Below are 115343 nucleotides of genomic sequence, written 5' to 3'. Positions count from 1 at the left end.
TTAAGGTCAAACGAGAGACAGCAGCCATCGCCGCTAACGCTTCACCGCGAAAACCCAACGTCGTAATACCATGCAGATTAGCAACGTCAGCAACCTTACTGGTCGCATGACGAGTGATGGCCATAACCATGTCATCAGGATGAATGCCGACCCCATTATCCACTACCTCAATCAGACCCATACCACCTTGAGTGATGCGCACCTCAATATTGGTCGCACCAGCATCGATGGCATTTTCCAGCAACTCCTTGACCACTGCTGCTGGACGGGTCACCACCTCACCTGCTGCTAATTGATTGATTAGCAACGGCGATAGTTTTTTAATACGGGTATTAGGATGATTATCTGGCATTTATAGATGTCATATTTTTGGAAAGTAGCGTTTGGTATAATTTAGATATTCATTTAGATGATAAGTTGTGATAAATCCAAACCCTGCGCTTGACCTGCCTTTGACACTCTCAACTGCACTTGGCGTGCTTCAGTGTCGTTATCACCGCTTACACTTTGGGTCATATCGATGAATAACGTAGGCGGTGGCAAATAGCTATCCGCGCGGCTAGCCCATTCGATGATGACTAGCGCTTCAGGCTCATCGAGATACTCATCAAACCCAATAAAAGACAGCTCTTCTGGATCTTGCAGACGATATAAGTCTGCATGATAAACTGGTTTGATGGAACCATCTTTTCGCTGAATACTGTAGGGCTCAACCAAGGTATAGGTTGGGCTTTTCACCGCACCTGTATGACCAAGCGCTTGTAACCAATAACGCGTTAGTGTCGTTTTACCAGCGCCCAAGTCACCTGCCAGCCACACGCTACCTGTCAGTGACAAGGTCGCTAATTGCTCAGCCAATGCTTGAGTATCTTGCTCAGAGTTTAATATCAGAGTCTTTAGGTATTTGCTATTTTCTATAGATTGACCATCACACATCAGACTGAACCTGCTTGTACTTGCTCTGTCTGAACCTGCATGGTCACGGTTGGATTGGTAAAGCTTTCACCGCGAATCAGCTTGGCATACAGCTCAGAGTCAGTCCACTCAGCACGAACCTGCTCACTGAATTCAAAATCTTCTAGAACTAGTTTACCCATTTGATCGTTTGCAACATCATCAGCAAAACACTGCGCATACCCTGTCGCCGTCTCATGGGCAATCACTGAGTACACGCTGACATCTGCTTCACCATTTTGCATTTGTGTCTGACGTAGTATTTCTTGTGCCCAAAAGAATATCACTCGTGAAAACTGCTCTGCCGATGGCGAAACTGGTAGGCTGATCCAACGTGCGCTAAATTTCTTACACGCTGCGACATACTCAGGATCATCTTTGTTCCAAAAGCAAATGGCATGATCAAAGCTATCGATAATGTCTTTGATAGAAGATTTTAGTAGGCCAAAGTCATAAACCATTTGCCCATGGTCTAAACGAGTGGCCTCAAGGATCAGCTCAATCTGATAGCTGTGACCATGAATCGAATGCTTACAACGCTCAGAACTACAATTACGAACGATGTGAGCATTTTCAAATTTAAATAGTTTACGAATACGCATAATAATTTGACCAAAACAGTAAGCACTATGGTGCTAAATGTTAATAAATAAGAGTTTGCCGCGTTTATGAATCGGTTTATGACGCATTATAGCAAATCGCCATGTATCCGTAAGTAAGCACTTATTAATACAATGATTGATTGAACGAATCAATTGATAAACTAGGACTAACCGTAAACATAAAGAATTTGAACGATAATTGAATCGTAGACGAATTGTGCGAGCGCTATCTATTACTAAAGCTTAAGCCTATACTCTATTCAGTAAACAGCTATGTTAGCTGTATTCACACTGTCTTGAATTCGCTTAACTTTGCGTAATGAGTAGTGTGCTGTAAAAAAGGAAACGATGATGAGCAAAGGTCAAGATAGTAAGAAGAACGTTAAGAAAAAGCCCCTTTTGACTGCTAAAGAGAAGAAAGCTGCCAAACAAGCCAAGAAAGACGACAATGGTAGTATTTTAGGCAAACATTAATAATCAATATATTAATATACCAATCCGACCTAGCCGTTTGATTGGTATTTTTTTGATTCGTCATTGGCCTTTAGCTAAGCACTGTCTTTAATTGAGCTTAGGTTTTGATTAAGCTCCGCGCGGCGCAAACATAATAATCGCCATTCCCAGCAACGCAACTACCGAACCCACTATATCCCACATGGTTGGTCGTATACCATTGACCGTCCACAACCATAAAATCGCCATGCATATATAAACACCACCATATGCAGCATAGACCCTGCCCGCAGCAGTTGGGTGTAATGACAGCAGCCAAACAAACGCGACTAAGCTCAGCGCACCAGGTATCAGCAGCCAGATTGACTTGCCTTCTCGCAGCCACAGATAAGGCAGATAACATCCTGCAATCTCAGCCAATGCAGTAAGCGCAAATAGCCCAACCGTCTTTAATTCTGTCAAAAATCACTACTCCTCATCTACTACTTTTCTAACCTGCTAAAACCAGTCAGGTATTGTACGGCATTCCCCAAAATAATCACCCTATCTCTGTCACCACTTATAAAAAGCTATTTTTTCTAACATTACAGTCAAAACCACAGTAAAATCTATCATAGCAAACAAACCTCTTAGATAACCGCCTATCTAGGCCATACCAACACTTTAAATAGGAAATTAGCGTCATGATGCGTATTGGATTATTTTTATTGACCAACTTAGCAGTGATCGTGGTCTTTAGCATTGTGTTTGGTATTTTATCGAGGTTTTTTGGAATCGGTGGTGTGCACAGCGCAGGTGGTCTTAACTACACTAGCCTTGCCGTTATGTGTGGTATCTACGGTATGGTCGGCTCGATGGTGTCGCTATTTATATCAAAGTGGATGGCTAAAAGATCCACTGGTACGGTAGTCATAGAATCGCCACGCACCGCTACTGAGCAATGGTTAGTTGATACAGTCGCCAAACAAGCGCGAGCCGTAAATATTGGTATGCCTGAGGTTGGTATCTTTGATAATTCGCAGCCAAATGCCTTTGCGACTGGTTGGAATAAAAATAAAGCCCTAGTAGCGGTTTCGTCTGGTCTACTACAAAATATGAACCAGGATGAGGTCGAAGCGGTACTGGCGCATGAGATTGGCCATGTGGCGAACGGTGACATGGTAACCCTTGCCCTTATTCAAGGCGTGGTCAATGCGTTTGTAATGTTCTTTGCACGCATTGTCGGTAGTTTCGTTGACCGTACTGTGTTTAAAAATACCAGTGACCGCCCAGGTATTGGTTACTTTATTACGAGTATCGTAATGGATATCTTACTTGGATTTTTGGCATCTGCCATCGTGATGTGGTTCTCACGCTTACGTGAATTCCGTGCGGATCAAATGGGCGCAAAATTGGCCAGCCGCGAAAAAATGATTAGGGCGCTTGATGCGCTTCGTCCTTCTGCACAGCGACCAGATCAAATGCCTGAGAGTATGAAAGCATTTGCGATCTCATCAGGACAAACGCAAGGCTTTAGTATTGCCAATCTATTCCGTTCACACCCAACGCTTGATGACCGTATTGCGGCGTTGAGAGAATATAATCCTAATTAATGACAATCGATTTAAAACCAACTTGCTACTTGTTAGCAGGTTGGTTTTAAAAAAATACTTTATATAGAAAATTAGAAGTTAGAGTATGAATACTCAGTCACTATCATTTTATTTAGTAGTAAAAGGCTAAACATTAGCGCTAGTTTAAATAAAAGAGATATTACTTCTTTTCCTTAGACGGAAAAAGCGATACCAAACCATCTCCTATGATTCCTCGCCAAGCAAAGTAATCATGTCCTGCAGCATACTCTTGATAATGTGTATCGTACCTTTTTGCCAATAAAACGTCTCGCAGATGACGATTGGTTCCCAATATACCGTTGCTACCACTTTTACCACGAGCCGTTTCAAACACGCCTGCGCTCAAAAAGAAACGAACGGGTGCCTTATCCATTTTTATTACCTCAGACGCTACGAAGTGTTTATCTTCTGCTGTCTGATCTTTTGGATGCCACCAGTAAGACCCAGACATAGAGATAACATTGCCAAATATGTCGGGGTGACGTAGTGCGATAGTCGTCGCTGCTAAACCGCCATAACTTGACCCTGCAATGACCGTTCTATCCGTTGGTATCGCTACTGGCAATCGTTTATTTATTTGTGGTACTAACTCATTGGCCAATACATCTGCAAACATTGGGTTGGCAGGTAATTCACGTGCACGGGCATCATTGTCAGGATTGCTAATAAACACCGCTGTCACTGGTGGAACCTTACCTTCTGCAATCAAATTATCTAAAATCGTGGGCAATCCAACCGTATCAATATAGGCTTCCGCATCAAAGATATATAACAGCACCGCATCATCTTTACTATTCTCCTTGTTGTTATTAACAGTTGGGGAGTAAATGGTGATATCGCGAGTATTGTCCAATGTACTATTGGTAAATTTAAAGGTAGACAACGCTCCTTTGGGAACCTCTGCCTGTCTTTTTATCCAACGCCTATTTGGTGCGTCTTTTAACGTAATAGTAGATTTGGTTGTGTACTTATCAGTGGCTGAACGTGGCCATGAATGGTGATTATAAGGATCGGCTTGAGCCACGGCTTTTATGGCGACTCTACGAGCAAACTCAGACAGAGGTGGCTCAGGGGTATTGGGAGCAATCTGATAGGATAAGTGCGTGTTGTTTGGCACAATAAAACTTTTGTACCATGTATCAGAGTCTACCAATCGTTGCAATGCATCATGATTGGTGGACGGGCCACCCATTAACTTGACATTGCGATAGTCTCCTAGCGCTAAAAACGTCATCACAGTGCCCAAAGCTGTGTCTTCAATCAGCGGTGTACCTAATACTTCCACTTCCGCCCAAAAGCGATCTGTACTCTGCCCTTTCTGCAATGACTCAAGTAATGCCGATACTCTGGGGCTGAGTAACGTGTCAGAACTGTCTAGAGAATTTCCTAAAGAACCTTTTAAATCTTGCTCTGCTAAACTAACACGTTGTTCGAGCACTATCTGATAAGCACCTGAGCCAGACAGTCGCCAGGTCTCTGCACAGTTTTCGGCTACTGAATAGAAGTGTTGTTTGCCACTTTTATTATCAATCAAACGGCGCGATACTTTTCCTGTGGCATCGATAACATCTAGCGTCATCATACTTCTATCACTCTCAACATATCCGGTTAGATAATCGCCTGTATCGCAAGGAACGCTAAAGTCTAATGACTTATGCTGTGGCTTGATATCAGCGTTTTCCCTGTTGGAATGATTTAAATCGCCTTTTAAGGGACTTTCAATCGTTAGCATCGTTGCCTCCGAACCAAATGCAGGAAATGACGCCGAATATAATAAAAAGGTAAAGCCTGCTATGGCCCATTTCTTCTTAGGAAGAAATCGTATGTATCTCATTCACTACTCCCTCATTTATTCACTGACAAACATCTAATTTCTACCTTTACAGAATGTCTAGCGAATGATACAAAAGTGAAATACTACCTTATTTTTAATATAGATGATATTGAAAATCATTATCGTTTGATAATTTATTCTGTATAATTAAATAGACAATGACAATTTATTTTTTCTTTATAAAATAAAAAACCCACCTGACTCAATTAAAGTCAGATGGGCTTTTAGAATAGATATAATGACTAACTAAATATCAAACTCAAGCGCTCTATCGCCTTCGCTATCTTTGATACGCGTTGGCAAACCAATCTTATTTAGCAGATTGATAAATGGCTTGGCATCTAACTCTTCGACGTTGACCATTTTGCCTGCATCCCATTCGCCAGTCGCGACTAATATCGCAGCAGCAACAGGTGGCACGCCTGCGGTATACGAGATACCTTGGCTACCAACTTCATTGTAAGCATCTTTATGATCTGAGACATTGTAGATAAACACTTCAGTCTCAACGCCATTGATTTTGCCTTTGACTTTGTCACCGATACAGGTCTTGCCTGTATAGTTCGGTGCAAGCGAGCTTGGATCTGGTAGTACTGCTTTAACAACTTTCAGTGGTACCACTTCTTGGCCTTCAGCAGTCATCACTGGCTGCTCAGATAGCAATCCTAAGCTCTGTAGGACAGTGAAGACATTGATGTAATGCTCACCAAAGCCCATCCAAAAGCGAATGTTTGGTACATCTAAGTTAGCTGACAATGAATGCACTTCATCATGACCGCTTAGATAGCTGTTTTGCACACCTACAACTGGCAAGTCGTCCGTACGTTTAACTTCAAACATTTTGTTAGACTGCCACTTGCTGTCTTGCCAAGAGTAAACCGTACCGGTGAACTCACGGAAGTTAATCTCTGGGTCAAAGTTGGTCGCAAAGTATTTGCCATGGCTGCCCGCATTGATATCAATGATATCGATATCCGTCACAGATCCTGCATCCATCATGTCATAGCCAAGACGCGCATAAGCGTTGACCATACCAGGATCAAACCCTGCACCTAAAATGGCCGTAACATTGTTGTCTGCACAGCGCTCTTTACGTTGCCACTCATAGTTGTTGTACCATGGCGGTGTCTCACAAATCTTACGTGGGTCTTCATGAATAGCCGTATCTATGTAGGCAGTACCTGTCTCAATGCAGGCTTCTAGTACGGTCATATTGATAAATGCCGAACCAACATTGATGACTATTTGTATTCCGGTGTCTTGTATCAGCTGCACGAGTGCTTGGCTGTCCATCGCATCGACTTGATGCGTATGCAAGACCGCAGCCTGCTTAAAGCTGTCTTTTTCTTTTACACTTTGGGCGATGGCATCGCATTTGTCTTTTGTACGTGAGGCGATATGAATCTCACCAAGTACATCATTGTGCATCGCACATTTATGCGCGACCACTTGAGCGACACCGCCTGCTCCGATGATCAGTACATCTTTTTTGTTGGGCTTAGCTTGTTGGTTTGTGTTCAATGAACAATCCTCCTTTGTGTCCCTGTCGATACCATTGATAGCGGCTATGCAAAACAGAAACGAGTGAATGATATGCGTGAATTAAAAAGGAAGACCGAGGAAAACCCACGCACCCGTCGGGCAAATAATACTCCATTATTTGCCCGACGCGATTATAACAATTTTTATTCCCTTATCGGTAAAAAATAATGTATCAATAGCAGATACCTTAAAATCACCCGTTATTAAGACTAAGCCTTTGTTTTCTAATGTAGAAAAGTCTTAGAAATATCGCGTTAAGACAAGCTGGCTTTATAATCTTGATAATCAAACTCGCGCTGGATATCGATACTGCCATCCAACCGGCGGATGACAATCGCTGGCATGTTGACCCCATTAAACCAATTCTTCTTCACCATCGTATAACCAGCAGCATTGCCAAAGGCAATCTGATCGCCTATCTGAAGATTACTCGGTAATGCATACTCGCCGAAGATATCACCTGCTAAGCAAGAACGACCATAAATAATGGTATGGTCTGCCGACTCAGCATTGGCTTCAGACGGCGCAGCTTCTGCTGGATTGCCAGTAGGTGCAATATTGCCAGCAGTATTATTGATCGCGGCAATCGGTGCGGACTCACGATAGATAAGCAAGTCGAGCATATGTGCTTCAATCGAAGCGTCGACGACGGCGAGATTTTTTTGATTGTGCATGGTGTCTAACACTGTCGTCACCAACGTGCCCGCACCGTGAATACTGGCTTCACCTGGCTCAAGATACACTTGCACGCCATAAGTGTCGCTAAACGCTTTCAAACGTGCAGCCAATTTTTCTAATGGATAATCAGGCGCAATAAAGTGGATACCACCGCCCAAGCTCACCCACTCAAGCTGCGCTAAGATATTACCAAATCTTTCTTCAATATCAGCCAAGCTTTCACTAAAGGCTTCAAAACTGTCATTTTCACAATTGTTATGAATCATGACGCCAGTGATATCGCCAAGTACCGCTGCGATTTTATCTTTATCATGCTCACCAAGACGGCTAAATGGGCGTGCAGGATCAGCAATCAAAAACGATGAGTTGCTGGTTTTTGGATTGAGTCGTAGACCTACAGGTATATTTTGCGCGGCGGCTTGCACTTTAAAAGCGTTGAGCTGTGAGATTGAGTTAAAAATGATTTTATCCGCATAGTTCAGCACTTCAGGGATTTCATCTGAACTATAGGCGACGCTATAAGCATGCGTTTCTTTTTTATCTTGGCTATTGGCATCATCGTTATTGCCAAAGGTCTCATAGCCCAATCTCACTTCATTAAGTGAAGACGAAGTCGTGCCATGCAGATAAGGCTGCATCACATCAAAAACGCCCCATGTGGCGAAGCATTTTAGTGCTAATAATGCCTTTGCACCAGACAGCTCACACAGCCTAGCGATGATTTTCATATTAGCGACGATGGCCGCTTCATCAAGCACGTAGTAAGGCGTTGGTGGCAATGTCGCGTTGATAGAATTCTCTAGATTTTTTGCATTCATAATAGATTACCTAATAGACACTCTGCTGTTGGTATCTTGACAGACAGATATAAATATTTGCGCTATAGTAGACTAAATTCATCATAATTAGAATATCTTATGGCACTCTCAACCGATTATTCCACTTCAGCCAGTCGATCCCATTCATCACAATTGGATCCAAAAAACATAGATTTGACTTATCTAGATCCTGATGCGCGTGCCGTGTTGGATTTTTGGTTTGATAAAAACAATGAAGCTTACTGGTTTGAACAAAACGATCGTTTTGATAAGCAGATACAGGATAAGTTTGGTGACCTTTGGCATGCAGCGAAACAAGGCGAATGTGTCACTTGGCGTATCGCAGAGTCTTCATTGGATGGTAATAGCTCGATAACGGCGTTGGCAGGACGCTTGGCAGAAATTATTGTGCTGGATCAGTTTTCACGCAATTTATGTCGCAAACAAGCCTGTGCTTTTGCCCAAGACGGCATGGCATTAGCACTCGCCCAAGAAGCTATTCAGCAGCCATACTTTGATACCTTACCGATGCAGTGGCGTCGATTTATGATCATACCGTTTATGCATTCTGAGTCAGCGCTGATTCACGACCGTTATCTACCATTATTTAAGCAATTAGACGATGCTACCACGCTAGATTTTGAATATCGTCATAAAGAGATCATTGATCAATTTGGGCGTTACCCACACCGCAACGAGGTACTAAATCGCGACTCAACTGAAGATGAAAAGAACTTTTTAAAACAGCCTAACTCATCGTTTTAGGCGAGACTCCTAGTGTTGTATGAAGATAATTAAAGTTATTACAAAAAAATCATCACATAAAAAGAAGGTCTAGACCATATCATTGGTTCAGACCTTTTTTTACGACAAATATTTAGAGAGTATTAAATACTTATTAGTAATTTACCTTACCAGTAGTAAACGTAAATGACTGCTGCTCTAATGTTTTATCGTCAACCAAAATATCAAAGCTGACCTTATATTCGCTATTACCATAAAGTCCACAATTACCACCTTTATTACTACCTGATTCACAGCTTTTGAGCGCATCAGTTAATGGCAAAATAAATGCTTCATTCGTTGGTAGCGCATAATTCGTACCTTTGTACGGATCATTGTCAGAATCAAGCAATTGAATCGGCACATCTATATTGCGCTGCACATCTCTGAATTTAACGTTACTCACTTTAACTTTATCAGCGGATGGCATGTTGATATAAACCGGCTGTCCGATAGGATCAGTACGTAAATTACGCCCAGAGCCTCTGACTGGATTTGGGGTTTCGTTATAAAGTGCAGTAACTGTCCCCGTCACATCTTGACATGGGTACGTAAAAACGCCTTCAAGCGTTTTATTTGTCGTGGTTTTTGTCCCTGCAGCATTGCTTACCAAAACATAGCCTTTATTGTTAGCAGCATTTTTACTACTAGGCGTATAGGTAACCACTCCTGTTCCTACTACGCCTGAGGTTGGCAACATTAAAGAGCGTAGATGATAAGGCGCCGACAACAACGATTTTGCCATAGAGCTTGCCACAGCTTCTGTGCTCAAAAAATTGCCTGCCGAACTATAATAGACAGACTGGGCAATGTTTTCAGTAACGCTATATTGCGAGTTGCCATAATCTGCATTGATCAATCGATCTGCCAGATCTAATCCACTGAAAAAAGGATTGTTAGAACCTGTCACACTAGCAATATCGCTGATTTCATTTTCGAAATGCGCGTTAAAGCTGGTTGGTGAGCTATTAGCAAATACATGTTTAATATAATTTGCGTGTTGAATAGCAATATCATCTAGTTCTGTATCAACGGATAGACCATTTAGACCACAGCTGGTTCTTGCTAGACTGAACTGATTATTTGCACTTAATGCTGCTTGTACATTGTTCTCAGCTGACCCATTGCCACCAGCGTTAGGAGCACCACCACTTTGTTCAGTTGGTGTCGCTATAATCGGAGCAGAAGTAATAGGTTCTGACGTGGTTGGCTCGGCAGTTTCATCACTTTGTGAGTTATCTGGTGTATTAGCAGATGTAGAACTACTATCGGAATCACCGCCTCCGCCGCACGCGCTGAGAAATATGGTTAAAAATAGCACTGCCGCAAGATTTTTCTGAGAAGTATAAGAAGTCATCGCTCATCCTATAAAATAATAGCCTGTTTGTGAAAAGCAATGAGAACCAAAATCAGTTACAGGTTAGTTAGTAATTGATTTAACAGTGTTTTATTTCAATATAATGTCTATTGTATTACAGATTATGAACTTTTGCTCATTATTTTATAAAAAACCTGCTACTCGCTGATTGCAGGTAACAGGTTTCTTTTTAGGTCTATAGATTAACACTATGCTTAGGCTATTTTTAAGGCAAAAATATTATCTATAAAGCACGATTCTTTTGTATTTGCTATACAGTCACTTTTTCATGATCACGTTTCTATAGTCGCTTTTTTATGGCTACTGTATTTCTAGCGCTTTTCTTACTGGTGCGAAACTACGTCTATGCGTTGGCAAGACACCATGTTTTTCGATTGCTTCCATGTGCGCACGCGTCGGATAGCCTTTGTGTTTGGCAATACCATATTCCGGATATTGAGCATCCAGTGTATACATCGATTCATCACGACTTACTTTTGCCAATATACTGGCCGCTGCAATACTAGTATGACGCGCATCGCCTTTTACCCATGCTTGACAGTCAATTGCAAATGGCGCTACCTCCAAATGTTTAAAGCTATCATAGTTCAAGTCAGGGCAACGATTTCCATCAAATAGCGCTTCGATCTTTAATTGATCGAGCGACGTGCTTTTATCATTTCTAGTGGTCGAGAATTTTTTAAAAATCACTTCTAGCAATGATTCAGTACATAAGCGCATGCCAAGCATCGTTGCTTGCAAGATATTCACCTGGTCGATCACTGCTGCTGGTATATCAGCGATGATATAACCGATAGCATGCTGCTGAACCAATGGATAAAGGATATCGCGCTTTTTTTCACTCAGTTGTTTGGAGTCTGTCAGTATCGACAACGGCGTGTCTTTAAGCGGTTGTTCCTCAATCAAACCTGACCAAGTCGCAGGTAATATTGCCGCCGCCACATTGACACTACCTAGTAATGGTCCGCGCCCTGCTTCATCAACGCCGATTTGTAGTATTGATTGCTCCGTCTCTTGGTTATCATTAGTCAGATATTGAGTAAGCAATTCAGCGGTATTCATTTGCCCATATAAACGTATGGGCGCTGCTAACTGAACATATTGTCCTTTAACATCAATATGCTCAATATTAATATCAATTACTTGAACTGGGCTTTCTGTACTGTGTTGAATATACATAATATTAGAAGGTCTTTCTTGTTTAATTAGGATTGACGGTATCGGTATTTTGGATAAACCACTGTTCAATCACGCTGTTTGCAGGCTCATGGTTGCTTTGCTGCTGTAGCGACTGCTTTGTCACTAGTAAGTCGTGTAATTGCTCGGCATAAGCGCGTGGTTGCAGCAATCGCATTACGGTGCGGCAGATATTGTCACCGCTCGCCTGCTCTTGAATCAGCTCAGGTACGATTGGCGCATTAGCCAATATATTAGGCAATGCCACATATGGTACTTTTACCAGACGCTTGGCTATTTGGTAAGTCAGCTGATTTAATTGATAGACCACTACCATCGGACGTTCAAGCAGCATTGCCTCCAGCGTTGCTGTCCCAGATGCCAGCATCACAATATCTGATGCCGCCATGGCATGTTGGCTAAATTCTGGCTGGGTATCATCGTAGACCACTACAATTGCTGCACGTAGCTGTTCTGAGCGTTGGTCGATCACTTCTTGCACAATATATTGATGGTTTTGATCGACCGTTGGAATAATAAAGCACAGCTTAGGATCTAACAGGATTAACTTTTGGATGCCATCAAGCATCAATGGCAAAATGGCTGTAATTTCACCGCGCCTAGAGCCTGGCATCACACAAATAAGCTGACTCACATCATCAAATCGTTCGATGAAGAACTGCTGCAACCCATCATTGTCCCAGACCAACTCACTGCGACGTTGATTGATTGGTGTATCTATCAACGTCTGATCAATGGTTCGTAGCAATGGATGACCCACACAGATCGCCGGATGGTTATGTCGCTCATAAACTGGCAACTCAAACGGGAATAAACATAGCACCAAATTGGTCGCTGCTTTAATATTATGGATACGCGACTCGCGCCACGCCCAAATAGAAGGACTGACGTACTGCACACAGAACACGCCTTGGGGCTTTAGTTTTTTGGATACTCGCAAATTAAAATCAGGCGCATCAATACCGACGAACCAATCAATATTGGCAGCCTTAAATGCGCTCAGTAGCTCGCGGCGCGCTTTAAGCAAATCTGGTAGCTGCGACATTACCTCAACCAGACCCATCACTGCCAAACGCTCTAATGGGAAAATACTCTGTAGCCCTTGCGCATGCATCTTCGTACCGCCTACGCCTACCCAGACAATATCATCACGTAGATTATTCATTTGCCGCATAAAATCTGCGCCTAAGCTGTCGCCAGATACCTCACCTGCGACGATGCCTATCACTAGCGGCGTAGCATTTATCTTTGCTACTTGAGAATCCGTCTCGGCTTGATGAATGAGGTCAGTATGGTGATGAGACGTAGCAGAATCTGTCATGACAAGCTCTCGATATTAGAAATACACAAAATAAAATAAACCGTTATTATAAAATATAACGTAATAAATCAGCGATACGAACTCACAGATAATGTGCGCACTCATCCGTACTGTTTTAATGCCACAGTTTGGGCCACCCATCGCTAATGTTGCTATCATACTTGACGATGATACAAATAGCGAAATTCACGCATAAAATCTGAGCGTTATGCATCAAAAACTCAACCAACTCTTATTAATAGATAGAAAAACCAAATGCTAAACGTGCATTTAGAACGTCAAATATCATGCTAAGTCTCTATAAGTATAACTAAGTTTTAGTTTCCTCATTCCAGTTATCAGTCAATTAACTGCTCGACTACCCTTGTCAACCAACACTTTTGTCCGCATAATGATTATTCCTATAAATCAGCTAGACGATATATAACCATGACAACATCAGTTACCCATAATGCAGATATTGACGACGTGAATATTGAAAAATTTATTCCTTTGATTACCCCCGCCGAGCTAAAAGCCGAGCTGCCTCTGTCAGACGACGCGTATAACACCGTACTAAAAGGTCGTAATACTATTCAAGATATCTTGGATGGTAAAGACAAGCGTTTGTTTGTGGTCATTGGCCCTTGCTCTATTCACGATATCAAAGCCGCTCACGAATATGCCGATCGTTTAGCCGTATTGGCAAAAGAAATCGAAGACAGTGTATTTGTGGTCATGCGTGTTTATTTTGAAAAACCTCGTACGACGGTTGGCTGGAAAGGCATGATCAACGACCCTGACATGAATGACAGCTTTGATATAGAAAAAGGCTTGCGCACGGCTCGTAAATTGCTACTTGATTTGAATGAAAAAGGTCTACCTTGCGCGACCGAAGCACTTGATCCAAATACGCCGCAGTACATCCAGGATCTAATCAGCTGGTCAGCCATTGGTGCACGTACCACTGAGAGCCAAACGCATCGCGAAATGAGCTCTGGTTTATCATGCCCAGTTGGCTTTAAGAACGGTACTGATGGTGGTATGACAGTTGCTGTAAATGCCATGCAAGCGGTTAAAGAAGGTCATAGCTTCTTAGGTCTATCATCAGATGGTAAAGTCTCTATCATCAAATCTAAAGGTAACCCTTACGCGCACGTGGTACTTCGCGGTGGTAATGGCAAGCCTAACTATGATGAAACTGCGGTAGCCCAAGTTGAAAACGAGCTGGCAAAAGGCAAGACCAATAGCAAGATTATGATTGACTCAAGCCATGCCAACTCCGGTAAAGACCCTTACCTACAACCGATGGTTATCAAAAACGTTGCCGAACAAATTCAAAACGGCAATAAATCAATTATCGGTATGATGATTGAGAGTCACTTAAAAGGCGGCAATCAAAAACTGACTGCTGATTTGAGCCAGCTTGAGTACGGCAAATCAATCACCGATGGCTGCCTAGATTGGGATAGCACCGTCACAGCATTACGTGACTTACGTGATATGGTAAAAGATGTACTACCAAATCGCTAATAGCTATCCGCGATAAATTATCGTCGAGCAAACGATAAAAAGCCCCTTTCGCATCAATGCGAAAGGGGCTTTTTATTTATGAACGTTGTATAAGAAATACTGTATTCTAAAACTTGGTTAGCAATGATCATCACGATACATGTTTCATTAACTGGTCAAAGCTAACCCTGTTCTCAATTAACTATTTGCAGCACCTAGTACACTCTCTAAGCTTTCGAGCACATGCTTAGATGAGACATTCTTTTGTAAATCTATCAGCTGCTCGTGCGCCATTTGACGACGCGGCTCAGCCAACGTATTCCAGCGGGCCAGTACTTGCAGTAAGCGTGACGCTAACACAGGGTTAGCATCATCTAATTTCTGAATCACGCCCGTATACATCTCTAAACCTTCTGCCGTCCAAAGTACCGTCGGTTGCGAGCTAAAGGCGCTGATGACCGAACGGACACGGTTAGGCGTATTCCAATCAAAGTCCGTGTGCGTCAGTAGCGACTTGACCGTGTCAGGCGTCACATCGTCGGCGGCAGCTTGGACACTGAACCACAAATCGATAACCAGATCGTTTGCTTGGAAACGATCATAGAAGTCCGCTAAGTACTTATCTGCACCTTCCAGCTGATGATTGACCATGGCCTTCAATGCACCAAAGCGCTCAGTCATACAGCTCGCATTATCATACTGCTGCTGTGCCCAGTCTGCTGCATCATCCACATTGACAGTCAACGCCATATCAAGTACGACATTACGCAGCGCACGAATACCTCGAGCTTCAGCGCTATCCTCATAAGACTGCATTGGCAGGTTATTATACAGCTCAGCCCATTGGCCTTTTAACTTATCAGCTACTTGCTTATACAGCCCATCGCGCTGCTCTTTAACCAACACTGGATCGTAGTCTTTAGAAATAGCAGAAGCCAACTCTTGCGCTGATGGAATATCAAGTAACCGTGCCGCTAGCATCGCATCGTCAGCCGCTAAGACAGGCAGCGTCTGCGCCAATGCTTCTAGGTATACATCAGGGCTGCTCTTCCCACCTTGTCCTTGCAGCAAAATACGATTTACCAGCATTTGAGTAACTTGCCAGCGGTTAAACCCATTGGTTTCATGCTTAAGCAAAAACGCTAAGTCTGCATCTTGGTAGTCATAGTTGAGCTGTACTGGCGCGCTAAAGTCACGTAGTAATGACACGACAGGCTCGCTTGCGACATTCTCAAAGACAAACGTTTGCGTCGCCTCGTCAAGCAATAACATACGCTCAGCAACGATAGCGCCTGAGTCTTTGTCAAATAAGGCGGTTGCTACAGGTATCGGCAATGGTTTTGGTGCATCAAAGCCTTTAACATGGCGTGTTTGCTGATTCAAAGTGATGGTCAGCGTCTGTGCGTTGCTATCATAGGTTTGAGAACCCGATACCACTGGCGTACCAGGTTGACGATACCAATCAATAAAATTCTCGATTTTGTCATCGGTGATACTCAGTGCTGATAAAAAGTCCTCAACCGTTACCGCTTGTCCATCATAGCGACGGAAATATTCATCTGTTCCTTTGCGGAAATCATCTGGCCCTAACGTATTGGCAATCATGCGTACAATTTCAGCGCCCTTCTCATAGACAGTCGTCGTATAAAAATTATTAATCTCAACAAAACTCTCTGGACGTACCGGATGTGCTAATGGACCTGCATCTTCGCTGAATTGATGGGCACGCAGGGTCGCCACATCATCGATACGCTGTACCGCACTTGACTGTTGATCTGCTGAAAATGACTGATCACGGTAAACGGTAAAACCTTCTTTCAAGCACAGCTGAAACCAATCACGGCAAGTGATACGGTTACCAGTCCAATTATGAAAATACTCATGAGCAATAATGGCTTTTACGCTAAAACTACGGGCATCGGTGGTCGTCTCAGGGCTAGATAACACGCAAGCGGTGTTAAAAATATTCAAGCCCTTATTTTCCATCGCACCCATATTAAACTGGCTGACCGCCACAATCATGTAGCGATCTAAATCATAGGCTCGACCATAATTGACCTCATCCCATTTCATGGCATCCTTTAAGGCTTGCATACCGACATCGCATTTATCAATATCAGCAGACTTGGCATACAACTCAAGCAATACTTCTCGACCTTCGCTGGTCGTATAAGAATCTGTCAATACATCTAAATCGGCAACTACACAGGCAAATAGATAGCTTGGCTTATTGGTTGGATCGTGCCAGATGGCGTAATGGCGGTCTGGCGCGTCGGCCACTTCACCTGCTTCGACTAAGTTACCATTGGCCAATAACGTCGGATAGCGCTTATCTGCTTCAAGTCGCGTGGTAAATATCGCTAGCACATCAGGGCGATCCGGATAAAAAGTAATCTTACGGAAACCCTCTGGCTCGCACTGAGTCACAAACATAGTATCGTCGCCACTGCCCGCCATATACAGACCTTCAAGCGCCGTATTAGTCTGTGGGTAGATACGCACTTGAATATCTAAAGTAGCTCGCTCAGGGGCATTATAAATCGTCAGCTTACCCGCTACCTGCTGATAATCCTCAGTGCTCAGTGCCTTACCATTCATCGTAATCGTTAGCAGCTCTAATGACTCACCAAATAAGACGATATCCCCTGCCGTTTGGCGTACCATTTCAAGCTTACTGTCTACCTGCGCGTAGTCTTCAAACAGCTTAATATCTAAATGTACTGTCTCGACATCAAAACTTGGTTTGGTATAGTCTTTTAGATTAATCTTGCTTGGCGCATGAGGCGGCACATCTGGCATTTCAGGATTGATGATTTGTGCATCAGTTTCAGCAGTAGACATATGGTGTCCTATTATTATCGTTGATTTGGTTATAAGTTATTTTTACTGGGAATGAGTAATATCATTTCGCTATTTACAGAAGACTCTAGTGCAAATAAAGACTTTGCCTTCAGGCTAACTACACCAGCTAAGCACTTAGTAAACTAAGCACATAGACAAAGCTTTGCAATGACTAAGCTAATTTTTATACTAAATTGGTTTTCTTGTTAAGCTTATAGCTAGATTGACCTAAATCGCCAAATTTCAAGTATGTAGAATAAGATATCGTCGGTTCAAGATGATTTAAATATGAAACATACGTTATCAATTGGATAATGTTGTTGAAAATGATTTAATAGTCGTACTGATGACCAATCATTTAACTAACGGCCTATTATATGACAAAAAATACGGTGAAACGCGCAGACATTACCCTACCTTTGCTTATGGAGTATGTTGAGGCACTACTACCCTCATTGACGACTCAGACAGAACAGTCACCTAAGCATAAAAAAGATAATAGTGAAGCATTATGGGTAACACATAACCATGCGGATTTATTAGCACTACAAGCACAACTTGACGATACTACATCTACTAATGAGAACACTGAATCAAGGCTGAACGCAGTACACTTATCAACGTTATCAGATCTTGCTAAACAGCATGTACCTGATCGTTATGAGCTTGCTTGCTTTTGGCTACCCACCTTGTCAGAAGAGCTGACTCAACACTATGTACCGCTACTCATGCGCTACCGTGACCTGTATGCCGCGCATTTACTTATCGCATTGGACAGCTCGATAGATTTGAAACCTTATGGCTTTACGCCATTTGATATATTGAATGAACCATCTCTAAATATTGATGACATTCAATCTATTACCTCGTCAACCGTTACTGCGACGCTTTGGCAATTTAATCTATATGACTACAAACAACTCCCAAATTGGCTCAATGCTGATTACTGGGCTAACCCTGAAAACTGGGGCAAGCACCGCTGGTAATACACTCAATTTTATCTATCATAATTTACAGTAAAAATACTTACATAAATTAACATTTAGTATATTATAGATAGAGATTGCCTAAGTTTTATCGGAAGCAGTTTAAAAAAACAAATTTAATTAAAATTTTAGGAGCTCGTCATGTCAATCAGTTTTTCTAAGATCGCTGTTCTTGCTTTATTATCAAGTGCCGTTGCATTAACCACTGGTTGTGCTACCAAGCGTTCTACCTCAGAAGTTGTCGTTGCCCCGCTAGGTATCCCAGGTGGACAAGTTGGCTACAACGGTGCTGTTATCGTTGATAACTCAAACGCTGTCATCACTGGCGCTGAGAATATACAAGCAGTGGTCTACTTTGCCTTTGATAGCAGTGAAATTACTGCTCAATCAGCGAGCGTCCTTAATCAACACGTAAGCCTGCTAAATTCAAACCCAGCAGCGACTGTCGTTATTGCAGGTCATACTGATGAGCGTGGTAGCCGCGAATATAACATGGCACTAGGTGAGCGACGCGCACAAGCTGCACGTAACTACCTAGCTGCTCAAGGTGTCACTGCAAACAACATCCGTGTGATTAGCTATGGTGAAGAGCGCCCTGCAGCAGCTGGTAACACTGAAGACGCGTATGCACAAAACCGTCGTGCTGAGCTGTCTTACTAAATTGTGATTTAGCGTTATTTATAGCGTTTGATAGTTTAATTAAAGCCCAGCAAGAGTATATTGCTGGGCTTTTTGGATTTTTAGTAGGTTAATTAGATATAAACTATTTAAATATAGCTTTTGTATGACTATCTATGTATCAAATACATAGCGTTCAGACTTACTCAATTCTATGATAATCGTTTTTGATGACTATTAATATATGCCGAATTCTAACCTTACCCAAATACAGTACACTCAACTCGACATCACGACATGGTGTGTGACTGCCCAAGTGAGCGAGTCAATCAGTCATTTAGTCACTGGAAGGTTGTGGAATAAGTCATTATGGTTGTCATCATGCAATACGTCATATAAAAACATAATCAAGTTCAGTAGCTTAAACTGGCAATATCAGGTGGCGACAGCAGCACCTAGACACTTAGTACCTGCTCTAGCACGTAAACAGCGTCAGCGTCAGCAGCAGCGGCAAGGCGTCAGGCAACTATTGCAAGAGCTGCTTAAGAAGTTAGAAATAGATGACACCTTGGATGAGTCAAGCTTTCCCTATCGGCTCGTTAATAGTCAGCATTATGTATGCTTTAGCCATACAGGAGCTGGTAGTTCAAAGCAAACCACAGAATCGAATCAGACAAATTTTACGCGTTTACACAGTAAAATAGCGGTTGTTATTAGTCGTCAGCGTCCTGCCGGTATCGATATAGAGACCAATAATATTGCGTGGCATGTAGTCAAGCGTTTCTATTCAGAAAGCGAGCTAGCCATTTTACAGGAGCTATCTACAGATCAGCGAGAACGCACTGCCAAACTGTTATGGCAAATAAAAGAAAGCTTTATCAAAGTCAACCAATATACATTAGCTCAAGGCTTAGGTATGGATTACTCTCACCTTATTCCTAGCTTGATTGAAAATAATAAAGAGGTTAACTCTGCATCTGTACTCAATGATAGTGAAGATACGGATTACCAATCTGCTTATCGCATTGCCACGTTACAATCGCAGCAGACTGTCATCGTTTTTTGAGCAAGTTTTCTGAGCAAAGTTCAAACCTGATTTTTAGCATATCTTTCAATACTTTATTTTAAGCATAAAAAAACGACCCTAAAAAGGATCGTTTTTTTATTTTCTACTAATGACAGTCTTTAAACTGTGATTAGATTAGAAACGGTAAGTTGCACCAACTTTAACAATTGGCAACCACTCTAACCAATCTTTATCTTCTAGCTCTTGCTCAGCAGCTTGTGCAGCAGCAGTTGCTTCAGGAGTATTACCTGTAGCAGTTACGTTAGCATCTGTTTTGCCCATATAAGCTGCACCAACTTCACCAAATACACCGAAGTTATTTGTGATGTTTGGACGGAAGCCGATAGTAGCATAAGGAGCTAGCTTGTTACGATGCTCAATAGTACCTTGTAGAGTACCTACATCGTCTGCACTATAATCAACGTCATTAATTCTGTAGTTACCATCTTCAGAGTTCGCACGTACATCGATATCGTTATCAGGAACGATGATACCAGCCCCCATTGTGAACCAGTTACCAGTAGGACGTAATTGTACGCCTAGGTATGGGTTGCTAAAGTCAGCATCTACATCATAGTTTACGTCGTCTGCATCGAAATCACCGCCGAAAAGGTCAGCTACATCGCCACCTGCCCAACCAGCTTGTAGTTCAGTTTTCTCATTCATTGACCAACCGATATTCGCACCATAACCTAGAGTACCAACTTCAGCGCTAACAGATGCTGGGTTCACTACTTTACTGAAGAAACCTTTAGTACCACCAACAACAGCGCCAGTAGTGTTGCTTACTACACCAGCGTTAGCATCGTATGCATAAGAAGCAGGTTCTGCTTGATAGGCAACTGCAACTGGCTCAGCTTCATATGCAACTGCAGCGTTGTCATCAACAACGATAACTGGCTCAGCAGCTAATGCAGCAGTTGATGCTAGAACAGCAGCAGAGATTGCCGTCAATTTAATAAATTTCATAATTATTCTCCTAAAGTGTGAAATAAACCCGCCCATAAAAAACGATGATTGTGCTTTTGTTAAACCATCATTTTGTTGAGGTGATTAAAACAATTCTGACTTGAAAAGTCACCCCTACTGATGCTGTTTTTATTTGCCATTATGTAAAGATTGCATAGGTACTGTAATAATTGCTACACCAATCTGTAAAAATTCGCTTTTATGTTACATAACGTCCTTAAAGTAACCAAACAGCGTAAACATGAGACTTTGCTTGCTTAATGTTTATGTAAGGGTATTGCAAAATATGTCTACATAATTTCCTATAACGCCTTTTGACTCAATGACAGTTATATAGCTTAACCTTACCGAATAGTGTGCCTTGTGAGTTAACGTATCTATTGTTACTTATATGAGAAAATCTACACCGATAAATAAAACGATATAAATGATCTCATATAACGCGACTAACGCTTGCCTCAAGCGGATATTATGCTAAATTAGTTGTTATAATAGATTTGTTATAGAACGTCAGTATTGTCACCATTTGTCTTATTTATGAAAATTTTGTGATGCTGTCTGCTCTATTTCTTTACTCCTACTGAGTCATATATATGCCTAAAGTATCGTCGATTACCCGTGTCCTAGAAATCATCGAAGCAGTGTCCTATGCTTCAAAACCGCTTTCTCCACTAGAGCTCTCACAAGAGCTAGATATCCCTAAACCGACCATTCATAGATTGATTCAAAACTTGGTTGATGATGGTTTTTTGACTGTTGATATTGGTGGCGGTGTTATCCCTGGTAAGCGCGTACGCAATTTGAGCGTTGAGCTCTGGCAGCAACGGTTATTTTTTAACGAACGGCAGATGATTTTGCAAAAGCTGGTTGACGAGCTAAAAGAAACTTGCGGCATTGGTATTCCTTATCATATGAATATGATCTATACCAATCGTGCTCAGACGACCTTGCCACTACAGATTTATCTTCCTGTCGGAGCAAAATCACCCATGTGGTGTACAGCGACTGGCAAGCTCTATCTAAGCCAACTATCTACAACTAGCCGTATGAAAATACTACAAGGGTTACCACTAGATAAGTTCACTAAGAATACCATTACTGATATCGATGCATTAAATGCCGAGCTTGATCGTATCGCTGATACTGGTATCGGCATCGATAACGAGGAGTTTATCTCTGAGATGGTCGCAGTGGCTGTACCTATACTGGACAAAAAGTCACGCTATCTGGCTTCTCTCTATCTGCATGCACCAACCATACGGGTATCACTTGACGATCTGCTGACTCATGTACCACGCCTACAAAAAGCCGCGCAAGACGTTCAGACGCTCGTCTACGATCTGCAAAGCTAATACTATCTATTAGCCATCAAAAAAGGTCTACGCTATGATTTTAGCGTAGACCTTTTTCTTTTTAGCAAATGCATTCTCTTAATTAATGCCACCTACTAATGATACGAAAAATTCTTAATACTGGTATGTTTAAGAATTGATATGTCTAAGAAGGTTACATTCAAAAGAGAAGCAGTCAAGAGAGTCATGTTTAAGACAATAATGAGACATCATGACGTCCGATAATACTAGAAAAATCTTTATCACCATTCTCTACAGTATGTGAGGCATACAACTCTGTTGCTTTAGCACCCATTGGCGTTTCTACTTCAGCGTCTTGAGCAGTTTGCATCGCAAGGTTTAGATCTTTTTGCATCAATTTGCTCATAAAGCCGCCTTGATAGCCATTGCTAGAGGGCACATTTTCCATGACTTTTGGATAAGGATTATAAACTTCTAGTGTCCAGTTACGCCCTGAGCTTTGTAGCATGATATCTGATAGCACTTTTGGGTCCAAACCGTTCTTGACGCCTAGATTAATCGCTTCTGCCGTGCCTGCCATCAGAATACCTAACAGCATATTGTTGCAGATTTTAGCCACTTGTCCTGCGCCGTGCTCGCCAGCATGAAAGATGTTTTTCCCCATCACGGCAAGTATTGGCTCAGCCTTAGCAAAAGCAGCATCATCGCCACCAACGATAAAGGTCAAACTACCAGCAACTGCCCCGCCTGTGCCACCAGAGACTGGCGCATCCAAAAAGTCGATGCCAAGCTTACTTGCCGCCTCTGCCACTTTCCTTGCATCAGCCGCCGCAATCGTACTACTGTCAATCACAAGCGTGCCTTTTGGCAACTCTGCAAGCAATCCATCAGAGCCACTATCGCCCAGATATACAGAATGTACATGCTGACCTGCAGGTAACATACTAATTACAACTTGAGCATTACTTGCGGCATCTTTAGGACTTTTTGCGACGCTAGCCCCTGCTTGTGCTAAGCGCTGGGTTGCAACCTCAGACAAATCAAAGACAGATAGCGTGTAACCTGCCTTTAATAAGTTCTCTGCCATTGGGGCACCCATATTACCAAGCCCGATAAAGGCAATATGTGGTTTAGAGTTATTATTATCCATCGTACTTGTATCCTTTGTACCCATCTCATCACTCCTTGATGATTTATGATGTAGCTATTGCTACATACTATTTAACAGTATTTATTAGTGAATCTTGCTTATGTCCTACTTTATAAATTGCTTTTAAGCAGTTAGCGGACATACTGACTACTCAAAGCATTATCACCCAGCCAATCGCTCAAAGGATGCTCACCTTTTGGATAAGGGTTGGCAAAGTGCTTATCGATATACGCCTGCCCTTCTACACTTAGACAGTCTGCCAATGAACGCGACCATTTGGGCTTTCTATCTTTATCAATTAATAATGCCCGCACGCCTTCTTTAAAATCAGGATTGGCCGCGCAATGTACTGCGACATTGGTCTCTAAATACAGTACTTGTTCGATCGATAGGTCAGCGACTTTGTGATACAACGCATAGGTTAATGCAGCCGTGACTGGGCAGCCATGCCGATAGGTTGCAACTGCTCGCTGAGTCCAACTGTCTTCTGCAAAGTCTTGGTTTAGCTGCATGAGTGCTTCATCGCTTTGTAGCAACGCATCAATATCAGCCAGACCACCACTATTCATTAGTTGCTGAATAGGTTGCCAATATATTGCAAGCTTACTATCAGGTAGTTCGGCTACTGGCAACTCAGCAAGCGCACAGCTGACAATACTATGCGCACTATTGTTATGGCACTTATCTGCACCGCTCGTGTTATCGACTGCCTGCCAGTCGCTCTGTCTGAGGCGCTGCATGACGGCATCATAGTCATGGCTGGCAACGGCATACTCTGCCAGATTGGCCAATAGCGCGTCACTGCCATTGCACATCGCGCCAGTTAGACCTAAAAACAAACCCGTCTTAGCAGGCATACGCTGCAAAAACCAACTGCCAGATGCATCAGGGAACAGTCCAATAGTGACCTCAGGCATGGCAAAACGTGTGCGCTCAGTGACCAGACGATGACTACATCCTGCCATCAGCCCCATACCGCCGCCCATGATGATGCCATCGCCCCAAAGTATTAGTGGCTTTGGATAAAAGTGCATTTGACGATAGAGACGATACTCATGACTGAAAAACTCAGTAGCATAAGGGTTTGGCATGGGTGCACTGGTAGACATACTGTCATAGAGCTTACGAATATCGCCGCCTGCACAGAACGCTTTGTCCCCTGCACCTTTTAATACAAGCGCCACCACTTGATTATCATCTTGCCACTGCTCTAGCTGCGCTGATAGCAATTGACACATATCAACGCTGAGTGCATTAAGTGATTTTGGGGTGTTAAGTGTCATGACTCCAATCAAGCGTCCACAATCTGTCGGTTCAGTATTGAACAATACAGAGGCCTCTTGCTCGGTATTGTTCGAAGAGTTTTGGGTATCGTCGGTAGCTGCTGTCATAAAAGTGACCTACAAAGTTAAAAAGTTAAATAATGTCATGAGTGTTATGACTCAAGCATTTTAAGCAATGCTTATTTGTTTTGCCAATTGGGTTTACGCTTTTCCAAAAAGGCTTGTACCCCTTCGCGCTGATCGTTGGTATCAAACAACTTCACGAAAGCTTCGCGCTCATGGATAAGATTTTGCGCAGGCGGGGTATCTCTAGCCGCCTGAATCAGTTGCTTGGAATAACTGACGGCGACGGGTGATTGCTTTGCTACTTTTTTTGCTAAGTCCTGAGCGATTTGCAGACCTTCACCTTTTGCCGCGACCTCTTCAACCAGACCGATACGCAATGCCGTATCCGCATCAACACGCTCACCGCACAGTATCATGCGTTTGGCCCAACCTTCCCCTACTAACATAGGTAGATTTTGCGTGCCACCAGCACATGGCAATAGTCCTACGCCTGTCTCTGGCAACGCCATCTGGGCGTGCACTTCTGCGATACGGATATCACATGCGAGCGCACACTCTAGTCCGCCGCCCATCGCATAGCCATTGATGACAGCGATACTGACGCCACGATAGGCAGATAGCGCTTCGAATGCTTCACCAAATGCAATCGCCATACTTATTGCGCGGCCTTTATCGCCGTCTGAGAAATTGTTTAAATCTGCACCTGCTGAGAAGAACTTTTCGCCATCACCATGCACGATTAATGCGTAGACATCGTCGTTGGCATTGAGGTCGGTGATGAGCTGCTTAAGCGCTTGCAGACTGTCCATTGTCCATGTATGTGCCGGTGGGTTATTCAACGTCAATGTTGCGGTATGGCCATCAATTGATAGCTGTAGATTTGTATAGTCTGTCATAAAACATCCTTGTTTCAGTAAAACGAGATAAATTAGCGTAGCTGGTTTAGCCCTTCATCTTGTAGAACTTGACGTGAAATAATCACACGCATGATCTCATTGGTACCTTCCAGAATTTGATGGACACGCAAGTCTCGCACATGGCGCTCAAGCGGATACTCGTTTAGATAACCATAGCCGCCGTGCAACTGTAGAGCTTCATTGGCAACATCGAAACAAAGATCCGTAGACAGACGTTTTGCCATTGCGCAGTAGGTAGACGCTTGTCCATCGTTGTTGTCGACTTTATCAGCTGCTAGATACAGCATTTGGCGCGCGGCAATGGTCTGAGTCAACATATCAGCAAGCTTAAACTGTACTGACTGTAAGCTGGCAATCGGACTACCAAATTGACTGCGCTCTCGCACATAACTGGTTGCGGTCTCTAACGCCGCTTGTGCCGTACCTACCGCACAAATACCGATATTAATACGACCACCATCCAATCCTTTCATCGCGATACGAAAGCCTTGGCCTTCCTCACCTATCAGGTTCTCTACTGGTACTTTTACGTCTCTAAAGCTAATCGTGCGCGTTGGCTGTGCTTTCCAGCCCATTTTATGCTCGTTTTTGCCATATTCGATACCAGAACTATTGGCGTCTACGACGAACGCTGACACGCCTTTTGGCCCAGCACCACCAGTACGTGCCATTACTACCAATACATCAGTTGAGCCTGCGCCAGAAATAAAGGTTTTTTCACCATTCAGTACATAATGCTCGCCTTGCTTCTCCGCTTTGGTACGTAATGAAGCTGCATCAGACCCTGCATTTGGTTCTGTTAGGCAATAGCTACCAAGCCACTCACCGCTGACCATGTTAGGTAGATATTTTTTGCATAGCGTATCGCTGCCATATTCACCAATCATCCATGCCGCCATGTTATGAATACTCATATACGCTGCTACAGCCGTGTCGCCCCATGCAAGCTCTTCGAATACCATCGCTGAATCGAGTCTTGGTAAGCCCAAGCCGTCATATTCTGGATTGGTGTACAGTCCCAAAAAGCCAAGCTCACCAGATTTTTTAATAACATCTATTGGGAAGTGCGAGTTGCGATCCCATTCGGCAGCGTTTGGCTTTAGCTCTTTTTGTGCAAACTGACGAGCCGTTTGGCGAAAGGCGACTTGGTCATCGGTCAATGAAAAATCCATAGGGTCATCCTTGTTCTTATAGATCAAATAGAGGGCTTAAATCTCAGATAAACGTTAATAAAAGCGCTAGTAAAAATGTTGGTCAGAGATTTTATAAGACATTAGTGCGACATGATAGCGGCATAACGATAATAAAACTGCGTTTAATAGTATCGCAAGTCGCATTATCGTCATACCGAAAACACAAAATGTCATACTGAAAAAACAGTGAGCTGACGATTAAATTGAAATGGTCGTATTCACACTACGGCTTGCTTCATCATCAAACCAACGCGCAGTCACGGTCTTCGTCTGAGTATAGAATTGGACGGCTTGCTTGCCATAAGGACCTAGGTCACCGAGCTTGCTGCCACGTGACCCTGAGAAGGAGAACATAGGTAGTGGCACAGGGATTGGCAAGTTAATACCGATTTGACCAACTTGAATGTCTTGCTGGAATTTATGTGCAGCCGCCCCTGACTGAGTAAATATCGCTGTGCCATTGCCATGTGGGTTGGCATTCAGTAGTTCAATCGCTTCATCTAAGCTATTAGCACGCATAATACACAGTACTGGGCCAAAGATTTCTTGTTGATAAATTTGCATATCGCTTGTGACATTATCAAAGATAGTTGGGCCTACAAAGTTACCTTTCTCGAACCCTTCAACGGTAATGCCACGACCATCTAAAATCAAGCTCGCGCCTTCTTCCACCCCAGTTCCAATCAAATGCTCGACACGGGCCTTTGCAGCAGGCGAAATCAGTGGTCCCAAATCCTTGTCATTTTTGCCAGCTGAGACGACTAAGCTTTCTGCTTTTGCTTTAATCTCATCAATCCACTCACCAGCTGCGCCTACTAGTACGACGACCGATAGCGCCATACAGCGTTGACCAGCTGCACCAAATGCTGCGCCTGCTAACTGATTGAGCGTTTGTTCTTTGTTAGCATCAGGCAGGATAACGCCATGGTTTTTTGCGCCCATCATGCACTGTGCACGTTTACCTGATTGGCTGGCACGCTCATAGACATGTTTGCCTACATGAGTAGAACCGACGAAAGAAACCGCTTTAATATCTGGATGGTCGCAGATAGCATCGACGGTTGCTTTGCCACCATGTACGACGTTAAGAACGCCTTCTGGTACGCCAGCTTCAATCGCTAGCTCTACCAAACGCATAGTCACCATTGGATCTTGTTCAGAAGGTTTTAGGATGAATGTGTTGCCTGTAGCAATCGCCATTGGGAACATCCATAGCGGAATCATCGCTGGAAAGTTAAATGGTGTGATACCAGCGCAAACACCGAGTGGCTGCCAAATACTATAAGTATCGACACCTGACGCTACGTTTTCTACAAAGTCGCCGATTTGCAGATTGGCAATACCAGCGGCATGCTCTACCACTTCTAAACCGCGGAACACATCACCGCGTGCATCAGCAATCGTCTTGCCTTGCTCTGCGGTCAAGATTTCTGCCAACTCATCCATGTGATCGCGAATAAGAGATTGATACTTTAAAAAGATACGCGCACGCGTGGTAATTGGCGTTTTGCGCCATGTCTCAAACGCAGTCTGTGCAGCGGTGACAGCTTGGTTAATCTCATCATTGGTGGTTTGCGGAACTTTTGCGATGACTTCTTGCGTCGCTGGATCAGTGATATCAATCCATTCGTCGGTGTTAGATTGTACGAACTGACCATTGATGAGCTGTTGAACGTGGTGCATAAGATATCCTTATCTTTTTTGCGAGACTACCGTGTGACGGCACCTAGATATTTATTAGAAAAATAAAAGCGATGGGTATTTATCTATAAAACATTATTAAAAACTGAATTTTAAAATGATTTATTTTGTATCGTTATTGACTATAACAATAAACCATTTTTACGGTCAAGCGCTTTATCGAAATTATATCTAAGTTTATTTTAATAGCACGTGTTCCTATAAAAATTGCTTAAATAAAAAAAACGAAAAAGCCCATGATGACTCATGAGCTTTTTAAAGTTAACCAGACTTTCATACGCGATGAACAACATCACTATTTTTGTATAAGGTTAATTTATACCAATCAATAATCTTTCATCGCCTGCTTGATCGCATCGATAGCAGTTGGGTTATCAAGCGTTGACATATCTCCTGTCGGTTGGTTTTCCGCCAGAGCACGAATTGAGCGACGTAAGATTTTTCCAGAGCGAGTTTTTGGCAGTGCCTGCGGAAAGTAGATAGCGGCTGGTCGCGCAATACCGCCCAAAGATTTGACGACAGCGCCTATCACTTGCTGCTCGATACGGAAACGGTTTTCGGTGGTTTCAATTTGCGTTTGATCTTTTAGGACGCAGAACGCAATAGGTAGCTCACCTTTTAGCTCGTCTTGAATACCCACTACGGCACACTCTGCCATCTCTGGATGCGTACTGATTGCCTCTTCAATCTCTTGTGTGCCTATACGATGTCCTGCGACGTTAATCACATCATCGGTACGCCCTAAGATGTAGAAATAACCCTCTTCATCTGTCACTGCATAGTCCGAGGTTGAGTACTGCTGACCATCAAACAGACCAAAGTAGCTGCTGATAAAGCGCTCGTCGTTACGCCATACCGTGGTAAGACAGCCAGGCGGTAATGGTGCTTTAATTGCAAGCAATCCTTTTTCACCAGCCTGACAAGGATCGCCCGTTTCCTCATTGATGACATGCGCTTCATAGCCATACATCGGGTAACCAGGTGACCCTTGCTTGTGCGGCTTATGATTGAACTTTGGCGTATGGCTCAAGATTGGCCAACCAGATTCTGTTTGCCAATAGTGATCTAAAATTGGTACGCCTAGATGCTGAGTCAACCAACTAGCCGTCGATTCATCAAGCGGCTCGCCTGCGAGAAAGAACGACTTCACACTAGACACATCATAACGCGTCATCCAGCTTTCGTCTTGTTTTTTGAGCATACGCACACCTGTGGGTGCGGTGAATAAAATATTAACTTTGTTAGCTTCAACGATACGCCACCAGATACCTGGGTTTGGCATATGCGGTAAACCCTCATACATAATACTGGTCATACCCGCCAGTAACGGCGCATAGATCGTATAAGAGTGCCCGACGGCCCAACCAATATCAGATATCGCCCAGAACGTCTCGCCAGCCTTGCCATCATAGACATAATGTATCGACGTCGTCAGCGCGACGGCATGACCACCTGTATCGCGCTGCACCCCTTTAGGTGTGCCAGTAGTACCAGAAGTATAAAGTAGATAGGACGGGGTATTGGACTCAAGCCAAACCGGCTCTACGACTGCATTGGCCTCGCAGCTATGACGACGCTCGGTCGCATAATCAACATCGATCGCTTTGGTTTCAAATGGCAATATACCGCGATTGACCACCAGCACATGCTCTGGTTTGACAGTCGCTTGTTCGACGCCTTGATTGACTAGGTTTTTATAATTGACGACCTTACCACCGCGTAGCCCTGCATCTACCGTAATGACCATTTTTGCCTCGGCATCGTCCATACGGATAGCCAAGTTATGGGCAGCAAACCCACCAAATACGACTGAATGGACGGCACCAATACGAGCACAAGCCAGCATAGCGTAAGCCGCTTCTAATATCATCGGCATATAGATAATGACACGGTCACCCTCGCCAATACCGTGACGCTGTAGCACATCGGCAAAATAATTAACTTCTTTATACAAGTCATTATAAGTCAGGCGGCGCTTGGTATAGTCTGTATAAAACTCAACGTTGTTACCCAAATCTTTAAACGAATCAACGACCGCTGGAAAGGTTTCTATCAACTCTTGATTAATCTCTGATGACACCCACACAAAAGCATCTTGCTCTGCCCGGTCTGCCAGATGACGATCGACGCAGTTATAACAAAGATTGGTCTCACCACCGACAAACCATTTGGCAAAAGGCAGATTGCTGTCATCTAGAATTTGCTCAGGCTCTTTATGCCAATAGATACGCTTCGCCTGCTCAGCCCAAAACTGCTCTCGATCCGTAATAGACTCATGATAAATATCAGCGAATTTTGGCGTGTCTGTCATTTGGGTAGAAACTGGGGATTGGGAATGGTCGCTCATAGTAGCTGTCCTTAGCATAAACGAGAAATGAGGCAATAGTATTTTATAGTTAAGGCACTTAATAAGTTATAACGGTATTCACCTCGTGTAACGCACTGTCTGCGTGCAACTGGCTGATACCAACTCTAAAATGCTTCAACTATAAAATACCATGTCTTAGTAAATACTGGTCATCCTTGCCAGAATTAAAAAACCGATACATATCGTATCGGTTTAAAATGTAGCAGAGCCTATGGGAAAGGTCAACTATTAAGCGTGTAATACGCGCTACATTTTGACGAATACAAATATTTGAACATTTAATCAATACTAATTAAATCTCAGTTTGATTGGCATACATCTCACGCATGACTTTTTTGTCATGTTTGCCAACGGAAGTTTTTGGTAGCTCATCAACGAATTTAAACTGGCTTGGTACGCCATATTTAGGAATGATACCGCGCTCTACCGCTTTTTCTGCAATCGCTTTGATATCATCAGCACTGGTATCCTTAGCATCAGGCTTTAATACCACCAAAGCCAATGGACGCTCACCCCATTGCTTATCACGCACTCCAATCACTGACACATCAGCCACTGATGGATGTAACGATAAAATGGTCTCAATCTCTAACGATGAAATCCACTCACCACCTGATTTGATTACATCCTTTAAGCGATCGGTGATTTTGATATAGCCATCAGGACGTATGTACGCAATATCTTGGGTATGCATATAACCATTTTCCCACAGCTCTTTGCCAGCGTCGTCATTTTTAAGATAGCTTTGGGTCAACCAAGGCGCACGCAATACAAGCTCGCCTGTATTGTCTGGTCCAGTCCCTACTGACTTGTTGCCTTCACCCCATACCTGAGCATCGACCATGAGTACGGGTTTACCTGTCATACAACGACGGGCAATATCTTCTTCTTCAGTCATTTCAGGCTCATCGAGACTAAAACCCGTTAAGCTAATAAGCGGCGCAGTCTCTGACATACCATAGCCTGTATAGACCTCAATGCCTTGTGCCATCGCCGTTTTGGCTAGACCTTCTGTCAGTCTTGAACCACCAATAATCATTTTTAGACCATTAAAGCTGGCGTCGCGATCTTGTGCTTCTTTGAGTACCATTTGCAAAATTGTTGGTACACAATGGGTGATACTGACCTTTTCATTGACAATTAAGTCCATCAACGTATCAGGCGCATAGCGACCTGGATAGACTTGCTTTAGACCCACCATGGTTGCTGTAAACGGAAAACCCCATGCATGCACATGGAACATTGGCGTCATCGGCATATAGACATCCCCATAGCTCACGCCTTGCTTATCAGGCAGCATCCCCAAGGTTGCCGCTTCTGCTAGTGTATGTAGCACTAGCTGACGATGGCTAAAGAAAACCCCTTTTGGATCACCTGTCGTGCCAGATGTATAAAAAGTCGTTGCGATGGTATTTTCATCAAAATCTGGGAAATCAAAATCGCTATTGGCAGCTTCTAATAGCGCTTCATATTCGCCTGTGACACGGCTTTGATTGCTACCAAAGATACCTTCAGCAGTGACACCATTGTCATCAAGCCAGATAATATGCTCAATGCTTGAGTTCTCAAACTGATAGTCTTTAACCAATGGCGCAAACTCAGAATTGAGCATGAGCACTTTAGGCTTGGCATGGTTGATGGTATAGAGGATTTTTTCAGGCGATAGACGGATATTGACGGTCTGTAAAACGTACTCTGACATTGGCACGGCAAAATAAGATTCAAGATAGCGATGACTGTCCCAATCCATCACGGCAACCACATCACCTGCATCAAGCTTTAGGTCTGCCAATACATTGGCCAGGCGATTGATACGCTCAAACAACTCTTTATAAGTCAGGCGCTTTTTGTCCGCATACACGATCTCTTGATCTTGGGATACCGTTTTTGCACGGCTTAATAACTGCTTGACCAGTAATGGATAATCGTAGGCAGATGGTGCACTGTGGTAAATGTTTGACATAGATTTGACTTCCTTGTTTGTTGTACTTATAAGGGATAAATAACAATCAAGTTAATAGCAGCATAAAATCTACTGCGCTAACCATTTTAATTTTTATAATAACATCGTTATTGATAGTAAGAAAAAAGCGGCGCCGTGTAAAGCGGTCTTACATTAAGTATCATAAGATGACTGACCGAGCCTACATTAAATCAGACAGCCAATCACTTTGCCCGTACTGTAGTTTTAATCATCCCAAAACTGGCTATTAATAACGCCAATACCTGCACAAACAGTAATAACCATACGGTAAGAGACCACTGCCCTCGCGCATAAGCTATGCCACCCAGCCATGCCCCTAGCGTACCGCCTGTATAGTAGCCCATATAATATAGACCCGAAGCTAATGAACGACCCTTTTTTACGTTGACCGCGATATAACTGATGGTTGCTGATTGGGTAACAAACACACCCGAGGACATAATTGCTAGTCCTATGATCACTCCCCACAAAGGCGTAACCAAGGTCAATAACAAACCCACCATCGATACAACAATAGCGACACGGACCGTACGCGCCGAGCCAAACCGACGTAGCAATTTACTAGACAATGGCGTGATAACAACGCCCAATAGATATACTGCAAAAATATTAGCAAGTGCCCCTGTCGTCAACTGATACGGTTCATCTGCCAGATGTAAATTAATAAAAGTGAAGCAGCCTACAAGGGAGAACAGCACGCAAGCGCCAAGCAGACATGCTGTTACCACATAGCGATTGGTGACGTGCTCACCCAGCGTCTGTATCGCTGAGCGAAAATTAGGGTTGGCCACAAAGTGACGAGACGATGGTAGCATCTTGCCGACCCATATCGCGCCTAGCAAGGTCATTGCGGTCATGACGTAGTAACCATGCCGCCAGCCAATCAACTCATGCAAATGCCCCAGCAAGAACCGACCCATAAAGCCGCCAAGCACGCATCCTGACACATAAAAGGACATCAACTCAGTCATTGCCCGGCCCTCAAACTCCTCACCGATATAGGCAATTGTCACCACCGTAATACCCGGTACGGACAATCCTTGCATGAAGCGCCAAATGCCGACCCATTCAATGCTCGAGCTCTGGGCAATAAGCGCTGTTGGTATCGCTAAAAACAATAAAGCGCCAACGATAAACGACTTGCGCCCGACTGCATCTGAGAGCATACCCAAAAATGGTGACATAATCGCAATAGCCAATACAGTGGCACCAACGATCATGCCAGCCTGTACTTCGGTCGCAGCAAAGTCCACCATCATGACTGGTAGCACCGCTTGGATAGAGTACACTTGCAAAAAAGCAAACATACCTATTAGACCAATTGTAAGCTTCAATATCCACAACGTTGAATGATTGGAGGGAGCTGGTGGCACAGCTGTTATATCTTGGATCTGATCTTTAGAATTATTCACAGGGGATCTGACTATATTGGTTATACCATGACTGCAAATAATAACCGTCACTGGCGTGGATGATAGAGAGGAATAACGGTGATTTTGCTTATGCTAAATGTATAAGCAAAATCACCGTTATTAAACGATAAATGCTCATCATAATGACAAGCCAATTATGGTAGCACATTCATCAATATACTCAGGTTTAAAAGTGTTATTGCCACTTGATAGATTCTTTATTCGGGTACGAGATTATCGTAGAAAAACTTGACTAGGAATCACATTTCGACTTGAGACGGTGAAGACAGCTTTCGACTCACAAGTTCATGATCAAAGTTACGTTTACTGCATATACAGGATAGTATGGTTAGATGCTCTTGACGCACTTGTTGAGTACTTAACTGCTTTAACGATTGATGACGTTGACAATTAACAATCACTACCTACGTCTATCTTTTCTAACCCATAGACATGCACGACCACACAACCTTTTAGAATACAATTTACTATGATGAAAAATATGATGCTTTCACAACTTATGATCGCGATGAGCACATTGGTTTTCTCTACAATGGCTATAGCAGAAGTAACTGTATCCGAGACTAGCGTTAAAAGCCTCAACCCAGTTAGATCAACACTCGACGCTACAAACTCACTAGCGGCAGTAGACTGTATAAAGGATGACGCTATCACTGCTACTGAGCTCACAAAAACACGTGATAACGGTCCGTTTTCTATAAAGTCCAAGCATGTGAGTCGCCAATCAGCCAATGGCTTTGGTGGCGGTACCATACATTATCCAACGGATGCTGCTAACTGTGGTCTGCTAGGTGGTATCGCGGTAGTGCCAGGTTATGTGTCTTATGAGTCTTCTATCAAATGGTGGGGACCGCGTCTAGCCTCTTGGGGATTTGTCGTTATTACTATTAATACTAGCTCCATTTATGATAATCCGGATAGCCGTGCTGAGCAATTGAGCGCGGCTCTCGATCATCTCATCGCTGATAAAACAGTGGGGCATATGATCGATCCAAATCGTTTGGGCGCGATTGGTTGGTCAATGGGCGGCGGCGGTGCGCTACGATTGGCAACTGAGCGCAGTACGGTGCAAGCCATCATTGCACAAACGCCCTATCATGATACGAGCTATGGTGCGATGGATACGCCTGCTCTATTCATCGCTTGTGAAAATGACCGTATCGCCCCGAATAAAAAATATACCAATACCTTTTATCAAAAAGCTGACGGTCCAAAAATGAAGGTCGAGATTAACAACGGCAGTCATTTCTGTGCCAGTCATCGTTTTAACGAGAAACTATTAAGTAAGCCTGCTATCGCATGGATGCAACGTTATATTAATGGTGATACCCGTTTCGATAAATTCTTATGTGGCAATGAAAGCTACAAAGATGATCCTCGTATCTCAGCCTATGATTACGAAGACTGTTTATAAGCTATTTTTTAATCTACTTATAAAAGGAAGGACAGACAGCTTTCACTGTTAATAATGACATTTGAATAACAACTCTTTTTTATTTTTACACATTTACATTGCTTCTATCTTTTTTCTTACAGACTTTACTGCCATAAAAATTAATAATCATATAGTCAATCTTCTATAAATTGGATACGGTATCAGGCTCGTTTAGTCTACAACTTGTAGTGCTTTCACTCGCCTTCCTTGTATCCAAATTATATTGAACCGACTATAGGGTGCTACAAAAAAGTAAAACGATTGAATAAATGAACTATCAAGGAGTAATGTCGATGACTGATGAAATGTATGATTTAGGTGCAGGGTTTTGGAGTATTCGAGGCTCATTTATAAAGAACGGCATACTTGATATCGGTGTTCAATGTGCCCTCATAAAACTACCATCAGGACGATTTATATTCTTAGATAGCTACACATTAAAAGATAATGTTCGTCAGCAAGTAATGGCACTAACCAATGATGGTCGAGATGTTGAAGCCGTTCTCAATGTTCATCCGTTCCATACGGTACACTGTGCTCAAATGGCCAAAGACTTTCCGCAAGCGACGTTTTATGGCAGTAGCCGACATCCAGAACAAGTGCCTGAAGTCAATTGGGCAGATGACTTAGTCGAAAGCGATTCCGTTGCTGCGCGCTACCCTGAACTTAAATTCTCTATTCCTCAAGGCATCCATTACATCTCACCGGATGAAGCGGTTCATGCCAGCTCGCTTTTGGCCTACCACCCTGCCAGCCAGAGCATTTATGTCGATGATACCTTTGAGATACCCCCTTCCAAGTTAATAAGTGCCGTGCAGCCTAACCTAGGCTTACACCCTACTACCAAAAAAGCGCTCAAAGATGAGCCAGATGCAGCTAAGCACTATTGTGATTGGGCCGTAGAGCTGGCAAGCGAGTGGCGTGATGGTCGAAATTTTTGCAGTGCGCATTCGGGATTGGTTATATTTGATAAAGGTCAATTTGAGACAGCACTTATTTCAGCGATTGATCTGGCTCGCCCTGAGCTTGAGAAGGCATAAAAACAAACATAAAGGCGTAAAGAGTTAGAACACATACCATTAAAACAGCTCGAAAAACAAAGTTTACAGTGAAAAAGTAGCTTTGTTTTATTTACATATTTTATTTAATTAACTAGACGAGGAAAATTATAAATGACTGATCACATTCATGATTTAGGCGCAGGATTTCGGAACATACGCGGAACATTCCGTCTCGGTGGCGTGCTAAATATCGGCACTCAATGCTCGCTAGTCAAGCTATCATCAGGAAAATTTATCTTTTTGGACAGTTACTCCCTCACGGGTGATGTTCGAGATGAGATTATGGCACTTACCAATAATGGTCAAGATGTCGAAGCCGTGCTGAACGTACATCCGTTTCATACAGTCAGCTGTGCTCAAATGGCCAAAGACTTCCCGCAAGCCACCTTTTATGGCAGTAGTCGTCACCATAAAAAAGTACCAGAAATCGATTGGGCAGATGACTTGGTAGAAAGTGACGCAGTCGCTGCACGCTATCCTGAGCTTAAGTTTTCAATGTCAGAGGGCATTTATTATATCTCGCCCAATGAGATGATCCATGCAGGTTCTTTATTGGCTTATCATCCTGCTAGTCAAAGCTTGCATGTAGATGATACTTTTATGAGTCCACCAATTAAGTTATTAGAAGCTGTATTGCCTGAGCTGATATTACACCCCACGACCAAAAAAGCACTGAAAAACGAACCAAACGCTGGCGCGCAATACTGCGACTGGGCGACCAATTTGGCTCATGAATGGCGTGACGTACGCAATTTCTGCGCTGCGCATTCTTATCTTGTTCAGTTCAAAAAAGGTGGGTTTGAGAAAGCTCTGGTGAAAGCCGTTGAGAAAGCACGTCCAAAACTAGAAAACGCCTAATTTCTCACACCTTAGACATATATTTTTTATAGATATAAAAATGGGTCGCTATTACTGTATTTACTAGTGTAGCGACCCATTTTTGTGAGCTGATCATAATCATATCAACACTATTATCGAAGCTGTTACCGAAACAGCAATGTCGCAAGCTCATCTTCGTTGTTCAGAATATCTGCTAATGTATAACGCTCAAGCACATTGATAAATGCGGTGAGTGCTTCAAAAAACACGCTTTTTAGCTGGCAGGCTGGACTAATCACACAGCCTAGTGATTTATTCTTTTCTTCCTCAATGAATGTCACTGGTAAATCCGTCTGATGATCGCCCTGCTCACTATCATTATGAGACACTGGTACGGCAAAGCACTCAACCAAATTAAAATCAGGCTCTATCTGTTTGATCAATACGCCCAAATTTATATCTCTAGATGCACGTGCCAATCGTATGCCACCGTTTTTGCCGCGCACACTTTCTATATAACCCAGCTGACCCAGCTGATGAATAATCTTGGTCAAATGACTTTTAGAAATGCCATAGCTGTCAGCAATATCGCTAATATTAGCCAATAGTGATGGATCTGGTCTCACAGCCAAATAAATCAATGAGCGTAGCGCGTAGTCACTATAATTGGTCAGTCGCATTCATTTGCGCTCCTATTTTTATAAATTTTATATATTAAGCTAGGGCGTGTCCTCATTTTAAAAATGGTGATAAAAATGAGATAAATTGCCGTCAAACGAGAAAAATAGTGCAGATAATATCAAGATATTGACCAACTATTTGACGATGTTTGGCAAAATTTAGCTATTTTTAGCCCATTTAAAGGACACTCGTTCGAATTGAGGACACGCCCTAGACAAAGTAAGTCGCATTTTTGGTAATAACGTTTAGACATAGCATTTGTAAACAGTATCGTTAGCCCGCTTCAACCAAATAAACCATCAGGCCGAGGACGTGCCAGCATGGGCAGATAACTGATGCAAAATAGCACAAAACAAGCAATCCAAGCACCCTGTGCAATCATAATCCAAACTAGGTAATGACTCATATCTACTAATGGTAGCAGTACGCGGCTAACAAATACCAATACCATCAAACCGTACATAAGATTTACCGTTTTGGGCGGTTGGTGAATGCTGCGACCCGTATGACCCAAAGATACTCGCGTCATCATTGCCACCGTCATCATACCGATACCTGCAATCGCCAATCCATGCATGGCGAGGCTGTGCGGATAACCCAACCAAGGCTGTAGTGCGTATAATAAGAAACTTAAACACATGCCCAAAAACGCAATATACAATGACCAAAGTAATGGTTTTTGCCAAATACCGTGATGATACCACCCTATCAGGCGAACGATATTAATGACTGCCACACCGAGCGCCGTAACCGTCAGCAAATACTGGTTTGGATAAAACACATCACTGATAAAAAAGGCGAAGAAAAACACTAAGCTTGCGATATCTTGTCCTTTACTATTACGTAGCTTAACGGGTTCTGACGTTTCCATATCTATACTGAGACCACGTTCGATAAAAAATGGCACTACGCGGCGGCCAATAGTCAGCACCAAACCGATGATCAAGTAGAACCCAAGATAAATACCTATCTTAGTTGTATTCATATCAGCATTAATAATGCCCCAATAGCAGAGTCCGTTGCCAAAGGTCAGCAGTGCCAGTTTTGCCAAGATACCCATTTGCTTGTACTGCTTAACTTGCCATACTGCTCGACATATCACATATGCCATCGAGGCGACAAATACTACATCAAAAATGGCTGCTATATATAGCCACGATATACTATCACCTATGAGCGTTATGCCAAGCCCAAAACCCAACCAGCTCAGACGAGCCAGCAACCAACAGACAAAGATACCTAGCAGTTTATAACCATGCGGCATCATCACCCCTGTCCATGTCTTGACCGCGGTTAGCAAAAACCCGGCTACCACTGCTAGGGCATAACCATACACCATTTCATGGCCGTGCCAGTATAACGGGTTCAAAACCTGTGCATCGATATCCGTGTGACCAGTGAACACAAACGCCCATAGCAGCATCGTTACTACGGCAAATAGCGCAGCAGCACTAAAAAATATGCGAAAGCTTAAATTAAGGATAGGATTCGGAGAGCTTGGTGGTTTGCTAGGTAACTTGATAGATTGCATAGCCATCTTCTTAAAGAATATAGATGGCTTTAATTATAACATTCATTTTAAATGAACTTTATAAATCTTTAGTCTGATTATTGAAATATTCTATCCATTAAAGTGCAGCGCCTACGGAAATCTCTAGAAGCAAAATCTCAAGTATAGTTGAATTCAAATAATTTCGATACAAGGAAACCGAGCGCAAGTTATACATTAGTATGCTTAGCGAGGATGACGATGTAGCGGATTTATATGGATTTGACTATATAAAAATAGAGAAATCAGGCTGGCTGTTCTTTAGCTATTATTTAGACATGACTTAGTCAACACCACTTACAACTGTAATGCCGCGATGACTAACGATACGACCACTATCGCCGTGACATACTGCCTAACTTTAAAATATATGTAACTGATAATCTGCGCTCGATGCAGACTATAATCGATAACCAACAGACTTATAAACCCAATCACTAATAGCCAAATAAAGCTACTGGCTGACAAGGTCAAAAAACCAAGCCAAAGGCCAAGCGCAATGACATTGCTATATATAGGCAGCTTAACCCTCCACTCATTGTCCTCTGTCAAGCTCAGATGATTGCCCCAATGTGCGCCTGCCATAAACGAGCCAATCATTAGGCCATAAGCACTTAATACATCGACTACCGAGCCAAGCATAGGCACGGTAACAACGTCTATCATCAGCAAAAATGCACAGGCGACAAACGGAATAGCACCTGCAAAAGTGAGATAAGGACTGGGCTTTTTCATTGTTTAAACCTATCTTATAATTAGTCTAATAATGGCTATCATCTGTTGAGTGGGAGTTTTCAACATACATTAATCGCTCTTTTGAGTGTTGCCTTGCCACTCACGGATAAACTCACCGTTTGGATCGTATTGCTGAGTTTGCTTGTCTAGATTAAACTGTCTACACCCTCTTGGATCAGCACCCACGCCTGCCAGATATTGCCAATTGCCCCAATTACTGCCGACATCATAATCAACAAGATGTTGCTCAAAGTAAGCTGCCCCATAACGCCAATCAAGGCCTAGCTCATGGATAAAGCAACTGGCAACCAATTGTCGTCCGCGATTCGACATATAACCTGTCGCGTTCAATTGGTTCATGCAAGCATTGACGATAGGATATTGTGTTGTACCATTCTTCCATTGCGCTAACAGACTCTCAATCAATTGAGTTGAAGGCGCGTGCTGAGCGATGCCTTTAAACCAAAACAACTTTTGCTGATGGGTGACAGCATACCAATAGAAATACTCACGCCACAGCAGCTCGAACCATATCCAATAGGTAGAGTCATTTCCGATAATATCGCGCTCATAACGGCGCAAACGATTTAATATTGTGTTTACAGATAGCGAACCGTTTGCAAGCCAAGCGGAGAACTTTGTGGAGTGCGCCCACTCATCAAGCGCGTTTCGTGTGGTTTTATAAGTGCTGGGCGCATCGGAACAGAAATAAGCATCTAAGTGCTTCAAACCGTTTGACTCACCACCTGTAAAGTTAGATGTTTGCTTTAATGTCTTATTGACCTCTGTCTCACTAGACAACTGCGATTCAAAAAAGTACTCGTCCCTACTCTGCATATTGTCAGGCAATGGAGCAAGCGTTTCTGGCGTTGGATAAATCGCTATATCTTTTTCTGCATGCAGCAAATCATAGTCACTTTCGATTTTTTTACGAAATTGCGTAAAACTTTTGGGTAAGCTCTCTAGCGGTAACTTATCAAACAAAGTCGCTGTTGTATGTATATGCCACTGTATCTCTGGATATTTCGCCTGCATAAGGTCATATACTTTGTTTTTATTATAATCTGCCGTTTGACTGATGCAGATATCTGTCACTCGTTGCTGCGCTATTAGATCACTCAACTGAGTAAAGACGTCCAATGCTTCATCGCCTTTCTGTAAATACAGCAACCTATTACCGCGCTGCATCAGTGAAGTATTTAAATCAGCCAAGCTCTCATGCAAAAACTGCTGACGAGCTTGCCCCATAGCCTCATAACGATAGGCATCGTAATAGTCTTTATCGTCTAATATGTCTGTCAACGATGACGCATAAACCAGTAGCAGTTTGCCATCAATGGAGATTTCAGATGCTTTTAGCAAAGTTGCGTTGTCCGCTACCCGCAAGTCATTGTGAAATAGCACCAATGTGACATTCTCGTTCGCTAAGTTGTTCGCTGCTTGATTTGACATACTCTATCCTTCTAGCTATTTAGCGCTAATTTATTATTTTTAATCTTGAAATATCATATACAGTGTAAAACATACTTAGCATTCAACTATGATGCGAGCCTAATACTTGTAAGGCAATGCGCTCAGCCCCAGAAACTACTTATAAGCACTGACTCTCATGTGTCTGACTGCTTAAATGGCTTACCTCTAGGAGAACACCATGACTCAAAATAATACTACGACTGAAGAAAATAAATCAGATGAAAAGCGTAAACTTATCAATCGATTTTTGATGAGATTGACAAAAGAACAGCCTCAAATGTATTACGCGACTACCTCTGAGATATCGCGGAGTATTCATACGATGATAAAAGAGCACACCAATCGCTTGTCGGTAGAAGAACAAGCACTGGTAAGACGGATGACGATGGAAGAGATTGAAGGGCTACTTGGCTTTCATGCCAGATAAGAAATTGACCAACTTCAAATACGTCATTCTCAGTAAGTTGCCAAATATCACACAAAAAAGACCGCTATCAAAGCGGTCTTTTTTATTAGCTATCAGCATTCTATTTTAGGACAATTAGAATGGATATTCACGTGGTTCATTTTGCATTGAGATCCAATGCGTTCTAGTGAACTCTTCTAGTACCCACTCACCGTTAAAACGACCGATGCCTGAGTTTTTCTCACCACCAAAAGCCACGTTACTTTCATCGTTTACTGGAATATCATTTATATGGGTCATACCTGCTCGGATACCACGAGCGAAACGTAAACCTTTTTGCATGTCTGCGGTAAACACCGCACTAGATAAGCCATACATAGAATCATTAGCTATCGACAAAGCATCCTCTTCATTTTTGGCTCGAATAATGCCTATCAATGGTCCAAATATTTCATTATAGGCAATATCCATCTCTCTAGTAACTTCGGTAAAGACATGGGGCGGGACTAATTGACCATTGATTTCACCGCTCAAGAGCATTTTTGCGCCCTCTTTCTGTGCCTCATCAATCTTATCTCTAAGTGACTGAACTTGTTTCTCATTGATGATTGGGCCAATAGCAGTACCTTGATCGTTAGGATCACCTACCTGTAACGTTTTAACATGAGACAAGAAACGCTCTACAAACTCATCGTACACTTCATTTTCAACAATAATTCGGTTAATAGCCATACAAATCTGGCCTTGATGCAAGAACTTACCGAACACGGCTGCTTTTACTGCCTGATCAATATCTGCATCCTTGAGTACAACAAATGGACTGTTTCCACCTAACTCAAGTGCCACTTGTTTGATATGCTCACCACCATTAGCTAGCTCACCGATGTGTTTACCCACTGAAGTTGATCCTGTGAATGACACAAAACTTGACGCTTTGTGTTCAACGATTGCATCGCCTATCTCGCTACCTGAACCCACAACCACGTTTAACAGACCTTTTGGTAGACCCGCTTCTTCAAATACTTTGGCCAATAGTAAACCACCAGTCACTGGCGTATCGCTAGCAGGCTTGAGTACCACGGCGTTACCAAGCGCTAGGGCTGGTGCGATAGAGCGCTGAGTCAAATGTAGCGGAAAGTTCCATGGGCTAATGACTGCTACCACACCGATAGGCTCACGGTAGATGAAGTTTTCTTTGCCAGGAGTATTTGATGGGCGAATCTCACCATGGACACGATTAGGGAATGTCGCTGCTTCAAGGGTAATCGCGCGCGTCGCACCGAACTCGACCATGGCTTTGATACGCGTACTGCCCGACTCTTTGATTAGCCAATCAACGATTTCTTCTTGGCGCTGATCCAGTATGTTGACCACTTTATATAATACTGCAGAACGCTCTGCTGGTGTCTGCTTAGCCCACGTTTCTTGAGCTTGGGTTGCAGCATCATAGGCTTCGTTCAACTGATCTTTGGTCGCTTGCTGGATCTCTACAAGCGTATCACCGTTATATGGGTTGGTATTATTGTTGGTGCTATCGTCTTTACCGGTTTGCCATTCACCAGCGATGAACTGCAAATGGAAGTCACTGTATGCACTCGTAGTATTGGTTGACATAATCATCCTTATTTTTAATTTATTATGTTAAGTATTGGTTTTCGATTATTAGAATAAAATTATTAAGTCGGCGATATCTTAATGAGAAAATATCTGGCAAGAAGTAAGTCTGAAATCGTTACTGAGCTATCAATCAATAGTCATCAATTAAAAAAAGCTCTAATGAGAAATGATCTTTAGTAATAAATACTAACGGTAACGGATAACAACAAAACCCACCTTGCTAGACGACTGGTCTAATGCTACCATAGCTATTAATAAAACAAGACTACTTTGTCAGTGAATATTGTTGATAAAACGTAACATATATAACTATATCCTATTACAATACGCCATCAACGTGACGTTCAAATGAACGTTAACTGTTTTAACTGACTATCTAATGCATACGCTAATATAAGCAACTACTAAGGGAGACAATCCTGTTTATGTCTAATACAGACGCAACTACCCCAGATACCAAAGCTCATTTACTTGCTACTGGCTACCAATTAATTGCTAAGAAAGGTTTTACCGCTGTTGGTCTAAAGCAAATTTTAGATACAGCAGGTGTGCCAAAGGGTTCTTTTTACCACTACTTTGCTTCTAAAGAAGCCTTTGGTGAAGCAATTATTAATCATTATTTTAGTTTATATAAGACTCGGTTGGATGTCATCGATGCACAAGATGTCAGTGCACAGCAAAAACTATATGATTATTTTCAAAACTGGTATGACACCCAGCAGAACGGCTGTGACCATGAAAAATGCTTGGTAGTGAAGCTCAGCGCAGAGGTAGCCGATATGTCAGAAACCATGCGTAAGGCACTCGATACTGGCTATCAGCAAACGACTATGTGGCTCGCCAAGCAGATCAAAGCTGGCTGGCTCGATGAGTCTGTCCCTCGTCACGATAACATCTCGGCTGAGAGTATGGCCAAGCGTTGGTATTTTGCATGGCTTGGTGCAAGCTTAATTGCAAAGATTAGCCAAACCAATACGCCTTTAGCAGAAATTTGGCAGATGACAACGACCCAAATGGGACGCTAATCGTTAACCGTTAACCGTTAACCGTTTGAATTTCTATCGACTGTACTTCTAACGTAACCATTAAGGCACATTGAATATTCATAACGTTCATAGATAATAGCTATCAATATTATGCTTGAGTATTCAGTGTGCTTTATGACCTTCTCTTTTTTAAACGAATTTCTTGAAGACATTTGCATATGACTTAAACAGTTATACGAGAGTTTTGTAAACATCGCTAGACGACTGGTCTAATTGGTGTACAATGCGCACAAATATTAAGAATGAATGTCTATACGAGCATTGCTTATCATTCATTGATTAATATCAGACAATATCTCATGTCAAAACAATTTAATTGAACCGTTTTTATTAAAAACTTTTTATTACTAATTAGGAATTTTATGAATAATTTCCAATATTACAACCCAGTCCGTATCGTTTTTGGTGAAGGTCAAATCGAACAATTATCAGACCTAGTCCCTACTGATGCACGCGTTCTTATTACTTACGGTGGTGGTTCAGCACAGCGTACCGGTACTTTGGATGAAGTAAAAACTGCATTAGCGGCTAGCGGTAACCGTACTGTTTTTGAATTTGGTGGTATCGAGGCTAACCCAGAATTCACTACGTTATTAAAAGCCGCTGATATGGTGAATGAGCACAACATCGACTTCTTGTTAGCAGTTGGCGGTGGTTCTGTGATTGACGGCAGTAAATTTGTTGCACTCGTTTCTTCATTAACTGAAGAAGACGGTACTGTCTCACGTGACCAAGCTTGGGACGCGCTAACGGGTTATTGCAAGAACATCGATTCTGCTGTTGACCTAGGTGCGGTATTGACCATCCCAGCAACGGGTTCTGAGATGAACTCAGGCGGCGTGATTAACTATAGCGAACGTCAAGCAAAACTACCATTTGGTAACCCACTGGCCTTCCCTAAATTCTCAATCCTAGATCCAATCAAAACACTTACCTTGCCTGAGCGTCAGGTTATGAATGGTGTGGCTGATGCATTTGTTCACGTAATGGAACAGTACCTAACTTACCCAGTAAACGCTAAAGTCCAAGATGCCTTCGCTGAAAGCCTGCTTAAAATCCTTATTGATGAAGGTCTAGTTGTTAAGCAAGATCCAGAAAACCTAGAAACACGTAAGAACATTATGTGGACAGCGACCATGGCATTGAACGGTCTGATCGGTACTGGTGTGCCACAAGACTGGACAACTCATATGGTTGGTCATGAGCTGACGTCACTACACGCTATCGATCATGCACGTACGCTAACCATCGTATTGCCATCAGTGATGCGTGAGCTAAAAGAAAGCAAAAAAGAAAAATTGCTTCAGTATGCGCGTAACGTATGGAACATTACCGATACTAACCTAGACGACGATGCCATTATCGAAACGGCTATTGTCTACACTGAAAACTTCTTCCGCGAGCTTGGCTTGCCAGTTAGCCTAGAAGATGTTGACTTGACGGAATCAGCGATTGTTCCAATCATCAAGCAGCTTGAAGTGCATAACATGGTCAAGCTTGGTGAACATGGTACCAACGACCTAGAAGTATCACGTCGTATCTTGCAGCGCGCTGTAACTAGCAAAGCGTCTTAATAAGCGCTATAGCAAGAACTGTCAGAAGAATTATAAGAAAAATCGCAGCAGTAACAATAAGTACATATCGTTATGCTATTTATAGTAGTAGCTATTCCATGTTGGGTAGCTACTACATTTAACACCACTATAATAATGACAATTAATAAATATAAAGGAGTCCTACAATGAGCTTCGACAAACAACAGAATCAACAAACAAATCGTCAAATCAAATTAGCGAGCCGTCCTAATGGCGTACCTACTGCTGACAATTTTGACATGGCAACTAGCGACATTCCTACGCCAAAAGATAACGAGATGCTACTACGCACGGTATATCTGTCACTAGATCCATATATGCGTGGGCGTATGAGCGATGCAAAAAGCTATGCAGACCCATTAGAAGTCGGTGACGTCATCATGGGTGGTACCGTAGCGCAAGTGGTCGAGTCGAATATCGACAACTTCGCGGTAGGCGACTTAGTCGTATCAAACTCAGGCTGGCAGGACTACAGTGTCAGTGATGGCGAAGGCGTCCTGAAACTAGACAAAAACATGTCTAACCCTTCTTATGGTTTAGGCGTGTTAGGTATGCCAGGGTTTACGGGTTATATGGGTCTGACTGATATCGGTAAACCACAAAAAGGCGAAACTTTAGTCGTGGCAGCAGCCACTGGACCGGTCGGGGCCACTGTCGGTCAAGTGGGTAATCAATATGGTCTGCGCACTGTCGGTGTGGCAGGCGGCAAAGAGAAATGCGACTTTGCGGTCAATGAGCTTGGCTTTGATGTCTGTATCGATCACAAAGCTGACGACTTCGCTGAGCAATTAAAAGCAGCATGTCCAGATGGTATCGATATCTACTATGAAAACGTTGGCGGTAAAGTATTTGATGCGGTAATGCCATTACTTAACGACCACGCACGTATTCCAGTATGTGGTCTGGTATCGCAGTACAACGCAACTGATTTACCGGATGGCAAAGATCGCCTAGGTATGTTGATGGGTCTTATCTTAAGCCAACGCCTAACTGTCAGAGGCTTCATTATCTTTGAAGAGTATGGCGACCACTTCCCAGAGTTCTTAGAAACCATGAGCAAATGGGTGGAGTCAGGCGAAGTAAAAACCAAAGAGCACATTACTGACGGTCTAGATAATGCCCCAGATGCATTTGTCAGTATGTTAAACGGTGATAACTTTGGTAAGACTGTAATCAAAGTATCTGACGTTAACTAGTTATTGGTTAAACATTGACTAGTTAAGCAGCTACTGACAGTTAGCAATCGTTGTGAATAACTACTTAACAACATAAATTGTTAATATCACTACTGAAAGTTGCTTACAAAGCAGGAATAATGCTAACAGTCATTATTTGCATCTAGGCTAATTAAGTAAAAACAGCTAATAATGCAACGGAAAACTTATGACTGTTGGCTACATAGTTACTAACACATAAATAATAAACAAGGATAATTATGAACATTTTAATGGTACTAACGTCTCATGACCGTTTAGGCGATACTGGTAAAAAGACAGGATTTTGGCTAGAAGAATTTGCTGCTCCTTACTACGCATTTCTTGACGCTGGCGTAAATGTAACTCTAGCTTCTCCAGCTGGCGGTCAACCACCACTAGATCCTAGTAGTGACACAGAAGACACGCAAACCAAAGATACCACTCGTTTTAAAGAAGACAAAGACGCTCAAGAACATTTGGCTAACACCAAAAAACTTGCTGATATGAACGCTGAAGATTTCGATTCAGTATTTTATCCTGGTGGTCATGGCCCATTGTGGGATTTGGCAGTAGATAAAAACTCTATCAATCTGATCGAGACTTTTGTCAAGCAAGACAAGCCTGTTGCCTTTGTTTGTCATGCACCTGGCGCGCTTAAAAGCGTCAAAGTTGATGGCGAATACTTAGTAAAAGGTAAAACCGTTACTGGCTTTACCAACTCAGAAGAAGAAGCGGCTGGCCTAACAGACGTGGTGCCTTTCTTAGTAGAAGATGTCTTGAAAGCCAACGGTGGTAACTATAAAAAAGCCGCTGATTGGGAAGAGTTTGTGGTCGAAGATGGTTTATTGATCACAGGTCAAAACCCAGCCTCATCAGAAGAAGCGGCTAAGCGTTTGATCAACAAGCTCAAAGGTTAATATCATGATTCGCTTACATCACCTTAATCAGTCACGTTCGTTGCGTACGCTTTGGCTCTTAGAAGAGCTAGGCGTGCCTTATGAAGTGGTCAGTCATCAGCGCGATGCCAAAACTCATTTGGCACCAGATTCCCTGAAGGCAGTTCACCCACTCGGTAAATCTCCGGTTATCGAGATGGATGGACAGACTTACGCTGAGTCCGGTGCGATTACAGAGTTATTGATTGAACGATTTGCGCCAGAGCGTCTGCGCCCTGCTACAGACAGCTCGGACTATGGATATTATCTGCAGTGGATTGACTTTGCAGAAAGCTCGCTGATGCTGCCATTAATGCTTGAGCTATTTACCAAAAAAGCAGGCATTGATGACAATGAGTTTTTGAGTGGCTATATCGATACAGAAAAAACCAGATTGTTTGAATATCTGGATGCTTCGGTTAAAGGTAAGTCGTTCATTGTGGGTGATAAGCTAAGTGGTGCTGACTTTATGTTGTCATTTGACTTAATCATTCTCGCTAAGCGTCAAAAACTCGACGCTTACTCGAATATCAGGCAGTATGCTGAAGCGCTTGCCAGTCTCGATAGCTATCAGCGCGCTATGCAGCTAGAGGCTAAGTACGACCAATCCGTTTAGCATTGCATCATAACTGACAGACCAATTTTCCGATACACACAAACAGCTCTGTATAGAGCTGTTTTTTATGCGTATAGCATTTTTTACTTGTTGCATCGCTTGTTTTAATGTTCGTCATATTGCACGAAATACTGCTATATCTTTATTCAATAGCGCCAATGAGTTACGCTCTAATGACAAAAGCGCTATAAAGATTATGATAAAATATGCCCTGCATTTCTTGGGTTATCTTTCCAGTTTGACCAGCATTTATATCAGTAACTCCGCTGTTTTTAAGCTATGAACATTCATCGTACTGACCTGATTTTGCGTCTGGAATCTGTTCTATGCCATTCTATTTCCTTATACAGATTATGGTACGTCCATGAGTAATGAATATCAGTTTAAGCCCCACGAACAACCGATAATGGTGGGCTCTCCTGCCAATCCTGATCATCCTGCACGCCGCAAATTATTTTACTTACTGATCGGAATTTTCGTTGGTCTCACTGCCAGTTTCCAAAACGGTCTGCTCGTCGCAAATCTTACTCAAATTCAGGGTCAACTGGGCTTAACGCCAGCTGAAGGTGGCTGGATATCTGTTAGCTATAATATGACCAATGCCTGTATCACCGTTCTGCTGTACAAAATTCGCCAACAATTTGGTATGTCACTGTTTAGCAAAATCACCCTGTCATTTTTGTTAGCCGCCACCAGTCTACAGTGGCTGATCAGCAGTCACTTGTTAGACACACCTAATATTAGCATTGAGCCCTATTATTTAGAGATTGTCGCTAGGGGACTTAGTGGTATGGTGGCAAGTGGTATGACCGTATTGGGCTTGTTTTATTGTCTTCAGGGAATGCCAACCGTCAAACGTACTAGTGGTCTCATATTGGGTTTTGGTTTGGTACAGTTTGGTATTCCATTATCACGTGTCATCTCGCCCTACCTCGCCATCGACGGTCAGCTTGAAAACTTATTTTTATTTCAATTTGGTCTGGCGCTGATTTGTTTTGGGCTGATTAATATATTAGAGCTACCACCAGGGAATACAGAAAAAGTATTTGAGAAATTGGATTTTGTAAGCTTTGGTTTTTTCGCAAGTGGTCTGGCTGCATTGGCTGTCGTTTTGGTACAAGGTCGAATTTTATGGTGGACGACACCTTGGCTCGTCTATCCACTGATGATTGCTATCGTCGGGATTGGCATCGCGTTATGGATTGAGACGCATCGCAAAAATCCAATGCTCCAAGTGCGCTGGATGCGTAGTCGCAATATTATTGCATTCATGGTGACGGGCGCTGTCATGCGGATTTTGCTATCTGAGCAAAACGTCGGAGCGGCAGGATTGCTCGCTAACCTCGGCTACGGTAACGATCAGCTGGTTACTTTTTATGCTGTTATTATAGCCGCCAGTGCACTGGCTTTGATTATTAGTATTTTTAGTACCAATGCGATGGATTTGCGCCGACCTGTTATTTTTGCCGTGGCATTGATTGCCTTAGGTTCTTGGATGGATGTTGGTGTGTCTATTAATTCAGCGCCCTATATGTTTTATCTTAGCCAGTTTTTGATTGCCTTTGCTGCAGTCTATTTCATGGGGCCTTTGGTTTTTGAAGGGTTTTTGCGGGCTATTGGCAGTGGCCCTGCGTATATTATTAGTTTTTCAGTGATTTTTGGCATCTCCCAAACAGTTGGCGGACTGGCAGGTGCGGCAGCCATTCAGGCATTTACGACCATTCGTACACAAATGCATTATGCAGATATGGTCAGCTCATTGAATTTGGGCGATCCTACGTTCAGCGCTCAAATTGCCAGTACTCGTAGTGTATTGTCAAACCAAACGACGGACGCAGCGCAAGCGAATGTGGCCGCGATGAGCCAAGTGTTGCAAGGGATTCAACGCCAAGCAACTGTCTCCGCTTATAGCGATTTGTTCTTTTTGATGGCCAGTTTTGCTACTTTCGTTACAGCCATTTTATTGATCAACTATTTTTATAATCGTTACCACAAGCGCAATCCACTTGCTAAAGAGCTTGCCGTTATTGCAAAAATGCGTGAGTCAAAATAACTCAGCTTATTCTATTAATCATGTCTCACCCCATTCATTTATAGCCAGTCCATTTTAATATTTATTAAAAATTTAGGAGCATGTCATGAGCCAAGAAAAACCAAATGAGCTTAATAAAATACCTCAGACGTCAACTGATGCTCCAGCAACAGACACACCTCTAGCGTCCGATATAAGCAAAGAAGAGTCTGCTGCAACTTCTTCGCCATCAGCAACTAAGACAGCAGAAGGTGATATAGAAAGCAGTTCAGACAGCAATGAACCACCGATGCCACCAAAAGAGCCAATACCCGATACTACTGGTTGGTCGCCTAAGAAAAAATCCTATCTAAACTTAGGCTTATTAATTTTATTGATTGTCATTGGCGTGACATTGATTTTGTATGCGTGGAAGCTCCCACCATTTACCCCAACGGTACAGCAAACCAATAATGCTTTTGTCAAAGGTCAGACGACTATTATTAGCCCGCAAGTTTCTGGCTATGTCACCAAGGTAGCCGTGCAAGACTTCGCCAACGTAAAAGCTGGCGACTTACTCATAAAGATAGATGATCGAACCTTTCAGCAGCAGCTCGACCAAGCCCAAGCAAATACCGAGGTAGCCCTTACTAACCGTTCTACCAATGACCAGGATACACAAACCAGCCAAGCGCAAATTGAAGCACGTAGAGCTGATTTGTATAGTGCCAAAATCAATGTCGAGAGCGCGCGTGAAGATGTAAACCGTTATCAAGGTTTAGATGCTATTGGTGCGGTATCAAAAGCAGAAGTTGCTCATATCAAGGCGCAGTTGGCTCAAGCACAGGCAAGTGTGCAACAGGCTGAAGCCAATTTACAAGCCGCTCAACAAAACCGCGCCAAAACCAGTGGCACCCAACCCTCGCTGGACGCAAATATCAAAAGTGCTGAGGCAGGTGTGAAGCAAGCACAAATTAATCTCGATAATACGATCATCACAGCACCTGAGTCCGGTCAGCTGAGCCAAGTCAGTGTCAAAGAAGGCCAGTACGTTAGCGCGGGCACCCAGCTCATGTATATCGTGCCAAAAGGCATTTGGATTATTGCAAACTTTAAGGAAACCCAAATAGCTAGTATGGCGATCGGCGAACCAGCTACTATTCATGTGGATGCGCTTGGCGGTGCCAAATTTACGGGTCACGTGAGTAATATCTCGCCAGCGACTGGTAGCGAGTTTAGTGCTGCTGCTGCCAACCCTGCGACAGGTAACTACATAAAAATTGCTCAACGTATTCCTGTACGCATAGACCTAGACCAAAACCAGCCTGAACTTGCACGCTTACGTCCTGGCATGTCAGTCTCAGTGGATGTCGATACCAATATTAAATGAAAGGTTGAATAAAAAATAATGCCAAACAAGGTAAATAGTCAACGTAAAAAAGCCACTCTAGACACCAAAGAACTTGGATTTAGAGTGGCTTTTTTAGTTTTGTATAATCTATAGCTTGAGGCTATAACAACTATGGTAATAAACGTTTGGTCGTCCAGCTTGTATTGCCTTCACTGTCATCGCCGCTACTCTGCGTATACACAATTCGGTCATGCATCCGATTGGCGCGACCTTGCCAAAACTCAATACTTTCAACCGTAATCTCATACCCACCCCAAAACTCTGGCGTTGGTACAGTAGTATTGTCAGGGTGCTCTGCTTGAAGCTGTTCAAACGTTTGCTCCATGACTTCACGATTGGCCACTTCACCACTTTGCGGTTGACTGACCCAAGCTCCTACTTGGCTATCGTGCGGACGCTTTTGGAAGTAGGCAGCCGATTTATCAGCAGCAATTTTAGCGATACTACCGCTAATACGGACTTGACGCTCCAGCTCATGCCAAAAAAACAGTACCTCAGCATTAGGATTTTCTACAACATCCTGTCCTTTTGCGCTGTCATAATTGGTATAGAAAACGATACCTGTCTCAGTAATCTCGCGTAGTAACACAATACGGACGCTAGGCTTATTGTCTGCGCCACATGTCGCCAAACTCATTGCATAAGGCTCTTGCACCTTTTGCGCTAACGCCTCGTTCATCCAAGCTTTAAAGAGCTGGAATGGTGACGTTGGTACTGACTGTTGGTCAAGCTCACCTTTCTCGTATGAGAGGCGTTGGTCGGTAAAGTCCATGCTCATGGCAGTTCCTTATTTGAAAACTATAATGTTGTTGTCTCGAATACCAGTCGTTTAGATATCAGTCATTATCTTAAATACGAGTTATTGCACTAAATACTATTAGCCTAGTACCGACTTTATAAGATCAGCTAAGTCATTAGCCATTACATCGCATTCTATTTCATCATCTGACTCAACCATCACACGAATCATAGGCTCTGTGCCTGACTGACGTATCAACAGACGACCACGACCCTCTAGCGTTGCCTGTGCTTTATCAAAAGCAGCAACCAACTCCTCATGTTTGAATGGGTCTTGCATTTGAGATAAGCGTACATTGACTAACTTTTGCGGCAACACTTCAAAACCTTCAACAAGCTCACTTAGCGCACGCTCTCTGGCTTGCATCACTGCCAGTACTTGCAAACCAGCAATGATAGCGTCCCCTGTGCGACTTTTGTCTAAGCAGAGAATATGACCAGATGGCTCACCGCCCAATATCCAGCCATTAGCTTCTAAGTCCTGCATCACGTAACGGTCACCCACCTTTGCGCGAGTAAATTTAATGTCTGCATCTTTTAGCGCCAGCTCTAGCCCCATGTTGCTCATGAGCGTGCCGACAACACCTTCAGCTTTGGTTTTACCTTGGGTAGCAAGTACGTATAAGATACCATCGCCGTCGACTAGCTTACCCGTCTCATCAACCATTACGATACGATCGCCATCACCATCAAGCGCAATACCGACATCTGCGTCATGCTCAAGCACAGCTTTTTGTAAGCTTTCAGGATGGGTAGAACCACACTCAGCATTGATATTGATGCCGTCTGGCGTATTATTGATGGCAATCACGTTGGCCCCCAACTCGCGCATTACTCTAGGTGCTACGCTATAGCCTGCACCATTGGCACAATCCACTACTACCGTCAGATGACTGAGGTCATATTGATAAGGAAAACTGCCTTTGCAAAATTCAATATAGCGACCTTTAGCATCATCAATTCGGTTGTTCTTACCTAAATTTGCAGGATCAAGAATAGGCATCATAGCAACATCACTACCAACGTCGTTCATAATTGCTGTCAATTTATCATTAATTGCAGTCTGCATCTCATCACTTATCTTTTTGCCGTCACCTGAGAAAAACTTGATTCCATTATCATAATAGGGGTTGTGCGAGGCTGAGATAACCACGCCAGCATCTGCATTGAAACTACGGGTCAAATGCGCAATCGCTGGGGTTGGCAATGGACCAAGCATATAAACATCAACACCAGCCGCATTAAAACCTGCTTGTAATGCTCCCTCTATCACATAGCCTGACAGACGCGTATCTTTACCAATCACCACACTTGGCTTACGCGTAGGATTTTCATTTTTTTCTATGAGGACAAGCCCAGTGACGTAGCCTAGTTTTAAAATAAAGTCTGGTGTAATTGGTAATTCACCAAATTTTCCGCGAATTCCATCAGTGCCAAAATAGCTCATTATGTGTTCCTCAAGTCAAAAAAATAAAAGGCCAAACGTATACGCAGGCAATGCTATTGTTGTAATAATCTGTTTCTGTATTTTACAAAAAAAACAGCCAACAATAACAGAGCATTGTTGGCTGTTTGTATCTTAAGCTCGCTGCAGCCTTACGTCTCAGCTAACATCAATACATTTTAAATCTACAAAAGAGAAGTATTTCACGGAACGATCTAGTTTACTCGATAGTTCGGTGCTTCTTTAGTGATTTGCACATCATGCACATGCGACTCTTTCATACCCGCTGAGGTTACTTTGATAAACTGCGGATTGGTACGCATATCTTCAATCGTGGCAGAACCCGTATAACCCATTGATGAACGTAAGCCACCAACCAACTGATTAACAATACCCGCAACTGGTCCTTTATAAGGAACACGGCCTTCGATACCTTCTGGTACTAGCTTCTCTACGCCATCTTTTGCATCTTGGAAGTAGCGGTCTGAAGAACCGTTTGATCCTGACATTGCACCTAAACTACCCATACCGCGATACGCTTTATAATAGCGACCTTGGAACAGCTCAACTTCACCTGGTGCTTCTTCGGTACCAGCCATGAGTGAACCAACCATGATGCATGATGCACCAGCAGCGATTGCTTTTGCCATGTCACCTGAGTAGCGGATACCACCGTCAGCAATCAATGGAATGCTGTCTTTTAAAGCACTAGCAACGTTATCAATCGCTGAGATTTGCGGTACACCGATACCTGCGATGATACGCGTGGTACAGATAGAACCAGGGCCGATACCTACTTTTACTGCATCAGCACCTGCGTCACGTAAAGCGATTGCAGCTTCACCTGTTGCGATGTTGCCACCGATTACTTGCACATGCGGGTAGTTTTTCTTGATCCAAGACACTTTATCGATCACGCCTTTTGAGTGACCGTGCGCCGTATCAACAACGATAACGTCGACATCAGCAGCGATTAATGCTTCAACGCGTGCTTGCGTGTCGGCACCAGTACCAACAGCTGCGCCAACACGTAGGCGACCTTGTTCGTCTTTACACGCATTTGGATTGTTTTCAGCTTTGGCAAAGTCATTAACAGTAATCAAACCACGCAGGCGGAAATTATCATCAATGACGATGACTTTTTCGATGCGGTGCTCATGTAGCAATCTTTTGATATTCTCGTTGCTTTCACCTTCATGCACAGTTACTAGCTGCTCTTTAGGTGTCATAATCTGACTAACTGGCAATGACAAATTGGTCTCAAAACGCCAATCTCTATGAGTAACAATACCCACAACGTTATCTGTGCCTCTTTCGACTACTGGCACACCTGAGATATTATTATCTTGAGTCAAACGCAGCAATTCACCGATTGTCATCTCTGGATGGACAGTGATAGGATCAACAACGGTACCCGCTTCAAATTTTTTGACACGGCGTACTTGTGTAGCCTGCTTCTCGATGTCCATGCTCTTATGCAAAATACCCATGCCACCAAGCTGTGCCATAGTGATAGCCATTTCAGACTCAGTCACAGTATCCATCGCCGCAGAGATTAGCGGAAGATTAAGTGTGATGTTTTTGGTCAAACGAGTAGACAGATCAGCAGTTTTTGGCAGAACTTCAGAATAGGCTGGTAATAATAAAACGTCATCAAAGGTTAAGGCTTCATCGACAATTCGCAACATACAGACCCCTAGTGGTGGTTATTTTGATGGGTAGGAGCTCAGGGTTAAGCGTATCAATCATTACAGCTGCATATACAGTGCTGACTCATGGCTAACCACTCAGTTATCCTATAAAAATAACGCCACATTATAACAAATAAGCGCCTCACTGACACACTATATTTGTCAGATTATTTTACACAAGTAAGTCTTTATCGATAGCAGCCATGTCTTAAACCATTAATAGCTCGCTTTCAAAGCTAATTGAACTCACAAAGCCCATTATTACTCCTGAATCCTATTCGCCCTTTGTTAACGTAAAACGCTCTGTAGGTAGATACTTGTTCTGCTGCGCATGCAAATAACCAAGCATTTGCTCTCGTATTTCACAGGCTAGCGTCCATGCCTCTATAGGTCCTACTGATGAAACAGCGCCGCGCAGTTGAATGGTATTTTCGGTCACATCAACCACATACATTTCAGGTTCTGTTTTATTATCCCAAAGTTTATTGTCCTTGACCATCGATATAAATGCCTCTCGGATAGCGTCGATATCTGCGCCATAATCGATATACAAAAACACAGGACAGGTCTGATGAACTTCTGTATGCGACCAGTTTTCCACTCGTTCAGTGATTAGCTCACGCATTGGCACGATCAAGCGACGCTCATCCCATGTTTTTAACACGGCATACGTGTAACGCAGGTCTTCGACCGTACTAAAATTACCATCCATTATCACACTATCGCCGATTCGCACTGGCTGCGTCACTGCTACCTGTACACCAGCGATGATATTCCCCAATATCGGCTGTGCCGCAATACCGATAACCACACCTGCAATACCCGCTGAAGTCAGTAACGTCTTGCCAAAGCCTTCCATATTGGCAAATTCACTAAGACCTATCCAGAAACTTCCCAAAATCATAACGAAAATAAAGACACGACGAAATATCGATACATAAGTACGGCGGCGACGTTCTTTATCAAAATGCTCTGCAGCCAGATTCTCAATCTGCATGTCTTGATAGCGATTGGCAAAAAAGTTAATGATACGAATACCTAACCACATAGTACTAAATACCAGTCCAATCCAAATCAATGGACGAGTAGATGAGGCGACTGCATCTAAATAAGGAAAACCACCAGAAACCAAGGTAAAAACCAGTGAAAAACTGATGGCAAAGGTTAATGGTACTGTCAGCTTGCTAACCAAATCTGCGACGCCGTTGGTACTGCCAACATACACGCTGTATTTTTCTTCATCGATATAATGATTGATGATTTTTGCAGTACCTTTACTCAGTAGCCAACCCATCCCCATGGTTAATAAAAAGAACAATATCAGCGCTGAAAACTCCCATAGCGCAATTCCAAAAAACTTTAGCTTTAACCAAGTGGGCAAATAACGCTCAAACTCGGCTGGATGATACTGCTCATAGAGATTATCAATATTACCTACTGTCTGCGCCGAAAACACCCAGACAGGGGCTTCATCTCCTACCCGCACTCGCTGCAAATAGATAGGAACACGGCGCTCGCGATAATCAACATAGCCAAGCTGAATAGAACGTCTGGCAATACCCATGACACTGCTATTATTACCAAGCGGTGGTTCAATTAAGCCATCGGGACGATCTGGCATATCGTCGAATACATAGAGCTCTTTTTCGGACAATAAGAAATCCAATCGCTTTGTGAGATCAAGCGCACGGCTCCGTTGGTTTTTTTCATCAATCAAATTCATGTTTAGCGCGTAAGCGGCCAAATCATACTGCTGCTTCATTAACGCTGATTGAAAAAACTCTAAGGCTGCAAGCGGTGTTTCTAAATTAGGTGGCTCAGATAACGGCGGCAACCCTGCATTTAGTTTATCGAGAATATAGTAGCTCTCACTATATTCTCCGGTCAGTGCCGTATCGCCTTGTAGCCTGCCTGCCTGCTCCACTGCGTTACGCTCAGTAGGATCAAAGATCTCTTCAGTAATACCAGAAATACTGACACTTTCATCTTTAAGCGCATTGACTTGCTGAGCGGCATATTCAGTAAAACTATCAGGCTTACTAGGCGTTTGTTTTTCCGGCTCGCTCGCACTCTGTTCATTTTCACTATTTGCTGCGTAAACAGGTGTATAGATGACACTTATAGCAATGATAAAAAAGCCCAACAATACTTGCAGCACATGGCTTTTAAAACGATGTTTCTCTACATCTGCTTGATGATTATCATCTGAGCTCAAAACGGCACAATGATGGTCCATAGGATTGTCTTTAAGAGTATTCATGTTTTCAAAGCCATCAGTCTACAAAAGGAAAGTATAAAAAAATATATCGGTGCTGCTTTAACCTAATTCAGTAAGCAAAAAAAAGCCAGCCTAAAGCTGACTTAATTTATTACGAGATTTGTAGCTATTTATCCTATAAACGGCAAAAATTATTTTAAGCGCGGCGCCATGTGGTGCCAGCACGGCTATCTTCGAGCTCAATGCCCGCCTCTTTTAGTTGCTCACGTATCTCATCAGCACGGGCAAAGTTTTTGTTGGCTTTAGACTCTGCACGTTCGATAATTAAATTATCAATAACCGCATCCGTTAGACCATCTTCTGCCTGATCACCAATCACTGCTTGCAAAAACTGCTGCACTGGCTGCTGTAAAATATTTAATACTTGTGCCAATGCTTTTAGTTGCTGGGCTAATTGCCATGCGGTATCGACGTCTTCCGTTTTAATGGTTTTATTGATATCGCGAGCCAATCCAAATAAGACACTGATAGCCGTCGAGCTATTGAAGTCATCATTCATCGCCTTGATGAAGTCTTGTCCAACCGCGCTATTATAAGCTTCAGCCACTAAGTCTTCATTGATTACGATTGATTGTCCTTTTTGCTGCTCAGCCAATTTTAGTGCATTGTATAATCTGCTTAGGCTATTATGTGCTTCATCCAATGCGCTATCAGAGAAGTTAACTTGGCTGCGATAATGGCTCGATAATAAGAAAAAACGCACCGTCTCAGGTAAGTACTTTGCCATTACATCGCGAATGGTAAAAAAGTTACCCAATGATTTAGACATTTTTTCGCCATCGACATTGATAAAACCAACATGCATCCAGTTGCGTGCATACTCACAACCAGTCGCTGCCTCAGACTGCGCGATTTCGTTTTCATGATGCGGGAACTGTAAGTCATGACCACCGCCATGAATATCAAAGGTGCTACCCAAGCACTTAGTCGACATCGCTGAACATTCAATATGCCAGCCTGGACGCCCTTGACCCCATGGTGATGCCCACTGCGGCTCGTCAGGTTTTGCCGCTTTCCATAGTACAAAGTCAAATGGATTGCGTTTATCATTTTCAACTTCGACTCGCGAACCTGCCTGCATATCGTCCAGATTACGCTTAGATAATTTACCATAACCATCAAAGCTATCAACAGCATAGTAGACGTCACCGTTGTCGCCTGCATACGCATAGTTGCCAGTGACTAGCGTCTCAATCATATCCTGCATATCATCGATATGATCAGTCGCACGTGGCTCAGCATTTGGCATCTCACAACCAAGCGCTGTCGCGTCTTCATGCATCGCTTCAATAAAACGCTGCGTCAATGTACCAATCTCTTCACCGTTTTCAGCAGCACGGGCAATGATTTTATCATCGATATCAGTGATATTACGTACGTAATTCACGTCATAACCCAAGCGCACCAACCAACGAACGGCCATATCAAAACCGACCATCACTCGCGCATGACCAATGTGACAATAGTCATAAACGGTCATGCCGCACACATACATACCAACCTGCCCTGCTTTGAGTGGTACAAACTGACGCTTGCTGCCAGTCAATGAATCGTAAATGGCAAGTTGGGACATCGCATCTGCAAGTGGTGTGGTCATAGTAAAAAAGCCTTGTAACGTAAATAAAATAAAGAAATGTGAAATCTCAGCCGCCGTGTATGAATAAGCCATACCAACGACTGTGACTATAAATCAGGAAAATAAAAATTCAGACCAAAAAACGTCGTGATATAAAACGTAACCCATTATCTTAGCGAAAACAGGCGTAAAATACTACAATGAGCGTGCAACTAACGCTATTCAATCATAAAAACCGTTAAGGATGTAAAGATGGGCAATCGCTTAAGCAAAATATACACACGTACTGGAGATGACGGCAGCACTGGTATGGCTGATGGCAGCCGCCTTAGTAAAGCGGACGATCTATTTAGCGTCATGGGTGACATCGACGAGCTCAACTCGCATATTGGCTTGGTACGTGCGCAACTAAAACACAATAAAGGGCAATCTATAGAGAAAGAGTTCTCTGAGGCCTTGGTCATCATTCAGCACTTGTTGTTCAATATAGGCGGCGAGCTTGCCATGCCAGAGTATGAAGGGGTTAATGCCACTCATATTGAATGGTTAGAGCAGCAAATAGATATGATGAATGCCACATTGCCACCGCTGAAAGACTTTATTCTGCCGACAGGTTCTATATTGGTGAGTCAATTACACGTGGCGCGTAGTGTGTGTCGCCGTGCTGAACGTCAAGCCGTGATCTTGCAGCAGCAGCGTCCACAAGCGATTCGCAGTACTGCCGTCAGCTTTATTAATCGCTTATCTGATTGGTTATTTGTCGCTGCACGCTTTTGTACAGACCCAGAAAAAGTCTCTGAGGTGTTGTGGGACAGTCAAGCATTGAAAACGTTCACTGACAGTCAATAATACAAACTAAGTATTTAACAATAAAGAGCTTAAACCCAAAAAAACCCCGCGACATAATTGTTGCGGGGTTTTTATTATTCAGCGATAGCAATTCGCTCTACTGGATATCGCTATCTCTTATTACAATGACCAATTAATAAGTCGCGCTGTTGTCTTCAATGATGACCATATCAATGGTTTCATCTTTAGGTACGGCTTTTGGTGTTGCGGGCTTGCTAGGCTCGGCAGCAGCTGCTTGGGTGTTTGCAGTCGAACTGTTCTGACTTTCAGCAGGTTTGTTGATGGTTGGCGGCGGCGTAGGTTCAGTTGGACGAATTGGCTCAACTGGCGTTACGGTTCTTGGCTGACGGATTGGCGCTGTTTGAGTCGTATCGTTGTTCTGCGTTGCGCGGCGCTCAGCAGCACGTTGGGCGCGTTGCTCATCCATTGCAGTTTTAAATACAGAACCTGCCATTACATCTGCAACAACAGTAATCAAAGCAGGCTGACCCGCAATACGCGTACGCACTTGACCGCCTTGAGTACCGACGATGTAAGTGAAAGCGTCATCAACGAGCATATTGTTATTGATACGGATATTGTCTTGCGCTAAACGCGATTGTAGACTTGGCTGATTATTGGCCGCTTGTACCTGACTGGCTTGATACAAGTCTTCACTTGGTAGCGTCATGCTGACACTTGCTTGACAAGTGGTCATGCCGTTCTCATTGGCTTGTTGCAAGATGGCAGCGTTTTGAACGTCAATGACAACGCCATTGGTTTTTTCGCTAACCACACCGTTTGCTAAACTGATTTCAGCATCATTTGCATAATTGGCAGCCAATGACTGTGCTTGTTGATTGAGCGTATTTTTCAGAGCTGACTTAAGGCGATCTTGCACCATAGGATCATCACAACTGATCGCAGGCGCAACGCTATTTTCAGCATCGACCGTCTCTTGTTCTGTTAGCTCTGCCTGCTCAGTAGTGTCTTCTTTATCTGAGCGATCACAGCCTGCAAGCGCCAAACCACATACCAATCCAATCCCAGCAACTTTATGCCACTTGCTCAAACTTATATTTGCTACGCTCATACTAACTCTACTCCCAATTTACAGGTTCGTACCGCCACTGACTGACAGTGTTCAACATTCAAATCGCAACGCTAGCTGCTACAGATATGAAAACCACATTATTATACGGTGTTTAAATCAAATGGTCATTAGTGTAGCCCATGGATATACAAATAGTGCCCCTTATTATGGGAAAAACCTGCGTTTGGTTGCAAAAACATAACAAACATTGTCAAGTTTAGTCCCTAAGAAGTCATATTTATAAAACTACGGATTGCATCACAGTTTTTGTTAGACGTCATTGATATGACGCTATATGATTGGGCATAAAATCATCGATAATTGGTGCATATGATAAATTTTAGAGATACATTATTACTAGGTCATCGAGGCGCACGCGGTGAGGCGTTAGAAAATACCTTTTCAGGCTTTCAATACTCTCAAAATCTTAAGTCAAAAGGCTTAGCAGGCGTAGAATTTGATATACAACTAAACGCTGACGGTCACTTAATCGTATTCCATGACGATGATTTAGAGCGTATGTGCGGTCGGCAATCACGTATTGATCAGTTAAAACTGACTGAGATTCAGTGCCAATTGCAGTTTGGCCAACCTATTATGACATTGGCGAGCATGGCACCTGCGCTTAGCGGGTTTAACGTTATTGAGCTTGAAATTAAGACGCATAGCCGTACCAACTACGCGGTGTTGATTGCAGCGCTTCGGCAGGCATTTATTGATACACCCCTTGCCAGCTTACCAGTTGTATTGACGAGCTTCGATGTCGAGTTACACAACCGTTTGCAACGTCACAAACTATTATCTCATATGCCTCGCGGCTTGCTTATTCGTACGCCAGAAGCGTTGGCAAGCGCGACCAACACCGCATTGCAACTCGGCTGTATTCAACTGGGCATTCATTATCCGCTTTTGACCCAAGCCGTCATCAAGCATAGCCACCGTTATGGATTGCCCGTAAGTGCTTGGACGGTTAATGATATTCCCACCATTGAGCAGCTCATCAAATGGCAGACCGATGTCATCATTACGGATTTTCCAAGTCATTTGCTGTTGCCTTAACCGAGTTATCCGTACTTTTTTGATATTTAATCATTTTTTCGATAAACGCATTCTTTTCTACATATCTACCCTTCTTGTTACATTTCTCCTTCATGTCTGATAAGTCACTCGTATTTTTGATCAATACATTCTATAATCCATACAAGTTATTGTTATTTAGCAATATTTTTATAGTGTATAAGTGTTCACTTTACACGCTTTTTAAGGTACTATGGTGGCTTAAATTAATACCGTTAGGGATATTATATGATTGCAAAAAAAGCACTTGGCTTACCGCTTAAAGGCTTACGTTTCGCTATCAAATCTGGTGATACGCTTGTAAAGACCGCCAGCACTCAAGTAACGCGTTTTAAAACTCGTTTCGATGAGAAAAAAGCGCAAATGGCGCTTGATGAGCAGCCTGTTGCAAAACGCAATTATGCGAAAGCTTCTGAGCAAGCGGATCTTTCTGCGCAAGAGCAAAGCATTGATATGCGTGAGTTTGAATTTACCAAAGCACCAATTAACTGGATTCCAGCGGCTATTTTAGTAGCGACGCCAATTGCTGCTGCTGTGATTACGCCATGGTATCTATGGACTCATGAAGTTAGCGCTCCTGTTTGGGGTGTGTTTGGTGCCTTTATGGTATGGACAGGTATCAGTATCACGGCGGGTTACCATCGTCTGCTATCGCACCGTGCTTACAAAGCGCACCCTATTGTCAAAAACTTTTTATTGTTAGGTTCAACCTTAGCCGTACAAGGCTCAGCGTTTGATTGGGTTTCTGGACATCGTACTCACCATCGTCATGTAGATGATCGTTTGGACGATCCGTATTCAGCACAGCGTGGTTTTTGGTTCAGCCATATTGGTTGGATGCTACGCAACTACCCTAGCGGCAAGTTCGACTACAAAAACATTCCTGATTTGACTAAAGATAGAGTCTTACAAATTCAGCATAAATACTACGGTCTATGGGTAGTTGCCATGAACGTTGGTATGGTTGCCGCTATCGGTTGGTTGCTTGGTGATGTTTGGGGTACGTTGGTTATCGCAGGCCTACTACGTTTGGTATTGACGCATCACTTTACGTTCTTCATCAATTCGCTATGTCATATGTTTGGTACACGTCCTTATACGGATACTAATAGTGCTCGTGATAACTTTTTCTTAGCTATCTTTACGTGGGGCGAGGGTTATCATAACTATCATCATTTCTTCCAGTATGATTATCGTAATGGCGTGAAATGGTGGCAATATGATCCAACAAAATGGTTGATTGCTGGTTTATCAAAAATCGGTTTAACGACGGATTTGCGTACTGTTGATGATACGACTATTAAGCATGCCGAAGTGCAAATGCAGTTTAAGAAAGCTCAGCAGCAAATCGATACAGCAGCAGTAAGCGGCATCGATCTTCCTCATGCGATGAAGAGCTTCCAAGACCGCATTAAGTTTGAATACGATGCATTTAAACAAACTGTCGAAGAATGGCAATCACTGAAAGCTCAAACTATTGAAATGAAAAAAATAGAATGTGCTGATCGCTTACGTGAAGTTGATGATAAGCTAAAGCATGATTATGCGAAAATTGAACAGAAAATCCTTGAGCATAACAGCAATCTAAAAACTGCCTTCCGCTCTATTGGCGCGAATGAAAAAGCTGCTTAATTAACCTCTGATTTGTTTTATAATTTTGAAGCTTCTCCATCCCCCTATCCGTACTAGATAGGGGGATTTTTTTGCTTATAATTTGTCGCTTATGTCACTACAGCTACTTCTAATGACCTTATTATCATAATAGATGGTCAAGTACATTGGCTGAACCATTGCCAGCTCCAACCTAAAAGCAATAACAATCACATTCATCACATTCAATTACTTAAAGACAGATAATTTTATTTTTTGGTCAGATATTACAAGAGACGGACAGAGTGCAACGATGCCATATGAGAGCTATGCTATAGTGACATTCTCACTTTTATAATTTAATGGAAACGGCCTGTATGCGTTATCAAAACACTTACGTCAACCTAGACACGCGCCTTTATCATGAGCAGCCACCGACACCACTAGACAATCCTCGTGCCGGTCACTTCAATAGTCAAGTTGCACAGCAGTTGGGCTGGGCCGACGATGAGGATCTGATGACCAATTGGGTTGAGATATTGGGCGGTCAATACGTGCCAGCTGATTTCAAACCATTATCGATGGCCTATGCTGGTCACCAGTTTGGACAGTGGGCTGGGCAATTGGGCGACGGACGCGGTTTGCTCATGGCACAGGTACTCGATAATGATGGACAGCCACAAGACTTGCACCTCAAAGGCGCTGGCTTGACGCCCTACTCACGCATGGGTGATGGACGAGCAGTCTTACGTAGTACTATTCGCGAATACCTGTGCGGTCATGCATTGACCCAGCTTGGCATCCCCTCATCTAACGCATTGGGGTTTGTGGTATCTGATACGAGAGTGCGCCGTGAGCGTATCGAAGCAGGTGCAGCGTTGATGCGTGTGGCTGATAGTCATATTCGTCTCGGTCATGTCGAGTGGATTGCCAGCTTCGCCCCTGATGTACTGGGTGAGTTCACCGACTATATGATTGACACTTATTATCCAGAGTGCCGTGATAGCGAAGCGCCTGTCTTAGCTTTTTTGACCGCAGTGGTCGAGCGTACGGCCCGTATGATTGCTGATTGGCAATTGATTGGCTTTGCTCATGGTGTGATGAATACAGATAACTTATCTATCACGGGCAGTACTTTGGACTTCGGGCCGTTTGGCTTTATGGAGCGCTTCAATCCTGCATGGATTAATAATCATTCTGACCATACGGGTCGTTACGCTTATCAGAATCAGCCTGCTATTGGGCATTGGAATCTAAACGTTTGGCTGCCACACTTTATGCGCCTAGAAGGCGTTACTCGTGAGACTCTTGCTGACTGCCTAGCGCCTTACGAAGCAACCTTTATGCAGCATTATCAGCAAGGTCTGTGCCGCAAGCTTGGCTTACCGCATCAAAGAGAAAGTCTCAGCTTAGCCTTTGAATGGTTGACACTATTAGAAGACAACTTGCTCGACTATACCAATAGCTTCCGCGCCCTACTCGGTTTGGTCGCACCAGCAGATTATCCTTATGAGCAAAAGCTACTGACTACCATGACCACTGAATTAAGCGATGATGCGCAGCAAGTATGGCAAGACTGGTCAGCACGTTATCTGGCGCAGATCGAGCAGCTGCCACTTGAACAGGTAGTTAACGACATGACAACCACCAATCCTGTCTATGTCCTTCGTAATAGCATGGCGCAGCGTGCAATTACTGCCGCAGAGCAAGGCCAGTTTGAAGAAGTTGATCGAGTTTTTCGTTTATTAGCCAATCCTTACAGCGTGCAAGATATCGCTAATGATTTAGATAGCAGTGCGCCTGCGCCTGATACACCGCAGATGCCTATTAGTTGCTCATCTTAGTAGTTGCCCGTCTTAACACCTTTCAATTCTGTAATATTTTGAAATATTATGAAATTAAGGTTGATATCCAACTGCATTTTTTGGCATTATCAACGAGATAAATAACGAATATCATTTTATTATATTATTCGCACAATTCACCGTTGTTGACTAGGCAGTGAATTGGCAATAATGCTAGAATGAATATTTTAGCTGGTTTGCTTTTTTGACCTGATCTTTGATCGTCGACCATGATTCTGATGGTCGTGAGTCGTTTAACGTCTTTATCCCTTTCAATTATTATCATTCAATGATCTTTGGAGGGTTAGACGTTGTTTTTTATCACCATTTAATTTATTCCAATTTATTCCAACCATGGCAATTATTATGAATGACGATACCACTTCGAATACGGATAACCTCAGTACAGAAAAAGAGCAGTTTGAACAAGCTGCCTTACATTACCATGAGTTTCCACGCCCAGGTAAAATTTCGGTAACCCCTACTAAGCAGCTAGCCAACCAACGTGATTTAGCACTCGCCTACTCTCCAGGTGTTGCTGTACCTTGTCTTGAGATCCAAAGAGATCCAAAACTTGCGTCTAAATACACGGCACGTAATAACCTCGTTGGTGTTATCACTAACGGTACTGCTGTATTGGGTCTGGGTAATATCGGTCCATTGGCATCGAAGCCAGTCATGGAAGGTAAAGGCGTTCTATTTAAGAAGTTCGCAGGTATCGACGTTTTTGATATTGAAATTGCTCAAAATGATCCAGACAAATTCATCGAAGCGGTTGCCTCCCTTGAGCCTACTTTTGGTGGTATCAACCTAGAAGACATCAAAGCACCAGAATGTTTCAAAATTGAGCGCGTACTACGTGAGCGTATGAACATTCCTGTGTTCCATGATGATCAACATGGTACGTCAATCATTGTTGCCGCAGCCATGCTAAATGCTTTGTTGATCACTGGCAAAAAAATCGAAGAGATTAAAATTGTTTGTTCAGGCGCAGGCGCAGCAGCCATTTCTTGCCTAGATATTATTTGCGCGCTTGGCGTTAATAAGAACAACATTATTGTTTCAGACTCACGCGGTATCATCAGTACTAGCCGTGAAAACCTTGATGAAACCAAACAACGCTATGCTCGTGATGTTACGGCTACTTCTATCGAAGAAGTCATGGACGATGTCGATATGTTCCTAGGCCTATCAATGCCAGGTACACTATCAGAAGATATGGTTCGCCGTATGGCAAAAGACCCTATCGTCTTTGCACTTGCCAATCCAACACCTGAAATCATGCCAGAATTGGCCCATGCGGTACGTCCAGACGTCATCATGGCAACGGGTCGTTCAGACTATCCAAACCAAGTAAACAACGCGCTATGCTTCCCGTATATCTTCCGCGGTGCATTAGATGTTGGTGCAACCACTGTTAACGAAGAGATGAAAGTCGCCTGCGTAAAAGCAATCGCTGCGATGGCACACGTCGAAGCCACTCCAACTACCAGCGCTAGAAACATCGAAAAGATGCAGAGCTTTGGTCGTGACTACTTAATCCCAGGCCCTCTAGAACCAAATCTAATCATTGAGATCGCATCTGCTGTGGCCAAAGCAGCGATGGATTCGGGCGTTGCCACGCTACCGATCGATGACATGCAAGCCTATCGTCAGCGTCTATCTGAGTTTGTTTATAACTCAGCGTTTGTGATGAAGCCAATCTTTGCTCGTGCTAAAGCCGATCCAAAACGTATTGTGTACTGTGAAGGTGAAGACAACAACGTCTTGCTTGCTGTACAAGTGGTCGTTGATGAGAAGCTAGCACAACCTATTTTGGTTGGTCGCCCTTCAGTTATCGAAGCCAATATCAAAAAACTGGGCCTACGTCTAAAAGCTGGCGAGAATATTACCATCGTCAACGTTGATGACGATCCTCGCTACAAAGACTACTGGCAGGGCTACTACGAGAAGAACAAACGCCGCGGTGTAAGCATTGAGCTTGCGCGTCGTGATGTTCGCCGTAAGACGACTTTGATTGGTTCTTTGCTGGTCGAAAACGGTGCGGCAGATGGCATGGTATGTGGTACCTTTGGCCATTACCAATTGCATCTAAAATACGTTGAAAGCGTCATTGGCAAAAAACAAGGTATGAATGATTTCTATGCGATGAATGCGGTACTCATGCAAGATCGTAATATCTTTATTGCTGATACCTATGTCCATGAAGACCCAACGGCTGAACAATTGGCTGAAATGACTGTCTTGGCAACAGATCAATTACGTCGCTTTGGTATCACGCCACGCGTTGCGCTAGTGTCTCATTCTAACTTTGGTGCTTCAGATCGTGCCAGCGCTGTCAAAATGCGTAAGGTTCATGAGCTACTAACCAATATGAATGTCGACTTTGAATTTGAAGGCGAAATGCAAGGTGATGCCGCGCTTAACGAAAATATTCGTCTAAACGATATGCCATCAAGCCCGTTAAAAGGTGCAGCGAACCTGCTTATCTTGCCAACCCTTGATGCCTCAAATATTGCTTTTAACCTGCTCAAAACAGCAACTGGCAGTGCTTCTGTTGGCCCTATCCTATTAGGAACTAATAAGCCGGTACACATTTTGACGCCATCAGCGACAGCACGTGGTATTGTCAATATGACTGCACTGACCGTTACTGAAGCTCAAGACCTAGAAAACGAAAAATAGTCATATACCATACCCAGTATGAATGCACTGTATCGGTTCAATATAATTTGGATACAAGGAAGCCGAGTGAAAGTACTACAAATAGTAGACTGAGCGAGGCTGACACCCTACCAAATTTGTAGAGGATTGATTATATTAAGAAGGGCTCTGTCATCCATTGACAGAGCCCTTCTGCTATACTAAAACCAGTCAATGCAACTTATAGAGCATTGGCTGGTTTTTTGATTCATAAAAATTGAGCTAGTGATATAAAGCTCGATAATAACAAGAGGCTTCTATGCAAATTTATCTCGTAGGCGGTGCTGTACGCGATCGACTGCTTAAACGTCCTATCAAGGACAAGGACTTCGTCGTCGTTGGCGCTACTGTGGCAGAGATGATTGATGCAGGGTTTCAACAAGTGGGCGCTGACTTTCCTGTGTTTTTGCATCCGACCAGTCATGAAGAGTATGCATTGGCACGCACAGAGCGCAAGCAAGGCTCAGGCTACAAAGGTTTTAGCGTACATGCCAGTCCCGATGTCAGTCTAGAGGATGATTTGCGCCGTCGTGATTTAACCATCAACGCGATGGCAATCGAAGTTACCAGCTTAACCGATGATACCCCGATTAATGGACAAGTCATCGACTACTATGGCGGACTACAAGACTTAAAAAGTAAGACATTGCGTCATGTGTCCAGTGCTTTTAATGAAGACCCATTACGTGTACTTCGAACAGTACGCTTCTATAGCCGTTACTACGATTTGGGCTTTACCATCGCGGATGACACTTTAACGCTGATGCGTCAATTGGTCGATACAGGAGAGCTGACTCATTTAAGCGCCGAGCGTATCTGGCAAGAGTCAAGCCGTGCAACTATGCAACTATCACCGCAAGTCTACTGGCAAAAACTGTTTGAAATTGGTGCACTCGCAGAGTATTTCGCGCCTTTGCATCACGCTTGGGACAATATTCAAATAAGAGAAACAGTGCAGACAGCGTTATACTTTGCAGGACAGATGCATTTAAATTTATCGCAGCGTTGGGCACTACTAATGACTAGCCTGTCTTCATCACTATTTACTAGCGAAAACTCTGATTCTACGTCTAACGTATCAACCGCTATAAAAAATATTAACGCTATCGGTAATAAAGCCAAAGTCCCAAAAGCACATACTCAGTTCGCAATTTTATTCGCTCAGCAAGCTGAAAAACTAAGCACAATAAACAGTCTAAATGCGGCTGAAAAAATCGATCTAATCCAAGCCTGCGGTGCGCATAAGGAGCCTGACAAGCTCTCTCAACTGCTAGTGTGCAGTCATGTGTTACAGCTAGCAACACAGCATCGCCAAATGATGTTAGCACTAAACAGCTTTCACGCCATCGGTATGACTGACATTGCGCCAGACCTTAAAGGCCCGGCTATTGGTGCAGCCTTACGCCAAAGCAGGATTGAACACTTGCAAGCGCAACAATGATATAGACAAGCACCTTAGAGAAAAAAGTAATATTGCTATGAACCAAGAACTTAATGCCTACCAAGCAGAAAATATAAATAACCAAACGCCAGTGATGCTTGTCACAGGTAGTGCTAGGCGCATTGGGGCAGCTATTATTAAAGCGGCTCATAGGCAAGGTTACCGCGTTATCATTCATTGTCACCGTAGTGAACAAGACGCTAATGACTTAGCTGATGATCTGAACGACATCCGTGCTAATAGTGCAAAAGTTATCGTTGCTGATTTAACGATAGTCAACGATGGAGCGGCTTTAGACAGCTTTGTTGGAAGTATTATAGAGGCGTTTGGACAGCTTGATGTACTGGTGCATAATGCCTCACGGTTTTATCCTAGCCCGCTCGGTAGTATCAATGATGCACAGTGGGATGAGTTGCTTTTGACCAATGCGAAAGCCCCTTTACTATTAAGCCAAGCCCTATTACCTTATCTAAAGCAACAACAAGGCTGTATTATCAGTTTATTGGACATACACGCACATGATAGACCGTTTAACCACTATACTGTCTATAACATGGCAAAGGCTGCGCATCGAATGATGGTACAGTCGCTAGCGCTAGAGATGGCGCCAGAAGTACGGGTCAACGGGGTTGCTCCTGGGGTCAACATTTTACCTGACCCTACTAGCGACCAAGCTATTGATAACGAGCAACAACAAAGTATCATCGACGCTATCCCTATGAGGCGCATAGGCCAACCTGATGAGATTGCTCATAGCGTACTGTATCTTGTGCAGGCAAATTATGTCACAGGAGAGATCATCACCGTGGATGGAGGCCGTAGTCTAACCATAGCTGGTGGTTACCTGTAATACAAAAATATGGTTCAATAAAAAATATCTTGATTACTGCCTATCTTTTACTTGAAAAATTAAAAAAATCAGGTATCATTGTGCGTCTAACGTTAGGGCCCATAGCTCAGTTGGTTAGAGCAGAGGACTCATAATCCTTTGGTCGTAGGTTCAAGTCCTACTGGGCCCACCACATTCAAACCCTTACAGTCATTGACTTGTAAGGGTTTTTTATTGTCTAAAATTTATGTAAAAGCATTGATGTAATTAGTTTCTTGATACTATCTTGATACTTTGACCCTTGTAGTAATTAAAGTATGATGACTATTAACACTATGGTTATGTACTGCTGCATGGGTGATATATGAAGGTTAAACTTACCAAAAAACTTATTGATTCAATAGACTATACCGTCAAAGGTACCGATATCTATATGGATGATGTATTGACTGGATTTGCGCTACGTGTAGGCAAGCAGTCAAAGCGCTATACATTACATAAGCGTATAAATGGAAAGTTATATCGAGATGAAGTAGAAGAAACGCACTTGATTACCTTAACTGAAGCACGTGAAAAAGCCAGTATAATGATGGCAAATATAAAAAAAGGTATGCATGTTTATGACGGGCTTCATGAGAACTTGGAAGAGCTTAAAGATAAGACTAATAACGTGCCAACACTTAAAGAAGCTTATGACTACTTTAAATCAACCAAGACTAGTTTAGCGGAAGGCACTATTACTACTTATGATCGCCAAATATTAAATAAGCTAAGTGACTGGCTAAATATCTCTTTAAATGATATCACTAAGTCAATGATAAGTGATAAACATAAAGAGATAAGCAAGCATAGCGAAGCTCAGGCTAATGCAACTATGAGAGCTCTAAGATCAGTTTGGAATTACTGCCGTGATAGCTTTTTAGATGATGACGAAGATTTTTTAATCAAAGAGCAACCGGTACGCATACTTAACGCTAAGAAAGATTGGAATAAAGTTAAGCCACGTACCAAACATATTGAAGAAGAATATTTAGGTATGTACCTTAAAACGCTTTTGAATTATGTTGACAGAAGCTCACATATGCAAGCGCCTCATAGCAATAATGCACGAGATATCATGCTACTCTTTATGTACACTGGTGTACGTTTGAACGAAGCGCAGTCTTTGAAATGGTCTGACATCGACCTTAAGGCTGGCAGGATAGTGTTCAAAGATACGAAAAACGGTTCTGATTATCATATGCCTACTAGTAACATCCTACAGGCTCTACTTGAAGAAAGGTGGAGATTGAGTGCTGGCAAGCAATGGGTATTTCCAAGTGACTTACAAGCCAGCGATGACCATATAAAAGATTTAAGCGGCAGTTATAAGGCCATTGGCGATCAAGCAAACCTGTATATTACACCACATGATCTGCGCCGTACTTTTGGAACAGTAGCCAATAGCTTAAACATTAGCTATCCAGTTCTTAAACGCTTGCTCAATCATCGTGAAGCTAAATCAAGCGATGATGTTACCTTACAGTATGTTCAGGTGTCACAGCGGCAACTAAGAGAAGCTTTGAACTCAATTGAGGTTTTCTATTGTCAGCATGCTGGGATGACGCAATATGAAATCATCAGTAAATATTACTAACCTAATAAAACTTCAAGAAGAGTTCTTTAAAATGTCTTCAACTGATTTAGTAAGAATGAGCCGTGATGGCGACCAGTTTCATTATTTATGGGCATCTAGAAGAGCTTTACTACTGCTACAGTCCGATTCAAAGTTAAAGCTAATAACGATAGAAGGGGTCTCTTCTGTTGAGCTAGGTGACAAGCATGTTTCTGATGGAGAATATGTAGTTGACGTCGCTGAATATTATGGCGGAGAAAGTTTCGAGACAGCCAATAGCATAAATTATTATCAGCTAAAGCATACGACGAAGAGTAAAGAAACTCCTTTTAACCCAAATAAACTAAGAAATACGATAGAAGGTTTCAGCGAACGCTACAAAGCTCTTATTAAGGTTATTGGTAAAGAATCAGCTCAAGCTAAGCTCAAGTTTATATTCGTATCGAACAGATCTATCAATGAAGGCTTTCATGAGAGTATCAAACAAGTAGCTTTAGGGATCTCTACTAATCTGACTAATCAAAGAAAGCTTGAACTATATACAGGCTTAAACGGTAAAGATCTCTCTGACTTTTGTAAATTAATAACTTTTGATATCACTACTGACGATTATTGGGAACAACGCAATATTCTAGCTTCAGAAACCGCAACTTATCTCGCTGGTTCTGACGCACACTCCCCTATTAGTTTAAAAGAGCTTATCACGAGAAAGGCGTTAAGCGAAAGTCAAAATAATAACTCTATTAATAAAATCGATGTTTTAAGAACACTTAATACGGATGAAGACGCTCTGTTTCCAGTGAAAAATCTAATTAAGACAGTTGAGAACCCTATTCAACGTGAGCAAGAGCAACAACTTACTAGCCAGATTATTGATGACAATTTAAATGTTTTCATAATTCAAGCAGAAGGTGGTGTAGGCAAAACTATCTTTGCTTCTCACATTCATGAATACCTACCTGAAGATTCAATCTCTATTGTTTATGATTGTTTTGGGGATGGGGATTATAGAAACACCTCAACTTTAAGACATACTCACAGGACAGCTCTGGTTCAAATAGCTAATGAACTAGCAGCAAAAGGGTTATCCCACCCTTTGATTCCAAGCTCCTCAGCTACAGATTCCGATTATATTAAAGCATTTTTATCAAGAATTGAGCAAGCCGCAGAGAAGCTTAACTACATTAGCCCTAGCGCAATCCTTTCAATTGTGATTGATGCCGCTGATAACGCTCAAATGGCAGCTGAAGAATTTGGAGAAGTTAGATCTTTTATTAAAGACTTAATCAAAGAATCTTTTCCTGACAATGTCAAATTAATTAGTTTCTGTAGACCCTACAGATTGATATTACTTGATGCACCTTCAGCAGTTAGGATCCTTAATTTAAACCCCTTTACTCTTGAAGAGACTAGGCATAATTTAGAAAAGTATTATGCTCAAATATTACCTGCAGATGTTTCGGAATTTCACAGACTAACATCTCGAAATCCACGTATCCAATATTTGGCACTGGCAAAAGAGCTAAGCTTACCAGAAACCCTACGCTTCTTCGGTACAAACCCTAAAAGCATTGAAGACACTATAAGTGATTTATTAGAAGCAGCCATCGATAAAATTAAAGAAGATAACTTTATTGAGAGCGCCAAAATAGACAAGCTGTGTGAGTCTATTGCGATCCTTAGACCTCTACTACCTATCGAGGTACTCGCGAAAATATCACAGGTTCCTGAAGAGCAAATCAGAAGCTTTATCGCAGATATTGGTGGACATCCCATTCGGTTACTGGATGATTATATCCAATTTATTGATGAACCAACAGAAACTTGGTTTAGAGACAAGTATCGTCTTAAAGACAGTCAACAACTTGGAGCTTATATCACTACGCTCAAACCTTTGGTTAGCGACTCACATTATGTCGCCTCAGTTTTACCACAGCTAATGCTAGAGGCTGAAGAATATGAGGATCTTTTCGATGCAGTCTTAAGCTCTAAACTTCTACCTGAAACCTCCTCACTAGAAAGAAGACACATTGAAGTACAACGGCTTCAATTTGCAATCAAAGCAGGCATTAAGCTTAATAGATTAGTTGATGTTGCTAAGCTAGCGTTAATGGCTGGTGGTGAAAGTGCCGCTCAAACCAGACAAAATGCTTTAATAGCAGACAATTTAGACTTAGCTTCAGTTTTTTTTGATGATAATAAGTTACAAGAGTTAATCGCTAATGATATTTTCACTTTAGAAAATAAATGGTTGGGTGCAAAATTTGCTTATGAAGCACAACTGCTTTCATATAAAGCAAATTTAATGAGTGAAGCAAGAAGTAAGCTTCGGATAGCAGAAGACTGGCTTCATAGCTTGTTCAAGCAACCTGAAGATGAAAGATATCATACGGGAGTTGATGATAAAGATATTATGCGGCTATTTATTGCTCATTTCAATATACATGGCGCTGAACAGAGCTTAATTTGGCTGAGTAAATGGAAACCAAAGTCAGTAACCTATACAGTAGCAACTCAAGTAGCTCAGGAGTTTTTACTCTATAACAAATTGTCAGATTTAAAGTCTATGCTACAGCATGCCAGCAATAATATTTATTTCATATTGGGTATAGTGAACGAAGCTGTAAAGCAGAACTATGATATTCCAAATAAGTATTTGTTAAGATCTTTCAAAATTATAAGTCGTCAGGGCATTTTAATTAAATTGCAAGACGGTACTCGACCTGTAAGTTTGCATACTATGACGAACTATCTGCTGGCATGTTATAGATCTGGAGTCTGTAATGGCATAACTGCTTCAGATCTATTATCTCGTTATATGCAAACCAGATTACCTTATGAACTAGAAGATACTCGTGGCCACTATGGCAAATCCATATACATGACCGCTTACGCATTATTGGCTAAGTGGCGAGCCAAAGAGTTAACAATAGAAGATATTATTGACGAAGACACTAAAGCAAAAATTAAGGAATCCAACAGTTCATCTGAACTGAATGAAATTACAAATAATATCGAAAAATTAATTCCTTGGTATAACTTACTAGCTGATAGTCTGTTATCTACGTCAGCAATTTCAAATATTGAAGAGTCGCTTAGTATCGTTTTAAATGAATCCTATCTTCCTAAAGCAGATGAATATCGCTTTAATCGTAGTATAGCAGAAGATATTGCATGGGCATGGTTTAAAATTATCGTTACTAATAGTCAAAACTTAAAACAGTTATTACAGGAATTATTTAATTATTTAAACGATAGAGAGATTAAATTACTTCCTAGAACTTTGAATCAGTTTATAAAAATATGCTGTCAATACCCTGAACTCGAAGACTTTGCGTATGGGCTGAGCCAACAGAACTTCGAGAGAGCGATTGAAGCTCAAGTAAACGCAAATGAAATACTGGACGAAATTGTAGAAGTTGCAAGAGCAATATTACCATTAGATACCAAGCAGGCTGAGTCATATTTCAATAAAGCTATAGAAGTCAGTAGTAAAATTGGCGATGAAAATTTTTCTCGATGGGAGGCTTTAATTTATCATGCTTCTAATACCAATGAGTTAACGTATAGTGGACAACCTGAGCTAGCCTACAGATTCGCTAGATGTTCCGAACTCACACATAAATATATATATGAAGACCATTTTAACTGGGATGCAACCGTTAAAGCACTCGTTGATATCCATCCAAATTCAGCTTTAGCTATTGCAAGTAGATGGCGTGATAGACAGTTTGGAGAAGATGAATTAGTAATCAATGCAATAGGAGAAAAGCTTTTAGAACATAGGCTTATCTCACCATTAGCACTTCTTTCCTTACTTTGCCTAGAAACAGGCTCTTATTTAAAAGATATATTAGATGGTATTCAATTTAATAGTTTAGATAATGAAATTCAAAAGGCTGTGATTCTTATAGTCTATCAGTATCAAGTTATACCTAATCCATCTGAAAACAATAGAACTATACTTAAAAAGCTATACGATAATTACTTACTACAGATAGATGAAATACAACGGTTTTTCGATACCTATGAGCCTGATGAACTGAAATCAAGAGACTCCAGTTATGATTGTAGCTCTACAGTTGAGAGTATAGATTGGGCCAACGTTTTTATCGATGATCAACTAGATAGTCAATACGATTATCAATCAGCTCAAGATAGATACCTAAGTATTAAAGAATATGGTTCATTAGATGATAGATACTATAGCGAGCTTCATAATAGGCTGTCCAATACATACGTTTACGATTATATAGAGTCAACCTTAAATGATCCTAAAATAGGGGTATATAGATTAAACTTTATTTTGAAAACAATACCTGACAAATGGAAACGACGTGAAGCCGTAAGAGAATGTTTTAGCGAACAATTCAAAGTATATTGTCGCAGGCATGCATTAGAGCTATTCATCAGTCTTCGACATGGTGACTTAAAGTTAATTACTGTAATGAGTTCAATCTCTAATCTCCCAGAGAGTGAGTTACTTAGACAGGTATTATTAGGTCGTTCAGAAAGTGCTGAACTTTTAGATAGTGACCAACTATTCAACATGGTCAGTATGATTAGTAAAATCATCGATCCTGAAGACTCAAAAGACGTATTAGAATTTGGTTTAACCTTGTTAGAACAAGATTTATCTGATGACATATCTGACGGTGAGTGGCTTGCTCATTTAATGCCTCCAGATACTATTGAGGAAGCCTATGCAGGATATCTTGTCTCAGGGTTAGCCTCACCCTTTCTTTATACACGTTGGCTTAATGCTCATACTGTCAAAGTGCTGGGAGAGCTTAAACAAAAACCCGTACTAGATGCTTTAGTAAACCACATAGACATTCAAGCTAATAAAGCCTTTATAGACAACCGTTTTACTTACTACAGTTATACTGCCCTTCAATGGTTGCTCATAGCTTTTTTAAAGATTTCCGAACAACACGCCAGCGCGATAGCATCTTATATTGATTTTTTTAAGTCTAATATCAATCCGGATAAACCTCACATTTTAATCCGTTTGTATTCTGCTAAAATCCTTCTAAACCTAAATGAACAAGGTCTTCTTAGTCTAACGTCCACTGAATTAGAGACCTATAAGTCGATTGGAACTTCAAATTTTGAGGTTATAGAAAAAGAAGATGTTAATTTAGATGAATATCAGAATATCGATAAGTCTAAAGTAGATTCATTTGGTATTGATTTTGGACCTTATTGGATTGAGCCACTTGGCGAATATTTTGGTTTACATGCCAAATATGCCTATTATGAAGTATCTCTTGTCAAAGACAGCTTGTTTAATAATCTGAATAAATTACCAGATAATAGACATTCATCTTCAATATATGAATGGCAAGCAACAAATCATAGCCATGGCTCAGCACCGCAGGTAGAAGATTTAAAGTTTTATAGAAACTATCATTCACTGATGATTGCGACAGATATACTGTTAAATAAAAGACCCTTAGTTCAACAAGACTGGTATACCTTTTCTTATTGGTTATCGAAGTATGATTTTACATCGCTGAATGGCGCTTGGTTATCCAACTATAGAGATCCTACACCTAAACGAACGACCGAATGGCATATTGGTATCGAGCAGAATAGTCCAAGTTGGGAGTACAGTATGTCATCAAGCGACTTTGATGAACATTTTAATTTTAATAATGATTGGCTACCCATATGGGGTAGTTGGACAGAAGTGTTTGATAGAAAAGAAAAAAGTTTTAATATGCGTTCAAGCTTAGTAGCTCCCAAGACATCTCTTGCTTTATTACGTTCGTTGCAGTCTTACACAGACCCTAGCGATTATTGTTTACCAAAACAAGGCGACGATTTTAATATAGATAACGGTGCGTTTAATTTAACATCATTCATATCAGAATCTGAATGGTTAGATAATACCATTTTCGAGAAAGACCCTTGGTCAGCATCTATTGAGTATAGAAGTCTAAAGCCTACTGACAGTGTTATTGAACTTATGAGCCTAAGCTGTGATTCACTTGGTAAGATTTGGTTTGATAAAAATGGTAGTGAAGTTATTAGAACGTCTTGTTGGGGGCGTTTGCGCTCTCGTAATGAAGAGTATTCCCATGGTACTAAAATGCTCGTTTCTAAGCATTTTCTTATCAGTATTCTTAGAGCTTTAGATATGAACTTAATAGTATCATTTTCAGGTGAACATCGACTTCATTCAAGATATGGAAAGGACGATGATTATTACAAGAAGTTTGGGTATATTCCTAATAGTAAAAAAGCATATCTAATCACTAAGAAGGGCGAACTATATGGATATTAACTCACTGAAGCAGTTAGGCAAGACCCTTATAGAGGAATATGGACTCGAAAGCTCTACCAATACTTTAGAAAGATGGATGCTTCACTATTTAGCTGAACTTTTTGATAAAGAAAGAGAATATGGTAATGCAGACGAGACAAAAACTATTCAACTTGAGATTAAAGAAATAATTTTAGAGTTTTGGCGATTAAGATATCGCTTAGCAGATGAAGATAGTTTATTTAAGAAAAACCAAGCTCTTATTGATACGTTAGAGAAGATAAGCCCTCAGTCCGTTATACCCATTAGCTCGTTTTTTAATCCCTATGATAGTAAAGACACACTTGAAGTTAGCGAAGCAGGATGGCAAGAAAGACTGTTAGCTATCGACAAATCATCAAAAGTAGTCATGTCACACTGTATCTTAAAATACCTTAACGATATTGCTGATAAAAACAATGATATTGTGAAACTCATTGAGTCTATTGAAGATTTTAACTCTCCAGAATCTTTTTTAAGTAGGTTTTATGGTGATGAGACAGCAGAGACAGATAAAATTGAAAATATAGAAGAACGCATTCAAAACTTAACTGTCTTTATCGATACAGCGGAGTCTGTAATTGAAGAGTATAGGTCTGCGCTAGCTAGCTTAGCTGTTGATTCACATGATAAACCTAAATAATTTAATTACTCGGGTTTAATTGTTTCATAGCTGCTACTTGCAACGATAATGATTGTTAACTAGCTATTGTCATGCTTAATTAACACAATCAAAAGATATCCTAGATATTTAAGCACCCCCGATGACGCATAATATTGATCAGTGGTAGCCAAGTTTTTGTCAGAGCGTTTACGCTTTTTCTGTACAACCCTTACTTCATAGCCATGAAAATTCTCACGAGCACCGACACGTATTGAGCTGTTCAGACTCAAGTCTTTTTTAACATTACTTACAACTTGCTCACTATATGCCCTAACCTGCCAATGACCGGCATCAATAAGCTGACAACCTACCAGCATAAAACTCTGTAGCATTTTAAGCTGGGTCTCCTTAATACCAAAATGAATCGATGAGTAATTCAAGTTATGTTTATGTGCAAATATTTCAATAAACATTCTCAACTTCTCAGGATCCTTTATAGACATCTGATACGCCCTATCTAATGCTCTAATTATTACTTCCTGGTTTTTTCTGCCTTTAGGCCTACCTAGTAATAGCCTGTCATCGTCGAACAGCTCACTAGCGCGCAGGTATAAGCATTTAGATTCATTTAAACTTATACCATGTCTAATAGCCACTTCAGGTAACAGCTCATCTCGAGAGTTTTCTTTTAATTCTTGCATTTCCTTTAGAAAACCTATGACGTCCGCATATTTAGGATGAATGAAAATTGAATTTGTATTTGACTCATTAAATCCATTCAAATTACCTTTTAACAGTTGGTGACTAGTATTGTTATCAGGTTCATCTATATTCTTAAATAACGGTGTTTTATTAATAGCTATTTTTTTAAGTAAATATGATCTTATCTTATTTAGCTGCACCGTCTTTGTCGTTGCATCATAAGCAGTTTTGTCTTGTCTATATATAACAGAATAATCTAGTCCTGTTATTAAGTCTAAAACGGTTATAGGTAGCTCTAAGTAAGCGTTACTGAGCTGTTCCCCTGCCAGCAGATGAGCAGTATGAATATAATGCTCGAAGGTTGTGTCGCACGTTAAATGCCCTGCAAAGCTAGCCAGCCCAAACCAGGAGCCTTGATCCTTGTGATAGCCAAGGACGCCTTTTATTACTTTTTCGCACTGCTCATTATCATAATCAGTCATCACCTGTGCCAATGGCGACTTACTTAATACTAACGCCAGCTGACTAATCGCAGTATGCCTAAAGCTATGAAATGTGAAGTCGTGCTTTCCTAGCAATCTGTCCCAAATTAACTTCATGAGATTACTAAAAACCACACTGGGTAATGGCTGATCGCCTGAACCTTGAGAAAACAAGTAACGACGCTTCAATCTTTTCTGCTGACGATATAACTGAATAAGTTGTTTTAGCTCGTCTTTCTTAAGTAGGCAGTTAATGGGTATAAGGCGGCTTGCGCTGCTACTTTTCAATCTCCGATAGCGATTTGGTCTTAACCATATTTGTGGCTGCTCTATTCGTTGTTCATGCTCATCAATATAGATGTCAGCTATATCACCAACTTTAACACCGATAAGTTCTTTGATTCGCAACCCTGTCCGATACGCAAGACTTAAGACTACTAAGCACAGGTTTTTCTGTTCATCGCCTAAATCCGAGTTGACCAGATACTCTTTCATCGCATGATATATCCGAGGTGATATCATGTTCGCATTTACCACTTGGCGTTTATTACCCCACGGGAAATACACAAATGGCGCATTATAGTGCGCTCGCTGATAATCATGGAAAGCTCGTAGTCTGCCATAAGTAAATTTTTGAGTATCTTTGAGCTTATCCAGATATGAAACTTTATTTTTCTTTAAATACACATTATTCAAGACATTGAGACTACCTTGACTTAACACATCGTCTGCACAGCCAACTAAATCATCATCCGTATCTAGATTGTCTTCGCCAAAGTCTGATTCTTTGTTTAAAATAGACTGCTTTCTTCCATCCTTAATCTTACTTTGAATGATCTCCTCATATACAGCTTCAAAGTCCTCACCAGACCATTCATCAAGATTCTCATCCATTGTTAGCATCAGCCAATCCCGACCAATACATCCCAGATATTTACTAATGGTATCTAACCTGTTGTTACTATCACTCAACAAGCTTCTGACCCATCCTAAAAGACGCATGGCATTAGGCTGGGTAAACCCCTGTTGTAACAACTCTACTTGCGTAATAGCTGATGCTTTACTGCCTTTAAGGGCATCTTGAACCTCTTTAATGAGATTCTTACTAAAATTTGGATACTCCCTACTATTGGTACCCTTTTCGTCAGATTCTGAAAAGCTTGCTACAAATAACTCTTCCCAAGTGAGCGGCTGTAGATTTGAGTTAATCACCTCTTGATTATAATTAATAAGCTTATTTGTGGTTAAGCCCGTCGTTTTAATCTTGCCCTGTCTAACAATAGCCAGTGCAGTGTCTATATCGCCTCCTTTCATTTGCCGCCAATGATAGTCAGCGTATTTTATTAACTGTGATAAATGCGGTTTACTTTTATCTTTATTTTGTAGTTTTAGCTTCTTACAAATATCACTGATAATGGTTTCAAACGATTTCACACCTTCTTTTTTTAACTTTTTATCTTTTAGCGCGTATAAAAAGCAAAGTGTCATATCATCAGGTATGTACTCTACATAGCGCTGTAAGCTTGTAGCAGATACATCCTCTGAGGTATGACTTTGCGTATAAGAACAACCGTAATTGTCATCATCAATACTGAGCAAGATTAGCGCCAAACTCTCGCTGCTGACACCTGAATCTGGCAATTCATCAGTTGCTGGTAGCTGCAATTGATATATGTCACGTTCGCCTAGGAGCCATTGATACAGTGCTTTTAACACATCTATGTCATTCAATCCCCCATACATCACGCTACAGTAGAGCACTGACTCAATCAAATCATTGTTTGAGAACCTTCTTTTCCGTTGCCATATCTCAATTATTTGCTGGCTAGCAAGGCTTACTTGAGCACCACTTACCATCCAATCATAGGATATTGTTAAATGATCACGCTCTGCTATGACTGGCACAACTGGTTCATCCATACTCAGTTCATGAGCTTTGTTATAACTCCGTATGTATTCTAAAAATCCTTGTCTGGCTAAGTGATAGCTATGCGCAGTATCAAAATGCACCTCAAGTATGCTACCAATGGTTTGATAGTATTCAGTTAGGTCTGTTCCTGTGAGTATGTGATTGTCATCAACATACGAAGCTATCAAAAATTTTGCCTCATTTTTGATACTCTCATGACTCTTGCTTTTATTTTCTTCTCTTAACTGATGAGCAACGGCATTATCCATATATATTCACCTCAACTTGTCGTAGATTAAGCTCAACTGCAACTTTCTCTAAGTCAGCGGATAACGCTTTTAGCTCATTAATGGATAATGACGACATGGGATGCATAGCCTCCTGATCTGGATGTTCATGACCATATAGGGCGCAGATCAAATGCTCAGGAGACTTATTCGTTAGTAGTGAGCGTAATTGATGTCTAAGCCAGTTGTCTTGGTGACTAAAAAAGTGTTTTATCTGATAGCGAACCTTACTAGGTTTAATACCGGTAAAGCCTTTGGGATTTTGGCTAAATAGCTGAATGAGTGGCTGACTAGAGTTCAAAATTTTATTTATAGGAAATTGGTCATTGGGATATATAGAATTATGCATGACCGCAAATTGCTTGATATATTCAATATAATTTTGAATCGCTGTGATTAAGAAATCACTAAGAGGAATAAGCCTTCCCTGCCCTTGTCCCTGACGCTCTTCTTTATCCGACACCCATAACAGCCTTTGCCTAAAATCAAATTGATTTAAAAGCCCAGGCGCATGCTTTACGGGTCTAATACCAGTCTGAATAAAGATGATGTGCCATAACCAGACACCATAAGCATTAAACTGCTCAATATAACGGTCCTGCCTTATGCTTACGTTCCGCTTTAATCGACCGTTATAACTCTCAGTTGCTTCAGCAAGCTCATCAAAAAATCTTTGGCAGATATCAATATTTAAAGTCATGTCACTACCGATATATTTTTTATAACGATTGCTTTTCGTGCTAGACATACTAAGCTGTCGCAGCTCACCTTGGCTGTCCGCAGTACAGTATTCGGTCAATAGTTGTATGGCGCTGTAGTAAGTCTTCTCTAAGCTTATTGTCTCAATACTGGTGTAGTACAAGGGCGAGCTGTGTTTCACATCAACTCCAGTAATCATGTCGGCATGTAATGACTCTTGCAGCTCATTCTTTATAACTGTATATAAACAAGCGTCAATATGCTGATTTGATAACACCGGTAGCTCTAGTTGCACTTTCAAGCTTGCCAGCACTTCAGACACTTCATCGCCATCCACCGAAAACTTATTTTCAATAACTGCTTGTAGCCTCGCTGGCAGAGGTAATTTAAATTCATTATCATGGCTTTGACGATGTGGCAATAAGTGGCTTCTACGATTTGAAGTTACGTTAATAGTATTACTCATAGCATAACTATCAGCAGCCGAACCGCTCTCATGACTCAACCACTTGCGCTGACTTTTATCCAGTTCTAACTCATAAATCACGTCTTGAATCTTCCGACCACTTAGTAGTGATAGTAATATGACCGCATAAACCTGACGCTGTTTATAGCTAACAACGCCAAAAAGCTGCCACACCCGAGCAAATAACATCTGATAGCTCAGTAGACTTAGTTGACGTAGATTAGTAGGAAAATGAAACTGGTTACGGCGGGCATGTCGATAATTGTTTTTTAGCTTCCATTGCTGTAATTCTGAGGATTTAGCGGTTGTCCTGGAAGGCTTAAAATCATTACCTAAGAGCGCAGGCGGGTCATCATCAGCAGTATTTTCAGCATCCGCCACGTTATCATTTTTATGGGGTTTGCCAAATACTGTTGCTCTTAATGGTTCATCAGTACAATCAAGGTATAGCTTATTAGAGTGTTCTTTACTAAGCTCATTGTTTTGTGAGTTGGTATAGGTTTTACCCACAAACGCTTTATTCTCTGCAACAACTTCATAGGCAAGTCTTATTTGACCAATTTTACCAGCCAACTTTTGATTAACCACTTTGCCTGACTCTTCATCACTTCTTGTCTTAGCTTCATATACGCGTAATACTGCTAGTGCATTCGTCAGTGAAGCACGTTGAGCATGGATATCAATCAGTTTTTTAACAATCTCTGACTGTGGGTTATTGTCCTTTAAGCCCATCCTCAGACGCACACTTAGCTGACTGACTTTGGCGGAGTGCTCATCCTTACGTATAGCAATCATAATAATTATTTGCAGATATGCGCTCATAAACTGCCATGCTTCATCATCACTACGTGCTTGACCATACCTCTGGTAAAACAAGACCAGCATATAAGTGACTGCCCAATCTTCAATTTTTTTCTCTTTGACGACTTTCCTGGCGATAGCTTCACATTCAGACAATGTAAATACTGGCATATTTAGGCTGGCTTGCTCACCAATATGTAGGCAAAAGCCTAGATTAATATAAAAAGTATTAATAATCAGGTTTTGTACTTTTATACAGTATGGTGAATCAAGTGGCACTAAATGATCTAAAACCCTCTGTAATTCGCTGTTATCAAAATGCTTTATATTCATTAGGGTGCACCACTCAACCAGCTCATACTTTGAGGAATACCGAGAACACGCTCTTCTAGTGCGAACTTACATTGGCGATATTCATAACTACTCTGGCTAATACCTGCAAAATGGCAATACTCCTTTACAGTCAGTTGCCTAACCCCCATGAGCTGGCATATAACACTTTGAGGTGCAGTGCTTTTAAGCGCTTTAAACAAATCAGGATGATGAATACCTTTCAAGAACATCAAGTCTATAACCTCTATCCATGCGAGCTGCTGAACGTCTTTGATACTTTCAGGGATTATTAAACACGGATAATCCCTATTATTCTCGAACCTTAAGACCTGATCGACTCTTTGGAAATCATTAAAGAAATAGAAAGTACCGCTTCCTCCATCAACCAAGCGCAGTGGTGGACGGTAGAAGTTATCCAAAAACTTCGTATTGATATAAGTCGTTTTAGGTCTCAATCTCTGCCAAACACATAACGCGGCTCTAGCATACGGATGTACATACAAATCATCCTTACTAGGATTGGCAAGCTTTTGCCCAACCTTAAGTTTATTATTTTTCATCTTTTTTACAAAAATAGTGAGTATAATTCATGTTATCTAATGAACACTTAGGTGTCAAACGCTTTATTATTGCGGGTCTTAATATCATAAAATAATTAGTATTATTAAGGAGTTAGTATTATTTTAGGCATAAAAAAACCTCTTGAAACTATAAAGAATATAGCTTTAAGAGGTTGTTGATTTTTATACTTTTATTAGCTGAGAAGGTTAAACTTGGAGTTTCATGCCTCTTAGCTATTCAAATAAAATTCGACTATACTTCTCACGTAAATCCTTTTTTACCATTTTTCCAGTACCGCTAATTGGAATTTCATCAACAAAGATAACCTTGTCAGGTATCTGCCATTTAGCAATTTTTCCCTGATAAACCTGCAGAACGCATTCTTCTGTAGCTTGATTCTCGCTATGTTTTTTTACAATTAAAACTGGGCGTTCATCCCATTTCGGATGCACAACAGCAATTACAGCTGCCATCGCAACTCCTGGATGTTCTAATGCAATATTTTCAAGTTCAGCAGATGAAATCCACTCACCTCCTGATTTGATTAAGTCTTTGGCACGATCACTTAAACTGAGATAACCATCACTATCGATTGAAGCGATATCGCCTGTATCAAACCAACCGTCTTCAGTTAGTAAGGCCATATCTTTGTTATAATAATGCTCAATAATCCAATGTCCTTTAATCTGTAGGTGTCCTGTCTGTCGTCCATCCTCAGCTAAACGATTAGTTCCATTTTCTTCGTCTGTAATACGGATAGAAACACCAAAAGGTGGGCGCCCTTGAGATAAACGGATCTTAAGCTGTTCATCTTCAGACAATTCACCATGCTTTGCCTTCAACTGATTAATCGTACCTAGCGGACTTGTTTCAGTCATTCCCCATGCATGAATAGTGTCACAAGCATAGCGATCCTTAAATTCTGAAATAATTGATGGTGGACAAGAAGAACCACCCACGACAGTTCTTGTTAAACTCTTAAGCTTGGTAGCTGAAGTTCGAGCATATGTTAAAAGCCCTTGCCAAATCGTTGGTACACCCAAAGCCATAGTAATGTCATAACGATCAATGAGTTCAACTAAGCTTTTGCCATCTAAATCTGGCCCTGGTAGTACTAAGCTACATCCAACCATTGCAGATGCATAGGGAATACCCCATGCATTTACATGGAACATCGGAACTACGGGAAGGACAATTTCGCGTGAAGATAAACTAATAGTATCAGGGAAGCAGGTTACAAAACTATGTAGAACCGTTGATCGATGTGAATATAAAATTCCTTTTGGGTTCCCTGTAGTTCCAGAGGTATAACATAATGAACTTGCTGTATTTTCATCAAACTCAGGCCACTCAAAACTTGCTTTTTGTGCTGCAACTAACTCATCATAGAATTTTACGCCTGGCAAAACCTTAGTGATCTCAGGATCTGCTTCGCTCATACAAACAAAGTGTTGGACGTTTGGAATCTCTTCTTGGATAGATGCAATTAAAGCCACAAATGTCTTATCAAACATTAAAACCTTATCATTCGCGTCATTAATAATATACGTCAATTGCTCAGGAAATAGGCGTGGGTTAATAGTATGACATATCATACCTGAGCCAGAAATTGCATACCAAGATTCTAGATGACGATGGTTGTTCCATGCTATTGTAGCTACTCTATCATTCGGTTGTAGGTTTAGACTTTTTAATGCATTTGCATACCTTTTTGCATTTTTAGAAATTTCTAGCCATGTGGTTTCAACGATGTGACCATCCACCTCTTTAGAAAAAATCTTTGTATCGCCATGGTAGTGTGCAGCATGTTCAATTAAACTGCTAATCAGCAGCGGTTTAAACATCATATTTCCTAACATATAAAATATCCTTATTTCAAATAACAATCAACCATTTGATATTATCTGCTGTAATAAAGTGCTTCGCTCAATACTACAAAGCAGTTTAAAAAACAGCTATGAACATACCCATGAAAAGCTGATAAATATCACTTTACGAAAACCATTACTATGAACTATCTAAATTTTATTAGTGAACTTAAGTTATTTTTCACCTTATTAAGGTGTTGCCAGATTAAACCCATACTCAAAGTCATCTAGCATAGAGAAAAACTGCTGAATCAATTTTAAATCACCTTGGTGCTGTACTTTCCCCTGTGCCACTAACGCCTCAAAAGAGGCTGTTTTTATTAACAATTTATTAAAATCTTCACGATTTAAAGTGAGAGTCAAATCAGCATCAGGTGCTTGAGTATTAGCCATCACATTTAAATGTGAATTCTTTAATTCTAAGGCGATCTTTTCATTGCGATCTGGCAGTACAAAGTTGATTTTAAACGCTTGGTCTAGCGCACGCTCAGCATTTAAGCGCACACCCATGTAGTCAAATACCAACTCTGTATCCATCGCTATTACGAGGTCTGGACCAACTTGAGTCGTTTTGACCTCTTTAGGCACACCATGACGTAATTCATAAGCTGCCGATAGATAAGCATTTCGCCATCCTGCACTTTCAGCCTGATAGCCTAGTTGTTCCAAAGTGTCTGCTTGTAAGGATTTTGCTTTTATGTTGTCAGGCTCTGCAAATACTAAATGATTCATCAGTTCTGCAACCCAGCGATACTCACCACGGTCAAAAGCCACTTTCGCTTTTCTTAATAACGCTTCACCACCACCCGCCAAAGCCACATAGTGCTTACCTGCCTCATCTGGACTGAGTTTGTTTAGGGTAGCTGGATTACCGTCGTAATAACCTATATATTTATTGACTACACCTCGCACATTATGACTGACTGAACCGTGATAACCGCGGTTATACCACTCTTGGTCCAAAGCTTTAGGCATCTTAAATTCGTTATGAATTTCGTTAATTGTTACCCCACTATTTGCTAAATGTAGGCTCTGATCATGCAAATAACCATACATGTCACGTTGCTTTTCCATGTACTTCACAATATTTTCTTTACCCCAACGCGGCCAATGATGGGAAGCCATTAACACATCCGCCTTCACCCCAAATTTTTGTAATGCAACGTTGATGCTTTTACTCCACATAGAGGCATCCCGAGCTGCTGCGCCACGTATGGTGTACAAGTTATGCATACCTGCGACGGTGTTTTCTGCCATCCATAAGGTTTTAAACTGAGGGAACCATGTATTCATCTCTGATGGGGACTCTGTATTTGGTGTATTTTGGAACACCATTTCTACACCATCAATATTTAAAGTTTCCTGATCTTTTTCTACGATATAAGTTGGCGTAATTAAACCAACTAGACCAGTAGGCACTCCTTTTCCCAATGCACCATCTACTACGCCATATTGATTTTTCGGAATCATAATGCCATATTGATACGAGCCACGCCGCGCCATAGCATTGCCTGCAAGTACATTTTCCTTAACGACATGCTCCATAAAATCACGCGGAGCAATGACTTGTACCTCGCCGCTATCTACTTGCTCTTGATTAATAACGCCTTTTACTCCGCCAAAATGATCGACATGAGCATGGCTATAAACGACGGCTTTAACAGGGCGCTTGCCTAAATGCTTGGTCACCAAAGCATGGGCGGCCTTTGCAGACTCCGGTACTGTTAATGGATCAAAAATAATCCAGCCTGTATCTCCTTTGATATAGGTTATATTGGTCAGATCAAAACCACGAACTTGATAAATTCGATCGGTTACCTTGAAGAGACCATAGTTCATATTGAGCTTGGCTTGACGTTGTAGACTTGGATTGATTGAGGCCATAAACTTATCTTGATCCAAAAAATCAAATTGCGCTAGATCCCAGACAACCTCTCCTTTTGCGTTTTTTATTTGCTTCGACTCAGGCTTTGCAATCAATCCTTTAGCAGCAAATTCAAAGTCCTGTTTGTCATTAAATGGCAATTGTGATAATACGGCATAGTTTTGCTGCGTAGTAAATTTACTCGCAGGTTTACTACTCAAACTATCATCTGCTTGTGCAGCCCCTATTATTAATGTGCACGAAATTGCGGCTACTAAAATTTTCTTAATCATTATACGAACTCCTTTTCTTTTACTCGGTTTAAGTCACTTGCTAAATCTCCTGTCCCTTTGATATGAGAGATTTGTCCTACAAGCGGTTCATTGAATTGAATACGTTTAACCTTAGAAGCTTTTTCTTCCGAAAATACAGGAATCTGGCTCATGGCAAACTCTGAGAGGGCGGTAATGGTCAAAGATGGGTTGACTCCTAGGTTTCCTGGAATGATCGATCCATCGAGCACTCGCAAATTTTTATAACCGAAAACCTCCCCTGAAGAATCTACGACACCGTTGGATGCGTCGGTACCCATTGAAACCCCACTCATGATGTGCGCTGTAGTTGGTGTTCCTAGTAGGACTTCACTCAATGACGATCCTGGTTCCCCTCCTAGTTTTTCAGCATATAATCGGGTTGCTTTTTCAGCTGATGGAAAAGAGACTGTCAACGGAGTGTCATTGGCTTTTTGTACAGCAGTGATACCATTTTTAAAAAAGCGATACCATTTGCGTCGCCACTCTAAATGAATAAAAGCCTCAGATTTTTGCATCACCAAAAACAAAATAGAACTACGAGCTTTGCCTTTTGGACGCAGCATTCTGCCAGTCTTTAACGGATGAATTAAACTATTGATAAAGAACTTCACAATCCTTATAAACCTAGGTCCTGTGACCATCGGCACGTAAGGCACATATAGCCAAGTACCATCTGAGCCTTCTCGGAATCGATTGACTTCCATATTGGTATTTTCATCGACAGATATAAATGAGCTAATAGCGACTCCATCGTCCACTTTTTCACGGGTGTCATTGGCAGTGGTTAAGGTTTCAGAGTTAGTGCGAATCTCCTGTCCTAATTCGGATGAGATGTTTGGCAGCGTTTTATATTTATCCCGCATTTTGAGTAACAATGGCACTGTGCCCATGACGCCGCCAGATACCACAACCCCTCGGCTACGTAATTTATACTGGCGCACTTTTTTACCAAGCGTTTCTTTCACAATAAGCTCATAGCCATCACTACCATCGTAATTTAACGGAATGATTTTGACGACTTCAGAACTAGGGCGTATCTCAACGCCATTACGCTCGGCAAAGTACAAATAATTCTTCATTAAGGTATTTTTAGAGTTATATCGACAGCCAATAATGCAGTTGCCACAATACTGACAGGTTCGACGATCTGGACCGTCGCCATTGAAATAAGGGTCTTTTACAATCTTGCCTCTCTCACCGTCTGGTAGCGGGAAGAATACTCCAGTGTTGACCGTTTTGTAGCTGTCACCGTACCCCATCTCTTGGGCGACTTGTTGTAAGGTATCATCAGCGATGTTGGTATAGGTATTTTTGGCAGTGCCAAGCATCCGCTGTGCTAAGCCATAATATGGTAATAGCGTCTCTTTCCAATCGCTACGCAGCCGCGTCCAAGCCTTAGACTTAAAGACTTCATCATCAGGGATAAGATGTACATTGGCATATATCTGCGATCCACCGCCAACGCCTACACCATGAAGAATGCTGACTTTGTTAGTAAAGCTTATTTGCAACGTGCCCTTCATACCTAATTCAGGGATCCATAGATAGTTTTTGGTCTCTAGGTTCGTTTTTGGAAAGTCCTTATCTTCTCGGCGCAATCCTTTTTCAAGGACTAACACGCTATTACCTTTTTCACTTAGGCGTAATGCACTGACAGAACCACCGAACCCTGAACCAATAATGATTTGATCAAAATCAAAATGTGGCTCTGACTGTGGTTTAATATCCTTATTTAACATGCTATTAACTCCTTTAATAGTTTGCGTTTTGTCACTTAGTTAATACAGATAGTTTTTCGATAATTTAAAGATTGAAGTGTAGGATTGTATTTGAGTATGGCTCTCTACACTAAGATTTGGCATGGGTCAAAAACTTCAGAACTCGATCGGCAAAGTTACCGTAGGGCGGTGCCAAAAACTTTAAGCTTGAAAAGCTAGCTTGATAAAATACAGGTCGCATCTTTGAGAAGTTTAAAAATCCTTCGTAACCGTGATAATGGCCCATACCGCTAGCGCCAACTCCGCCAAACGGCAAGTCATGTTGACCGACATGAAATAAAGCATCATTTACTGATACGCCGCCAGACATCACGTTATTGATATAAAAGTTAACTAGAGCTTTATCTTGGCTAAACGGGTAAAAGGCTAACGGACGATCGCGCTGAGCGATGTAAGTGACGACCTCTTCAGGCTGAAGATAAGTCTTAACCATCAGAATCGGACCAAAGGTCTCTCTAGTATCAATTTCCATCTCATCAGTACTATCAAAAATCAAAGTCAGTGGAAATTTACGCGCTGAGCTATCTGCTTGTTGATTATTTAAGTTGATGACTGTAGCGCCCTTATTTTCTGCTACCTCCACACAGTGGCACAAACGCTGAAAGGCGCGATCATCAATAATTGAGGTATAGTCTTTATGATGAATATCAGGGACATGCTTTCCTACCCACTCACTAGCCGCTTGGATAAAGTGATCTTTTTGTGACTTATGTACAAATAAATAATCGATAGTGGTACAGATTTGCCCAGCATTGAATTGTTTGACGAACATGAGGCGCTCAACTGCTTTTGTCAAAGGATAATTGGGATCAATGACCGCAGGTGATTTACCGCCTAGCTCTAAAGTGACTGCTGTTAAATTCTCTGCCGCCGCTGCCATAACCTTTTTGCCTGTAGCGCCAGAACCGGTAAATATAAGATGATCAAAAGGTAGCTTAGAGAAAGCAACACCTACCCCGCCCGTTTCGTCAAAAATCTGTAGTTTTTCAGGTTCGAAATACTGCGGAATCAGTTGAATCAATAAAGCAGCTAAGTGACGCGAGTTCTCCGATAGTTTGACCATTGCTTTATTGCCAGCAGCAAAAACGGCTGAAAGCTGAGAAAATAGTAAATTAATAGGAAAATTCCATGGCACTATTAAGCCAACAACGCCTAAAGGTTGCGGGATCAGGCGATTTTTTGCACCAAAGTACATGCTCAAGTCCACTTTGCGCTTTTGTACCTTGGTCCATTTTTTTAAATGTTTAATACTGCTATTGATATCATCTGTTGCCGTAATAATTTCAGCTAGCAAAGTCTCATGTCTTGAACGATTACCATAGTCCTGATTGACGGCTTCAATTAATGCTTCACGGTGATCATTAATGATTGCCTTTAAACTTAATAAATGCGCTTTTCTGACTGCAATGCTTTCGATACCTTCTATAGTTGCATAGTTCTTTTGCTGTTGTAGGCAATCGTGTAATTGACTTTCTAGGTCAATAGAATCGAAGTTGGCTTTCATAAAAACTCCCTTTTACAGCCGGTATGAGGTTGATTCAATGAGGTTTTAATGGATAAGTTGAATCTTTATTCATTTACTGTAGCAAAGCCTACTTATTACTTCTTGACATTTTAGGACAAAAAATTGATTATATAGGACATTAATTTAACTACTTGAGACAAAATAGAGGGTGATATGGGTAGCTACATCAGAGCGGCAGGTCTAAACGGTTTTGAAGAATTGGTTCGCAGCTATGGAAAAGATCCTACAAATATCTTTGATAGGATAGGCTTAATACCTTCTGTGATACGCGAACCAAATTCTCTGATTGATCATGATAAATATATTAATTTATTAGAGCTGGCAGCGATTGTCTGTAACGAGGAATGTTTTGGTTTAAAGCTTGCCGCCAAGCAGAGTATCCAGACGATAGGGTTGGTTGGCGTCTACATGTCTAAACAAACTGACATAGCCAAAGCATTACTTGTGGCACAAAAATATATTTATAGTCATGCTGAAAGTTTTGTTTTCCAGATCAATGAGGTCTCTGATAAATTATGCGAGCTTGATGTGGTGCGTCAAAATACACAGAACATAGATAGAGCACAGAAATCACAGCTATCTATATGCTTAATTTGTAATATTTTAAAAGATTTAATTAGTCCAAAATGGCGTCCAGAAAAAGTAAGATTAAAACAAAATCCATCGCCTCAATCAAAAAAGTTATTAACCCAAATATTAGGATGCCCGGTCGAGTTCAATACCAACAAGAATGCGATATATTTTTCTACTGTTTATTTAAGCTACAAACCGCACTACTTTGAAGACAATTTGGTGAATCAACTGATTGTGCAACAGCTAGAGAATGAAAACAGTACCTGTACTCATGATGATGTATTTTTGATAAAAAGCTCTATGAAGATGCTACTAGCTACTGCTGATTGTAGTATGGCAAATGTTGCGTTATGCGTAGGACAGCATCCCAAAAAAGTCCAACGTCAACTGAAAAACGAAGGGACTACTTACAGAGACTTATTAGAGGAAGTGCGAAAAAAGGAAGCAGTGCGAATTATTAATACTGGCGACATCAGCTTAACGGACGTGGCTTTTCAGCTGGGTTATGCTGAGCTGTCTGTTTTTAGCCGACAATTCAAAAGCTGGTTTGGTATTACGCCAACAGAATGGAAGGACAGCTCCAAGGTATTAGTAACATAGTTAATTATGGTTTAACTACCCATATGCGCTCCTAACTTAGTTGACCACTAGAGTTATACCTGTTTTAGTACATTAGCGATTTGGTTTTCGCTAAAACATGTCTTTTTCATAGGTGAATCATACTGCTAGCTTAGCAGTTAATCTCTATTTCTAGGTTCTATTATTTATATAGTACATAGGGCTGGACTATGAAACTTAATTTTCTTATGTGACGCTATTAATGTCGAATTTTGATATAAGACGTTTTAGGTCTCAATCCCTGCCAAACACATAAAGAGACTCTAGCATACGAATGTACATACAAATCATCCTTAATAGGATTGACAAGTTTTTGCCTAACCTTAATTTTATTATTTTTCATCATTTCTATAAAAATAGTGAATATAATTCATGTTATCCAGTAATCATGTAGGTGTTAAACGCTTTAGCGTTGTGGTGCTTAAAATTGGAGAATAGCTACTAGTTTTAAATATTTCAGATTATTTTAAGCACAAAAAAAACCTCTTAAAGCCACAATTGATATGGCTTTAAGAGGTCATTATTTTTTAGAATTTTACTAGATGATGAGCTCAAAGATGGGGTCTTGGGGTTTGAGTTTTTACTTTATTATTTTTATTCTTAACCTCTTAAGCTCTGAAACCGACTAATAGCCTTAACTACTAAAAACGGGGATATGCCTTAGGAATTCAAATTCGATTGGCAACCGTTCATCGGTTAGAAAAATAATCAGTATTTCAGACGCTATAATCAAATCATCAGCAAGGCTATCATTTACTTTGTCTGAAATTAAAACTCACAAAAGGATCTATTCATGAAGCTCAAAAAAATACTACTGGTTCTTCCGTTGTCATTACTCTCTATTAGCGCTATTGCGGGCATGGGTAATGTTAACGGCAGTACCAAATGCACCACGGTTGACTCTATTAGTAAGAAGAAGGCTATCGTAAAAACTTGTACTTACGATGGTGCAGTAGGAGGTAGCATGAGTTATGCAATTAGCCAGTTAAATTTCAAACTGCCTAATGGTAATATTTATCGTACCGTCAATAATGCTACGTTTGATTTTGACAAAAACGGCAACGTCCAGAATTTAAAAGAAAGTATCTCAGTCAATGGTAAGGCAGCTGAAATAATAAACTTACATCATAAGACGTTTAAAAAAATATCTGACAAAGAAATAGAAAGTCGCTATGAAAAGAAAAGTCCTAACTTTTCTGATGTTTTACAATGTTTCAAGTACATCAAAAAAGACACTGCTTTCTGCGTACCTTATGAATTTATTAGCAGTATATCCTAACAATTATTTAGCTATAATGCGTTCTTTACCATGTACCTGAACAATCTACATTTATTTATTGGAGAAACTATGAAACCTATATCTATAAATTCTTTGGCCCTATTAGCGACTGCAACTTTACTATCTACTATTACCCTAGCTGCTCCTAACTCTTCTAAAAGTGTCAGCAGCTATAAAAGTAATGATATGGTCCATGTATTTGGTTGGATGGAAGATGCTTGTTCTGGTGAAAAACTGCCTTATAAAAAGATTGCTGCTAAAGACACAGCATTTATAGAGAGTATTAGAGGTCAAAAGGCCTCTGGAGACTTTGTAAAGCCGAAGGCGCAATGGTTAGCAGAATATCGAAATATGATAAAAGATGTAAAAATGAAGAAAGGTGAACCATACACTGAATATCGGGTTATTTTTAACAAAGGCGTTACCTATCGCGGTCAGCCTCTAGAGGAGTATAAATTCAGTTTTATACCTGAGTCATCAGGTGGTGAAAATGTTTTAAAGTTTGCACCGACTGCGACTATACCTACCATTATGCCGAACTTTCAAACTCGAACCATGGAATACTGGGGTGAGATGGAAAAAAGAGGGGCTACTTACAACCCTAAAAATAAAACCGTCACCTGTGAGTTTTGGTAAATAGATTTTTTGAGTAGTGACTTCTGCTGTCAAATCCGTAGACATTAGCTTGAGAGATTATAATTTTAAAAAATTTTGATCTGATGTTTATTTTTATTAAGGTATAGTTTTAAAACTAACATCGATAGCGAAGAATGGTTCAATGCTAGAGTGTAGTCGATACACTCTAAAAATGTCATAGCGCTACTGGGATGAATTTTGCGCAGCCTCTGGGAACGCAGCACGCAAGTAAAATTCATACCAGTAGCGCGTTTAAATCCATAACAGTTTTACATTCAGCTAACTATAGATCAAATATTAATTTAAACTATACCTTAACAGATGGCACGTACCCCAAAACCATGGTGTTCAAAATATTAATAACATCTCCATATACCATTAATTTATTTACTCTGATAAGTCTAAAAACCCCTACATACTATTACTTGTATAGCATAGAATGCTGAGGTATGAAATCCACTTTTCTCAGGTGATGTTGTTAATATTGGGGTTTGCTTTGATACAGATCGACTGTACCTTTCTCACCCTCAGAATGATTCATTTCCATTTCAGGATATAGTCGTCTAGTCAAATCATAAATCTCATCCTCTGCCTTCATCCTTCGCTTATCAGGGTTTGGATAAGCCGCAGCAGTAAGTATCAATCGGGGTAGCTCTAAGTGATGAGAAAACACCCTTGCAAGCTCTTTTCTTAAAAACTCAAGCCAAAACGACACCGTCTGTGCAGGCGTGTGTGGATCTGGCGTACTATAAGTAAATAAATCTGCGTTAAGACAGTAGTCCATGCGAAAAGCAACCGCCATACAGTCATGCAGCCACTGCAAAGTTCTATGATCAAAACTATTCAGCTCATCTCGCAAGTCACTAAGTTCTGTACGGACATCAACCACCCTTTCGGCATGGCGATGCTTATCGATAGCAAAGTCAATGATGATTCGTAATGCTTCTCCGTAGCTGTCATGCTGGATCATTCCTATACGAATAGAATCTCCCTGAAACTCAGTACCCACTATCATTGTTAATCCCTGTTGATAAACTTGTAGCGTATTAAATTAATAAGCAATAAAACACTATATCCACCCTATTTTTCAGAACACTTAAGCCTTCAAATACGATAAGATAGCGCTATAATTGCACATTAGCCTGCTAATTTACACCCGTAATTCATCGAAAGAGACCTCCATGGCATTTAACCAAACCCAGTTTTTTGAAGATTTAGAAAAATTAACGTCCAAAGTCATTGATAAGAATAAACAAGACGACTTTATCTTTGATTTTCTAAAGCTACTCGATGTCTCGAAAACCACGATAACGGCACTTAAAAAGAACGATAGCCGTTTTAACGTCGCCGCTAACCCTGAAGCTGGTGAGGTTGCCAATAAGCATCGTATTTACTTTAAGCCTATAAATGCCGGTCAAGACCTTGCTAAAGCGCTAAGTGAGGTGGTAAGCAGCCCAATTATTAGTCAGCACAAAATCCGCATGGTGATGGTGACAGACTTCAACACCGTACTGATTAACGATACTAAATATGATGAGACGCTCGACTGCGACTTTGCTGATCTCTATAAAAACTACCACTTCCTATTGCCACTTGCCGGCCTAGAGCGTGCTCGTGAGTACTCAGAGCATCCGGCTGATGTACAAGCGTCAGAGAAGATGGGGCGGTTGTTTGACCATATTCGTAAGCTCAACGAGTTTAATACTGCTGATGACTTGCATGCGCTCAATATATTCTTAACGCGACTACTATTCTGCTTTTATGCCGAAGATACGGGTATCTTTAAGCCAGATCAGTTCCATGATGTGATCGATGGCACTACCAATATAGATGGTAGCGATGTCGATAGCGTCTTGTATGAGCTGTTTGACATTCTCAACTTACCTGAGTCTAGCGCTGAGCGCGATACCAAGCCCACCCATCTAAGCGCCTTCCCGTACGTCAACGGTAGCTTGTTTGAATATCCCTTTGCCATCCCGGAGTTCGATGCGCGTACCCGCCGTATCTTGCTAGAGTGTGCGCGTTTGAGCTGGGCCGAGATTAACCCAGATATTTTTGGCTCCATGTTTCAAGCAGTGATCGACCCTGAGCAGCGTGGCAGCTTAGGACAGCATTACACCAGTGTTAGCAATATCATGAAGGTCATTCAGCCGCTATTTTTAGACGAGCTACGTGCAGAGCTAGACACGGTGATAGCGCTGAGTCATGACAATCGCCATAAGAACAATAAAGCTGAACGCTTAGATGCCTTACTTAAACGTATCAGTCAAATAAAAGTATTTGACCCAGCTTGCGGTAAACGTTACATAGGTACTTTTAATAACACATCATACATGATAACCTAGTGACATAATGATGACTTAATACATAGATATCATTATTTGATTATTAGTATATTACTTCTAATGATGATCTGGTATTAAGGAAATAAAAGTGGCTAGCCTAGAATTTATCAATTACCAACCTCGCTCAATTCAAGTCAAGAATAATTCTATATCCTGGAATAAACTCAAAATTAAAAGCATCAACAGACTGCCTCAAATAGTTTGGGAAGATAACTCAACTTGGGCAGAAGCAAACTTATGGGCTTTAGAACAGGCGACTTCTTCTAAGCGTAGTATAAAGACTGTAAGATCTAATATGTCTCACCTACTGGCTTATGCAAAATGGTTAGAGGCTGAATCAATTGATTGGTGGCATTTTCCTGAGAGAGAGAATGAACGATGCCTAATTCGATTTAGAGGCGCACTAATACAAGCTAGAAACTTAGGTGAGTTAGCCCCTAGTACGACATCTCAAAGAATGTCGTCAGTCATCCGATATTATAAATGGGTAAAAGAGAAAGGTTTAATTTCTCCAGATTGGCCTATGTGGCAAGATAAATTCGTAGGAATTAAGATCACGAACGGATTTGGATTAGAGCACACTTTACGTGTATCTAGTACAGATCTAGCTATTCCGAATCGCAAAGTAGCAGGGTCTATTGACCTTGAAGATGGGCTATTACCCGTATCAGCTTTAGGTATGAAAGAAATTTTAACCTTGGCTGATGAACGGGCTTCTGAGGAATTTGCTTTGATGTTAAGAATAGGTTTTTTCACAGGTTTGCGACTTGGCTCAATTACTGACTTAAAAGTATCTACCCTTCAAAATGCCACTCTTATCCCAAATGTTGGGTTGAACACCCTATCTGTAGGACCTGGCGCTAGACCGCCAGTAGCCACAAAGTTTGATGTAACAGGTTCAGTTCCAATACCAAAAGAGTTGGTTGATACTCTGTTAGATTACGCTATGAGTACGAGGCGTTTAAAGCGTCAAGCCCTAGCGTCTCATGAAGATCAGGATATTCTGTTCTTAACTAGATATGGCAACACATATAGCGGTGATAATAGTCGTGCAGTAAATGTTGAGATGTCTCGTTTTCGCAGTATAGGAAAGGATTGTGGTGTAAAGGTATTAAGAGGCTTTCATTTTCATAGAACTCGTGCCACGTATGCTACCGAGCTAATGAAATTAGCTCTAAAATTCATGCCCGTTAGTGAGTCTATTCAGTTCGTCAGAGAAGCATGTCTCCATAAGGATGAAATCACAACTATGAAGTACATTAAGTTCATTGAAAACAACAAAGCAATGAAAGAAGTATCTGATGCATTTACCCAAGCTTTTATGGGATTAATAGAGAGCCATAAAAATGTCTGAATTAGATCTTACCTTTAAAGGTTTAGCATTAGGTACTCATGAAACACCTTGGGATTTGCAAGTCTTGTTATATAGAGGGGCTACAAGTGTTAGACGTGATGTAGTAATCCAAGCTATCAGTGATGGTAAATTTGGAGATATAGTTCAGAGCAGACTGCCTTTCATTATAAGATTATATGAGGTTTTACAATCTTATCTTAGTAAAGGAAGTTCTCAACAAACTCTACGCACATATTTGGAAAGTATATGGTCATTCTATAGTTGGATAGATACTACTGATATGCCCTCCACAGAGAGGACTATCATACCCACTTTCAAAGCTTGGACTGAGCATTTACTAAACAGAGTTAAGATTAATAAAAATATAGCTCAAATGACTGCATATAAACAAGCATCAATAATAGCAAATTTAATTGCCAGAGCTTTAGACCTGCCAGGTGCTAAACCTGGGCACAGTCTTATGCTTACAACGAGGCTCAAAAGACCAAAAAAATCCACTAAGGTTTTGAACACAAAAGCTGATAAGCAGAATTTAGTAGACACCTTTGAGTTTGGACATACATTAACTACCATTTGTAATCATTTAGACATTAAAACTGTGCGCGGCAGTTTACCTATAGAAATCTTACTCAATGAAAATAAGTCCTTAACGGTCGCTGGCAATTTAGCTGATCCTTACTTAGATGTTGAAACAATAAAAAATAGTAGTACAAAGAAAGCGGCTATCATTGCGCGACAACCATTAGCAGAGAGCATCAGTCTTTTAGATACTCATAAAAGGTCATCAATTCTAAATCTCCGAATTGAATCAGAGTTACTGATATTTATAGCACAAACTGGGATGAACCTATCTCAAGCAGTAGCTTTAAGCAAAAGCACTTACAGATGGCAGTCTGATGGAGAGGACTATGAAGTTTTTCGAGTCTATAAGGGTCGCAGAGAGGGTGAAGCCATTTTTCGCTGTTATAAAGCGTATCGTGACCACCTACAGAGATACTTAGATTGGCTAGATGAGACAGAGTTAAGTCAAAACGATGAAAGGCTATTCCCAATGATAAGCCGAGGCATGATTCGTACCAAAACATCTAAGGTAAGCATCAGCACTCTCAAGAACTTTCTCAAAAAGCATAACCTTCTATTTATTAACCCTACTCAATTGCGCAATACACGTATCAACTGGTTATTAAGGCAAACAAATGACTTAAATCTCACAGCAGAGCAAATGGGTCATACAACAGAAGTGTTGCTGAAAGACTATATGCGCCCTCATCATCAAAGAGCATCAAGTGAAATTATAGAGTTTCATAACTTGGTAGACCCCGCTCAATTAGCGCCTGGTCCAGGACTGTGCGTAGACTCACATCAACCTAAGCAAGTAGTTAATTTCCCAGAAAATGCACCTGAGCCTGACTGTATAAGTCCAGAAGGCTGCCTGTTTTGTGAGAAACATAGGGATGTAATGAGTTCAGAATATTGTTGGAAACTGGCATCACACTTACAACTCAAAAGACTTGAAACTAATCTCTATAAACCATCTGAACATAACCATATCCACCCAGGTAACCTTGTAATGGATAGAATCACATCAAAGCTCAAAGCCATTTCTGATGGTAGTGAGATCCGAAATACATGGGTGGAAGATGCTCAAAACTCTATTCGCTCAGGTAAGTACCATCCTGCTTGGGATGGCTATATAAGACTATTGGAGGTTATGGTATGAATATATCAAACCTTCCAGGATTACAAATTGCTGCTTCATTTATTGAGGCAGATTCACCTAACTTCCGTCCTAATTGCTGGCCTCCTTCGTCTGACTTTCCTGTTGTTGTTGACACAGATGGTAGTGTCATTTCACGGTACGGTGATGCTCGATGGGATTTTTCAATTTGGCAGGGTAGTAATTTAAAGATTTACTTTGGCGATGGGCACGGGCAAGGTTATAAACTTAGTCAAGATAACGCCAATTTATTACGACAAATTGTCGCTTGGTGGCTTTGGGGTTATGCAGCAGTAACTAACCCAAGATCTCTAGTTTCTAAGTTTGCAACAATAAAGCCCGTATTTGTAATTTGCTCACAACATAACATTAGTGCCTCTCAGCTGTCTAACTTTCCAGACATAATTAAAGAAATAGCCTCTAATCCTACGATTAAAGAAAAACATCTAATTACTTACCTCAACGATCTTATGTTTGTATCAAAAGAACTTGGGTTTACTATTCTTGATGAAAAGGGTATGGAAGTCTTTATCAGCGCAATAGTTAAACGCGATAAGGTTCAAACAGCTTACATCCCTACTAGATTATGGCACTATCAGGTAACGCGATTGAAAGAATGCTTAGATGACTTTATAGCACATAGAGAAAAGATAGAAGAATGTTATAAGTTTTGCTTGGAGGCTTATGCTAATAATGCTGATGGCAAGCTTTCAAGCACATTTGACGGGTTGGCAGAGAAGTCGCCTTTCAATCGTAATAGGCATATAGGCAAGAGAAAGTCAGGCCAGATATTCTATGGTGGTTTTGATAATATAGCTAAGAGATTTGAAATAGATACTTTGCTAAAAAAATGGAGCAATGCTAACGAGGTGTATGGTGTCAGAGCGCTTTCAAGCTATATGAGCTTAATTAGCTTTGTAGGGTTGGCTTATACACTTAACTTCTCTCTAATGCGTGTCGAAGAAGGCAATAGGCTAAGAGCTGACTGTTTTGAAGTTGAAGTAGACCCATTAGGCACTGATATTTATTTAATAAGAGGAGCTACCACTAAGACTCTTGAAGATAGCAATGCTCGTTGGATAGTATCTCCAAGTGTGAAGACAGCTATTGACGCTATGGTTAGTATTGCATCTTTAAGAATGCTAGCTGCTCAAGAAAACCCTTATGTAAACTTACCTAAAGAGTTTATAGATAATCCTGTTTTACAATGCACTTCACATGAACCTTGGGTGCCTAAAAGAGTATCTCAAAATAAAAACCTGTTCAGAAATTCACGTAAGTATAACGAAGCCTTAAAGATATGGCCTAAGTTATTCGATGAAAATGAACTTCGGATAACTGAAACAGATCTAGAAATGGCTAATAGACTTACAAGTGGCTTAGATCCAGAAAAATATTCAGTTGGTAAAGTCTGGCCTTTAGCATGGCATCAATTAAGACGTACAGGAGCCGTCAATATGCTTGCAAGTGGGCTTGTTTCAGAGTTCTCAGTACAGTACCAGCTAAAGCATGCTAGTCGAGCTATGAGCCAGTATTACGGTCAGAATTATTATAAGTTAAAAGAACCCTTAAATGATGAAGCTCGTAGTTTTTATTTACGTGAAATGTACGAGTCTATAGTCAGAGACCTTAAAGAACTACAAGCTGACCATTACATCTCTCCACACACTGAAAAACGAAAAGAACAGCTCTTGTCTGAAATATCAGAAAAAGATCATAAGCAGCTTTTAGCGGCTGCTAAATCTGGCAAGGTAAGCTACCGTGAGACGTTTCTTGGTGGTTGTGCCAATTTAGGACCACCCTGTCCTCTAGGTGGAATAAGCAATATTAGCTCTTGTATGGGCTTTGGTGATGAAAAGCCATGTAAGTCTGCATTGATAGATAAAGAAAAGTTACCCATGATTAATCAATTAAAGGACGTGTTAAGTAGCCAAATAAATGTTGTTGAAATTGGAACATCATTACACGAATCTCTACAAGCCCAACTAGAATCAGCGGAGCGAGCTATTCATGTCATTCATAGAAGCTAAACCGAAAGCCAAAGAAAGAATATTGAGCAAGGCAGAAATAAGGTTTCTCGAAGCATTTGAACGCTTAAAATCTAATAAGCCAGAAATCTTACCTAAAGGAACTATTGTAAGTCAGAATAACGTTGCTAAAGAAGCAGGTGTGAATCCATCGGCCTTACGGAGTTCTCGATATCCTGAGCTATCCCAAAAAATTCAAAAATGGATAGAAGAACACAAGGAAGATCCCGTCCAGAAGTCTTCAAGACAAATGATGCTTGCTCAGAGATCAAAAAATAGAGCATTAAGGGAGCAAGTCACTTCGTTACAAGAACAAAGAGATAAAGCTCTATCTATGTTAGTAGAGACTCAGCGTGAAATTGTTGATTTAACGTTGGAAAATGAACGATTAAAAGCCCGCTTACCAGCAATTGATGTATCAAGAATGTCATAAGTAAATATTTTAGGCCATTGAACGTAAGCTCATACGGCTACCTTCTTATGCTACTCTCCTTACATAACTTCTATAATTTGTTTAAAATTTTATGACCTAACCCACTTATCCATTAATAAAATTTAGGAATATCTATGTCAACAAAAACCAATGCTGACAATTACAAGCATGTTAGCTATTACATTGATCAAGTTGCCTCAAAGTTTAAATTAGGTTTTAGCTCAGAGCATACCTTTCGTAAAGATCTAGAGGTATTAATTAACAGTCTAGCTCCTGAGGTATCGGTTACTAATGAGCCAAGCCAAATAACTGACTGTGGCAACCCTGATTTTTTGATTAGTAAAAAGCATATTCCTATTGGCTTTATTGAGGCTAAGGACGTTGGCAAAAATCTGAACTCTAAGCAGTACAAAGAGCAATTTGACAGATATAAATCCGCATTGGATAACTTAATTATTACTGATTATTTGCACTTTCAATTCTTTGTAAGTGGTGAGTTGGTACACGAGGTCAATATTGGTGAAGTATTAGCAGATAAAGAAAAATCTATTAGTGGAATAAATAAAAATTATGAGCGTTTTGCTGAGTTGCTAAAAGACTTTTGTATTTACGCGGGTCAAACTATTAAATCAGCTCAACGTCTTGCCACTTTAATGGCTGGTAAGGCACGTCTTCTGGAAAATACTCTTTATAACGCAGTGATCAGTGATGAAGATACAGGCTCTAATACTGATTTAAGAGAACAGTACCAAACGTTTAAATCTGTTCTTATACATGACTTAACACCATCAGAGTTTGCTGATATTTATGCACAAACTTTAGCTTATGGCATGTTTGCTGCTCGTCTCCATGATGATGATTTAGAAACTTTTAGCCGACAAGAAGCAGCTGAGCGCATTCCGAAGACAAACCCGTTCTTACGGCGCTTATTTGATTCTGTAGCAGGCACTAATATTGATGACCGTATAAAACTAACCGTAGACAACTTAGCCGAAGTATTTAGAGCAACTGACGTAGCAGCTATTCTTAAAAACTTCGGCAAAACAACACAAACCCAAGATCCCATTATTCACTTTTACGAAACCTTTTTAGCGGAATACAACCCAAAACTCCGTAAGCAACGTGGTGTCTGGTACACGCCTGAACCAGTAGTTAAATTTATTGTACGGGCTGTCGATGATATTTTAAAGTCTGAGTTTAATTTAGCAGATGGTATTGCAGATACCAGCAAAGTAGAAATTGAGAAGCAAACCCAAACTCGTGATAGTCGTACAAAAACAGGCTTCAAAACTATAAAAGAGCTAGTTCATAAAGTTCAAATACTCGATCCAGCGACAGGTACAGGCACATTTTTAGCAGCGATTATTCAGCATATATTCCATAGTCAATTTGAAAATATGGGAGGTATATGGAGTAGTTATGTAGAACAAGACTTATTACCTCGTTTACATGGTTTTGAGTTACTCATGGCAAGTTATGCGATGGCACATCTAAAGTTAGATATGTTGCTTACTGACACAGGTTATCAGCCTATCAACCCTAAAAGACTACAGGTATATCTTACAAACTCATTAGAAGAACATCACCCTGATACAGGAACACTCTTTGCTGGTTGGCTATCTGCCGAAGCAAATGAAGCCAACGCTATTAAGCGTGATTCTCCTGTAATGGTAGTTGTTGGAAACCCGCCTTACAGTGGGGTTTCAGCCAATAATAACGAGTGGATTTCAAGTCTAATTGAAGATTACAAGTATGTTGACGGTGTTCACTTTAATGAACGTAAACATTGGCTTAACGATGATTATGTTAAGTTTATCCGATATGGTCAGCAATATATTGAAAAGAATGGTGAGGGTATTTTAGCGTTCATCAACCCTCATGGTTTTTTAGATAATCCAACATTTAGAGGTATGCGTTGGAACCTACTTAAAACCTTTGACAAGATTTACACTATAGACTTACATGGCAATACAAAACGAAATGAGGTAGCACCAGATGGTAGCGTAGATGAAAACGTATTTGACATTATGCAGGGTGTTTCAATCAATGTTTTTGTGAAAACAGGCAAGAGTACAGATGCTAAGCTAAGTGAAGTATATCATTATGACTTATTTGGCAAACGTGAATTAAAGTATGAATTTCTATCGAATAAATCATTCTCAGATATAAATTTTGAAAAACTGAGTCCTGCCAAACCGAATGTCTTCTTTGTTCCAAGAGATAATTCAAATAGTGAACTCTATTATAAAGGCTTTAATATACATAAGATTTTTAAGGTTAATAGCACAGGTATTCAATCCTCTAGGGATGGATTTGTAATTGATTTTGATAAAGACCAACTATTAGAAAGAATTAATGACTTTGCAGATCCTAGTAAGAAAGATGAAGAAGTTCGCACAAAATATTTTTCTCATAAAAAATCTGCTAAATACAAAATGGGTGATACTCGCGGATGGAAGATAGAACAGGCTAGAAAGGATTTACAGAACATTGAACTGTCAACTCAAATAACAGAATTAAGCTATAGACCATTTGATAAAAGATTCATATTCTATTCAGATATTATGGTTGATTGGACTAGGAAAAATGTAATGTGTCACTTATTAGACAGGGATAACTATAGTCTTCTTATACCTAGGCAATTAGCAGAAGAAGATTTTTATCACGTTCTAGTCGATGATAGCATTGCTGATATGTGCGTTATATCTAATAAAACTAAAGAAGCTAATGTAGTTTTCCCTCTTTACCTCTATCCAGATGATTCTTTACAGGGATCTAGTGAAGTTTGTGCAAGAGAGTCTAATTTAGACGAAGAAATAGTAGAGAATATAGCTAAAGAATTAAGTTTATATTTTACACCAGACCATAAGGCTAATGATAAAGAGTCACTCGAAACCTTTACTTCATTAGATATATTAGACTATATTTATGCAGTACTTTATAGCCCAACTTATCGTGCGACATACAAAGAGTTCTTAAGGATTGACTTTCCGCGAGTGCCTTATCCTTCCAATCCTGAGAAATTTTGGCAACTGGTAGACCTAGGTGGGAAGTTACGTCAAATACATCTACTACAGTCACCTAAACTTGCCGAAAAACTAAAAACACTTAACTTAACCTATCCCAAAGCTGGTAATAACGAAGTCACTCGCAAAATGACTAAAAATAGCGTGGGATTCGTACCTAATGAAGCTAATGAATCATTTGGCAAGGTGTGGATTAATGACGATCAGTATTTTGACAACGTACCACTCGTGGCATGGGAGTTTAATGTTGGCGGTTATCAGCCAGCTCAAAAGTGGTTAAAAGACCGTCAAGGCCATACCCTTAATATTACCGACATTAAGCATTATATGAACATAATCGCATCACTTAGCTTAACAGATGAATTGATGAAAGAGGTTGATGAGATAGATGTAGTTGGTTAAATCGGTATGTGTCATTTAAAAAATTAGGCAGTGCTGAGTTACTGATTCTTTACTACAGTTTCTAATATTTTCTTTCTTTGCAGAACAGCCGACTAAGTTTAGTCGGCTGTTCTGTATTTATTAGATTAAGTAGCTATTCTTGAGCCATGTCACAGAAAGGTTCCTATAAGCTATAAATATTATGCTATAAGTGATGACAAAAAAAGATAAATTGTCACTACTTACTTATCTTAACTAATGACATTCTTAATTATCCTAATATCATGTGTTTGTAAGGGTTTTAACAATGTCACCACTATAATATGTTACGGATAGTGCGGATCAGGCAACTTCTTAATCATTGCTTATAAAGAATTACGTAAGCTTGAGATTGATGTATTAAAAGCACAACGCGACTTACTGGGCTCTAAAGACAATCTGTTAGGTCTAGGCTTTGATAGTGTGGTCAGCTTAGATAATCTATACGGTATCGAATATGACGACTTTGCCAGTCAGATTGCACGCTTGTCACTTTGGCTAGCTGAGCATCAAATGAATGTGCTATTCGAGCAAGAGCTAGGTGCATCAACCCCTATGCTACCTCTCAAAGATAGTGGCCATATCATTCATGGCAATAGCTTACGTATCGATTGGAATGAGGTTTGTCCTAACAATAGCAGTGATGAGATTTATATTATTGGTAATCCACCTTTTGGTGGCTCAGGCAATCGTACAGATGAGCAAACAGAAGATATGACGCAAGTATTTAAAGGCTTTAAGAAGTTTAAGTTTTTAGATTATGTCACTTCTTGGTTTTGGAAAGGGGCACAATATATTGCAAACTCTAATGCCGAGCTTGCCTTGGTATCAACTAACTCGATTGCTCAGGGTGAGCAAGTAGCGATGCTATTTCCGTATATCTTCGATTTAGGTATTGATATCAATTTTGCTTATCAAAGCTTCCCTTGGCGCAATAATGCTAAACATAATGCAGGGGTGCATGTAGTTATCATCGGATTATCTGCTAAATATTACACAAACAAAATTATTTATAAATTAATTGATAAGTCTTGGCATACCGAAAATGTTAATAACATAAGCCCTTACCTAGTCTCAGGCTCAAATACTGCTGTTGAAAGTAGAAACAACCCAATTAACAGTAGAACAAAAATGGTTTACGGCAACAAACCTGTTGAAGGTGGCAACTTAATGTTAACGCCTGAAGATAAACAACAGTTAATCGCCCAAGAACCAGCCTCTGCAAAATGGATAAAAAAACTACTTGGTTCAGATGAGTTTTTAAATGCTAAGGAGAGATGGTGCTTATGGCTAGTAGGTATCACACATGAAGAACTAAATGATCTTCCTTGTATCAAACAAAGAGTAGAGAAAGTAAAAGAAATGCGTCTAGCAAGTAAAGACAAAGGAGCAAATAAACTTGCTGAAAGACCTCACGAGTTCAGAGACACTAAAAATCCTGAAAGTTATATCTTAGTTCCCAGAGTATCTTCTGAACGTCGTCGTTATGTGCCTATGGGGTTTTTTAATTCTAAGGTTATCAGTACTGATCGTAATCAACTAATACCTAATGGTACGATGTATGATTTTGGTATTTTAAACTCCATCATTCATAATGAGTGGATGCGCTTAGTTACTGGTAGATTAGAGAGTCGGTATAATTATTCTGGAACTATCGTCTATAACACCTTCCCCTTTCCCAATGCCACTAACGAGCAGAAGAAAAACATTGAAAATCTCGCGGAAGAAATCCTACTCGCCCGCGCCAGTAATGCCGGCATGACCTTAGCAGAGTTATACGATCCAGATAAGATGCCTGACGACTTAAAAAAAGCGCATAGCGCGCTCGATGATGCGGTAGATAAACTATACCGTCCGCAAGGATTTGCCAATACCGAAGATCGTTTGGCACATTTGCTGGCACGTTATGAGCAGCTTATCGAAGCAGAAAAACAGAGCAAAGCTAAAAAGAAGGCCCAAAAGAAAAATAAGTAGCGTCCTTTAGTATTTATGCAAAACAACTTTAAACCCTTTATAAAGAGCGTTTTATTATGATTTCCAAAATATTACCAAGTGCAGCAATTGCTGCCCTACTCGTGTTTTCTGCGGGTCAAGCAACAGCTGCATCGCAAAGTGATCTTATATCGCTAAAAGGCAAAAACGGTCAAGACCTTCCTGAAGGCGATATGTTTATATTGTTTGCATGGATGGAAGATGGCTGTATCGGTGATGGTCCTATTTATAGCTCTATCAATGAACATCATAATAAATTCATTGATAGATCGATGAAAATGAAGACCCTTGCAGAACCGAATGCAAATGATGAGATTTATGAGTTTTCTATAACTCCGCGCTCTCAATGGGCCCCTGGTTATAGCCCGCTGATGAAGGATATTAGCATTCATACTAATTATGAATATACTGAATACCATATTAAATTTGCAGATGGTGTCAAATACCGAGAACAACCTATAACAGAGTATCAGTATAAGTTTAGACCTGAGTCAGAAGGTGGTGCACACGTCCTGAAGTTTGCTAAAAATGCAGACATGCAAAGCGTGTGGAAGCATTTCAAAACACGTCAGACATCAGACTATATGAGTGACGGTTTGTATGATTCAAAAGCTAGGTTTGACCGTAATGATAATACGATAACTTGTGTCTATTGATTTCACACTATTGCTATGACAAATGAGCTTTATTGTTACGACGCTACAGCCTTACAAGTATCTCTACCTATGATGAATCTACTATGACTGCCACTGTTAATATACTAAATCAAAATTACGCCCGCACAGGTCAAAGTAAAAAGAACAACGAGCTTGGCATGCGCGAAATGCAGGCGCGTGCATTCGAGAAGCGTCATAGCCAGTATTTGCTGATTAAGTCGCCGCCGGCCTCTGGTAAGTCACGTGCCATGATGTTTTTGGCACTCGACAAGCTTATCAATCAAGGTATCAAAAAGGTCATCATTGCCGTCCCAGAGATGAGTATCGGTAAATCCTTTAAATCAACAGCGCTCAGTGACTATGGTTTTTTTGCTGATTGGGAAGTGGCCGATCGTTATAACTTATGCTTAAGTCTCGCCCAAAGTGATACGCGCAAGACTGCGATATTCTCAGAGTTTATTACCCAAGATGTAGATGACAGCGCCCTACCCCAAGTATTAGTCTGCACCCATCATAGCTTTCGATATGGTTTTGACAAAGTGATTGAAGATGGCGGCAGTATTGAGCTATTTAACGATGTGCTGATCGGTATTGATGAGTTCCATCACGTGTCAGCGGATGACTCTAATCGCTTGGGTGCCATACTAGATGGCATTATGACACAGACTAGCGCGCATATTGTGGCAATGACGGGCTCGTATTTCCGTGGCGATTCAGTGCCCATCTTGTCAGATAGCGACGAAGAAAAGTTCGATAAGGTAACTTACACCTACTACGAACAGCTGAATGGTTATGAATACTTAAAATCATTAGGGCTCGGCTATCACTTTTATAAAAAATCATTTTTTGATGCCTTAGATGAATGCTTGGATACCAGCAAAAAAACCATCATCCACATTCCTAACGTTAACAGTCTCACTGCTGAGACAGACAAGTATGAGACCGTTGGCCGTATCATAGATGTCATTGGTGAAGTTGAGTCTCGTGATGATATTACTGGTGTTATGACAATACGCGCACATGACGGTAAGCAATTGCTACTCGCAGATCTAGTGACTGATGACGCTATGCGGGCGAATACTCAGGCTTATTTAGCCGATATTACCTCTCGCGATCAGATGGATATCATTATTGCTCTTGGCATGGCAAAAGAAGGCTTTGACTGGGAGTATTGTGAACACGTATTGACCATTGGCTATCGAGGCTCTCTGACCGAGGTGGTGCAGATTATTGGCCGCTCAACACGCGATAGCAAGGGCAAACACCATGCTCAATTTACCAATCTAATCGCTGAGCCAGAAGCTGATAAATCTGAAGTGACAAGCTCTGTTAATGACTTATTAAAAGCCATTACTTTATCACTACTAATGGAGCAAGTGCTCAAACCTAACATCAACTTTAAACGTCGTAGTGAGCTGGATATATTAGGCAAGGCCGACTTGCCGGCAGGTACCATCGTCATTGACGATACAGTAAACCCTCCCTCCGATCGAGTCATGAAGATACTCAACCAAGACCGTGATGAGATATTGGCGCAGTTAGCCCAAAATACAGAGAACATAAAAAAGTATATCGCTGCTGAGACCAATAACGTAGAAACAGAAGCCGTATCAGATTCCGTCATCCCTAGTATTATTCGTAGTAAGTATCCAGCGCTAGACACTGATGAGGTACGGCAAGTACAAGAAGGTGTCATGCAGTATATGGCTATTAACCGCCAAGGTGGCGTGGTTGAAGGTAAGGATATTCCTGAGGATGCGGTCATCGAAAATGAGCGTTTTTTTATTAAGCAAGGCACTGAATATGTCGATATCGCCACTCTAAACGCTGAACGGAAAGGTCAGCTCAATGAAAGTGACATTATTAAAGAGCGCCACCTGCCAGCTGACGCAAAAATTTACAACCCTAACACCAAATCAAGTAGTAATAGCGACTCAAACCCTAGCAACGGTTTTGTGAAGGTGGGCAGTAAGTTCGTCAATGTAAACAACCTTCCCATTGACCTTGTGAAATCAGTCAACCCCTTTCATGATGCGTATGAAGTTCTCTCTAGGACAGTGGACAAAGAAGTATTGCAAACAATCAATGACGTCGTCTATGCCAGCCGCTCTACTGTTACTGAGGAAGAAGCGGTTCTGATGTGGCCAAAGATCGTTGCATTTATGAAAGATAAAAATCGTCAACCTAATAAAAACTCAGAGGACGCTATCGAGCGACGTATGGCTGAGGTTATCACTTATGTCAGAAACCAAAAAGCCAAGCGAGAAGCCAATAGTCATGATTAAACTCGATGAGATCTATCAAAGTCGTGAGTACAAAACGCTAGACGATATTTTTATCAATGACAGTACTGGTCTACTTGATGATATTAAGCCTACTACCAAAAGCGCAGATACTAATAGTGTTTTAGCGCAGCAGTTTGACACTATCAACCTTTTTATCGATCAACAGGGACACGTGCCTAGTAGCAGTGCCAATGATATTAATGAAAAGATACAAGCTCGCCTGTTAGCGACCATACAAACCAACCACGCAAACTCGCAAGAACTGCTAGCTTTAGATAAGCATGGTTTACTAACTGCTCAAAGGGCGGCCTCTACCCTATCTGACGACAAACCGACCCTCTCAGACAAAAGTATAAGTAATAAGAACAGTGAGTCTGAAAAGACAAATAGCGCTGGCACTGAAAAAGCTGAGCCGGTAGTTGAGGCTGTTAGCGAGCCTCCTGTGATTAATAGTCTAGATGATATTTTTAACAGTGATGACCTAGGGATTTTTGACAATATTCACTCTGAAATCCTAATCAGTGATCATAAGGCTAATACACGTGCCAGCTACGATCAATATAATGACGAAGATATAGCCAGCCGGTTCGAATGTAAGGACTTTTATAAATTTGAAGCAACCTTTGAGCGCATATCTAAAGCCATTCAAACGGGTGCTTTTACTAAAACTAACTTTTCATCAGTGAAAGATATCAATATTGGCAGCGTATTTGTTTTAAACGGCATGCTTTGCTATGTGGCTAATATTTATAAAGCAGAGGCCAGAAAGAATACCCGTAGCCAAGAGAGATTACGCTTAATATTCTCTAATGGTACAGAGTCCAATATGCTCACACATTCATTGGCTACTGCTCAATATAAATACGAAAACAGCTACCAGTTATTAATCACTGATCCTGACTGGATGGACGATGAGCTCGCCAAAAACTTTGGGGACGAGCGACAACTTACCGGTGTCATTTATGTTGCTAAGCTGGCTGAGACCCCAAGTGATTTAGCGCACTATAAACATCTGCACAAAATTGGCTTCTCAACCCTTACAGGAGAAGCGCGTACTAAACACTCGATTAGGGATACCGCTTTCTTGCAACAGCCCGTAGATATCATAGCTGAATGGCAAGTCTATGATGCCAATGCTCGTAGTGTGGAAAGGGTCTTGCATGCCTTCTTCTATGATCAAAGAGTCAAAGTATCTTCAAAAGCAGCAGATAATAATCTTTACAAGGCGACAGAGTGGTTCAATGTTCCCCTTGATGAGATTGAAAAAGCCATTAACTTAGTTATCGCCGGGGACATTAAAAACTATCGCATGGATGGTGCGGCTGGCAAGGTTGTTTTGAAGTAATGAGCGTTTGCAGAGTTAACTTACACTCATAATTCTAAATTGTTAGATGTGACTACCTATAGTCTTGCGGGTCTATAAATAGCATTTATAGATATACTGATTATTAATCAAAACAGGTGTAATGGACAAAATTCAGGCTGATACAGCCCTTAAAGCTATATACTATAAGTATTTGCAAGGATTGAAAGCCAT

General features: G+C 41.3%; 81 protein-coding genes, 1 tRNA gene and 1 pseudogene (1 of these 83 running past the window's edge). 44 read left to right on the top strand and 39 right to left on the bottom strand.

What is annotated here, in order from left to right:
• The 3 genes in view from mutL to QO187_RS05185 are tightly spaced (at most 53 nt apart) and all read right to left on the bottom strand, a layout consistent with a single transcriptional unit that may run on beyond the window.
• Positions 1–352, bottom strand: the 5' end (the start) of a protein-coding gene (mutL, locus tag QO187_RS05195) for a DNA mismatch repair endonuclease MutL (protein WP_102094535.1). The gene continues 1433 nt to the left of window position 1, outside the view; 352 of the gene's 1785 nt are visible here — the first part of the coding sequence; it begins with the start codon at positions 350–352; its stop codon lies beyond the left edge, outside the window.
• 53 nt (positions 353–405) lie between these two features.
• On the bottom strand, positions 406–936 hold the full coding sequence (gene tsaE / locus QO187_RS05190) for a tRNA (adenosine(37)-N6)-threonylcarbamoyltransferase complex ATPase subunit type 1 TsaE (protein ID WP_102094534.1): 531 nt from the start codon (positions 934–936) through the stop codon (positions 406–408).
• Positions 936–1556, bottom strand: coding sequence for a 6-carboxytetrahydropterin synthase (locus QO187_RS05185; protein WP_102091507.1), 621 nt, complete (start codon positions 1554–1556; stop codon positions 936–938). The genes tsaE and QO187_RS05185 overlap by 1 nt, the downstream gene beginning before the upstream one ends.
• A 351-nt stretch (positions 1557–1907) precedes the next feature.
• Between QO187_RS05185 and QO187_RS05180 the strand changes: the two genes are divergently transcribed.
• On the top strand, positions 1908–2030 hold the full coding sequence (locus QO187_RS05180; RefSeq protein WP_021815223.1) for a hypothetical protein: 123 nt from the start codon (positions 1908–1910) through the stop codon (positions 2028–2030).
• A gap of 108 nt (positions 2031–2138) precedes the next feature.
• On the opposite strand, the gene QO187_RS05175 is transcribed toward QO187_RS05180, so the two are convergent.
• A complete protein-coding gene (locus tag QO187_RS05175) occupies positions 2139–2471 on the bottom strand; it encodes a YnfA family protein (protein ID WP_057760460.1) in 333 nt (110 codons plus the stop codon).
• 221 nt (positions 2472–2692) lie between these two features.
• Here QO187_RS05175 and htpX point away from each other — a divergent pair, with 221 nt between their 5' ends.
• On the top strand, positions 2693–3601 hold the full coding sequence (gene htpX, locus QO187_RS05170) for a protease HtpX (RefSeq protein ID WP_102094533.1): 909 nt from the start codon (positions 2693–2695) through the stop codon (positions 3599–3601).
• A gap of 160 nt (positions 3602–3761) precedes the next feature.
• Here the strand turns inward: htpX and QO187_RS05165 are convergent, their stop codons facing one another.
• The 3 genes from QO187_RS05165 to QO187_RS05155 all read right to left on the bottom strand — a co-directional run bounded on the left by QO187_RS05165 (position 3762) and on the right by QO187_RS05155 (position 8494).
• Positions 3762–5456, bottom strand: a complete 1695-nt coding sequence (locus QO187_RS05165; RefSeq protein WP_102094532.1) for an alpha/beta hydrolase-fold protein — start codon at positions 5454–5456, stop codon at positions 3762–3764.
• Positions 5457–5702: 246 nt separating this feature from the next.
• Positions 5703–6977: a saccharopine dehydrogenase family protein gene (locus QO187_RS05160; protein WP_102091503.1), complete on the bottom strand. Its 1275-nt coding sequence runs from the start codon at positions 6975–6977 to the stop codon at positions 5703–5705.
• Positions 6978–7252: 275 nt separating this feature from the next.
• Positions 7253–8494 (bottom strand): carboxynorspermidine decarboxylase, encoded by a 1242-nt coding sequence (locus QO187_RS05155; protein ID WP_102094531.1) that lies wholly within the window; start codon positions 8492–8494, stop codon positions 7253–7255.
• A 99-nt stretch (positions 8495–8593) separates the two neighbouring features.
• Here QO187_RS05155 and QO187_RS05150 point away from each other — a divergent pair, with 99 nt between their 5' ends.
• Positions 8594–9259, top strand: a complete 666-nt coding sequence (locus QO187_RS05150) for a DUF924 family protein (protein ID WP_102094530.1) — start codon at positions 8594–8596, stop codon at positions 9257–9259.
• A 133-nt stretch (positions 9260–9392) separates the two neighbouring features.
• Here the strand turns inward: QO187_RS05150 and QO187_RS05145 are convergent, their stop codons facing one another.
• From QO187_RS05145 to lpxB, 3 genes are all read right to left on the bottom strand, one after another.
• Positions 9393–10634 carry a CAP domain-containing protein gene (locus QO187_RS05145; protein ID WP_102094529.1) on the bottom strand — a complete coding sequence of 414 codons (1242 nt, stop codon included), beginning with the start codon at positions 10632–10634 and terminating at the stop codon, positions 9393–9395.
• Positions 10635–10955: 321 nt separating this feature from the next.
• Positions 10956–11834 carry a ribonuclease HII gene (locus tag QO187_RS05140; RefSeq protein WP_102094528.1) on the bottom strand — a complete coding sequence of 293 codons (879 nt, stop codon included), beginning with the start codon at positions 11832–11834 and terminating at the stop codon, positions 10956–10958.
• 22 nt (positions 11835–11856) lie between these two features.
• Complete coding sequence (gene lpxB / locus QO187_RS05135) at positions 11857–13173, bottom strand: lipid-A-disaccharide synthase (protein ID WP_102094527.1); 1317 nt, start codon at positions 13171–13173, stop codon at positions 11857–11859.
• Between the two features lie 429 nt (positions 13174–13602).
• On the opposite strand from lpxB, the gene QO187_RS05130 reads away from it, so the two are divergent.
• On the top strand, positions 13603–14685 hold the full coding sequence (locus tag QO187_RS05130; RefSeq protein WP_102078467.1) for a 3-deoxy-7-phosphoheptulonate synthase: 1083 nt from the start codon (positions 13603–13605) through the stop codon (positions 14683–14685).
• A gap of 177 nt (positions 14686–14862) precedes the next feature.
• On the opposite strand, the gene pepN is transcribed toward QO187_RS05130, so the two are convergent.
• On the bottom strand, positions 14863–17463 hold the full coding sequence (gene pepN / locus QO187_RS05125; protein ID WP_371547713.1) for an aminopeptidase N: 2601 nt from the start codon (positions 17461–17463) through the stop codon (positions 14863–14865).
• Between the two features lie 419 nt (positions 17464–17882).
• Here pepN and QO187_RS05120 point away from each other — a divergent pair, with 419 nt between their 5' ends.
• The 3 genes from QO187_RS05120 to QO187_RS05110 all read left to right on the top strand — a co-directional run bounded on the left by QO187_RS05120 (position 17883) and on the right by QO187_RS05110 (position 20175).
• Positions 17883–18491: a DUF6231 family protein gene (locus QO187_RS05120; RefSeq protein WP_371547686.1), complete on the top strand. Its 609-nt coding sequence runs from the start codon at positions 17883–17885 to the stop codon at positions 18489–18491.
• A 141-nt stretch (positions 18492–18632) separates the two neighbouring features.
• A complete protein-coding gene (gene pal / locus QO187_RS05115; protein WP_101205056.1) occupies positions 18633–19151 on the top strand; it encodes a peptidoglycan-associated lipoprotein Pal in 519 nt (172 codons plus the stop codon).
• Positions 19152–19353: 202 nt separating this feature from the next.
• Positions 19354–20175 carry a 4'-phosphopantetheinyl transferase superfamily protein gene (locus tag QO187_RS05110; RefSeq protein ID WP_371547683.1) on the top strand — a complete coding sequence of 274 codons (822 nt, stop codon included), beginning with the start codon at positions 19354–19356 and terminating at the stop codon, positions 20173–20175.
• Between the two features lie 135 nt (positions 20176–20310).
• Here the strand turns inward: QO187_RS05110 and QO187_RS05105 are convergent, their stop codons facing one another.
• The gene (locus QO187_RS05105; protein WP_371547680.1) at positions 20311–21144 is read right to left on the bottom strand and encodes a hypothetical protein; all 834 of its coding nucleotides are present in this window, start codon (positions 21142–21144) and stop codon (positions 20311–20313) included.
• Between the two features lie 593 nt (positions 21145–21737).
• On the opposite strand from QO187_RS05105, the gene QO187_RS05100 reads away from it, so the two are divergent.
• A complete protein-coding gene (locus QO187_RS05100) occupies positions 21738–22496 on the top strand; it encodes an IclR family transcriptional regulator (protein ID WP_371547677.1) in 759 nt (252 codons plus the stop codon).
• 190 nt (positions 22497–22686) lie between these two features.
• On the opposite strand, the gene mmsB is transcribed toward QO187_RS05100, so the two are convergent.
• From mmsB to QO187_RS05060, 8 genes are all read right to left on the bottom strand, one after another.
• Entirely contained in the window at positions 22687–23631 is a 945-nt protein-coding gene (gene mmsB, locus QO187_RS05095) for a 3-hydroxyisobutyrate dehydrogenase (RefSeq protein ID WP_102094521.1), read from the bottom strand.
• 107 nt (positions 23632–23738) lie between these two features.
• Positions 23739–24998 carry an enoyl-CoA hydratase/isomerase family protein gene (locus tag QO187_RS05090; protein ID WP_102094520.1) on the bottom strand — a complete coding sequence of 420 codons (1260 nt, stop codon included), beginning with the start codon at positions 24996–24998 and terminating at the stop codon, positions 23739–23741.
• A 71-nt stretch (positions 24999–25069) separates the two neighbouring features.
• The gene (locus QO187_RS05085) at positions 25070–25852 is read right to left on the bottom strand and encodes an enoyl-CoA hydratase (protein ID WP_102094519.1); all 783 of its coding nucleotides are present in this window, start codon (positions 25850–25852) and stop codon (positions 25070–25072) included.
• A 32-nt stretch (positions 25853–25884) separates the two neighbouring features.
• Positions 25885–27045, bottom strand: coding sequence for an acyl-CoA dehydrogenase family protein (locus tag QO187_RS05080; RefSeq protein WP_102094518.1), 1161 nt, complete (start codon positions 27043–27045; stop codon positions 25885–25887).
• Positions 27046–27264: 219 nt separating this feature from the next.
• Positions 27265–28749: a CoA-acylating methylmalonate-semialdehyde dehydrogenase gene (locus QO187_RS05075; protein ID WP_102094517.1), complete on the bottom strand. Its 1485-nt coding sequence runs from the start codon at positions 28747–28749 to the stop codon at positions 27265–27267.
• 343 nt (positions 28750–29092) lie between these two features.
• Complete coding sequence (locus QO187_RS05070) at positions 29093–31114, bottom strand: propionate--CoA ligase (RefSeq protein WP_102094516.1); 2022 nt, start codon at positions 31112–31114, stop codon at positions 29093–29095.
• 313 nt (positions 31115–31427) lie between these two features.
• Positions 31428–33098: a fatty acid--CoA ligase gene (locus QO187_RS05065; protein WP_102094515.1), complete on the bottom strand. Its 1671-nt coding sequence runs from the start codon at positions 33096–33098 to the stop codon at positions 31428–31430.
• 203 nt (positions 33099–33301) lie between these two features.
• The gene (locus tag QO187_RS05060) at positions 33302–34462 is read right to left on the bottom strand and encodes an MFS transporter (protein ID WP_265734917.1); all 1161 of its coding nucleotides are present in this window, start codon (positions 34460–34462) and stop codon (positions 33302–33304) included.
• A gap of 571 nt (positions 34463–35033) precedes the next feature.
• Between QO187_RS05060 and QO187_RS05055 the strand changes: the two genes are divergently transcribed.
• The 3 genes from QO187_RS05055 to QO187_RS05045 all read left to right on the top strand — a co-directional run bounded on the left by QO187_RS05055 (position 35034) and on the right by QO187_RS05045 (position 37906).
• A complete protein-coding gene (locus QO187_RS05055; protein WP_102078453.1) occupies positions 35034–35966 on the top strand; it encodes a dienelactone hydrolase family protein in 933 nt (310 codons plus the stop codon).
• A gap of 314 nt (positions 35967–36280) precedes the next feature.
• Positions 36281–37027, top strand: coding sequence for a hypothetical protein (locus QO187_RS05050; RefSeq protein WP_102078452.1), 747 nt, complete (start codon positions 36281–36283; stop codon positions 37025–37027).
• Between the two features lie 132 nt (positions 37028–37159).
• Complete coding sequence (locus QO187_RS05045; RefSeq protein ID WP_102094513.1) at positions 37160–37906, top strand: hypothetical protein; 747 nt, start codon at positions 37160–37162, stop codon at positions 37904–37906.
• A 125-nt stretch (positions 37907–38031) separates the two neighbouring features.
• Here the strand turns inward: QO187_RS05045 and QO187_RS05040 are convergent, their stop codons facing one another.
• The 4 genes from QO187_RS05040 to QO187_RS05025 form a co-directional block, all read right to left on the bottom strand.
• Positions 38032–38547, bottom strand: a complete 516-nt coding sequence (locus QO187_RS05040; RefSeq protein WP_102077987.1) for an Rrf2 family transcriptional regulator — start codon at positions 38545–38547, stop codon at positions 38032–38034.
• Between the two features lie 284 nt (positions 38548–38831).
• On the bottom strand, positions 38832–40079 hold the full coding sequence (locus QO187_RS05035; RefSeq protein WP_102077988.1) for an NnrS family protein: 1248 nt from the start codon (positions 40077–40079) through the stop codon (positions 38832–38834).
• Between the two features lie 315 nt (positions 40080–40394).
• On the bottom strand, positions 40395–40832 hold the full coding sequence (locus QO187_RS05030) for a DUF3429 domain-containing protein (protein ID WP_102077989.1): 438 nt from the start codon (positions 40830–40832) through the stop codon (positions 40395–40397).
• Between the two features lie 69 nt (positions 40833–40901).
• The gene (locus QO187_RS05025; RefSeq protein WP_102094512.1) at positions 40902–42284 is read right to left on the bottom strand and encodes a DASH family cryptochrome; all 1383 of its coding nucleotides are present in this window, start codon (positions 42282–42284) and stop codon (positions 40902–40904) included.
• Between the two features lie 199 nt (positions 42285–42483).
• On the opposite strand from QO187_RS05025, the gene QO187_RS05020 reads away from it, so the two are divergent.
• Complete coding sequence (locus QO187_RS05020) at positions 42484–42732, top strand: hypothetical protein (RefSeq protein WP_057760515.1); 249 nt, start codon at positions 42484–42486, stop codon at positions 42730–42732.
• Positions 42733–42846: 114 nt separating this feature from the next.
• On the opposite strand, the gene QO187_RS05015 is transcribed toward QO187_RS05020, so the two are convergent.
• Positions 42847–44325, bottom strand: coding sequence for an aldehyde dehydrogenase family protein (locus tag QO187_RS05015; protein WP_102077991.1), 1479 nt, complete (start codon positions 44323–44325; stop codon positions 42847–42849).
• A 428-nt stretch (positions 44326–44753) separates the two neighbouring features.
• Here QO187_RS05015 and QO187_RS05010 point away from each other — a divergent pair, with 428 nt between their 5' ends.
• The 7 genes from QO187_RS05010 to QO187_RS04980 all read left to right on the top strand — a co-directional run bounded on the left by QO187_RS05010 (position 44754) and on the right by QO187_RS04980 (position 53117).
• Entirely contained in the window at positions 44754–45353 is a 600-nt protein-coding gene (locus tag QO187_RS05010) for a TetR/AcrR family transcriptional regulator (protein WP_057760518.1), read from the top strand.
• Between the two features lie 383 nt (positions 45354–45736).
• On the top strand, positions 45737–46948 hold the full coding sequence (locus tag QO187_RS05005; RefSeq protein WP_102077992.1) for an iron-containing alcohol dehydrogenase: 1212 nt from the start codon (positions 45737–45739) through the stop codon (positions 46946–46948).
• A 167-nt stretch (positions 46949–47115) separates the two neighbouring features.
• The gene (locus QO187_RS05000) at positions 47116–48165 is read left to right on the top strand and encodes an NADP-dependent oxidoreductase (RefSeq protein ID WP_102077993.1); all 1050 of its coding nucleotides are present in this window, start codon (positions 47116–47118) and stop codon (positions 48163–48165) included.
• Positions 48166–48404: 239 nt separating this feature from the next.
• Positions 48405–49082: a type 1 glutamine amidotransferase domain-containing protein gene (locus QO187_RS04995; protein ID WP_102094511.1), complete on the top strand. Its 678-nt coding sequence runs from the start codon at positions 48405–48407 to the stop codon at positions 49080–49082.
• Between the two features lie 4 nt (positions 49083–49086).
• Complete coding sequence (locus QO187_RS04990) at positions 49087–49716, top strand: glutathione S-transferase family protein (protein WP_102077995.1); 630 nt, start codon at positions 49087–49089, stop codon at positions 49714–49716.
• 364 nt (positions 49717–50080) lie between these two features.
• Entirely contained in the window at positions 50081–51769 is a 1689-nt protein-coding gene (locus tag QO187_RS04985) for an MFS transporter (RefSeq protein WP_102094510.1), read from the top strand.
• Positions 51770–51854: 85 nt separating this feature from the next.
• On the top strand, positions 51855–53117 hold the full coding sequence (locus QO187_RS04980; protein ID WP_102094509.1) for an HlyD family secretion protein: 1263 nt from the start codon (positions 51855–51857) through the stop codon (positions 53115–53117).
• 130 nt (positions 53118–53247) lie between these two features.
• Here QO187_RS04980 and pdxH read toward each other — a convergent pair whose 3' ends face one another.
• From pdxH to cysS, 5 genes are all read right to left on the bottom strand, one after another.
• Positions 53248–53910 carry a pyridoxamine 5'-phosphate oxidase gene (gene pdxH / locus QO187_RS04975; RefSeq protein WP_185156654.1) on the bottom strand — a complete coding sequence of 221 codons (663 nt, stop codon included), beginning with the start codon at positions 53908–53910 and terminating at the stop codon, positions 53248–53250.
• A 105-nt stretch (positions 53911–54015) separates the two neighbouring features.
• On the bottom strand, positions 54016–55383 hold the full coding sequence (glmM, locus tag QO187_RS04970) for a phosphoglucosamine mutase (protein ID WP_102094507.1): 1368 nt from the start codon (positions 55381–55383) through the stop codon (positions 54016–54018).
• A 212-nt stretch (positions 55384–55595) separates the two neighbouring features.
• Positions 55596–57068: an IMP dehydrogenase gene (gene guaB, locus QO187_RS04965; protein ID WP_102094506.1), complete on the bottom strand. Its 1473-nt coding sequence runs from the start codon at positions 57066–57068 to the stop codon at positions 55596–55598.
• 277 nt (positions 57069–57345) lie between these two features.
• A complete protein-coding gene (locus QO187_RS04960) occupies positions 57346–59331 on the bottom strand; it encodes a mechanosensitive ion channel family protein (protein WP_228153230.1) in 1986 nt (661 codons plus the stop codon).
• A 154-nt stretch (positions 59332–59485) separates the two neighbouring features.
• Positions 59486–60946, bottom strand: a complete 1461-nt coding sequence (gene cysS, locus QO187_RS04955; RefSeq protein WP_102094504.1) for a cysteine--tRNA ligase — start codon at positions 60944–60946, stop codon at positions 59486–59488.
• A gap of 231 nt (positions 60947–61177) precedes the next feature.
• On the opposite strand from cysS, the gene QO187_RS04950 reads away from it, so the two are divergent.
• Positions 61178–61774, top strand: coding sequence for a cob(I)yrinic acid a,c-diamide adenosyltransferase (locus QO187_RS04950; RefSeq protein WP_057760540.1), 597 nt, complete (start codon positions 61178–61180; stop codon positions 61772–61774).
• Positions 61775–61907: 133 nt separating this feature from the next.
• Here QO187_RS04950 and QO187_RS04945 read toward each other — a convergent pair whose 3' ends face one another.
• Positions 61908–62846, bottom strand: coding sequence for a hypothetical protein (locus QO187_RS04945; protein ID WP_102078002.1), 939 nt, complete (start codon positions 62844–62846; stop codon positions 61908–61910).
• Between the two features lie 330 nt (positions 62847–63176).
• On the opposite strand from QO187_RS04945, the gene QO187_RS04940 reads away from it, so the two are divergent.
• The 10 genes from QO187_RS04940 to QO187_RS04895 all read left to right on the top strand — a co-directional run bounded on the left by QO187_RS04940 (position 63177) and on the right by QO187_RS04895 (position 80895).
• Positions 63177–63905, top strand: coding sequence for a glycerophosphodiester phosphodiesterase (locus QO187_RS04940; protein ID WP_102078003.1), 729 nt, complete (start codon positions 63177–63179; stop codon positions 63903–63905).
• Positions 63906–64376: 471 nt separating this feature from the next.
• The gene (locus tag QO187_RS04935) at positions 64377–65555 is read left to right on the top strand and encodes a fatty acid desaturase (protein ID WP_180952617.1); all 1179 of its coding nucleotides are present in this window, start codon (positions 64377–64379) and stop codon (positions 65553–65555) included.
• Positions 65556–65890: 335 nt separating this feature from the next.
• Positions 65891–67357, top strand: coding sequence for a YdiU family protein (locus QO187_RS04930; protein ID WP_102078005.1), 1467 nt, complete (start codon positions 65891–65893; stop codon positions 67355–67357).
• Positions 67358–67723: 366 nt separating this feature from the next.
• Complete coding sequence (locus QO187_RS04925; protein WP_102094503.1) at positions 67724–70042, top strand: NADP-dependent malic enzyme; 2319 nt, start codon at positions 67724–67726, stop codon at positions 70040–70042.
• Between the two features lie 277 nt (positions 70043–70319).
• The gene (locus QO187_RS04920) at positions 70320–71501 is read left to right on the top strand and encodes a tRNA nucleotidyltransferase (RefSeq protein ID WP_102078007.1); all 1182 of its coding nucleotides are present in this window, start codon (positions 70320–70322) and stop codon (positions 71499–71501) included.
• Positions 71502–71538: 37 nt separating this feature from the next.
• Positions 71539–72351, top strand: coding sequence for a pteridine reductase (locus QO187_RS04915; protein WP_102094502.1), 813 nt, complete (start codon positions 71539–71541; stop codon positions 72349–72351).
• Positions 72352–72446: 95 nt separating this feature from the next.
• Positions 72447–72523: transfer RNA gene (locus tag QO187_RS04910), tRNA-Ile, on the top strand.
• A 240-nt stretch (positions 72524–72763) separates the two neighbouring features.
• On the top strand, positions 72764–73966 hold the full coding sequence (locus QO187_RS04905; protein WP_371547657.1) for a tyrosine-type recombinase/integrase: 1203 nt from the start codon (positions 72764–72766) through the stop codon (positions 73964–73966).
• The gene (locus QO187_RS04900; RefSeq protein WP_371547655.1) at positions 73941–80234 is read left to right on the top strand and encodes a hypothetical protein; all 6294 of its coding nucleotides are present in this window, start codon (positions 73941–73943) and stop codon (positions 80232–80234) included. Before QO187_RS04905 ends, QO187_RS04900 begins: the two co-directional genes overlap by 26 nt.
• Positions 80224–80895 carry a hypothetical protein gene (locus QO187_RS04895; RefSeq protein ID WP_367110067.1) on the top strand — a complete coding sequence of 224 codons (672 nt, stop codon included), beginning with the start codon at positions 80224–80226 and terminating at the stop codon, positions 80893–80895. Before QO187_RS04900 ends, QO187_RS04895 begins: the two co-directional genes overlap by 11 nt.
• Before the next feature lie 59 nt (positions 80896–80954).
• Here the strand turns inward: QO187_RS04895 and QO187_RS04890 are convergent, their stop codons facing one another.
• From QO187_RS04890 to QO187_RS04860, 7 genes are all read right to left on the bottom strand, one after another.
• Positions 80955–84218: a tyrosine-type recombinase/integrase gene (locus tag QO187_RS04890; protein ID WP_371547652.1), complete on the bottom strand. Its 3264-nt coding sequence runs from the start codon at positions 84216–84218 to the stop codon at positions 80955–80957.
• Positions 84211–86535: a hypothetical protein gene (locus tag QO187_RS04885; RefSeq protein ID WP_371547650.1), complete on the bottom strand. Its 2325-nt coding sequence runs from the start codon at positions 86533–86535 to the stop codon at positions 84211–84213. Before QO187_RS04885 ends, QO187_RS04890 begins: the two co-directional genes overlap by 8 nt.
• Positions 86535–87095 (bottom strand): hypothetical protein, encoded by a 561-nt coding sequence (locus QO187_RS04880; protein ID WP_371547649.1) that lies wholly within the window; start codon positions 87093–87095, stop codon positions 86535–86537. The genes QO187_RS04885 and QO187_RS04880 overlap by 1 nt, the downstream gene beginning before the upstream one ends.
• A gap of 234 nt (positions 87096–87329) precedes the next feature.
• Positions 87330–88955, bottom strand: coding sequence for a long-chain-fatty-acid--CoA ligase (locus QO187_RS04875; protein ID WP_371547646.1), 1626 nt, complete (start codon positions 88953–88955; stop codon positions 87330–87332).
• A gap of 198 nt (positions 88956–89153) precedes the next feature.
• Positions 89154–91121: an alkyl/aryl-sulfatase gene (locus QO187_RS04870; RefSeq protein WP_298980547.1), complete on the bottom strand. Its 1968-nt coding sequence runs from the start codon at positions 91119–91121 to the stop codon at positions 89154–89156.
• The gene (locus QO187_RS04865) at positions 91121–92881 is read right to left on the bottom strand and encodes a GMC family oxidoreductase (protein WP_298980545.1); all 1761 of its coding nucleotides are present in this window, start codon (positions 92879–92881) and stop codon (positions 91121–91123) included. Before QO187_RS04865 ends, QO187_RS04870 begins: the two co-directional genes overlap by 1 nt.
• Before the next feature lie 109 nt (positions 92882–92990).
• Positions 92991–94424 (bottom strand): coniferyl aldehyde dehydrogenase, encoded by a 1434-nt coding sequence (locus QO187_RS04860; protein WP_371547643.1) that lies wholly within the window; start codon positions 94422–94424, stop codon positions 92991–92993.
• Between the two features lie 174 nt (positions 94425–94598).
• Between QO187_RS04860 and QO187_RS04855 the strand changes: the two genes are divergently transcribed.
• The 3 genes from QO187_RS04855 to QO187_RS04845 all read left to right on the top strand — a co-directional run bounded on the left by QO187_RS04855 (position 94599) and on the right by QO187_RS04845 (position 97551).
• Positions 94599–95618, top strand: coding sequence for an AraC family transcriptional regulator ligand-binding domain-containing protein (locus QO187_RS04855; RefSeq protein WP_371547641.1), 1020 nt, complete (start codon positions 94599–94601; stop codon positions 95616–95618).
• A gap of 811 nt (positions 95619–96429) precedes the next feature.
• The gene (locus tag QO187_RS04850) at positions 96430–96915 is read left to right on the top strand and encodes a hypothetical protein (RefSeq protein ID WP_371547638.1); all 486 of its coding nucleotides are present in this window, start codon (positions 96430–96432) and stop codon (positions 96913–96915) included.
• 69 nt (positions 96916–96984) lie between these two features.
• On the top strand, positions 96985–97551 hold the full coding sequence (locus QO187_RS04845; RefSeq protein ID WP_371547636.1) for a hypothetical protein: 567 nt from the start codon (positions 96985–96987) through the stop codon (positions 97549–97551).
• A gap of 478 nt (positions 97552–98029) precedes the next feature.
• Here the strand turns inward: QO187_RS04845 and QO187_RS04840 are convergent, their stop codons facing one another.
• A complete protein-coding gene (locus QO187_RS04840) occupies positions 98030–98566 on the bottom strand; it encodes a hypothetical protein (RefSeq protein WP_371547633.1) in 537 nt (178 codons plus the stop codon).
• Between the two features lie 166 nt (positions 98567–98732).
• Between QO187_RS04840 and QO187_RS04835 the strand changes: the two genes are divergently transcribed.
• The 11 genes and pseudogenes from QO187_RS04835 (at position 98733) to QO187_RS04785 (ending at position 115151) form a co-directional block, all read left to right on the top strand.
• A complete protein-coding gene (locus QO187_RS04835; RefSeq protein WP_371547631.1) occupies positions 98733–99896 on the top strand; it encodes a type IIL restriction-modification enzyme MmeI in 1164 nt (387 codons plus the stop codon).
• 88 nt (positions 99897–99984) lie between these two features.
• Positions 99985–101250: a site-specific integrase gene (locus QO187_RS04830; RefSeq protein WP_101212760.1), complete on the top strand. Its 1266-nt coding sequence runs from the start codon at positions 99985–99987 to the stop codon at positions 101248–101250.
• Positions 101243–102970 carry a hypothetical protein gene (locus QO187_RS04825; protein ID WP_371547628.1) on the top strand — a complete coding sequence of 576 codons (1728 nt, stop codon included), beginning with the start codon at positions 101243–101245 and terminating at the stop codon, positions 102968–102970. Before QO187_RS04830 ends, QO187_RS04825 begins: the two co-directional genes overlap by 8 nt.
• A complete protein-coding gene (locus QO187_RS04820) occupies positions 102967–104997 on the top strand; it encodes a hypothetical protein (RefSeq protein WP_371547626.1) in 2031 nt (676 codons plus the stop codon). Before QO187_RS04825 ends, QO187_RS04820 begins: the two co-directional genes overlap by 4 nt.
• Positions 104978–105427, top strand: coding sequence for a hypothetical protein (locus QO187_RS04815; protein ID WP_371547623.1), 450 nt, complete (start codon positions 104978–104980; stop codon positions 105425–105427). The genes QO187_RS04820 and QO187_RS04815 overlap by 20 nt, the downstream gene beginning before the upstream one ends.
• Before the next feature lie 134 nt (positions 105428–105561).
• Complete coding sequence (locus tag QO187_RS04810) at positions 105562–108855, top strand: type ISP restriction/modification enzyme (protein ID WP_371547621.1); 3294 nt, start codon at positions 105562–105564, stop codon at positions 108853–108855.
• A gap of 327 nt (positions 108856–109182) precedes the next feature.
• Positions 109183–109875, top strand: a pseudogene (locus tag QO187_RS04805) (DNA methyltransferase); the annotation flags it as partial.
• Positions 109876–109878: 3 nt separating this feature from the next.
• On the top strand, positions 109879–110847 hold the full coding sequence (locus tag QO187_RS04800) for a type IIL restriction-modification enzyme MmeI (RefSeq protein ID WP_371547711.1): 969 nt from the start codon (positions 109879–109881) through the stop codon (positions 110845–110847).
• Positions 110848–110903: 56 nt separating this feature from the next.
• On the top strand, positions 110904–111521 hold the full coding sequence (locus QO187_RS04795) for a hypothetical protein (protein ID WP_284719425.1): 618 nt from the start codon (positions 110904–110906) through the stop codon (positions 111519–111521).
• Between the two features lie 83 nt (positions 111522–111604).
• A complete protein-coding gene (locus QO187_RS04790) occupies positions 111605–113806 on the top strand; it encodes a DEAD/DEAH box helicase (RefSeq protein ID WP_371547615.1) in 2202 nt (733 codons plus the stop codon).
• Positions 113760–115151 (top strand): GIY-YIG nuclease family protein, encoded by a 1392-nt coding sequence (locus QO187_RS04785; protein ID WP_371547608.1) that lies wholly within the window; start codon positions 113760–113762, stop codon positions 115149–115151. Before QO187_RS04790 ends, QO187_RS04785 begins: the two co-directional genes overlap by 47 nt.
• Positions 115152–115343 lie beyond the last annotated feature (192 nt).

The organism is Psychrobacter sp. Arc9, assembly GCF_041431295.1.
GTDB lineage: Bacteria > Pseudomonadota > Gammaproteobacteria > Pseudomonadales > Moraxellaceae > Psychrobacter.
The sequence above is the reverse complement of the archived record's forward strand: the minus strand, read 5'-3'. Positions and strand labels throughout refer to the sequence as shown.

Bases quoted from the DNA above. Each gene is read 5' to 3' on its own strand.
- tsaE (WP_102094534.1), bottom strand. From the start codon at position 936: ATGTGTGATGGTCAATCTATAGAAAATAGCAAATACCTAAAGACTCTG.
- QO187_RS05185 (WP_102091507.1), bottom strand. From the start codon at position 1,556: ATGCGTATTCGTAAACTATTTAAATTTGAAAATGCTCACATCGTTCGT.
- QO187_RS05180 (WP_021815223.1), top strand. From the start codon at position 1,908: ATGAGCAAAGGTCAAGATAGTAAGAAGAACGTTAAGAAAAAGCCCCTT.
- htpX (WP_102094533.1), top strand. From the start codon at position 2,693: ATGATGCGTATTGGATTATTTTTATTGACCAACTTAGCAGTGATCGTG.
- QO187_RS05165 (WP_102094532.1), bottom strand. From the start codon at position 5,456: ATGAGATACATACGATTTCTTCCTAAGAAGAAATGGGCCATAGCAGGC.
- QO187_RS05155 (WP_102094531.1), bottom strand. From the start codon at position 8,494: ATGAATGCAAAAAATCTAGAGAATTCTATCAACGCGACATTGCCACCA.
- QO187_RS05150 (WP_102094530.1), top strand. From the start codon at position 8,594: ATGGCACTCTCAACCGATTATTCCACTTCAGCCAGTCGATCCCATTCA.
- QO187_RS05145 (WP_102094529.1), bottom strand. From the start codon at position 10,634: ATGACTTCTTATACTTCTCAGAAAAATCTTGCGGCAGTGCTATTTTTA.
- QO187_RS05140 (WP_102094528.1), bottom strand. From the start codon at position 11,834: ATGTATATTCAACACAGTACAGAAAGCCCAGTTCAAGTAATTGATATT.
- lpxB (WP_102094527.1), bottom strand. From the start codon at position 13,173: ATGACAGATTCTGCTACGTCTCATCACCATACTGACCTCATTCATCAA.
- QO187_RS05130 (WP_102078467.1), top strand. From the start codon at position 13,603: ATGACAACATCAGTTACCCATAATGCAGATATTGACGACGTGAATATT.
- pepN (WP_371547713.1), bottom strand. From the start codon at position 17,463: ATGCCAGATGTGCCGCCTCATGCGCCAAGCAAGATTAATCTAAAAGAC.
- QO187_RS05120 (WP_371547686.1), top strand. From the start codon at position 17,883: ATGACAAAAAATACGGTGAAACGCGCAGACATTACCCTACCTTTGCTT.
- pal (WP_101205056.1), top strand. From the start codon at position 18,633: ATGTCAATCAGTTTTTCTAAGATCGCTGTTCTTGCTTTATTATCAAGT.
- QO187_RS05110 (WP_371547683.1), top strand. From the start codon at position 19,354: ATGCCGAATTCTAACCTTACCCAAATACAGTACACTCAACTCGACATC.
- QO187_RS05105 (WP_371547680.1), bottom strand. From the start codon at position 21,144: ATGAAATTTATTAAATTGACGGCAATCTCTGCTGCTGTTCTAGCATCA.
- QO187_RS05100 (WP_371547677.1), top strand. From the start codon at position 21,738: ATGCCTAAAGTATCGTCGATTACCCGTGTCCTAGAAATCATCGAAGCA.
- mmsB (WP_102094521.1), bottom strand. From the start codon at position 23,631: ATGGGTACAAAGGATACAAGTACGATGGATAATAATAACTCTAAACCA.
- QO187_RS05090 (WP_102094520.1), bottom strand. From the start codon at position 24,998: ATGACAGCAGCTACCGACGATACCCAAAACTCTTCGAACAATACCGAG.
- QO187_RS05085 (WP_102094519.1), bottom strand. From the start codon at position 25,852: ATGACAGACTATACAAATCTACAGCTATCAATTGATGGCCATACCGCA.
- QO187_RS05080 (WP_102094518.1), bottom strand. From the start codon at position 27,045: ATGGATTTTTCATTGACCGATGACCAAGTCGCCTTTCGCCAAACGGCT.
- QO187_RS05075 (WP_102094517.1), bottom strand. From the start codon at position 28,749: ATGCACCACGTTCAACAGCTCATCAATGGTCAGTTCGTACAATCTAAC.
- QO187_RS05070 (WP_102094516.1), bottom strand. From the start codon at position 31,114: ATGAGCGACCATTCCCAATCCCCAGTTTCTACCCAAATGACAGACACG.
- QO187_RS05065 (WP_102094515.1), bottom strand. From the start codon at position 33,098: ATGTCAAACATTTACCACAGTGCACCATCTGCCTACGATTATCCATTA.
- QO187_RS05055 (WP_102078453.1), top strand. From the start codon at position 35,034: ATGATGCTTTCACAACTTATGATCGCGATGAGCACATTGGTTTTCTCT.
- QO187_RS05050 (WP_102078452.1), top strand. From the start codon at position 36,281: ATGACTGATGAAATGTATGATTTAGGTGCAGGGTTTTGGAGTATTCGA.
- QO187_RS05045 (WP_102094513.1), top strand. From the start codon at position 37,160: ATGACTGATCACATTCATGATTTAGGCGCAGGATTTCGGAACATACGC.
- QO187_RS05040 (WP_102077987.1), bottom strand. From the start codon at position 38,547: ATGCGACTGACCAATTATAGTGACTACGCGCTACGCTCATTGATTTAT.
- QO187_RS05035 (WP_102077988.1), bottom strand. From the start codon at position 40,079: ATGCAATCTATCAAGTTACCTAGCAAACCACCAAGCTCTCCGAATCCT.
- QO187_RS05030 (WP_102077989.1), bottom strand. From the start codon at position 40,832: ATGAAAAAGCCCAGTCCTTATCTCACTTTTGCAGGTGCTATTCCGTTT.
- QO187_RS05025 (WP_102094512.1), bottom strand. From the start codon at position 42,284: ATGTCAAATCAAGCAGCGAACAACTTAGCGAACGAGAATGTCACATTG.
- QO187_RS05020 (WP_057760515.1), top strand. From the start codon at position 42,484: ATGACTCAAAATAATACTACGACTGAAGAAAATAAATCAGATGAAAAG.
- QO187_RS05015 (WP_102077991.1), bottom strand. From the start codon at position 44,325: ATGTCAACCAATACTACGAGTGCATACAGTGACTTCCATTTGCAGTTC.
- QO187_RS05010 (WP_057760518.1), top strand. From the start codon at position 44,754: ATGTCTAATACAGACGCAACTACCCCAGATACCAAAGCTCATTTACTT.
- QO187_RS05005 (WP_102077992.1), top strand. From the start codon at position 45,737: ATGAATAATTTCCAATATTACAACCCAGTCCGTATCGTTTTTGGTGAA.
- QO187_RS05000 (WP_102077993.1), top strand. From the start codon at position 47,116: ATGAGCTTCGACAAACAACAGAATCAACAAACAAATCGTCAAATCAAA.
- QO187_RS04995 (WP_102094511.1), top strand. From the start codon at position 48,405: ATGAACATTTTAATGGTACTAACGTCTCATGACCGTTTAGGCGATACT.
- QO187_RS04990 (WP_102077995.1), top strand. From the start codon at position 49,087: ATGATTCGCTTACATCACCTTAATCAGTCACGTTCGTTGCGTACGCTT.
- QO187_RS04985 (WP_102094510.1), top strand. From the start codon at position 50,081: ATGAGTAATGAATATCAGTTTAAGCCCCACGAACAACCGATAATGGTG.
- QO187_RS04980 (WP_102094509.1), top strand. From the start codon at position 51,855: ATGAGCCAAGAAAAACCAAATGAGCTTAATAAAATACCTCAGACGTCA.
- pdxH (WP_185156654.1), bottom strand. From the start codon at position 53,910: ATGGACTTTACCGACCAACGCCTCTCATACGAGAAAGGTGAGCTTGAC.
- glmM (WP_102094507.1), bottom strand. From the start codon at position 55,383: ATGAGCTATTTTGGCACTGATGGAATTCGCGGAAAATTTGGTGAATTA.
- guaB (WP_102094506.1), bottom strand. From the start codon at position 57,068: ATGTTGCGAATTGTCGATGAAGCCTTAACCTTTGATGACGTTTTATTA.
- QO187_RS04960 (WP_228153230.1), bottom strand. From the start codon at position 59,331: ATGAATACTCTTAAAGACAATCCTATGGACCATCATTGTGCCGTTTTG.
- cysS (WP_102094504.1), bottom strand. From the start codon at position 60,946: ATGACCACACCACTTGCAGATGCGATGTCCCAACTTGCCATTTACGAT.
- QO187_RS04950 (WP_057760540.1), top strand. From the start codon at position 61,178: ATGGGCAATCGCTTAAGCAAAATATACACACGTACTGGAGATGACGGC.
- QO187_RS04945 (WP_102078002.1), bottom strand. From the start codon at position 62,846: ATGAGCGTAGCAAATATAAGTTTGAGCAAGTGGCATAAAGTTGCTGGG.
- QO187_RS04940 (WP_102078003.1), top strand. From the start codon at position 63,177: ATGATAAATTTTAGAGATACATTATTACTAGGTCATCGAGGCGCACGC.
- QO187_RS04935 (WP_180952617.1), top strand. From the start codon at position 64,377: ATGCGTGAGTTTGAATTTACCAAAGCACCAATTAACTGGATTCCAGCG.
- QO187_RS04930 (WP_102078005.1), top strand. From the start codon at position 65,891: ATGCGTTATCAAAACACTTACGTCAACCTAGACACGCGCCTTTATCAT.
- QO187_RS04925 (WP_102094503.1), top strand. From the start codon at position 67,724: ATGAATGACGATACCACTTCGAATACGGATAACCTCAGTACAGAAAAA.
- QO187_RS04920 (WP_102078007.1), top strand. From the start codon at position 70,320: ATGCAAATTTATCTCGTAGGCGGTGCTGTACGCGATCGACTGCTTAAA.
- QO187_RS04915 (WP_102094502.1), top strand. From the start codon at position 71,539: ATGAACCAAGAACTTAATGCCTACCAAGCAGAAAATATAAATAACCAA.
- QO187_RS04905 (WP_371547657.1), top strand. From the start codon at position 72,764: ATGGATGATGTATTGACTGGATTTGCGCTACGTGTAGGCAAGCAGTCA.
- QO187_RS04900 (WP_371547655.1), top strand. From the start codon at position 73,941: ATGAAATCATCAGTAAATATTACTAACCTAATAAAACTTCAAGAAGAG.
- QO187_RS04895 (WP_367110067.1), top strand. From the start codon at position 80,224: ATGGATATTAACTCACTGAAGCAGTTAGGCAAGACCCTTATAGAGGAA.
- QO187_RS04890 (WP_371547652.1), bottom strand. From the start codon at position 84,218: ATGGATAATGCCGTTGCTCATCAGTTAAGAGAAGAAAATAAAAGCAAG.
- QO187_RS04885 (WP_371547650.1), bottom strand. From the start codon at position 86,535: ATGAATATAAAGCATTTTGATAACAGCGAATTACAGAGGGTTTTAGAT.
- QO187_RS04880 (WP_371547649.1), bottom strand. From the start codon at position 87,095: ATGAAAAATAATAAACTTAAGGTTGGGCAAAAGCTTGCCAATCCTAGT.
- QO187_RS04875 (WP_371547646.1), bottom strand. From the start codon at position 88,955: ATGTTAGGAAATATGATGTTTAAACCGCTGCTGATTAGCAGTTTAATT.
- QO187_RS04870 (WP_298980547.1), bottom strand. From the start codon at position 91,121: ATGATTAAGAAAATTTTAGTAGCCGCAATTTCGTGCACATTAATAATA.
- QO187_RS04865 (WP_298980545.1), bottom strand. From the start codon at position 92,881: ATGTTAAATAAGGATATTAAACCACAGTCAGAGCCACATTTTGATTTT.
- QO187_RS04860 (WP_371547643.1), bottom strand. From the start codon at position 94,424: ATGAAAGCCAACTTCGATTCTATTGACCTAGAAAGTCAATTACACGAT.
- QO187_RS04855 (WP_371547641.1), top strand. From the start codon at position 94,599: ATGGGTAGCTACATCAGAGCGGCAGGTCTAAACGGTTTTGAAGAATTG.
- QO187_RS04850 (WP_371547638.1), top strand. From the start codon at position 96,430: ATGAAGCTCAAAAAAATACTACTGGTTCTTCCGTTGTCATTACTCTCT.
- QO187_RS04845 (WP_371547636.1), top strand. From the start codon at position 96,985: ATGAAACCTATATCTATAAATTCTTTGGCCCTATTAGCGACTGCAACT.
- QO187_RS04840 (WP_371547633.1), bottom strand. From the start codon at position 98,566: ATGATAGTGGGTACTGAGTTTCAGGGAGATTCTATTCGTATAGGAATG.
- QO187_RS04835 (WP_371547631.1), top strand. From the start codon at position 98,733: ATGGCATTTAACCAAACCCAGTTTTTTGAAGATTTAGAAAAATTAACG.
- QO187_RS04825 (WP_371547628.1), top strand. From the start codon at position 101,243: ATGTCTGAATTAGATCTTACCTTTAAAGGTTTAGCATTAGGTACTCAT.
- QO187_RS04820 (WP_371547626.1), top strand. From the start codon at position 102,967: ATGAATATATCAAACCTTCCAGGATTACAAATTGCTGCTTCATTTATT.
- QO187_RS04815 (WP_371547623.1), top strand. From the start codon at position 104,978: ATGTCATTCATAGAAGCTAAACCGAAAGCCAAAGAAAGAATATTGAGC.
- QO187_RS04810 (WP_371547621.1), top strand. From the start codon at position 105,562: ATGTCAACAAAAACCAATGCTGACAATTACAAGCATGTTAGCTATTAC.
- QO187_RS04795 (WP_284719425.1), top strand. From the start codon at position 110,904: ATGATTTCCAAAATATTACCAAGTGCAGCAATTGCTGCCCTACTCGTG.
- QO187_RS04790 (WP_371547615.1), top strand. From the start codon at position 111,605: ATGACTGCCACTGTTAATATACTAAATCAAAATTACGCCCGCACAGGT.
- QO187_RS04785 (WP_371547608.1), top strand. From the start codon at position 113,760: ATGTCAGAAACCAAAAAGCCAAGCGAGAAGCCAATAGTCATGATTAAA.